This is a genomic window from Streptomyces sp. NPDC127197 (assembly GCF_042672405.1).
GTDB lineage: Bacteria > Actinomycetota > Actinomycetes > Streptomycetales > Streptomycetaceae > Streptomyces > Streptomyces flavusporus.
The window spans coordinates 57672-171195 of the sequence record NZ_JBHXVG010000002.1 but is presented as its reverse complement, the minus strand read 5'-3'; the positions used below and the strand labels follow the sequence as shown (position 1 = coordinate 171195).

At 70.5% G+C, this 113524-nt stretch carries 102 protein-coding genes and 2 pseudogenes (2 of these 104 only partly in view); 59 read left to right on the top strand and 45 right to left on the bottom strand.

Translation table 11 applies throughout. From position 1 onward, the window contains the following. On the bottom strand, positions 1 to 176 hold the 5' end (the start) of the coding sequence (locus ACFVJQ_RS03435; protein WP_385510833.1) for a winged helix DNA-binding domain-containing protein. 991 nt of this gene lie to the left of the window's left edge; only the first 176 of its 1167 coding nucleotides appear in the window; the start codon lies at positions 174 to 176; its stop codon lies off the left edge, out of view. 590 nt (positions 177 to 766) lie between these two features. Here ACFVJQ_RS03435 and ACFVJQ_RS03430 point away from each other — a divergent pair. The 4 genes from ACFVJQ_RS03430 to ACFVJQ_RS03415 all read left to right on the top strand — a co-directional run bounded on the left by ACFVJQ_RS03430 (position 767) and on the right by ACFVJQ_RS03415 (position 5739). Beyond that, entirely contained in the window at positions 767 to 1540 is a 774-nt protein-coding gene (locus tag ACFVJQ_RS03430) for an isoprenyl transferase (protein ID WP_385510832.1), read from the top strand. Positions 1541 to 1853: 313 nt separating this feature from the next. Further along, positions 1854 to 3179 carry a PhoH family protein gene (locus tag ACFVJQ_RS03425; protein WP_129801240.1) on the top strand — a complete coding sequence of 442 codons (1326 nt, stop codon included), beginning with the start codon at positions 1854 to 1856 and terminating at the stop codon, positions 3177 to 3179. A 420-nt stretch (positions 3180 to 3599) separates the two neighbouring features. Next, complete coding sequence (locus ACFVJQ_RS03420; protein ID WP_385510831.1) at positions 3600 to 4304, top strand: transglycosylase SLT domain-containing protein; 705 nt, start codon at positions 3600 to 3602, stop codon at positions 4302 to 4304. Between the two features lie 124 nt (positions 4305 to 4428). Next, entirely contained in the window at positions 4429 to 5739 is a 1311-nt protein-coding gene (locus tag ACFVJQ_RS03415; protein ID WP_385510830.1) for an AI-2E family transporter, read from the top strand. A gap of 83 nt (positions 5740 to 5822) precedes the next feature. Here the strand turns inward: ACFVJQ_RS03415 and ACFVJQ_RS03410 are convergent, their stop codons facing one another. Both ACFVJQ_RS03410 and ACFVJQ_RS03405 read right to left on the bottom strand, forming a co-directional pair. Then, the gene (locus tag ACFVJQ_RS03410; RefSeq protein WP_224737607.1) at positions 5823 to 6356 is read right to left on the bottom strand and encodes an alkyl hydroperoxide reductase; all 534 of its coding nucleotides are present in this window, start codon (positions 6354 to 6356) and stop codon (positions 5823 to 5825) included. 5 nt (positions 6357 to 6361) lie between these two features. Then, positions 6362 to 6916 (bottom strand): peroxiredoxin, encoded by a 555-nt coding sequence (locus tag ACFVJQ_RS03405; RefSeq protein WP_385510828.1) that lies wholly within the window; start codon positions 6914 to 6916, stop codon positions 6362 to 6364. A 134-nt stretch (positions 6917 to 7050) separates the two neighbouring features. Here ACFVJQ_RS03405 and ACFVJQ_RS03400 point away from each other — a divergent pair, with 134 nt between their 5' ends. After that, positions 7051 to 8007 (top strand): LysR substrate-binding domain-containing protein, encoded by a 957-nt coding sequence (locus ACFVJQ_RS03400; RefSeq protein WP_385510827.1) that lies wholly within the window; start codon positions 7051 to 7053, stop codon positions 8005 to 8007. A 1-nt stretch (position 8008) separates the two neighbouring features. Here the strand turns inward: ACFVJQ_RS03400 and ACFVJQ_RS03395 are convergent, their stop codons facing one another. The 5 genes from ACFVJQ_RS03395 to ACFVJQ_RS03375 form a co-directional block, all read right to left on the bottom strand. Then, positions 8009 to 10339: an FtsX-like permease family protein gene (locus ACFVJQ_RS03395; RefSeq protein WP_385780570.1), complete on the bottom strand. Its 2331-nt coding sequence runs from the start codon at positions 10337 to 10339 to the stop codon at positions 8009 to 8011. After that, positions 10336 to 11025: an ABC transporter ATP-binding protein gene (locus tag ACFVJQ_RS03390; RefSeq protein WP_385780567.1), complete on the bottom strand. Its 690-nt coding sequence runs from the start codon at positions 11023 to 11025 to the stop codon at positions 10336 to 10338. Before ACFVJQ_RS03390 ends, ACFVJQ_RS03395 begins: the two co-directional genes overlap by 4 nt. After that, positions 11022 to 11546, bottom strand: coding sequence for a PadR family transcriptional regulator (locus ACFVJQ_RS03385; protein ID WP_385510823.1), 525 nt, complete (start codon positions 11544 to 11546; stop codon positions 11022 to 11024). The genes ACFVJQ_RS03390 and ACFVJQ_RS03385 overlap by 4 nt, the downstream gene beginning before the upstream one ends. 146 nt (positions 11547 to 11692) lie before the next feature. Then, the gene (locus ACFVJQ_RS03380) at positions 11693 to 11950 is read right to left on the bottom strand and encodes a hypothetical protein (protein WP_385510821.1); all 258 of its coding nucleotides are present in this window, start codon (positions 11948 to 11950) and stop codon (positions 11693 to 11695) included. After that, positions 11947 to 12876 carry an SPFH domain-containing protein gene (locus ACFVJQ_RS03375; RefSeq protein WP_385510819.1) on the bottom strand — a complete coding sequence of 310 codons (930 nt, stop codon included), beginning with the start codon at positions 12874 to 12876 and terminating at the stop codon, positions 11947 to 11949. Before ACFVJQ_RS03375 ends, ACFVJQ_RS03380 begins: the two co-directional genes overlap by 4 nt. Before the next feature lie 252 nt (positions 12877 to 13128). On the opposite strand from ACFVJQ_RS03375, the gene ACFVJQ_RS03370 reads away from it, so the two are divergent. Next, positions 13129 to 15426: a transglycosylase domain-containing protein gene (locus tag ACFVJQ_RS03370; protein ID WP_385780563.1), complete on the top strand. Its 2298-nt coding sequence runs from the start codon at positions 13129 to 13131 to the stop codon at positions 15424 to 15426. 50 nt (positions 15427 to 15476) lie between these two features. Here ACFVJQ_RS03370 and ACFVJQ_RS03365 read toward each other — a convergent pair whose 3' ends face one another. The 5 genes from ACFVJQ_RS03365 to ACFVJQ_RS03345 form a co-directional block, all read right to left on the bottom strand. Further along, positions 15477 to 16940 carry a catalase gene (locus ACFVJQ_RS03365; protein WP_385510816.1) on the bottom strand — a complete coding sequence of 488 codons (1464 nt, stop codon included), beginning with the start codon at positions 16938 to 16940 and terminating at the stop codon, positions 15477 to 15479. 330 nt (positions 16941 to 17270) lie between these two features. Further along, entirely contained in the window at positions 17271 to 19340 is a 2070-nt protein-coding gene (locus tag ACFVJQ_RS03360) for a SpoIIE family protein phosphatase (RefSeq protein ID WP_385510815.1), read from the bottom strand. Positions 19341 to 19671: 331 nt separating this feature from the next. After that, positions 19672 to 20364 (bottom strand): DUF402 domain-containing protein, encoded by a 693-nt coding sequence (locus ACFVJQ_RS03355; RefSeq protein ID WP_385510814.1) that lies wholly within the window; start codon positions 20362 to 20364, stop codon positions 19672 to 19674. Between the two features lie 82 nt (positions 20365 to 20446). Then, entirely contained in the window at positions 20447 to 21832 is a 1386-nt protein-coding gene (locus ACFVJQ_RS03350) for a class II fumarate hydratase (RefSeq protein WP_385510813.1), read from the bottom strand. 105 nt (positions 21833 to 21937) lie between these two features. After that, on the bottom strand, positions 21938 to 23605 hold the full coding sequence (locus ACFVJQ_RS03345; protein ID WP_385510811.1) for a fumarate hydratase: 1668 nt from the start codon (positions 23603 to 23605) through the stop codon (positions 21938 to 21940). Between the two features lie 154 nt (positions 23606 to 23759). Here ACFVJQ_RS03345 and ACFVJQ_RS03340 point away from each other — a divergent pair, with 154 nt between their 5' ends. Together ACFVJQ_RS03340 and ACFVJQ_RS03335 are read left to right on the top strand one after the other, a co-directional pair. Further along, complete coding sequence (locus ACFVJQ_RS03340; RefSeq protein ID WP_385780558.1) at positions 23760 to 24458, top strand: DUF1707 domain-containing protein; 699 nt, start codon at positions 23760 to 23762, stop codon at positions 24456 to 24458. A gap of 126 nt (positions 24459 to 24584) precedes the next feature. Continuing rightward, positions 24585 to 24962: a WhiB family transcriptional regulator gene (locus ACFVJQ_RS03335; RefSeq protein ID WP_385780555.1), complete on the top strand. Its 378-nt coding sequence runs from the start codon at positions 24585 to 24587 to the stop codon at positions 24960 to 24962. A gap of 163 nt (positions 24963 to 25125) precedes the next feature. Here ACFVJQ_RS03335 and glpX read toward each other — a convergent pair whose 3' ends face one another. After that, positions 25126 to 26157: a class II fructose-bisphosphatase gene (gene glpX / locus ACFVJQ_RS03330; RefSeq protein ID WP_385510809.1), complete on the bottom strand. Its 1032-nt coding sequence runs from the start codon at positions 26155 to 26157 to the stop codon at positions 25126 to 25128. 127 nt (positions 26158 to 26284) lie between these two features. Between glpX and ACFVJQ_RS03325 the strand changes: the two genes are divergently transcribed. After that, positions 26285 to 26818, top strand: coding sequence for a DUF4245 domain-containing protein (locus ACFVJQ_RS03325; RefSeq protein ID WP_385780552.1), 534 nt, complete (start codon positions 26285 to 26287; stop codon positions 26816 to 26818). 68 nt (positions 26819 to 26886) lie between these two features. Here ACFVJQ_RS03325 and ACFVJQ_RS03320 read toward each other — a convergent pair whose 3' ends face one another. The 3 genes from ACFVJQ_RS03320 to xseA form a co-directional block, all read right to left on the bottom strand. Then, the gene (locus tag ACFVJQ_RS03320) at positions 26887 to 27477 is read right to left on the bottom strand and encodes a malonic semialdehyde reductase (protein WP_385510807.1); all 591 of its coding nucleotides are present in this window, start codon (positions 27475 to 27477) and stop codon (positions 26887 to 26889) included. 140 nt (positions 27478 to 27617) lie between these two features. Further along, on the bottom strand, positions 27618 to 27857 hold the full coding sequence (locus ACFVJQ_RS03315; protein WP_385510806.1) for an exodeoxyribonuclease VII small subunit: 240 nt from the start codon (positions 27855 to 27857) through the stop codon (positions 27618 to 27620). Further along, positions 27854 to 29086 (bottom strand): exodeoxyribonuclease VII large subunit, encoded by a 1233-nt coding sequence (gene xseA, locus ACFVJQ_RS03310; protein WP_385510805.1) that lies wholly within the window; start codon positions 29084 to 29086, stop codon positions 27854 to 27856. The genes ACFVJQ_RS03315 and xseA overlap by 4 nt, the downstream gene beginning before the upstream one ends. Positions 29087 to 29181: 95 nt before the next feature. Here xseA and ACFVJQ_RS03305 point away from each other — a divergent pair, with 95 nt between their 5' ends. Together ACFVJQ_RS03305 and ppgK are read left to right on the top strand one after the other, a co-directional pair. Next, positions 29182 to 30192, top strand: a complete 1011-nt coding sequence (locus ACFVJQ_RS03305) for a 4-hydroxy-3-methylbut-2-enyl diphosphate reductase (RefSeq protein ID WP_385780547.1) — start codon at positions 29182 to 29184, stop codon at positions 30190 to 30192. A 29-nt stretch (positions 30193 to 30221) separates the two neighbouring features. Beyond that, complete coding sequence (ppgK, locus tag ACFVJQ_RS03300; RefSeq protein WP_385510804.1) at positions 30222 to 30968, top strand: polyphosphate--glucose phosphotransferase; 747 nt, start codon at positions 30222 to 30224, stop codon at positions 30966 to 30968. A 4-nt stretch (positions 30969 to 30972) separates the two neighbouring features. On the opposite strand, the gene ACFVJQ_RS03295 is transcribed toward ppgK, so the two are convergent. After that, a complete protein-coding gene (locus tag ACFVJQ_RS03295) occupies positions 30973 to 31365 on the bottom strand; it encodes a DUF6542 domain-containing protein (protein WP_385780544.1) in 393 nt (130 codons plus the stop codon). 560 nt (positions 31366 to 31925) lie between these two features. Here ACFVJQ_RS03295 and ychF point away from each other — a divergent pair. The 3 genes from ychF (at position 31926) to ACFVJQ_RS03280 (ending at position 37207) form a co-directional block, all read left to right on the top strand. Continuing rightward, entirely contained in the window at positions 31926 to 33014 is a 1089-nt protein-coding gene (ychF, locus tag ACFVJQ_RS03290) for a redox-regulated ATPase YchF (protein ID WP_385510802.1), read from the top strand. A gap of 302 nt (positions 33015 to 33316) precedes the next feature. Further along, entirely contained in the window at positions 33317 to 34753 is a 1437-nt protein-coding gene (locus ACFVJQ_RS03285) for an ATP-binding protein (RefSeq protein ID WP_385780541.1), read from the top strand. A gap of 279 nt (positions 34754 to 35032) precedes the next feature. Continuing rightward, positions 35033 to 37207 carry a DEAD/DEAH box helicase gene (locus ACFVJQ_RS03280; RefSeq protein ID WP_385510800.1) on the top strand — a complete coding sequence of 725 codons (2175 nt, stop codon included), beginning with the start codon at positions 35033 to 35035 and terminating at the stop codon, positions 37205 to 37207. A 32-nt stretch (positions 37208 to 37239) separates the two neighbouring features. On the opposite strand, the gene ACFVJQ_RS03275 is transcribed toward ACFVJQ_RS03280, so the two are convergent. Then, positions 37240 to 38484 (bottom strand): cytochrome P450, encoded by a 1245-nt coding sequence (locus ACFVJQ_RS03275; protein ID WP_385510799.1) that lies wholly within the window; start codon positions 38482 to 38484, stop codon positions 37240 to 37242. Positions 38485 to 38635: 151 nt separating this feature from the next. Here ACFVJQ_RS03275 and ACFVJQ_RS03270 point away from each other — a divergent pair, with 151 nt between their 5' ends. After that, positions 38636 to 39868, top strand: a complete 1233-nt coding sequence (locus ACFVJQ_RS03270; protein ID WP_385780537.1) for an FAD-dependent oxidoreductase — start codon at positions 38636 to 38638, stop codon at positions 39866 to 39868. Positions 39869 to 39949: 81 nt separating this feature from the next. Here ACFVJQ_RS03270 and ACFVJQ_RS03265 read toward each other — a convergent pair whose 3' ends face one another. Continuing rightward, entirely contained in the window at positions 39950 to 40858 is a 909-nt protein-coding gene (locus ACFVJQ_RS03265) for a LysR family transcriptional regulator (RefSeq protein WP_385780534.1), read from the bottom strand. 99 nt (positions 40859 to 40957) lie between these two features. Between ACFVJQ_RS03265 and ACFVJQ_RS03260 the strand changes: the two genes are divergently transcribed. Beyond that, entirely contained in the window at positions 40958 to 41788 is an 831-nt protein-coding gene (locus tag ACFVJQ_RS03260) for an oxidoreductase (protein ID WP_385510795.1), read from the top strand. A 143-nt stretch (positions 41789 to 41931) separates the two neighbouring features. On the opposite strand, the gene ACFVJQ_RS03255 is transcribed toward ACFVJQ_RS03260, so the two are convergent. The 3 genes and pseudogenes from ACFVJQ_RS03255 to ACFVJQ_RS03245 form a co-directional block, all read right to left on the bottom strand. Beyond that, a complete protein-coding gene (locus ACFVJQ_RS03255; RefSeq protein ID WP_385781012.1) occupies positions 41932 to 42174 on the bottom strand; it encodes a DUF397 domain-containing protein in 243 nt (80 codons plus the stop codon). Positions 42175 to 42327: 153 nt separating this feature from the next. Then, positions 42328 to 42480, bottom strand: a pseudogene (locus ACFVJQ_RS03250) (Scr1 family TA system antitoxin-like transcriptional regulator); the annotation flags it as partial. 218 nt (positions 42481 to 42698) lie between these two features. After that, positions 42699 to 42806, bottom strand: a pseudogene (locus ACFVJQ_RS03245) (transcriptional regulator); the annotation flags it as partial. A 536-nt stretch (positions 42807 to 43342) separates the two neighbouring features. Here ACFVJQ_RS03245 and ACFVJQ_RS03240 point away from each other — a divergent pair. The 7 genes from ACFVJQ_RS03240 to ACFVJQ_RS03210 all read left to right on the top strand — a co-directional run bounded on the left by ACFVJQ_RS03240 (position 43343) and on the right by ACFVJQ_RS03210 (position 51547). After that, positions 43343 to 44914, top strand: coding sequence for a S8 family peptidase (locus ACFVJQ_RS03240; RefSeq protein WP_385780531.1), 1572 nt, complete (start codon positions 43343 to 43345; stop codon positions 44912 to 44914). 218 nt (positions 44915 to 45132) lie between these two features. Next, positions 45133 to 46293 carry a DUF4190 domain-containing protein gene (locus tag ACFVJQ_RS03235; RefSeq protein ID WP_385780528.1) on the top strand — a complete coding sequence of 387 codons (1161 nt, stop codon included), beginning with the start codon at positions 45133 to 45135 and terminating at the stop codon, positions 46291 to 46293. A 158-nt stretch (positions 46294 to 46451) separates the two neighbouring features. Continuing rightward, entirely contained in the window at positions 46452 to 47204 is a 753-nt protein-coding gene (locus ACFVJQ_RS03230; RefSeq protein ID WP_385510792.1) for a GntR family transcriptional regulator, read from the top strand. A gap of 333 nt (positions 47205 to 47537) precedes the next feature. Further along, positions 47538 to 47726 (top strand): SPOR domain-containing protein, encoded by a 189-nt coding sequence (locus ACFVJQ_RS03225; protein ID WP_385510791.1) that lies wholly within the window; start codon positions 47538 to 47540, stop codon positions 47724 to 47726. 41 nt (positions 47727 to 47767) lie between these two features. After that, positions 47768 to 48169 carry a (deoxy)nucleoside triphosphate pyrophosphohydrolase gene (locus ACFVJQ_RS03220; RefSeq protein WP_385510790.1) on the top strand — a complete coding sequence of 134 codons (402 nt, stop codon included), beginning with the start codon at positions 47768 to 47770 and terminating at the stop codon, positions 48167 to 48169. Positions 48170 to 48306: 137 nt separating this feature from the next. Then, the gene (locus tag ACFVJQ_RS03215) at positions 48307 to 48735 is read left to right on the top strand and encodes an ATP-binding protein (protein ID WP_385510789.1); all 429 of its coding nucleotides are present in this window, start codon (positions 48307 to 48309) and stop codon (positions 48733 to 48735) included. Positions 48736 to 48943: 208 nt separating this feature from the next. Beyond that, positions 48944 to 51547 (top strand): SpoIIE family protein phosphatase, encoded by a 2604-nt coding sequence (locus ACFVJQ_RS03210; RefSeq protein WP_385780523.1) that lies wholly within the window; start codon positions 48944 to 48946, stop codon positions 51545 to 51547. Between the two features lie 156 nt (positions 51548 to 51703). Here the strand turns inward: ACFVJQ_RS03210 and ACFVJQ_RS03205 are convergent, their stop codons facing one another. Further along, positions 51704 to 53281 (bottom strand): hypothetical protein, encoded by a 1578-nt coding sequence (locus tag ACFVJQ_RS03205; protein ID WP_385780521.1) that lies wholly within the window; start codon positions 53279 to 53281, stop codon positions 51704 to 51706. 177 nt (positions 53282 to 53458) lie between these two features. Here ACFVJQ_RS03205 and ACFVJQ_RS03200 point away from each other — a divergent pair, with 177 nt between their 5' ends. Then, a complete protein-coding gene (locus ACFVJQ_RS03200; RefSeq protein ID WP_385510786.1) occupies positions 53459 to 54376 on the top strand; it encodes a class I SAM-dependent methyltransferase in 918 nt (305 codons plus the stop codon). Between the two features lie 20 nt (positions 54377 to 54396). On the opposite strand, the gene ACFVJQ_RS03195 is transcribed toward ACFVJQ_RS03200, so the two are convergent. Genes ACFVJQ_RS03195 through ACFVJQ_RS03180 form a run of 4 tightly spaced genes read right to left on the bottom strand, consistent with a single transcriptional unit; the run spans position 54397 to position 58279 of the window. After that, entirely contained in the window at positions 54397 to 55164 is a 768-nt protein-coding gene (locus ACFVJQ_RS03195; protein WP_129801303.1) for a succinate dehydrogenase/fumarate reductase iron-sulfur subunit, read from the bottom strand. After that, complete coding sequence (locus ACFVJQ_RS03190; protein WP_385510785.1) at positions 55161 to 57098, bottom strand: fumarate reductase/succinate dehydrogenase flavoprotein subunit; 1938 nt, start codon at positions 57096 to 57098, stop codon at positions 55161 to 55163. Before ACFVJQ_RS03190 ends, ACFVJQ_RS03195 begins: the two co-directional genes overlap by 4 nt. A 17-nt stretch (positions 57099 to 57115) precedes the next feature. After that, positions 57116 to 57952: a hypothetical protein gene (locus ACFVJQ_RS03185; RefSeq protein WP_224734924.1), complete on the bottom strand. Its 837-nt coding sequence runs from the start codon at positions 57950 to 57952 to the stop codon at positions 57116 to 57118. A gap of 36 nt (positions 57953 to 57988) precedes the next feature. Further along, positions 57989 to 58279: a hypothetical protein gene (locus ACFVJQ_RS03180; protein ID WP_129801306.1), complete on the bottom strand. Its 291-nt coding sequence runs from the start codon at positions 58277 to 58279 to the stop codon at positions 57989 to 57991. Positions 58280 to 58576: 297 nt separating this feature from the next. Here ACFVJQ_RS03180 and ACFVJQ_RS03175 point away from each other — a divergent pair, with 297 nt between their 5' ends. The 7 genes from ACFVJQ_RS03175 to ACFVJQ_RS03145 all read left to right on the top strand — a co-directional run bounded on the left by ACFVJQ_RS03175 (position 58577) and on the right by ACFVJQ_RS03145 (position 69624). After that, positions 58577 to 60844 carry an ABC transporter family substrate-binding protein gene (locus tag ACFVJQ_RS03175; RefSeq protein WP_385780516.1) on the top strand — a complete coding sequence of 756 codons (2268 nt, stop codon included), beginning with the start codon at positions 58577 to 58579 and terminating at the stop codon, positions 60842 to 60844. Positions 60845 to 61120: 276 nt separating this feature from the next. Then, positions 61121 to 63028, top strand: coding sequence for a translational GTPase TypA (gene typA / locus ACFVJQ_RS03170; RefSeq protein ID WP_385510783.1), 1908 nt, complete (start codon positions 61121 to 61123; stop codon positions 63026 to 63028). 369 nt (positions 63029 to 63397) lie between these two features. Beyond that, positions 63398 to 64444, top strand: a complete 1047-nt coding sequence (locus tag ACFVJQ_RS03165; protein WP_385510781.1) for an ABC transporter permease — start codon at positions 63398 to 63400, stop codon at positions 64442 to 64444. A gap of 101 nt (positions 64445 to 64545) precedes the next feature. Next, the gene (locus ACFVJQ_RS03160; protein WP_385510779.1) at positions 64546 to 66339 is read left to right on the top strand and encodes an ABC transporter substrate-binding protein; all 1794 of its coding nucleotides are present in this window, start codon (positions 64546 to 64548) and stop codon (positions 66337 to 66339) included. Positions 66340 to 66438: 99 nt separating this feature from the next. Then, a complete protein-coding gene (locus tag ACFVJQ_RS03155; protein ID WP_385510778.1) occupies positions 66439 to 67416 on the top strand; it encodes an ABC transporter permease in 978 nt (325 codons plus the stop codon). Between the two features lie 16 nt (positions 67417 to 67432). Then, positions 67433 to 68494, top strand: coding sequence for an ABC transporter ATP-binding protein (locus ACFVJQ_RS03150; RefSeq protein WP_385510776.1), 1062 nt, complete (start codon positions 67433 to 67435; stop codon positions 68492 to 68494). A gap of 14 nt (positions 68495 to 68508) precedes the next feature. After that, complete coding sequence (locus ACFVJQ_RS03145) at positions 68509 to 69624, top strand: ABC transporter ATP-binding protein (protein WP_385510775.1); 1116 nt, start codon at positions 68509 to 68511, stop codon at positions 69622 to 69624. A gap of 15 nt (positions 69625 to 69639) precedes the next feature. On the opposite strand, the gene ACFVJQ_RS03140 is transcribed toward ACFVJQ_RS03145, so the two are convergent. Further along, positions 69640 to 70377: a class I SAM-dependent methyltransferase gene (locus tag ACFVJQ_RS03140; protein WP_385510773.1), complete on the bottom strand. Its 738-nt coding sequence runs from the start codon at positions 70375 to 70377 to the stop codon at positions 69640 to 69642. 246 nt (positions 70378 to 70623) lie between these two features. On the opposite strand from ACFVJQ_RS03140, the gene ACFVJQ_RS03135 reads away from it, so the two are divergent. The 5 genes from ACFVJQ_RS03135 to ACFVJQ_RS03115 are packed head-to-tail and all read left to right on the top strand — an operon-like array spanning position 70624 to position 76178. Next, positions 70624 to 72252 (top strand): ABC transporter substrate-binding protein, encoded by a 1629-nt coding sequence (locus ACFVJQ_RS03135; protein ID WP_385510772.1) that lies wholly within the window; start codon positions 70624 to 70626, stop codon positions 72250 to 72252. A 9-nt stretch (positions 72253 to 72261) separates the two neighbouring features. Next, positions 72262 to 73185: an ABC transporter permease gene (locus ACFVJQ_RS03130; protein ID WP_385780509.1), complete on the top strand. Its 924-nt coding sequence runs from the start codon at positions 72262 to 72264 to the stop codon at positions 73183 to 73185. Further along, the gene (locus ACFVJQ_RS03125; RefSeq protein ID WP_385510769.1) at positions 73178 to 74155 is read left to right on the top strand and encodes an ABC transporter permease; all 978 of its coding nucleotides are present in this window, start codon (positions 73178 to 73180) and stop codon (positions 74153 to 74155) included. The genes ACFVJQ_RS03130 and ACFVJQ_RS03125 overlap by 8 nt, the downstream gene beginning before the upstream one ends. Before the next feature lie 9 nt (positions 74156 to 74164). Further along, the gene (locus tag ACFVJQ_RS03120; protein ID WP_385510767.1) at positions 74165 to 75148 is read left to right on the top strand and encodes an ABC transporter ATP-binding protein; all 984 of its coding nucleotides are present in this window, start codon (positions 74165 to 74167) and stop codon (positions 75146 to 75148) included. After that, on the top strand, positions 75141 to 76178 hold the full coding sequence (locus ACFVJQ_RS03115; RefSeq protein ID WP_385510766.1) for an ABC transporter ATP-binding protein: 1038 nt from the start codon (positions 75141 to 75143) through the stop codon (positions 76176 to 76178). The genes ACFVJQ_RS03120 and ACFVJQ_RS03115 overlap by 8 nt, the downstream gene beginning before the upstream one ends. Positions 76179 to 76301: 123 nt before the next feature. On the opposite strand, the gene ACFVJQ_RS03110 is transcribed toward ACFVJQ_RS03115, so the two are convergent. Then, positions 76302 to 78422 (bottom strand): prolyl oligopeptidase family serine peptidase, encoded by a 2121-nt coding sequence (locus tag ACFVJQ_RS03110; RefSeq protein WP_385780506.1) that lies wholly within the window; start codon positions 78420 to 78422, stop codon positions 76302 to 76304. Positions 78423 to 78599: 177 nt separating this feature from the next. On the opposite strand from ACFVJQ_RS03110, the gene ACFVJQ_RS03105 reads away from it, so the two are divergent. From ACFVJQ_RS03105 to ACFVJQ_RS03090, 4 genes are all read left to right on the top strand, one after another. Beyond that, positions 78600 to 78794, top strand: a complete 195-nt coding sequence (locus ACFVJQ_RS03105) for a hypothetical protein (RefSeq protein WP_385264876.1) — start codon at positions 78600 to 78602, stop codon at positions 78792 to 78794. Positions 78795 to 79221: 427 nt separating this feature from the next. Then, a complete protein-coding gene (gene mshB, locus ACFVJQ_RS03100) occupies positions 79222 to 80079 on the top strand; it encodes an N-acetyl-1-D-myo-inositol-2-amino-2-deoxy-alpha-D-glucopyranoside deacetylase (RefSeq protein ID WP_385780503.1) in 858 nt (285 codons plus the stop codon). Then, positions 80076 to 80486, top strand: coding sequence for a DUF6113 family protein (locus tag ACFVJQ_RS03095; protein WP_385510762.1), 411 nt, complete (start codon positions 80076 to 80078; stop codon positions 80484 to 80486). The genes mshB and ACFVJQ_RS03095 overlap by 4 nt, the downstream gene beginning before the upstream one ends. Before the next feature lie 159 nt (positions 80487 to 80645). Further along, positions 80646 to 82976 (top strand): hypothetical protein, encoded by a 2331-nt coding sequence (locus tag ACFVJQ_RS03090; protein WP_385780500.1) that lies wholly within the window; start codon positions 80646 to 80648, stop codon positions 82974 to 82976. An 80-nt stretch (positions 82977 to 83056) separates the two neighbouring features. On the opposite strand, the gene ACFVJQ_RS03085 is transcribed toward ACFVJQ_RS03090, so the two are convergent. After that, positions 83057 to 83908 (bottom strand): transglutaminase-like domain-containing protein, encoded by an 852-nt coding sequence (locus tag ACFVJQ_RS03085; RefSeq protein ID WP_385510759.1) that lies wholly within the window; start codon positions 83906 to 83908, stop codon positions 83057 to 83059. A 23-nt stretch (positions 83909 to 83931) separates the two neighbouring features. Continuing rightward, the gene (locus tag ACFVJQ_RS03080; RefSeq protein WP_385510758.1) at positions 83932 to 85005 is read right to left on the bottom strand and encodes a GNAT family N-acetyltransferase; all 1074 of its coding nucleotides are present in this window, start codon (positions 85003 to 85005) and stop codon (positions 83932 to 83934) included. Positions 85006 to 85146: 141 nt separating this feature from the next. On the opposite strand from ACFVJQ_RS03080, the gene fdxA reads away from it, so the two are divergent. Together fdxA and ACFVJQ_RS03070 are read left to right on the top strand one after the other, a co-directional pair. Next, entirely contained in the window at positions 85147 to 85467 is a 321-nt protein-coding gene (fdxA, locus tag ACFVJQ_RS03075) for a ferredoxin (protein WP_018089397.1), read from the top strand. 150 nt (positions 85468 to 85617) lie between these two features. Next, positions 85618 to 86712, top strand: a complete 1095-nt coding sequence (locus ACFVJQ_RS03070; RefSeq protein WP_385510757.1) for a bifunctional succinyldiaminopimelate transaminase/glutamate-prephenate aminotransferase — start codon at positions 85618 to 85620, stop codon at positions 86710 to 86712. Positions 86713 to 86923: 211 nt separating this feature from the next. On the opposite strand, the gene ACFVJQ_RS03065 is transcribed toward ACFVJQ_RS03070, so the two are convergent. Continuing rightward, positions 86924 to 87385 carry an ATP-binding protein gene (locus ACFVJQ_RS03065; RefSeq protein WP_385510755.1) on the bottom strand — a complete coding sequence of 154 codons (462 nt, stop codon included), beginning with the start codon at positions 87383 to 87385 and terminating at the stop codon, positions 86924 to 86926. 310 nt (positions 87386 to 87695) lie between these two features. Beyond that, on the bottom strand, positions 87696 to 88673 hold the full coding sequence (locus ACFVJQ_RS03060; protein WP_385510754.1) for a heavy metal transporter: 978 nt from the start codon (positions 88671 to 88673) through the stop codon (positions 87696 to 87698). 84 nt (positions 88674 to 88757) lie between these two features. On the opposite strand from ACFVJQ_RS03060, the gene dapE reads away from it, so the two are divergent. After that, entirely contained in the window at positions 88758 to 89837 is a 1080-nt protein-coding gene (gene dapE, locus ACFVJQ_RS03055) for a succinyl-diaminopimelate desuccinylase (RefSeq protein WP_385780493.1), read from the top strand. A gap of 108 nt (positions 89838 to 89945) precedes the next feature. Beyond that, entirely contained in the window at positions 89946 to 90704 is a 759-nt protein-coding gene (locus ACFVJQ_RS03050) for a TIGR00730 family Rossman fold protein (RefSeq protein WP_385510751.1), read from the top strand. Between the two features lie 115 nt (positions 90705 to 90819). Here the strand turns inward: ACFVJQ_RS03050 and folP are convergent, their stop codons facing one another. Further along, a complete protein-coding gene (gene folP, locus ACFVJQ_RS03045) occupies positions 90820 to 91680 on the bottom strand; it encodes a dihydropteroate synthase (RefSeq protein WP_385264902.1) in 861 nt (286 codons plus the stop codon). Between the two features lie 145 nt (positions 91681 to 91825). Here folP and ACFVJQ_RS03040 point away from each other — a divergent pair, with 145 nt between their 5' ends. Together ACFVJQ_RS03040 and ACFVJQ_RS03035 are read left to right on the top strand one after the other, a co-directional pair. Next, on the top strand, positions 91826 to 92176 hold the full coding sequence (locus tag ACFVJQ_RS03040) for a DivIVA domain-containing protein (protein ID WP_385510750.1): 351 nt from the start codon (positions 91826 to 91828) through the stop codon (positions 92174 to 92176). Then, positions 92173 to 92760: a DNA-3-methyladenine glycosylase I gene (locus ACFVJQ_RS03035; RefSeq protein ID WP_385510749.1), complete on the top strand. Its 588-nt coding sequence runs from the start codon at positions 92173 to 92175 to the stop codon at positions 92758 to 92760. The genes ACFVJQ_RS03040 and ACFVJQ_RS03035 overlap by 4 nt, the downstream gene beginning before the upstream one ends. A gap of 132 nt (positions 92761 to 92892) precedes the next feature. Here ACFVJQ_RS03035 and ACFVJQ_RS03030 read toward each other — a convergent pair whose 3' ends face one another. Further along, positions 92893 to 93702: an enoyl-CoA hydratase/isomerase family protein gene (locus ACFVJQ_RS03030; RefSeq protein ID WP_385510747.1), complete on the bottom strand. Its 810-nt coding sequence runs from the start codon at positions 93700 to 93702 to the stop codon at positions 92893 to 92895. Positions 93703 to 93766: 64 nt separating this feature from the next. Here ACFVJQ_RS03030 and ACFVJQ_RS03025 point away from each other — a divergent pair, with 64 nt between their 5' ends. Both ACFVJQ_RS03025 and ACFVJQ_RS03020 read left to right on the top strand, forming a co-directional pair. Continuing rightward, positions 93767 to 93931 carry a hypothetical protein gene (locus ACFVJQ_RS03025; RefSeq protein ID WP_385510746.1) on the top strand — a complete coding sequence of 55 codons (165 nt, stop codon included), beginning with the start codon at positions 93767 to 93769 and terminating at the stop codon, positions 93929 to 93931. A gap of 148 nt (positions 93932 to 94079) precedes the next feature. Continuing rightward, positions 94080 to 94247: a DUF3117 domain-containing protein gene (locus tag ACFVJQ_RS03020; RefSeq protein WP_003966491.1), complete on the top strand. Its 168-nt coding sequence runs from the start codon at positions 94080 to 94082 to the stop codon at positions 94245 to 94247. Between the two features lie 111 nt (positions 94248 to 94358). Here ACFVJQ_RS03020 and ACFVJQ_RS03015 read toward each other — a convergent pair whose 3' ends face one another. Then, positions 94359 to 95057 carry an O-methyltransferase gene (locus ACFVJQ_RS03015; RefSeq protein WP_308040600.1) on the bottom strand — a complete coding sequence of 233 codons (699 nt, stop codon included), beginning with the start codon at positions 95055 to 95057 and terminating at the stop codon, positions 94359 to 94361. Between the two features lie 172 nt (positions 95058 to 95229). On the opposite strand from ACFVJQ_RS03015, the gene sigE reads away from it, so the two are divergent. From sigE to ACFVJQ_RS02990, 5 genes are all read left to right on the top strand, one after another. Next, positions 95230 to 96003, top strand: coding sequence for an RNA polymerase sigma factor SigE (gene sigE / locus ACFVJQ_RS03010; protein WP_224739053.1), 774 nt, complete (start codon positions 95230 to 95232; stop codon positions 96001 to 96003). Continuing rightward, positions 96000 to 96995: an anti-sigma factor family protein gene (locus ACFVJQ_RS03005; protein WP_385780487.1), complete on the top strand. Its 996-nt coding sequence runs from the start codon at positions 96000 to 96002 to the stop codon at positions 96993 to 96995. Before sigE ends, ACFVJQ_RS03005 begins: the two co-directional genes overlap by 4 nt. Positions 96996 to 97129: 134 nt before the next feature. Continuing rightward, entirely contained in the window at positions 97130 to 98986 is a 1857-nt protein-coding gene (locus ACFVJQ_RS03000; protein ID WP_385780484.1) for a S1C family serine protease, read from the top strand. Between the two features lie 165 nt (positions 98987 to 99151). Further along, complete coding sequence (locus ACFVJQ_RS02995) at positions 99152 to 99583, top strand: sec-independent translocase (protein ID WP_385510742.1); 432 nt, start codon at positions 99152 to 99154, stop codon at positions 99581 to 99583. A gap of 187 nt (positions 99584 to 99770) precedes the next feature. Continuing rightward, entirely contained in the window at positions 99771 to 100427 is a 657-nt protein-coding gene (locus ACFVJQ_RS02990; RefSeq protein WP_385510740.1) for a hypothetical protein, read from the top strand. 76 nt (positions 100428 to 100503) lie between these two features. On the opposite strand, the gene ACFVJQ_RS02985 is transcribed toward ACFVJQ_RS02990, so the two are convergent. Genes ACFVJQ_RS02985 through ACFVJQ_RS02975 form a run of 3 tightly spaced genes read right to left on the bottom strand, consistent with a single transcriptional unit; the run spans position 100504 to position 103559 of the window. Next, the gene (locus ACFVJQ_RS02985; RefSeq protein ID WP_385510738.1) at positions 100504 to 101637 is read right to left on the bottom strand and encodes an Mrp/NBP35 family ATP-binding protein; all 1134 of its coding nucleotides are present in this window, start codon (positions 101635 to 101637) and stop codon (positions 100504 to 100506) included. A 43-nt stretch (positions 101638 to 101680) separates the two neighbouring features. After that, positions 101681 to 102280 (bottom strand): DUF1003 domain-containing protein, encoded by a 600-nt coding sequence (locus ACFVJQ_RS02980; RefSeq protein WP_385510737.1) that lies wholly within the window; start codon positions 102278 to 102280, stop codon positions 101681 to 101683. Next, positions 102270 to 103559, bottom strand: coding sequence for a magnesium transporter MgtE N-terminal domain-containing protein (locus ACFVJQ_RS02975; protein WP_385510736.1), 1290 nt, complete (start codon positions 103557 to 103559; stop codon positions 102270 to 102272). The genes ACFVJQ_RS02980 and ACFVJQ_RS02975 overlap by 11 nt, the downstream gene beginning before the upstream one ends. Before the next feature lie 201 nt (positions 103560 to 103760). Here ACFVJQ_RS02975 and ACFVJQ_RS02970 point away from each other — a divergent pair, with 201 nt between their 5' ends. Continuing rightward, positions 103761 to 104513: a hypothetical protein gene (locus ACFVJQ_RS02970; protein ID WP_385780479.1), complete on the top strand. Its 753-nt coding sequence runs from the start codon at positions 103761 to 103763 to the stop codon at positions 104511 to 104513. A gap of 3 nt (positions 104514 to 104516) precedes the next feature. Here ACFVJQ_RS02970 and ACFVJQ_RS02965 read toward each other — a convergent pair whose 3' ends face one another. Both ACFVJQ_RS02965 and ACFVJQ_RS02960 read right to left on the bottom strand, forming a co-directional pair. Continuing rightward, positions 104517 to 105029 carry a hypothetical protein gene (locus ACFVJQ_RS02965; RefSeq protein WP_385780476.1) on the bottom strand — a complete coding sequence of 171 codons (513 nt, stop codon included), beginning with the start codon at positions 105027 to 105029 and terminating at the stop codon, positions 104517 to 104519. Between the two features lie 22 nt (positions 105030 to 105051). Beyond that, positions 105052 to 106167: a magnesium and cobalt transport protein CorA gene (locus ACFVJQ_RS02960; RefSeq protein ID WP_385510733.1), complete on the bottom strand. Its 1116-nt coding sequence runs from the start codon at positions 106165 to 106167 to the stop codon at positions 105052 to 105054. 462 nt (positions 106168 to 106629) lie between these two features. Between ACFVJQ_RS02960 and ACFVJQ_RS02955 the strand changes: the two genes are divergently transcribed. The 4 genes from ACFVJQ_RS02955 (at position 106630) to ACFVJQ_RS02940 (ending at position 109747) form a co-directional block, all read left to right on the top strand. After that, positions 106630 to 107214: a suppressor of fused domain protein gene (locus tag ACFVJQ_RS02955; protein WP_385780473.1), complete on the top strand. Its 585-nt coding sequence runs from the start codon at positions 106630 to 106632 to the stop codon at positions 107212 to 107214. A 107-nt stretch (positions 107215 to 107321) separates the two neighbouring features. After that, a complete protein-coding gene (locus tag ACFVJQ_RS02950; protein ID WP_224738248.1) occupies positions 107322 to 107963 on the top strand; it encodes a DUF6758 family protein in 642 nt (213 codons plus the stop codon). 264 nt (positions 107964 to 108227) lie between these two features. After that, complete coding sequence (locus ACFVJQ_RS02945) at positions 108228 to 109085, top strand: PHP domain-containing protein (protein WP_385510730.1); 858 nt, start codon at positions 108228 to 108230, stop codon at positions 109083 to 109085. Between the two features lie 56 nt (positions 109086 to 109141). Continuing rightward, positions 109142 to 109747, top strand: a complete 606-nt coding sequence (locus tag ACFVJQ_RS02940; RefSeq protein WP_129801356.1) for a MarC family protein — start codon at positions 109142 to 109144, stop codon at positions 109745 to 109747. Between the two features lie 84 nt (positions 109748 to 109831). Here ACFVJQ_RS02940 and ACFVJQ_RS02935 read toward each other — a convergent pair whose 3' ends face one another. After that, a complete protein-coding gene (locus tag ACFVJQ_RS02935; protein ID WP_129801357.1) occupies positions 109832 to 109984 on the bottom strand; it encodes a hypothetical protein in 153 nt (50 codons plus the stop codon). Positions 109985 to 110200: 216 nt separating this feature from the next. On the opposite strand from ACFVJQ_RS02935, the gene ACFVJQ_RS02930 reads away from it, so the two are divergent. Beyond that, positions 110201 to 111103 (top strand): NYN domain-containing protein, encoded by a 903-nt coding sequence (locus ACFVJQ_RS02930; protein ID WP_385510963.1) that lies wholly within the window; start codon positions 110201 to 110203, stop codon positions 111101 to 111103. Here ACFVJQ_RS02930 and ACFVJQ_RS02925 read toward each other — a convergent pair. Together ACFVJQ_RS02925 and ACFVJQ_RS02920 are read right to left on the bottom strand one after the other, a co-directional pair. Beyond that, a complete protein-coding gene (locus tag ACFVJQ_RS02925; RefSeq protein WP_385780468.1) occupies positions 111100 to 111969 on the bottom strand; it encodes an alpha/beta fold hydrolase in 870 nt (289 codons plus the stop codon). The genes ACFVJQ_RS02930 and ACFVJQ_RS02925 overlap by 4 nt on opposite strands. A 95-nt stretch (positions 111970 to 112064) precedes the next feature. Next, positions 112065 to 113524: the 3' portion of a DEAD/DEAH box helicase gene (locus tag ACFVJQ_RS02920; protein WP_385780465.1), read on the bottom strand. Its footprint extends 946 nt past the window's final position; only the last 1460 of its 2406 coding nucleotides appear in the window; its start codon lies beyond the right edge, outside the window; it ends in the stop codon at positions 112065 to 112067.

Here is a 113524-nt window from a genome sequence, read left to right as displayed (position 1 = left end):
GCCCTCGCCCCCACCGACAGCTCGGCCGCGGACAGCACCTGCGCATGCGCCCCGAGCATCGCGGCGACGACGTCGGCGACCGGTGTCCCGGCCGCGGCCGGACTGGCCAGGAACTGTCGCTCGAGCCGCCGCGCACTCGCCTGCTCCCAAGTGATCCCTCTGCTCCGCACAGTCATGCGAGGGACGCTAGGCCGGTTCTAGGTCGGATTCTGTCCTCCACGCAGGTCACGGAGTTTTCACATCGTTACCGGCAGCCCCTGGATTCACATCGACACCTTCACGTAAGTTCAGACCAAGGTAATTCGCGTGAGCAAAGCCGCGCGGGCCGCACCGCGCAGTGGAGGGGGCTGCGCGGTGCTCTGATCGTCAAGCCCCCGTAGGGCCGTTCGCCCATCAGGGGGACATTCGCGTTTCGGCCATGCGCCGGCTGTGAAACCCCTGTGAGCCGCATATTCCGCGGCCACCGACGCGTTGCCGGACGATTCCGGAGAGTAGTTATTGCGCGCCGATGCACGCAGCATCCCTTACGAAGGGTTATGGTGGAAACCCCCCCTCGGGCCGGTCCGTCTCCCCCCCACGGACCGGCCCGTTTCTTTCTCCCACGAGGGGTGCCTTACAAACGCGGCTCACCTCCACGCCCCCCAGGGGCGCGGGGAACTGCGCGACCAGCCCACCCCCAACCGCACCCACAAAACCCCGCCCAAGCCCCGCAGGGGTAGGCTTCCGCCCGCGGGGACCGCCACCGTACGGAGGGGCTGACATTCACGTGAACCTGCGCGACAAGCTGCGCGGCCTGCTGGTCAGGCTGTACGCACGCCGGGTGGAAGGCCACCTGGACCACGCTCAGGTGCCCAAGCACATCGGCGTCATCATGGACGGCAACCGGCGCTGGGCGAAGGCCGCGGGCTCCACCACTGTTCACGGTCACCGGGCCGGCGCGGAGAAGATCGAGGAGTTCCTCGGCTGGTGCTCCGAGACGGACGTCGAGGTCGTCACCCTCTGGCTGCTGTCGACGGACAACTTCGACCGCCCCCAGGAGGAGCTCGTCCCGCTGCTCGGGATCATCGAGGACGTCGTGCGCACTCTCGCCGCCGACGGCCGCTGGCGCGTCCACCACGTGGGCACCCTCGATCTGCTGCCGCAGCAGATGCAGACCACGCTCAAGGAGGCCGAGGAGGCCACGGCGCACGTCGACGGGATACTCGTCAACGTCGCCATCGGCTACGGCGGCCGCCAGGAGATCGCCGACGCCGTCCGCTCGATGCTGCTGGACGCCGCCGACAAGGGCAGGTCCATCGAGGACGTCGCCGAGACCGTCGACGTCGACATGATCGGCCGGCACCTCTACACGGGTGCCCAGCCCGACCCCGACCTGGTGATCCGCACCAGCGGTGAGCAGCGGCTGTCCGGATTCATGCTCTGGCAGACGGCCCACTCCGAGTACTACTTCTGTGAGGTCTTCTGGCCGGCCTTCCGCAAGGTCGACTTCCTGCGCGCCCTGCGTGACTACGCGGCACGCCACCGTCGTTACGGCGGCTGACGGACGAACCCCCGCAGCAGCGGACGTACCCCGCTTCACGAGGAGTTCACCGGGGCGCCGTCATATGCCGTGGCATGGCAGCGCATGTTCGAGGGCATAAGGCAATCAGGTCGACACCCGAACCACGGGTGTCGGATCTCAGCGGGCGGCACGGGGCCGTCCGCCCGGGAGGCCCCTTGCACCAGCCCGATCGTGCGGTCACAGCACGGACGAAGCAACTGAGGGCCGGTTCTCGGCCCGTGCATCGGAGCCGTCGACCGGTCCAGATCGTCTCCGTCGCTCCCCGACCTCATCCGAGGGGGTACGTCCTTCCGTGGTGACCAGCACAAAGCGCCACAAGCCAGACCGGCGCACCTATGTTCTCGACACCAGCGTCCTGCTGGCCGACCCGAACGCCCTGAACCGCTTCGACGAGCACGAGGTCGTGCTCCCCGTCGTCGTGGTCACGGAGCTGGAGGCCAAGCGGCACCATCCCGAACTCGGGTACTTCGCCCGGCAGGCACTGCGCCTGCTCGACGACTTCCGGGTGCGGTACGGCCGTCTCGACGCCCCCATCCCGATCGGGGACCTCGGCGGCACCCTGCGTGTCGAGCTCAACCACTCGGACCCCAGCGTGCTGCCCACCGGCTACCGCCTGGGGGACAACGACTCCCGCATCCTCGCGGTCGCCCGCAACCTGCAGGCCGAGGGGTTCGACGTCACCGTCGTGTCGAAGGACCTCCCGCTCAGGATCAAGGCGTCGTCGGTCGGCCTCCTCGCCGAGGAGTACCGCGCGGAGCTGGCCATCACGGACGCCTCCGGCTGGACCGGAATGTCCGAACTGACCCTGCCCGGCGAGCAGGTGGACATCCTCTTCGAGGAAGGCCACGTCTACGTCCCCGAGGCCGCCGACCTGCCCGTCCACACCGGCTTGACCATCCAGTCCGAGCGCGGCAAGGCGCTCGGCCGGGTGACCCCGGAGGGCAACGTCCGGGTGGTGCGCGGCGACCGGGAGGCGTTCGGCATCAAGGGCCGCAGTGCCGAGCAGCGCATCGCGCTGGATCTGCTGCTCGACCCGGACATCGGGATCGTGTCGATGGGCGGCCGGGCCGGCACCGGCAAGTCGGCGCTGGCACTGTGCGCGGGTCTGGAGGCGGTCCTGGAGCGCCGTCAGCACGAGAAGATCATGGTCTTCCGTCCGCTGTACGCGGTGGGCGGGCAGGAGCTCGGCTATCTGCCCGGCAGCGAGGCCGAGAAGATGAGCCCCTGGGCTCAGGCGGTCTTCGACACGCTGTCCGCGGTCACCAGCCGCGAGGTCATCGAAGAGGTCACCGCGCGCGGGATGCTGGAGGTGCTGCCGCTCACGCACATCCGCGGACGGTCGCTGCACGACGCGTTCGTGATCGTGGACGAGGCGCAGTCACTGGAACGGAATGTACTTCTCACCGTTCTGTCCCGAATCGGCGCTAATTCACGGGTCGTTCTGACCCATGACGTGGCACAGCGGGACAATCTGCGCGTGGGTCGGTACGACGGTGTCGTCGCCGTCGTCGAGAAACTGAAGGGGCATCCGCTCTTCGCGCATGTCACACTGACGCGGTCCGAGAGGTCCCAGATCGCGGCGCTTGTGACCGAAATGCTGGAGGACGGGCAGATCTGACCCTCACGCCCCATCTCGGGGTGGTTACGCGGTAGTTGGCGCCGTCCGGCAAAGGCCGAGAGCCTAGTCGGGCGGCGCCTTCGCGCGTCACGGTTTCTCAAAAATCCCAGGGCCAAACAGGATGTGAGCTTTCACACGCAACTCAGAATTGCCACCCGCCGTCCGGTTACGGCAGAGTCTCACTCCTGTCAGGCCCCGCATACGACACACCTGTACCCCCAGCGGTACGGCACAACGAAGGCAACACCGCTAACTCCATAGCTCCGTCGTATGCCGCCCGAGCACCATGCGGCGCTCCCCTGCGGGGAGTTGCCCACCGGGCCCGCGCCTCCCGTGACCCCGCAGTTGGGGAGGCCAGTGCCAGGGGCACGATTGCGTCCGCCAGGGTCACCGAAGCGGGCGATGCTGGAAGGAAACCGTGTGAGCCGGATTTCGGTCCGGGGATTCGCAGTGGCCTCGGCCACCGCGGTCACCGCAGTCGGAAGCGTCGTCGGCGTTGCCTCGGGCAGCACCGCGCAGAACAACGACGCCGAGGCGGCGGCAACCGACCTGACGCTCCTCGCGGACATACCCGCGGGCCAGCAGGCCCAGGTGCAGACCGCGTCCCTGACGCAGCAGGCCGACGTGCAGGCCATCGCCGCCGACGCGAGCGCCAAGAAGGACGCCGAGGAGGCGGCCCGCAAGGCGGCCGCCGAAACCGCGATCGCGAAGAAGGAGGCCGCCGAGAAGGCGGCCCAGGCAGCTCAGGAAGCCAAGGAGCGCGAGGAGGCGGAGCAGGCGGCCAGCCGCGACGCCGCCCGGGACGCGTCCGACTTCGCCGTCCAGAGCTCGTACACCATCGCCGAGATCCAGTCGATGGCGGCCTCGATGGTGCCGAGCGGGCAGTTCCAGTGCTTCAGCAACATCGTGGACCACGAGTCCGACTGGAACTACCGGGCGGTCAACCCCTCCTCCGGTGCCTACGGCCTCTTCCAGGCGCTGCCCGGCTCCAAGATGTCCTCCGTCGGTTCCGACTGGCAGACCAACCCGGCCACCCAGATCAAGTGGGGCCTCAACTACATGAACGAGCGCTACGGCAGTCCCTGTGACGCCTGGTCGTTCTGGCAGGCCAACCACTGGTACTGAGCCGACCCCCGCTCAACTTTTCCGAGCCCCTCACCGTCCTTCGGTGAGGGGCTTCGGCCATGTACGGTCGGACGGAACGACTCCAGGGGGAGCGGTGGGGACAGACGGGGGAAAGGGACGGATCATGTCGCGAGTGCCACAGTGGCTGAGCCGGCTCGGGACCCGGCTGGCAGATATGGGCCAGCGGTGGGAGGAACGCCGGGCCGAGGCGGAGAAGGAGCACGCCGAGCCGGAGCCGGCGGCCGCCGCGCAGACGTCCGCACCCGCCGAGGAGGCCGCCGCGCCTACGTTCGTCCGGCCCGATCCGGCGCAGGCCGTGCCGTGGGGCGTGCGGGTCGCCGCCGAGGCCGGGTGGCGGCTGCTGGTGCTGGCGGGCACGCTGTGGGTGCTGATGCGGGTCATCAGTGCCGTACAGCTGCTGGTGCTGGCCTTTGTCGCGGCGCTGTTCATCACCGCTCTGCTGCAGCCGACGGTGGCGCGGCTGCGGCGCTACGGGGTGCCGCGCGGGCCGGCCACGGTGCTCACCGCGATCCTCGGCTTCGTCGTCATGGGGCTCATCGGCTGGTTCGTGACCTGGCAGATCATGGAGAACATCGACAACCTCTCCGACCAGATCCAGGACGGCATCGACGACTTGCGCCGGTGGCTGCTCGCCAGCCCCTTCCACGTCACCGACAAGCAGATCAACGACATCGCCGAGAACCTGAGGGAGGCGATCGGGGCGAACACCGAACAGATCACGTCCGCGGGGCTGGAGGGCGTGACGGTCGTCGTCGAGGCGCTGACCGGGATCCTGCTCGCGGTCTTCTCGACGCTGTTCCTCCTCTACGACGGACCGCGGATCTGGCAGTGGACGCTGAAGCTGGTGCCGACGGCAGCACGGCCCGGAGTCGCCGGGGCGGGGCCTCGGGCCTGGCGGACCCTGACGGCGTATGTGCGCGGCACGGTGGTGGTGGCGCTGATCGACGCGATCTTCATCGGCCTGGGGATCTACTTCCTGGACGTCCCGATGGCCGTGCCGCTCGCCGTGTTGATCTTCCTCGGCGCCTTCGTCCCGCTGGTGGGTGCGGTGGTGTCCGGGGCGCTGGCGGTCGTGGTCGCGCTGGTGACGCAGGGCGTCTTCACGGGCGTGATGACGCTGGTGGTCGTCCTCGCGGTCCAGCAGATCGAGGGACACATCCTGCAGCCGTTCATTCTGGGACGGGCGGTGCGGGTGCATCCGCTGGCTGTGGTGCTGTCCGTGACGGCCGGGGGCCTGGTGGCCGGGATCGGCGGCGCGGTGGTGGCGGTGCCGTTGGTGGCGGTGACCAACACGGTGGTCGGCTATCTGCGGTCGTACTCCCAGGAGGCGCTACGGAACTCCCCCCAGCCGCACGGCGCGACGGCGACGTCCATCGCCCCGGCGCCGCCCAATCCCCCGTCGGACGCGCACTGACGGTCTCCGCAGGACTCCCGCGGCAACGGACCGGGCCCCGCCCACCACGAAGGTGAACGGGGCCCGCACATGGCTTGGTCCGGCTACTCGGCCAGTACCGCCTCGGCGTCCAGCGTGACGCCGACCGCCTGGATGACGGAGGCGATCTTGAAGGCCTCCTGGATGACCTCGCGGTCGATGCCGGCCTTGCGCAGGACCTGCTCGTGCGAGTCGAGGCACATGCCGCAGCCGTTGATGGCGGAGACGGCGAAGGACCACAGCTCGAAGTCGGCCTTGTCGACACCGGGGTTGCCGATGACGTTCATCCGGAGGCCGGCGCGCAGGGTGCCGTACTCGTGGTCGGACAGCAGGTGGCGCGTGCGGTAGAAGACGTTGTTCATCGCCATGACCGCGGCCGCCGCCTTCGCCGCCGTGTAGGCCTCGGGCGACAGGTTCGCCTTGGCCTCCGGCTCCAGCTCGCGCAGGACGATGGGGGAGCGGGAGGCGATGGCGGTCGCCAGCACTGTGCCCCACAGCTGCTGCGCCGGCAGCTCGGAGTTGCCGATGACCGAGCCCAGGTTGAGCTTCAGGTCCTTGGCGTAGTCCGGAATCGAGGACTTCAGGGAGTCGAGGGACATGTCAGTCACTCACCGGCCAGCAGCTTGACCGGGTCCAGGGTCTCGTCGCCCTTGCTCCAGTTGCACGGGCACAGCTCGTCCGTCTGGAGCGCGTCGAGGACCCGCAGGACCTCCTTGGGGTTACGGCCGACGGAGCCGGCGGTCACCATCGAGAACTGGATCTCGTTGTTCTGGTCGACGATGAAGACGGCGCGCTTGGCGAAGCCCTCCTCGTCCTCGATGCCGAGGTCGCGCATCAGCTCGTGCTTGGAGTCGGCCATCATCGGGAACGGCAGGTCACGCAGGTCGTCGTGGTCCTTGCGCCAGGCGTGGTGCACGAACTCGGAGTCACCGGAGAAGCCGAGGACCTGGGCGTCGCGGTCGGCGAACTCCTCGTTCAGCTTGCCGAAGGCCGCGATCTCGGTCGGGCACACGAAGGTGAAGTCCTTGGGCCAAGCGAAGATCACCTTCCACTTGCCCTCGTAGGTCTTGTGGTTGATCTTCTCGAACTCCTGGCCCTTCTCCAGTGAGACGCAGGCAGTCAGTTCGAACTCGGGGAACTTGTCACCGACAGTGAGCACTAGCTCTCCTTGCAGCGAAGAAACGCCCATTGTGTGGGCGTTTCCCATGGGGTTGGACGTCGATGATCGTGGCACAACGCGCATTGATTACGGAAATAGCTACACTCGGTCGGGTTGATCGGAGGTAGCTATCAGTGACCGTCAGTAACGTGGGCAAGAGGAGGCAGCCCAGTCTTGCCCAGTTGCGTGCCTTCGCCGCGGTGGCCGAGCATCTGCACTTCCGTGACGCCGCCGCCGCGATCGGCATGAGCCAGCCTGCCCTCTCCGGCGCCGTCTCCGCCCTGGAGGAGGTCCTCGGCATCACTCTCCTCGAGCGTACGACCCGCAAGGTGCTGCTCTCGCCCGCCGGTGAGCGGCTGGCCGTACGGGCGAAGGCGGTGCTGAGCGAGGTGGGCGCCCTGATGGAGGAGGCCGAGGCGGTGCGTGCGCCCTTCACCGGGGCCCTGCGGCTGGGCGTCATTCCGACCGTCGCGCCCTATCTCCTGCCGACCGTGCTGCGACTGGTGCACGACCGCTATCCCGACCTCGACCTCCAGGTGCACGAGGAGCAGACCGCCAACCTCCTCGACGGGCTCACCTCCGGCCGGCTGGACCTGCTGCTGCTCGCCGTCCCGCTCGGGGTGCCGGGGGTGTCGGAACTGCCCCTCTTCGACGAGGACTTCGTGCTCGTCACGCCGCTGGACCACTGGCTCGGCGGGCGGGAGGGCATTCCGCGCGAGGCGCTCAGAGAGCTCAACCTGCTGCTGCTCGACGAGGGGCACTGCCTGCGCGACCAGGCCCTCGACATCTGCCGGGAGGCGGGGCGTGAGGATGCGCCCGTCACCACCACGGCCGCCGGGCTGTCCACCCTCGTCCAGCTCGTCGCCGGTGGGCTCGGGTGCACCCTGCTGCCGCGTACCGCCGTCAAGGTCGAGACGAGCCGCAGCAACCAGCTCCTCACCGGCTACTTCGCCGATCCCGCGCCGACCCGGCGTATCGCCCTGGCCATGCGCACCGGCGCGGCGCGCGGCGGCGAGTACGAGGAGCTGGCGGCCGCACTGCGCGAGGCACTGCGGCCGCAGCCCGTACGGGTGGTGGACGGCGCCGACTGAATCACTCGGTGCGCAGGCCCTCCGGGCGCATCAGCCGCAGCAGCGGCGGCAGGCTGAGCAGCGTCACCAGCAGGACCACGCCCGCGCCGATGCCGGTCATCGCCAGCACACTCACCCAGTCGACGCTCACCGGGGTGGCCGTCATCTTCAGCAGCACCGCACCCAGGGTGAGGCCCACCATGGAGGCCAGGGTCAGGCCGAGCACGATCGGGATCGCCGTCTGCCACAGCACCGACAGGCTCAGCGTGCGGCGCCGGGTGCCGAAGGCGACCAGGGCGGACAGCAGCTTCCTGCGCTCCCGGAGCTGTTCCAGCTGGGAGACGAGCAGACTCGCGCCGATGAGGGCCAGGACGCAGGTGGCGCCGACGAGCAGGCCGGTGCGGATGCTCTCGTAGCGGTCGGAGCGCTGGCTGGACACCCACAGCATGGGCTCGGCGAGCGGATCGACGGCCGCCGCCGTGTTGCGTACCAAGTCGCGTACGTCCGGCACGGACTCGTCGAGGCGGAGATAGACCTGGCCGGTCAGGCTCTCCAGGGCCGCCGCGGGCAGTGCCTCAGGAGTGACGAGGAGGCCGCCGCGCTCGCTCCCGGTCATGTCCAGGGCCGCCTTCGCCCGCTTCACGGCCGGCAGGGTCCACGCGGTCTCCGCGCCCTTCGGGCTGCCCTCGTACGTGGGGTCGAAGTACACCGTCCGGCCGGGCTTCGCCATGGTTTCCGTGTCAGTGTCGTATTCCGCGCCCGACACGGCGAACACGTCACCGTCACGGCAGGACGGCAGCTTCGCCATCTCCCGCAGCGAGGCGCAGTCGCCCACGGTCACCGTGGTGCTGAGCTCGGGATCCGAGCGCCGCTCGCCCACATAGCCCTCCGAGTACGCATACACCCTGCGCACCCCCTCGGTCCGCCGGAACTCCGCCGCGGCCTCGGTGAGCGGCATGCCCTCCGGCACGGACACCTGCATCTGGATCCGCGAGACATCCTGGTCGGACTCGACGGTGAAGTCGTCCTCCACACCGGCGAACAGCATCTGCAGCGCGATCGCGCCGGCCACCGCCACCGCGATGCCGTTGACCGTGCGAGCCGCCGTACCGCTGCTCAACTGAAGCCTGCGGACGGCCAGTTGCCAGGACACCGAGCCGGCTCCGAGCCGGGCCACGACCGCCTCGACGATCCACGGCAGCAGCGCGGTGACGCCGATGAGCAGCAGCATCACGCCGCCGACGACCAGGTACTGGTTGAAGTCGCCGCCGTCGCTGCCCTGGCCGATCATCGGAGCCAGCATCGCGAGGCCGGCCAGCGGCAGCAGCAGCCGCCACCACAGCCGGCGGCGGTGCTGTTTCGCCGTGCGGACCACGCCGAGCGGCTCGATCACCACACCGCGCAGGGCGAACAGGGTGACCAGGACGGCCGCTGCCGGGATCGCGAGAGCGACCAGTGCGGCAAGGACGGGAGAGGGGTTGAGGTAGCTGGGGAACACGCTGACCTCGAACACTTCGGCCGAGCCTGCGATCTCCCGGCCGATCAGGAAGAAACCGGTACCGAAGACCAGGCCCAGCACGGACCCGGCGAGTGCCTCGCCCGCCGCGACCCGGCGGGTCATATGACGGTCGGAGCCCACCAGCCGCAACGCCGCGAGCCGCCGGTCACGCCCCTCCCCGCCGAACCGTACGGCCGCGGCGACGAAGACACCCACCGGCATCAGCAACACCACGAAGACGACCAGGATCAGCAGGAGCAGGACGGGGTCCCAGGGCTCGGACGTGCCCGGAATCTCCTCCCCGAACCGTTCGATCCGCGCGACCCGGCCGCCGTCGAGCCTTGACGCGAGTTCCTCGCCGCCCCGGTAGAAGGCGAGTTCGTGAGAGCCGATCAGGCCGGGCTCGGCGATGGTGCCGACGATCCGGTCGGGCAGCCGCTCGCGCAGCAGTGCCCCGTCCGCCGACGTCAGCAGTTCCTTCAGCGCGGGGGAGACGACCATCTCGCCCGCCGCCGGGAACTCCGCCACGCCCGGCGGCAGCGGAGCCTTCGCGCCCTCCGGCTCCAGCTCCCGGCCGCGGATGTCCTTGTCGCGGAAGGTGGTGCCGACGTTGGCGACGAGCAGGGTGGCGTCCGTCTTCGGCGGCGTCGTCTCACTGAACGTGAAGTCGGTGCGCGCCCGTTCGCGCTCGTCCCGGGCGGTCAGCGCGCTCGGCAGCGCGGTGGTGAGCAGCAGCAGCGCCACACCGAGCCCGACGCCGACCGCCATGAGCACCGCCCGCACCCAGCCGCCCCGGCCGGTGAACGCGAACCCGACGCCCATGGCCAGATCCCTGGACCACTGACGGAGCCTCATACGACGCGCTCCATGTCCCGGGACTTCCCGTCCCGTACGACGATCTCGCGGTCGGAGTAGGCGGCGACCCGCGCCTCGTGGGTGACCAGGACGACGGCCGCGTTGGTCGAGCGGGCCGCGTCCGTCAGCAGCTCCATCACGCGCTCCCCGTTGAGGGAGTCCAGCGCGCCGGTCGGCTCGTCGGCGAACAGCACCCGCGGACTGGTGACCAGCGCCCGCGCCACGGCGACCCGCTGCCCCTGACCGCCGGAGACCTCACCGGGCCGCTTCCTGCCTATCCCGTCGACCTCCAGGCGCTCCATCCAGGACAGCGCCGTACGCTCGGCGGCCTTGCGGGACGTGCCGTTCAGACGCAGCGGCAGGGCCACGTTCTCGACACAGGTGAGCTCGGGCACGAGCTGGCCGAACTGGAAGACGAACCCGAACTCCGAGCGTCTCAGCGCGCTGCGCTGGGCGTCGCTCATCGTGGCCATCTCCCGGCCGTCGTAGCGGATCGAGCCCTCGTCGGGCGTGACGATCCCGGCGAGGCAGTGCAGCAGCGTCGACTTGCCGGAGCCGGAGGGGCCCATCACGGCGACGACCTCGCCGGGGTGGATGGAGAACTCGGCGCCGTCGAGGGCGGTCGTGGGACCGTACGTCTTGCGCAGCCCTTCGGCCACGAGCAGGGAACCGGAAGGAGCGGTCACTTGGTCACCGCCTCCGCGAGCTTGTCGAGGCGTGCGGCGGTCAGTTCCAGCCAGCGCAGGTCGGCCTCGAGGTGGAACAGGGCGTGGTCGCAGATCAGTTGGTCGGCGAGGTCGCCCTTGCGCTTGCGGTCGGTGAGGATCCGCATCATCCGCAGGTGCTCGGAGCGCTGGGTGTCGAGGATCTCGGCGGCGTCGCGCCGGGTGAGCAGCGCGAGGACGACCTTGGTGTACAGGGTCGACTGAAGGTACGGCTCGGGCTTCTCCGGCGTTGCGAGCCACCGCTCGACGTCGGTGATCCCGGCGTCGGTGATGGCGTACCGCTTCCGCTCGGGCCCGCCGCCCGGTTCGATTCCGTCGACTTCGACGAGCCCGTTCTTCAGCAGGCGGGACATCGTCGAGTAGACCTGGCCGTAATGCAGCGGCCGGTCCTGACCGAACTTCTCGTCGAAGGCCCGCTTGAGGTCGTAGCCATGACGGGGGCCGGATTCAAGGAGGCCCAGGAGGGTGTGACCGATGGACATGCGAGCACTCTACACACGGTGTATACACGGTAGGCATACGCAGGGTGTGTAGATCATTGCGGGGTGTACGGCCGTGCAGGTCGGAGCCTGTTGTCACGGTTCTGCTACAGCCGACCAGCCCGTCCGGCGCGTGAGGGTGAGGCCGTTCAGGCCGACGGAGGTCTGGGGGTGGAGCCCCCGGGCGGACGGCCCCGGCGGGGCATCGGACCGGCGTCGCCCGGCAGTCGGCCTGCCTCCGCGAGAGCGCGCCGCAACAGGAACTCGATCTGCGCATTGGCCGACCGCAGCTCGTCGGACGCCCACCGTGCGAGCGCCTCGTACACCGACGGGTCCAGCCGCAGCAGCACCTGCTTGCGCTGCTGCGGCCGACGCTGAGGGGCTGAACCCCCGGAAGGCGCCGTCACTGGTAGAGCGTCCCGGTGTTGAGGACCGGCTGCGCGGAGCGGTCCCCGCACAGCACCACCATCAGGTTGGACACCATCGCCGCCTTCCGCTCGGAGTCCAGCTCCACGATGTCCTGCTCGGTGATCCGGGCGAGCGCCGCCTCGACCATCCCCACCGCTCCGTCCACGATCTGACGCCGCGCCGCGACAACGGCACCCGCCTGCTGCCGCTGGAGCATCGCCGAGGCGATCTCGGGGGCGTAGGCGAGGTGCGTGAAGCGGGACTCGATGATCTGCACGCCGGCCGCCTCCACGCGCGCGTGCAGTTCGACGGCGAGCTTCTCGGTGATCTCCTCGGCGTTGCCGCGCAGCGAGAGGCCGTCCTCGTCATGGGCGTCGTACGGGTACTCGATGGCGATGTGCCGGACCGCCGCCTCGGTCTGCGTGGAGACGAACTCGATGTAGTCGTCCACCTCGAAGGTGGCCTGCGCGGTGTCCTCGACCTTCCACACCACGACCGCGGCGAGCTCGATCGGGTTGCCGTAGGCGTCGTTGACCTTCAGGACCGCGGTCTCGTGATTGCGGACACGGGTGGAGATCTTCGTGCGGGAGGTGAGCGGGTTCACCCAGCGCAGGCCGTCCTGCCGGATCGTGCCCCGGTAGCGCCCGAAGAGCTGGACGACCCGGGCCTCGCCCGGCGCGACCATGTTCAGCCCGCACATGGCGACGAAGGCGGAGATGGCGACGAGTATGCCGACGATGATCAGCGCGGCCTTCGCGCCGGCCCCCGACACCGCCGAGGCGGACACGGCCGTACCGATGCCGGCCAGCAGCCCGATGAGGCCCAGGAGCAGGGCGAGTCCGCCGCCGATGCTGTGGGCGGTGAACTCGCGGACGCGTGGTTCGGGCATCTCGGGGACGTCGGGTGCGGAGTCGTGCGTGGTCATGGGCGGTTCCCCCGTTCTCGGTGGAGCTGTTTCCTGTCTAGCTCAGTTCTAGCTAAGTGATATCACTTTACCCCGCCACGGCAACCTCAACCCCCTCTCGAACGTCGGTTCCGTTGGGATGGGTGCTGATTGTCACGCCCGTAAAGGACCGAATCAGCCGGACTTGGTCATAGAGAGCGGTGTTAGCTTTCTGAGCTGACTTGCACCGGGCGCCGGAGTGACAGCCGACAACGAAGCGGAGCAGACGGACTCATGGGACGAGCGGAAGAGAGACGAGCGCGACAGCGCGGTGGCCACCGCGCGGCACCGAAGCGCCGCCGTTCGTCGCGGGCAGCGGGCGCGGGCACAACCGGGAAGAGCGGCATACGCCGGCTGTTCACCTGGAAGAAGGTCCTCGGCACGTTCCTCGGCCTCTGCCTGCTCGGCATCGGCGGCTTCATCGTGCTGTACCTGGTGATCGACATCCCCAAGGGGAACGCGCTCGCCAAGGAGCAGAGCAACGTCTACAAGTACAGCGACGGCACGACCCTCACCCGCGACGGCGAGGTCAACCGCGAGGTCGTCGACCTCGCCCAGGTCCCCAAGAAGGTCCAGCGGACCTTCGTCGCCGCCGAGAACAAGACCTTCTACAGCGACTCCGGCGTCGACCTCAAGGGCACGGCCCGAGGCCTGCTCAACACCCTCTCCGGCAAGGGCAAGCAGGGCGGCTCGACGATCACCCAGCAGTACGTCAAGAACTACTACCTCACCCAGGAACAGACGGTCACCCGCAAGCTCAAGGAGCTGGTGATCTCCCTGAAGGTGGACCGCGAGAAGTCCAAGGACGACATCCTCGCGGGCTACATCAACACCAGCTTCTACGGCCGTGGCGCCTACGGCATCCAGGCCGCCGCGCAGGCCTACTACCGCGTGGACGCGAGCGACCTCTCCGTCGAGGAGGGGGCGTACCTCGCCGCGCTGCTCCAGGCACCGAGCTCGTACGACTGGGCGGTCGCCTCCGAGACGGGCAAGCAGCTGGTCGAGGAGCGCTGGAACTACGTCCTGGACAACATGGTCGAGCAGGGCTGGCTGGACTCCGGCGAGCGCCAGGGCATGAAGTTCCCGGTGCCGAAGGAGCCCAAGGCCGCGCCCGGCATGGAGGGCCAGAACGGCTACATCGTGAAGGCGGCCAACCAGGAACTGGCCAGGCAACTCGTTGCCCAGGGCTCGGCGGCCGACCTGGAGGAGGCCCTGGCGAAGATCGACCGGGGCGGCTGGACCATCACGGTCAACATCGACAAGAAGAAGCAGACCCAGCTCGAGAAGGCGGCCAAGGAGCAGCTCACCAGCAAGCTCGACCCGGACGAACGGGAGGTCGACGCGGACGTCCAGGCCGGCGCCGCCTCCGTCGACCCGAAGACCGGCAAGGTCCTCGCGATGTACGGCGGCGTGGACTACGTCAAGCACTTCACGAACAACGCGACGCGCACCGACTACCAGCCCGCCTCCACCTTCAAGCCGCTGATCCTGGCCGCGGCGGTCGACGAGGGCGCCGAGACCCAGGACGGCACCCCGATCACCGCCGACACGATCTACGACGGCGACAGCAAGCGCCCGGTCGTGGACGACGGCAAGAAGGTCGGCTTCGCGCCGCCGAACGAGGACGACGTCGACTACGGCGATGTCACCGTGCAGACGGCGATGAACAAGTCCATCAACTCCGTCTTCGCACAGATGGGCGTCGACGTCGGCATGGACAAGGTCATGGAGGTCGCCGAGAAGCTCGGCATGGACGCCAAGGACCTCCAGCCGGTGCCGGCCCAGACCCTGGGCACCATGGGCGCGAGCCCGCTGGAGATGGCCGGCGTCTACGCCACCCTCGACAACCACGGCAAGAAGGTCACCCCGTCGATCGTGGCGTCGGCCAAGCACAAGGACACCGCCGTCGAGATGCCCGACCCGATCGGCGAGCAGGTCATCAGCCCCGAGGCCGCCGACACGGTCACCTCGGTGCTCACCGGCGTGGTCGACGACGGTACGGCCCGGCGCTCGGTGCGCGACAACCCGGCCCGGGACGGCCAGCAGGTCGCCGGCAAGACCGGTACGTCCGACGAGAACAGGTCGGCCTGGTTCACCGGCTACACGCCCGACCTGGTCACCTCGGTCGGCGTCTTCGGTGAGGACTCCAAGACGTACGCGCAGTCCTCGCTCTACGGCGCGGGCGGCGAGGAGCGCGTCAACGGCGGTCACTTCCCCGCGCTGATCTGGGCCGACTACACCTTCGGCGCGATGGGCGAGGTCACCCGATTCGACCTGGACACCGACCAGGGCGCGGCCGTCCAGCCGACCCGCACCCCGAGCCGGACGCCCACCCAGACCCCCACGCAGGAGCCGACGACGCAGGCCCCGACGACCGAAGCCCCGACCGAGACGCCGACGCAGACCCCGACCCAGACCCCCACCGAGACGCCGACGCAGACCCCGACCCAGACCCCGACGCAGACGCCGACGACGAGGCCTCCGGACGGGGACATCACGCTGGATCCGGTGGAGCCGGGCGAGGAGGAGTGAACGAGGGGTGCCCGGCGTTTCGCCGGGCGCCCCTCTTCGCTGTCGGGGGATCAGGCGCCGTTGACGTTGTGCGCGATCCGGTCCCCGATCTCCTTGTCGATGTTCCGCCAGTACTGCAGTGCCCGGTCGACCACCGGCCGGGTCACCCCGTTCTTCAGGTGACCACTGACGTTGGACACGAGCCGGTCCCGGGCCGCATCGTCCAGCACATGCCGCACCATCGTGCCGGGCTGCCCGAAGTCGTCGTCCTCGGAGTGCAGCTTGTACGCCTCACGCACCATCTCACCGGCGGTCTGCCACCCGGCGACGTCCCCGAACCGCTCGACGTCCGCAGCAGGCCCGCCGTACGAGTTCGGCGCGTACGGCGCACCGGTGTTCGCGGGCTCGTAGCGCATCGGCCCGTCCTTGGCGTACGAGTTCACCTGCGAGCGAGGCCGGTTCGGCGGCAGCTGCGCGTAGTTGGGGCCGATCCGGTAGCGGTGCGTGTCGGGGTACGAGAACAGCCGCCCGAGCAGCATCTTGTCCGGGGACGGCCCGATGCCCGGCACCATGTTGGACGGCTCGAACGCGGCCTGCTCGATGTGGACGAAGTAGTCCTCCGGGTTCTTGTTCAGGGTCATCCGGCCGACCTCGATCAGCGGGTAGTCGCCGTGCGGCCACACCTTGGTCAGGTCGAACGGGTTGAACCGGTAGTCCGGGGCGTCCTCGAACGGCATCACCTGCACGTGCATGGTCCACGACGGGTGATCGCCCCGCTCGATGGCCTGGAAGAGATCCCGGCGGTGGCAGTCGGCGTCCTCGCCGGCCATGCGGTCCGCGTCCTCCTGGGTGAGGAAGTCGATGCCCTGGTCGGTCTTGATGTGGTACTTGACCCAGAACTTCTCGCCGCCGCGGTTGACCCACATGTAGGTGTGGGAGGAGTACCCGTTCATGTTGCGGTACGTCTTCGGAACGCCCCGGTCGCCCATCAGCCACGTCACCATGTGCGCGGACTCGGGGGAGAGGGTCCAGAAGTCCCACTGCATGTTGTTGTCGCGCAGCCCGTTGTCCGGCCGGCGCTTCTGGGAGCGGATGAAGTCCTGGAACTTCTGCGGGTCACGGACGAAGAAGACCGGCGTGTTGTTGCCGACGAGGTCGTAGTTGCCGTGCTCCGTGTAGAACTTCAGGGCGAAGCCACGTGGGTCGCGCCAGGTGTCGGGGGAACCGAGCTCGCCGGCGACGGTGGAGAAACGCGCCAGCATCTCCGTGCGCTTCCCCGGCTGGAAGAGGTCCGCCTTGGTGAACTGGCTGACGTCGTTGGTTACTTCGAAGACTCCGTATGCGCCACTGCCCTTGGCGTGCACCACGCGCTCCGGGACCCGCTCCCGGTTGAACTGGGCCATCTTCTCGATGAGGTAGTGGTCCTGGAGCAGAATCGGGCCGTTGGAGCCCACGGTCAGCGAGTGCTCGTCGCTCTCGACCGGGATGCCGTGGTTGTTGGTGGTGTACGGGACCTGCTGGGGTGCCTGCGTCACTTGTCCTCCCCAGGGAAGACCGGTCACTCGGATCGGTGAATCGTTGCCAAGGCGAACGCCCGTCCCCGCCACGGTCGCTGAGGTCGGGGACACCGGGCTGGTTCCAACCCGGCTGGTGTTGATCGTGTAAGCCTCGGCCACTCGCTGAGCGACCGAGCGGCGTGAACCAGGAATCCCTCTGCCGAGTCAGAGGGAGGGTTCAAGAGCGGTCCTCCCGTCGGACGCCGGGCCGGGTGACCTGGTCACCCGGCCAGTCAACCCCGCCGGCAGGAAGTCGGCAACTTTTGGACGGGGTCTAATTCAGGTCTGATTCCGAGAGTGTCCGGTGGGTCACCCTTGGTTGAGTTCGAACCAGACCACCTTCCCGGTGCTGAGCCGTGTCGCTCCCCATCGCCGGGCCAGCCGGTTCACCAGGAACAGCCCGCGTCCGCCCTCGTCGGTGTGGCGCGCCTGCCGCAGCCGGGGCAGCTGCGGCACATCGTCGCCGACCTCACAGCGCAGCACGTCGGTACGCAGCAGCCGCAGCGTGACCGGCCGTGACGCATAGCGCACGGCGTTGGTGACGACCTCGCTGACCAGCAGCTCCACCGGGTCGGTGAGCTCCTCCAGGTCCCAGCGGGCGAGTGCGCTGCGGGCCAGACGCCGGGCCTTGCCGGGGGCCATCTCCTCCGGCTCCAGGGACCAGTACGCCACGTCGCTCGGCGCGATCCCGTCGAAGCGGGCGGCGAGCAGCGCGATGTCGTCGTCCCGGTCGCCGGGGCCCAGCATGTCCAGCACCTCTTCGCACAGGGCTTCGAGGGGCGGCGGATGGTCGGGGCCGGTGAGCTGCGCGGTCGCGGCGAGCTTCTCGCGCAGTTGCTCTATGCCGGTCCAGACGTCGCGCAGGCGGGACTCGACCAGTCCGTCGGTGTAGAGGAGCAGGGTCGCTCCGGCCGGGGCGTCCAGCTCCACGGCCTCGAAGTCGACGCCGCCGACACCGATCGGGGCGCCCGCCGGCACCCGCAGCACCTCGGCCCGGCCGCCCAGATGCAGCAGGACCGGTGGAGGATGGCCGGCGTTGGCGATGGTGATGCGGTGTGTGACCGGGTCGTAGACGGCGTACAGGCAGGTCGCCATACGGTCGGTGCCGAGCCGCTGGGCCTGCTCGTCGAGGTGGTGCAGCACCTCCTGCGGCGGCAGGTCGAGGCCGGCCAGTGTCTGCGCGGTGGTGCGCAGCTGGCCCATGATCGCGGCGGACGTCATGGAGTGGCCCATCACGTCACCGACGACGAGGGCGACCCGGCTGCCGGGCAGCGGGATGGCGTCGTACCAGTCGCCGCCGACCCGCGCGGTCTCGGCGGCCGGCAGGTAGCGGGAGGCCAGCCGCACGCCGGTCGGCTGCGGCAGGGTCTCGGGGAGCATGGTGCGCTGCAGCTCGTCCGCGATGTACGCCTCCCGCCCGTACAGCACGGCCTTGTCGATGCCGAGCGCGCTGTGCGTGGCCAGCTGGGCGGCCACCAGCAGATCGTCGGCCTCGAACGGGATCCGCTCCGGGCGGCGCAGGAAGACCGCGGCGCCGATGACCCGGCGACGGCCGCGCAGCGGGGCGAGGATGGCCCGCTGGCCGCCCGGGATCACCGACTCGCCGTCCTCTCCGAGGAGTTCGGGCAGCGCGGCACGGGCGGCGGGTGCGTCGGCGAACACCGGCCGCACCCCGCGCAGCACCTCGGAGAGCGCGCCGCCGGGGCGCACCTCGCACAGTTCGGCGGTCAGCGCCGACAGCTCCGACGGCTCCGGCTGGAGCACGGGCTGGAACCCGCTCTCGGTGTCCCGCTCCTCCGGAATGCGGTCGGTGCGGCGCAGCCGCAGCACGACCGGGCCCGTGGGCCGCTCGTCGCCGACCGGCAGCGGGTCGCGCAGATAGACGAGGATCGCGTCGGAGAACGTCGGCACGGTCGCCCGGCACAGCCCCATCACGATCTCGTCGAGGTCGATACCGCGGGCGATCCGCCGGGTCGCGGCGCCCACGAACCGCAGCCGGTCCCCGTCCCGCCGCATCGGCGTGGGCCGGCCGGGCGGCGTGACCTGTCCGGTACGCCGCTCCTTGCCGCCGGGGCCGGAACGCTCCGGCTCGAGACCGGGCTGCGCCGGGATGGCCTCCGGCGTGGGGCGTGGGCGGTGGGTGTCGGTCTCGGTGGCGGCCGGCTGGGAGTGCTCGGGGCCGGCGCCGTCGCTCGGCGGCACCGATGTGCCCGAGGGTGTCTCGCCGGTGCTGCGGGCCTGCGCGGGTAAGGCGGCGGCACCGGCGTGCGGTGCGGGCGCCTGGGAACGCAGGAGCGCCCCGCGGGGGTCCGCGGGGTCGACGCCCGGCTGGGGGCGCTCGAAGGAGGTCGGCTGCTCCGTCACGCGTGTCGCATCCATCCGTCCGGGGCGTGCAGTTCGTCCCGCAGGAATCCCGATACCCGGAATACGTGCCCCAGGAACGGATTTCCCGCGTGGTCAGAGGCTGTTCCTGTGCCGCCGGCGGACCGATCGTGGCCCGCACGGGTGTTGCCCTGGTACCCCTCGCTCACGTCCTGCCGCCCCTCGGTGACATGTGGTCAAGCACAGTGCGCACTCGGGGAGTTGCCGCCGCGTTCCCGCCCGCCACCCGGCCACCACCCCTCAATGACGGTGCTGCGCACCGGCCATGCTTTTTTTGCGGTTGCGGAGGACGATCCTACGTTTCCTGCCCCGGGGCGCATCAAGGGTCTCATGAGGACACATGCACGGGCGTACGATCCCAGTCGTCCGGCAACTGGGGGACGGACCAGGACGGATCGGGGCGCCAGTGCTCCCAGCCGTCCGAGAACGGCGGCCCCCAGGCGCGGATCACCTCCACCGCGGACCGCCCCGCCGCCCTGACCCGCGCGGCCGACGGGCCGTCCATCAGCCCGTCCCGCTGGGCCTGCGCGAACTCGTCCTCGTCCCGCCAGTGCCAACTGCCGTCGGGGTGCACGGAGATGTCGAGAAAGTGATCCTCGGAGTCCACCCCGCCGTCCCAACGCACCAACGGCTCCTCGAGATTGACGTACCAGTTCTTGAACCGCCAGCCCGGCTCCCAGAACAGCCACACCGACCAGGGCTCACCGGGCCGCGCCAGCTTCAGCACACCCGTACCGAACCACCGGTCGCGCTGCACCGTCCGCGGCTTGGTGTAGCGCGACTGCAGCGGCTCCTGATGCACCGGCGTACCGTCCGCGAGCACCGGCCTGACGCACTCCGTGCCGGGCGCCATCCAGACGGCGAGCAGCTCGGCATCGTCCTGGACGACGGTGACGGGGCGCGCTATGTGGAAGCGGTCGCCGCCGTTCTCCCGGTACCGCCACAGGATCCGACTCCCGGGCGCCCAGAAGGCCGCTGCTCCGCCCGCTTCCACGCGTCTCACCGCTCCGTCGTCCGCCATGCACAGATATTAGGTGCCACTGACATACGACGCTGCGGCGCGCGTCACGGTTCACGCGCCGGTCACGTGGCGGAATGCTTCGTCACGGATGTGTCATCCGCAGGACGTCCAGGGCCTCGTCGAGCTGTTCGACGGTGAGGTCGCCGCGCTCCACGTAGCCGCTTTCCAGGACGACCTGACGGATCGTCTTCCGCTCGGCCAGCGACTTCTTGGCGACCTTGGCGGCCTCCTCGTACCCGATGTACTTGTTGAGCGGGGTGACCACGGACGGTGACGACTCGGCGTACTCCCGGGCCCGCTCCCGGTTGGCGGTGATGCCGTCGACGGTGCGGTCGGCGAGCAGGCGGGTGGCGGTGGACAGCAGCCGGATGGATTCGAGGACGTTCTTCGCGATCACCGGGAGCATGACGTTCAGCTCGAAGTTGCCGGCCGCACCCGCCCAGGCGACGGTGGCGTCGTTCCCGGTGACCTGGGCGGTGACCATCAGGACGGCCTCGGGGATGACCGGGTTGACCTTGCCCGGCATGATCGACGAGCCGGGCTGGAGGTCGGGCAGCGCGATCTCGGCGAGCCCGGTGCGCGGCCCGGAGGACATCCACCGCAGATCGTTGGCGATCTTCGTCAGCCCCACGGCGATGGTCCGCAGCTGGCCGCTGGTCTCCACGATCCCGTCCCGGGCGCCCTGCGCCTCGAAGTGGTCGCGGGCCTCGGTGAGCGGCAGCCCGGTGGCGCGGGCCACCTCCTCGATGACGGCGGCGGAGAAACCGGGCGGCGTGTTGATGCCGGTGCCGACGGCGGTGCCGCCGAGGGGGAGTTCGGCGAGGCGGGGGAGGGAGGCGTTGAGCCGCTCGATGCCGTAGCGGATCTGTGCGGCGTAACCGCCGAACTCCTGGCCGAGGGTCACCGGTGTGGCGTCCATCAGATGCGTCCGCCCCGACTTCACGACGTCGGCGAACTCCTCCGACTTGCGGGTGAGGGAGGCGGCGAGGTGTTCGAGGGCGGGGACGAGGTCGCGGGTGACGGCGGCGGTGGCGGCGATGTGGATGGAGGAGGGGAAGACGTCGTTGGACGACTGCGAGGCGTTGACGTGGTCGTTGGGGTGGACGTCCCGGCCGAGCCGCTCGGTCGCGAGGGTGGCGATGACCTCGTTGGTGTTCATGTTGGACGAGGTACCGGAACCTGTCTGAAACACGTCGATGGGGAAGTGCTCGTCCCACCGCCCCTCGGCGACCTCGGCGGCCGCCTCCTGGATCGCGTCGGCGATGTCCTTGTCGAGCACCCCGAGTTGGGCGTTGACCTTGGCGGCGGCGCCCTTGATGCGGGCGAGGGCCTCGATGTGGGCGCGTTCGATGCGCTGGCCGGAGATGGGGAAGTTCTCGACGGCCCGCTGGGTCTGCGCCCGCCACTTGGCGTCGGCGGGGACCCGGACCTCGCCCATGGAGTCGTGCTCGATGCGGTATTCGCTCATACCGGGTACAGCGATCGGGAGGGTGCGGATGTTCCGTTCCTGTGGCATCAACCCGCTGACCGGAGCGCGGCGGGGGCAGTCACCCCCCGCCGCACACCCTGGGGCCTACGCCAGCCCAGGTCCCCGTACCGGAATCGACGTGAACGTCGGCTGAGGCGCCGGATCCTGGAAGAAGTCGTTGCCCTTGTCGTCCACGACGATGAACGCCGGGAAGTCCTCGACCTCGATCTTCCAGACCGCCTCCATGCCGAGCTCCTCGTACTCGACGACCTCGACCTTCTTGATGCAGTCCTGGGCGAGCCGGGCCGCCGGGCCGCCGATGGAGCCCAGGTAGAAGCCGCCGTGCGACGCGCACGCGTCGGTGACCTGCTTGCTGCGGTTGCCCTTGGCGAGCATCACCTTGGAGCCGCCCGCCGCCTGGAACTGCTCGACGTAGGAGTCCATACGCCCGGCGGTCGTGGGCCCGAAGGAGCCGGACGCGTAACCCTCAGGGGTCTTCGCGGGGCCCGCGTAGTACACCGGGTGGTCCTTCAGGTACTGCGGCATCTCCTCGCCCGCGTCCAGCCGCTCCTTGATCTTGGCGTGGGCGATGTCGCGGGCCACGACCAGGGGGCCGGTGAGGGACAGGCGGGTCTTGACCGGGTACTTGGTCAGCTCGGCGAGGATGTCGTCCATCGGCTGGTTGAGGTCGATGCGTACGACGTCACCGTCGGACTCGAGGTGCTCGTCCGTCGTCTCCGGCAGGAAGCGCGCCGGGTCCGTCTCCAGCTGCTCCAGGAAGACGCCCTCGGCGGTGATCTTCGCGACCGCCTGGCGGTCGGCCGAGCAGGAGACCGCGATCGCGACCGGGCAGGACGCGCCGTGCCGCGGCAGCCGGACCACACGCACGTCGTGGCAGAAGTACTTGCCGCCGAACTGCGCACCGATTCCGATCTTCTGCGTCAGCTCGAAGACCTTCTCCTCCAGCTCCTTGTCCCGGAAGCCGTGGCCGAGCGGCGATCCCTCGGCGGGGATCTCGTCCAGGTAGTGCGCGGAGGCGTACTTCGCGGTCTTCAGCGCGTACTCCGCGCTCGTACCGCCGACGACGATCGCCAGGTGGTACGGCGGGCAGGCGGCCGTACCCAGCGAACGGATCTTCTCCTCCAGGAACTTCATCATGGAGGCCTCGTTCAGGACGGCCTTCGTCTCCTGGTAGAGGAAGGACTTGTTGGCGGAGCCGCCGCCCTTGGCCATGAACAGGAACTTGTAGGCGCCGCCGTCGGTGGCGTACAGCTCGATCTGCGCCGGGAGGTTGGAGCCGGTGTTCTTCTCCTCCCACATGGTGAGCGGAGCCATCTGCGAGTAGCGGAGGTTCAGCTTCGTGTACGCGTCGTAGATGCCGCGGCTCAGCGCCTCCTCGTCGCCGCCCTCGGTGAGGACGTTCTGGCCGCGCTTGCCCATGACGATCGCGGTGCCGGTGTCCTGGCACATGGGGAGCACGCCGGCCGCCGCGATGTTCGCGTTCTTCAGCAGGTCCAGCGCGACGAACTTGTCGTTCGCGCTCGCCTCGGGATCGTCGATGATGCGGCGCAGCTGCGCGAGGTGGGCCGGGCGCAGGTAGTGCTGGATGTCGTGGATGGCCTCCTCGGCCAGCTTGCGCAGCGCCTCCGGCTCGACCTTGAGGAACGTCCGCCCGTCGGCCTCGAAGGTGGAGACACCCTCGGAGGTCACCAGCCGGTACGGGGTGGTGTCCTCTCCCATGGGGAGCAGATCGGTGTACGCGAACTCAGGCATGCGCCCATTCCTCACTCGACAGACAGCGCGGCTGGCCTCCATTGGCAGCGTCCACCAGCGTAGGACCTGGCACTGACGGCGAGCTTGTGAGGTAAGGCTCAGTTCGATGCCCCCAGGGGTGTCGCGATCTATCGTGTTTGGGTACGCTGCTCTCGTGGACCTTCAGAAGCAGACCGCTCCTGCGGCCGCCTCCGCGCCCGCCGCCTCCGAGCTCCGCGCGTCCGACGCCGAGCGCGACCGCGTGGCCGACATCCTGCGCGACGCCCTCGCCGAGGGGCGCCTGACCGCCGAGGAGCACGCCGAGCGGGTGGAGGACGTCTTCCGCGCCAAGACGGTGGGTGAACTCGAGCCTCTCGTACGGGACCTGCCGGGCGCGCATCAACACCGCACACCTCCGGCGTACGCCGCCGTCCCGGGCCGCCCCACGGCCGGTGCGATACCCGCCGACCCGGACGAGAACGTGATCGCGGTGTTCAGCAGCGCCGTCCGCAAGGGCCGCTGGCGCGCGGGCCGCCGTATCCACGCGTACTCGATCTTCGGCAGCGTCGAGATCGATCTGAGTGAGGCGATCTTCGAGTACCAGCAGGTCGTGATCAAGGCGTTCTCGCTCTTCGGAAACGTCGAGGTCCGCGTCCCGGAGAACGTCTCGCTGCGCGGCACCGGCGGCGGCGTCCTCGGCAACTTCGAGGTGGACACGCTGGACGCGCCGGACGCCGAGGCACCGGTGGTCTTCGTGGACGGCTGGGCCGTCCTGGGCAACGTCGAGGCGCGGCCCAAGCGCGGCAAGCTCGTCGCGGACATTCTCGATCGGGTGCAGCGCAAGGTCGACAAGAGTGTGCGCAAGCACCTCTAGCGTTCCCGGCGCCGCACAAGAACGCACGAACTCCAGCGGTTGGGGACTCCCTGCATAGGCGTGCGTACAGCGGGTAGACCTTGCTGCATCGTCTCTCGCTCGCGAAGCCGTCGTCAGGAGTAGACCGTGCTGCAACCGCCGCATTCGTCCCTGCAGGTAGCTGCCGTTCCGGCCCAGCGGGTGCCAGCGCGAGACAGGGACCAAGACGCACCCTGGCACACGGAGGCCGTGTGCCGGCGCGACGAGGCCAGCCTGTTCTTCGCACCCTCCAAGGAACCCACCGCCGCGCGGCTGTCCCGTGAGGAGGCGGCGAAGCGGGTCTGCGCCCGCTGCCCGGTGATGGTCGAATGCCGCGAACACGCCCTGCTCCAGCCCGAGCCGTACGGAGTCTGGGGCGGCCTCACCGCCGCCGAACGCCGAGTGGTCCTGGCGAGGCGCCGCCGCCGCGAACTGGAACTGAAGAAGGCGGCCCGCACGACGAACCACATAGCGGCAGCGGGCTAGCCGGTACACATGGCAAGGGGCGCCCTCTCCGCACCAGAGGGCGCCCCGTTGGCGTCAAGCCGTGGGCATTCGTGCCGCCCAGGGCGGCACGGGTGGGCGCGGGCGGCACCCCGCCAACGCCGGGCTGCGTGACCCACCCCCGCCCAGCTCCCGCGCCGATCGCCTACTTCGCCCTGTCGAAGTCGATCGCGCTGTACGCCCGCAGCTTGCTCAGCCGATGCTCGGAGTCGATCCGCCGCACCGTACCCGACCGCGACCGCATCACGATCGAGTCGGTCGTAGCAGTCTCGGACCGGTACCGAACCCCCCGCAGCAGCTCACCATCGGTGATACCGGTCGCGACGAAGAACACGTTCTCCCCGGTGACCAGGTCCTCCGTGGTCAGCACGCGATCCAGATCATGTCCCGCGTCGACCGCCCGCTGCCGCTCCTCGTCGTCCTTCGGCCACAGCTTGCCCTGGATGGTGCCCCCCAGGCACTTCACGGCGCAGGCCGAGATGATGCCCTCGGGCGTACCGCCGATCCCCAGCAGCAGGTCGACCCCCGTGCCCTCGCGCAGCGCCAGGATCGAGCCGGCGACATCGCCGTCGGAGATCAGCTTGATGCGCGCGCCGGTCTCCCGGATCTCGTTGATGATGCCCTCGTGCCGCGGCCGGTCGAGGATGACGACGGTGACGTCCTCGGGCTGGCGGGCCTTCGCCTTGGCGACCCGGCGGATGTTCACGGACACGGGCGCATTGATGTCGACGAAGTCGGCCGCCTCGGGCCCGGTGACCAGCTTGTCCATGTAGAAGACGGCGGACGGGTCGAACATCGATCCGCGCTCGGCGGCGGCCAGCACCGCGATCGCGTTCGGCATGCCCTTCGCGGTCAGGGTCGTGCCGTCGATCGGGTCGACGGCGATGTCGCACTCGGGCCCGGTGCCGTCCCCGACGCGCTCCCCGTTGAAGAGCATCGGCGCCTCGTCCTTCTCGCCCTCCCCGATGACGACGACGCCGTTCATGGAGACAGTGGAGACGAGGGTGCGCATGGCGCGTACCGCGGCACCGTCGGCGCCGTTCTTGTCACCGCGGCCCACCCAGCGGCCGGCGGCCATCGCCGCGGCTTCGGTCACGCGGACCAGTTCCAGTGCGAGGTTGCGGTCGGGGGCCTCGGAGGGGACATCGAGTTCGGACGGCAGATGATGCTCGGTCATCGGAACGCACCTTTCTGATACGACGACGGCCGGATGAGGGTATTCGGTGACGACTCTATCGTCAGACGACAGAATGAGCAGATACCCCCACGGATGAGCAGCGTGAGCACCTGCGACGATAGGACGCGTGGCAGGTACGAACGGCAAGCAGAAAACGGTCCGGGACATGGTGCTCTCCCTGGGCCTGATCGTGCTGGCGGCATGGGTCATCTATCTCTTCATCCCGCACGACGACAAGGAACCCGACCTCCCACGGGTCGACTACCGGGTCGAGCTGCTCACGGCACGCCGTGCGGCCGCGTATCCGGTGGCTGCGCCGGAGGGCCTGCCGCAGAGCTGGAAGCCGACGTCCGTCCGCTTCGACGGCACCGAGCACGACGTCTGGCACCTCGGCTTCCACGCCCCTGACGGGGAGTACGTGGCGGTCGAGCAGTCGACCGAGAAGCGGGTCCCGTTCATCGAGGACGCGAGCCAGGGCGCGCAGGAGACCGACGTCACCGAGGAGATCGGCGGCCGGACCTGGGTGCGGTACACCGGCGGGCGGTACGACGCGCTGGTGCTGGCCGAGGGCGAGGACGCCAAGGGCGCGACGACGGTGGTCGCCGGCACGGGGTCGTTCGAGCAGCTGGCGGAGATGGCCGGGGCGCTGAAGACGTCCTGAGCCCCTGTGCACCACAGCGAAGGCCCCCGGCACGGCAGCCGGGGGCCTTCGCTGTGGTGCACAGAGGCTCAGACGGTGGTGACGACCCGCTCGTAGTCCAGACGCGGCGAGCGCGGGAACCAGGCGTCCGGGCCCGGCTTGCCGATGTTGACGACCATCAGCGGGGTGTGGTCGTCGTCCAGGAACTCCTTGCGCAGCCCCTCGGCGTCGAAGCCGTTCATGGGGCCGGCGGCCAGCCCGGCGGCGCGGACGCCGACGATGAAGTACGCGGCCTGGAGGGCGGCGTTCAGTCCGGCGGCGTTCTCGCGCGCCGAGCGCTCCGCGAAGAAGAGGTCCTTCGCCTGCGGGAAGTGCGGGAAGAGCTCCGGCAGCTCGTGGTGGAACTCGTTGTCCGCGGAGAGGATCGCGACCAGCGGGGCGGCGGCCGTCTTGGCCTGGTTGCCCTCGGCCAGGTGCTGGACCAGGCGCTCACGGGCCTCGGGGGAGCGGACCAGGGTGATGCGCAGCGGGGACTGGTTGAAGGCGGTCGGACCGTACTTGACCAGGTCGTAGATCGCCTGCACCTGCTCGTCGGTGACGGGCTCGTCGGTGAAGGTGTTCGCGGTACGGGCCTCGCGGAACAGCAGGTCCTGGGCGGCGCGGTCAAGAACGAGAGACATGGTGAACCTTCTGTGCATGAGTCGGATCCGGCGGCCGGATCGGCTGACGGACAGGACCGTACGCGAACTGAAGTTCAACGTTCAACCAAAAGCGGGGCGTGGTGATCCGCTTCACAGTCCACCCCGCCCCTGGTTACCGGTTACCCGGCGTCGCTGCCGCTCTTCTCCTCGTGCGCCGCCTCCTCGGCCAGCGCCGCGTCCAGCCGGGCCCGTGCCCCCTCCAGCCACCGCCGGCACACCTTCGCCAGCTCCTCGCCCCGCTCCCACAGCGCGAGCGACTCCTCCAGCGTCGTGCCACCGGCCTCCAGCCGCCGTACGACCTCGATCAGTTCGTCGCGCGCCTGCTCGTACCCGAGCGCCTCATCCACCTTGCTGCTCATCCGCCCACCCTAGGACCTGACTCGACATCGACTCGTACGGCGAACTCGCCTTCGGCCACCCGGGCCCGCAGCCGCTCCTCGGCGGTCACCTCGTCCGGCGTGCGGACCACGTGCCCGTCGGCCTTCTGCAGCACCGCGTAGCCCCGCTTCAGCGTCGCCGCCGGTGAAAGGGCCACCACGCGCGCGTGCGTATGGGTCAGCTCCGACTCGGCGCGGTCGAGGTGATGCCCCAGACACCGCCGCCCGCGGTCGACCAGCGACGTCACCTGGTCGGCCCGCTCGTCGATCATCCGGTGCGGATCCTCTATCGCCGGCCGGGCCAGCGCATGCGCGAGGCCGCGCTCCTCCCGCTCCACGAACGCCTCGACACACCGCCGCGCACGGTCGCGGAGCAGCCGTACCCGCTCGAACTCCTCGCCCACGTCCGGTACGACCTTCTTCGCAGCGTCGGTGGGAGTGGAGGCGCGCAGGTCGGCGACGTAGTCGAGGAGCGGGGTGTCGGGCTCGTGGCCGATGGCCGACACCACGGGCGTGCGACAGGCGGCGACGGACCGGATCAGCTGCTCGTCGGAGAACGGCAGCAGATCCTCCACGCTGCCGCCGCCCCGGGCCACGATGATCACGTCGACGTCGTCGAGCTCGTCGAGCTCCTTCACCGCCTGCACGACCTGCGGCACCGCGTGCACGCCCTGCACGGCGACGTTGCGCACCTCGAAGCGGACCGCCGGCCAGCGGTGCCGGGCGTTCTCCAGCACGTCCCGCTCCGCGGCGGAGGCCCGGCCGCAGACCAGCCCGACGAGCTGCGGCAGAAACGGCAACGGCCGCTTGCGCTCCGCCGCGAACAGCCCCTCGGCCGCCAGCGTCTTCTTCAGCTGCTCAAGCCGCGCGAGCAGCTCCCCGACCCCCACGGGCCTTATCTCGGCGGCCCGCAACGACAGCTGCCCCCGCGGTGCGTACCACTCCGGCTTCGCGAGGACGACGACCCGGGCGCCCTCGCTCACCACGTCGGCCACGGCGTCGAACACCTGCCGGTAACAGGTGACGCTCACCGAGATGTCGTACGAGGGATCCCGCAGCGTCAGGAACACGACCCCCGCGCCCGGCCGCCGCGACAACTGCGTGATCTGCCCCTCGACCCACACCGCACCGAGCCGGTCGATCCACCCACCGATGAGCCGCGACACCTCACCGACAGGGAGCGGGGATTCGGGGGACGTGTTGACAGCCATGCGGCGAGCGTAATGGCCGCCACCGACATTGCAGCCCGTCCGCCGACGCTCCAGCCGATCTTTGGCCTCAGGACCGCGGCCTTACGATGGTGCCCATGACTGCTTCGCCTGGCCGCCGTGTCCTGCTCGCCGCCCCCCGTGGCTACTGCGCGGGTGTGGACCGCGCCGTGATCGCCGTCGAGAAAGCCCTGGAGCAGTACGGGGCTCCGGTCTATGTCCGCCACGAGATCGTCCACAACAAGTACGTCGTACAGACCCTGGAGAAGAAGGGCGCCATCTTCGTCGAGCGGACCGAGGAGGTCCCCCCGGGGAACATCGTCATGTTCTCCGCGCACGGCGTCGCCCCGACCGTCCACGAGGAGGCCAGGCATGGCCGCCTCGCCACCATCGACGCGACCTGCCCGCTGGTCACCAAGGTCCACAAGGAAGCCGTCCGCTTCGCCAACGACGACTACGACATCCTCCTGATCGGCCACGAGGGCCACGAGGAGGTCATCGGCACCTCCGGCGAGGCCCCCGACCACATCCAGCTCGTCGACGGCCCCGGCGACGTCGAGAAGGTCGAGGTCCGCGACCCCTCCAAGGTCGTCTGGCTCTCCCAGACCACACTCTCCGTCGACGAGACCATGGAGACCGTCGACGCCCTGAAGGAGAAGTTCCCGCAGCTGATCTCCCCGCCGAGCGACGACATCTGCTACGCCACGCAGAACCGCCAGCTCGCGGTGAAGCAGATGGGCGCGGAGGCCGACCTGGTGATCGTGGTCGGCTCCCGGAACTCCTCCAACTCCAAGCGGCTCGTCGAGGTCGCCAAGCTGGCCGGCGCCCGCGAGTCCTACCTCGTGGACTTCGCCGCCGAGATCGACGAGGCCTGGCTGGAGGGCGTGTCCACGGTCGGTGTCACCTCCGGTGCCTCCGTCCCCGAGGTCCTCGTCGAGGAGGTCCTCGAATGGCTCGCCCAGCGTGGCTTCGAGGACGTCGAGATCGTCAAGGCGGCCGAGGAGTCCATCACGTTCTCCCTGCCGAAGGAGCTGCGCCGTGACCTGCGCGAGGAAGCGGCCGCGCTGATCGCGGAGCGAACGCGGGCGGAGGACCCCGCCGGGGAGTGACCGTCAGTGGTCCGTCGTAACGTGGTGACATGCAGATCTTCGGCGTGGACATCGGCGGATCAGGGATCAAGGGTGCCCCTGTGGACCTCGACAGGGGCGACCTGGCGGACGAGCGGTTCAAGGTGCTGACTCCGCACCCGGCCACGCCCGATTCGGTGGCCGACGGGGTCAAGGAGGTCGTCGACCACTTCGGCTGGACCGGCCCGGTCGGCGTCACGTTCCCGGGCGTCGTCACCGGCGGCGCCACGATCCGCACGGCGGCGAACGTCGCCAAGAGCTGGATCGACACCGACGCGCGCGCGTTGCTCGGCGACCGCCTGGGCGGCGCCCCGGTGACGGTCGTGAACGACGCGGACGCGGCGGGCATCGCCGAGATGTCCTTCGGCGCCGGCCGCGACCGCAGGGGCACGGTCATCCTGCTGACCTTCGGCACCGGCATCGGCAGTGCCCTCTTCATCGACGGCGTCCTCGTCCCCAACACCGAGCTGGGCCACCTGGAGCTGCACGGCCACGACGCCGAGAAGCGCGCCTCCAGCAAGGCCAAGGAGGACCACGACCTGTCGTGGGAGCGCTGGGCCGACCGCGTCCAGACCTACCTCGCCCACGTCGAGATGCTCTTCTCCCCCGAGCTGTTCATCATCGGCGGCGGCGTCAGCCGCAAGGCGGACAAGTTCCTGCGCCACATCGACGGCATCAAGGCCGAGATCGTCCCGGCGCAGCTGCAGAACAACGCGGGCATCGTGGGGGCGGCGATGCGGGCGGCGAAGGAGGGGTAGGCCCTCACACGTGCGGGCGGATGCGTGCGGTCCGGCGGCGCAGCATACGAATCCAGCGCACGGTCACCAGGGACCCCGCGACGAGAGTCCCGCCGTACAACCACCCCGCCTGAGTCGCCAGCGCGGTGAAGAGCCCCACGAACCGCCCGCTCACCCCGTCACCGCGCTCGGCGACCGGCACGAGCCCCACGGCGAACGCGATCGGCACCACGATGGGCACGGTCACCAGGTCGCCCCGCCGCACCCACATCGCCGTCAGCACGCACACCGGCAGAAACAGCACGCCGTACACCACCAGTGACGCCCCGAACAGCAGCTGATCCAGACAGCCGAGCGCGAGCATCAGCGCCCCGCAGAACAATCCGACGCCCAGCCCGGTGAGCCGGGGGTTGGGCATCCGGCGTGCCGCCTGGACCCCGGGGGGAAGGGGGCGTCGTACGGCCACGGGCCGCTTCACGCCACCGGCCCGGCCCACGCCCGCGCCCCCGCGCGGTTGCGGCGAGTGGGGGCGTACCGGCCGGTCAGCCGGGGGGTTGGCCCGCTCAGGCCGCCGACCCCGTTCGGCCCGTCCAGTCCGCTCGGGCCGCGGGGACCGCGTCGACCGTACGGCGCCACCGCCCGCGCCGCCCGAACCGGCAGCACGGCGAGCCCCGCCGGCACCCGAAGGACCGCCGCCGTCTCCGCCGCGCACCGCCTGCGGCGGCAGGGGTGGGGGCGTGGCGCGTCGCGGTCCGTTCTGCGGGGGTCGCGTGCTGTATTGCTCCACTGGACCAACTTAGGTCGGCTTATGTGCCGAATAGCCCGTCAGACACGCCGAGGCGCAGAGCTTGGCCAAGCGTTCGATACGTCGCCGGGGTGGCGCCGGGCACCCCGTAGACTGGTGGATCGGCCAGACGTCTCCTGGCCCCGGCCCCGGCCCACCACCCCCTGGCCCTCTCACGTACGGGAAGTCGCAACGTGTCGCTCACGATCGGAATCGTCGGTCTGCCGAATGTCGGCAAGTCGACCCTGTTCAACGCCCTGACCAAGAACGACGTGCTGGCGGCCAACTACCCGTTCGCCACGATCGAGCCGAACGTCGGCGTGGTCGGCGTTCCCGACACCCGCCTGGCCAAGCTGGCGGCGATCTTCTCGTCGGAGCGGATCCTGCCGGCCACCGTCGACTTCGTCGACATCGCGGGCATCGTGCGCGGCGCCAGCGAGGGCGAGGGCCTTGGCAACAAGTTCCTGGCGAACATCCGTGAGTCCGACGCGATCTGCCAGGTCATCCGTGCGTTCAAGGACGAGAACGTCGTCCATGTCGACGGCAAGGTCTCGCCCAAGGACGACATCGAGACGATCAACACCGAGCTGATCCTGGCCGACCTGCAGACGATCGAGAAGGTCCTGCCGCGCCTGCAGAAGGAGTCGCGGATCAAGAAGGACGTGGCGCCGAAGGTCAAGGCGGTCGAGGAGGCCAAGGAGATCCTCGAAAAGGGCGACACCCTCTTCGCGCACGGCATCGTCCAGGGCACCGAGCGCAACGAGCTCCTCCACGACCTGCACCTGCTCACGACCAAGCCCTTCCTCTACGTCTTCAACGTCGACGAGGACGAGCTGATGGACGACGCCTTCAAGGACGAACAGCGCGCGCTGGTCGCCCCCGCCGAGGCGATCTTCCTCAACGCCAAGCTGGAGGCGGACCTCGCCGAGCTCGACGAGGACGAGGCCCTCGAGCTCCTGGAGTCCGTCGGCCAGCACGAGCCCGGCCTCGCGACCCTGGCTCGCGTCGGCTTCAACACCCTCGGCCTGCAGACCTACCTCACGGCCGGCCCGAAGGAATCCCGCGCCTGGACCATCAAGAAGGGCGCCACCGCCCCGGAGGCCGCGGGTGTCATCCACACCGACTTCCAGAAGGGCTTCATCAAGGCGGAGGTCATCTCCTTCCAGGACCTGGTCGAAACGGGCTCGGTCGCCGAGGCCCGTGCGAAGGGCAAGGCGCGGATGGAGGGCAAGGACTACGTGATGCAGGACGGGGACGTGGTGGAGTTCCGCTTCAACGTGTAGGCGCAATTCCACCACGTTGCTGCTGTCAAATGTGCAGATCAGAAGGGCCCGGCTCGTTGGAGTCGGGCCCTTGGCTCTTTCCCGTACCGGGATGGTGCTGAGAGATCTGACGCGCCATCGCCTCGCGCCCCCGTCCTCACGCCTCCCTGATCCGGGTTCGCGCCGACCCGAGGGGTGCGCGTCCGAGTTGTCGTGCGGTTCTCAATCTCGGGGCCTGAGCCGCGATGGTGCGCTACGGTAAACGTAGATTCTATCTACGTAATATCGAAACTGCGTTTGCATTCCGGTCGAGGTGGTGGGCTGTGAGCGGCTTCAAGGGCAGGGCGCTGGACCTGGAGCGGCTGGATCGCCAGCTGGGTCGGGTGGCCCAGGGTGCTGGGACCACGCGCGGTCAGGCTGTGATCATGACGGGGCGGCGGCGGGTGGGGAAGTCGCGGCTGGCCCAGGAGTTCTGTGATCGATCCGGGCTGCCATACGTGGTCTTCCAGGCCGCGCGAGGCCGTAACCCTGTGGCCGAGCGGGCTGATTTCATCGCTACGCTCGCGCAGTCGCCGCTGTCGGGGGCGGAGTTGGTGGCCGGGCTGCAGGCCGGCGACTGGAACCAGGCGCTGCGGTCCCTGGCCGTCGCGCTGCCCGACGACGCCCCGAGCATCGCGGTGATCGACGAGGTGCCGTGGTTGGTGGAGCAGGACCGAGAGTTCGAGGGCGCGCTGCAGACGGTCTGGGATCGCCACCTGTCAGCCAAGCCCGTGCTGCTGGTCCTGGTCGGCAGCGACATCTCCGTGATGGAGGCGTTGCAGTCCCATGGTCGCCCGTTCTTCGGGCGGGCCACGAAGATGACCGTCGATCCGCTGAACCTGGGGGATGTGCAGGCCGCCACCGGGCTGGGCGCCGCAGAGGCGGTGGACGCCCTGCTGATCACCGGAGGGTTCCCGGAGATCGTCCAGTCCTGGCGGCCGGGGATGAGCCGTACCGACTTCCTGGCCGAGGCGGTGGCCAACCCGCTCTCGCCGCTGCTGGTGGCGGGCGAGCTGTCGCTGCTGGGCGAGTTCCCCGAGGCGTCCCACGCCCGGGCGGTGCTGGAGGCTGTGGGCGCCGGCGAGCGGACGTTCTCCACCATCGCGGCCCAGGCCGGCGGGGCCGGCGCACTGCCTTCCGGGGTGCTGACTCCGCTGCTGAACACGCTGCTGGGCAAGCGGGTGCTGGCCGCCGACCTCCCGCTGTCGGCCAAATCCGACCGCAAGAACAAGCGCTACCGCATCGCCGACCCCTACCTGCGCTTCTGGCTGGCCTTTCTGCAGCGCGGCCTGCCGCTGATCGAACGTGGCCGGGGCGACCTGGCGCTGGAGCGCATCGAGCGCGGCTGGACCAGCTGGCGCGGACGGGCGGTGGAGCCGATCGTCCGCGAGTCGCTGCTGCGGCTGCTGCCCGACGAGGCGTGGCCGGACACCGAGGCGGTAGGCGGCTGGTGGAACCGGCAGAACAACCCCGAGATCGACCTGATCGGCGCCGACCGGGAGCCGGTGGCCGGGCGGGTGCACTTCCTCGGCTCCATCAAGTGGCTGGAGGACCGGCCGTTCGACCGCCACGACTACGACGCCCTGGTCCGCGACATGCTTGCCGTGCCGGGCGCGGGAACGGACACCCCTCTCGTCGCGGTCTCACGCAGCGGCATCGCCTGCGGCCTGCCGCTCGCGGCGCACTGGGGTCCGGAGGACCTCGTACGCGCCTGGCGGTGACCAGTCGGCGCCTGCCTTCTGGGGTAGTGGCGGATGCCGGCACGCTCCCGTGCTGAGAGCGTGCTGGGATGGCCTGCTCCAGAACCGGGTCTTCGCAGGTGGGAGCTCTGCCGTAGGCGTTCCGCTGCAACGTGTGACCGATGCGCAGGTCGGAAGGGGGCGGGCGTGGGTGGGTCCGATCCCCTTCCGCGTTCCAGGTCGAGGCTGATCTCGAAGGGCAGCGGACCCGCCCTCGGGCAATGGCACCATGCCCTGGACAGGGTGAGAGAGGCGGGCGGGATGGGGCGCGCGGAGCGCGAGGTCGTCGGGCGGGGGACGCGGCTGGCGGAGGCTGCCGGGCGGGTCGTCGAGGACTACGAACGGGCCGTCCGTGAGGTGCGGGAGGTGCTGCGGCCGATTCACGACGGGCTGGCCGAGCAGGAGCTGAAGGGCATCCCCGTCGCCCGGCTGCGGGACGTCACCGAGGGGCGGCTGAGGTTCGGGGACCTGGAGAAGGGTGGCTTTGGGACCGTCCAGGACGTGCTGGACGCCGGGACGTACCGGCTGCGGCAGACGCCCGGAGTCGGGCAACGTACCGCGGACCAGGCCATCGCAGCGGCCCGGCAGATCGCCGACGCCGTACGGGAGTCCGTCGCCGTACGGATCGACGTGGACCGCCCCGAGCCCCGCACCACCGCGTTGGTCGTCGCCCTCAACGTGCTGGTGGAGGCCGGCCCGCAGGCGCGGCGCGCGGCCGAGGCGGGTTCGGCGCTGGCGGCGCGGCTCGGGACAGTGCTGGAGGACGCGCGGCCCGCCGCCGGGCGGTGGCGGATGCTGCTCGCCGGACGCGAGGGGCGCGAGCGGGCGCTGGCCGCCGTGGCCGAGGTGCGGCGGCTGACCGAGGAGGCCGAGCGGGACGGCGTACCGGAGCAGTGCGCCCAGGCCTCGGTCGACCTGTTGCGCCGCCCCGACGACATCGCCGCCTGGGTCGACTTCGAGCTCCGCTCGGCCGAGTACTACAGCCTCCTCGCGGAGATCTCGGGGCGCGGCCCCGACACGGCCGCGGCCGAGGGATACCTGCCCGACGAGGTGGCCGAGCGGGTGCGGGAGCAGCGGCTGGACGACGCCAACTGCCGGGTCTCGCTGCGCGGATACCAGGCGTTCGGCGCCCGCTTCGCGCTGGCCCAGCGCCGCGTGCTGCTCGGCGACGAGATGGGGCTGGGCAAGACCGTGCAGGCCATCGCCGCCCTCGGGCACCTCGCGGCCGAGGGGCAGAGCCACTTCATGGTCGTGTGCCCGGCGAGCGTGCTGATCAACTGGACCCGGGAGATCGAGGCCCGCAGCACCCTGCGCGCAATGCCGCTGCACGGGCCCGACCGGCAGGAGGCGTTCGCCGACTGGAAGGGGCGCGGCGGCGTCGCGATCACCACCTTCGACGCGCTGCGCGGATTCCCCACACCCGGCGGCGGCGAACTCGGCATGCTCGTCGTCGACGAGGCGCACTACGTGAAGAACCCGCTGACCCTGCGGGCCGAGGCGGTGACCGCGTGGGCCGAGCACTGCGAGCGGGTCCTCTTCCTGACCGGCACCCCGATGGAGAACCGGGTCGCGGAGTTCCGCAACCTGGTGCGGATCCTCAGGCCCGACTTCGCCGACTCGGTCGACGACCAGGACTCGGTGGCCGGGTCCAAGGCCTTCCGCAAAGCGGTCGCGCCCGTGTATCTGCGCCGCAACCAGCAGGACGTGCTCACCGAACTTCCCGTGCTCCAGCACACCGACGAGTGGGAGGAGCTGGGCGCCGCGGACGAGGAGGCGTATCGCGAGGCCGTCCGGGCCGGCAACTTCATGGCGATGCGCCGTGCGGCGTACGCGCGGCCGGAGCGGTCCGCGAAGCTCCAGCGGCTGCGGGAACTCGTCGAGGAGGCCGCCGACAGCGGGCTGAAGGTGGTGGTCTTCTCCGCCTTCCGGGATGTGCTCGGCGTCGTCCGGGACGCCCTCGGTGGCACGGCCGGACGCGGGCGCCCCTTCGGGCCGATCACGGGGAGCGTGCCGCCCGCGCGGCGGCAGCAGCTGGTGGACGAGTTCTCCGCCGCGCCCGGCCACGCGGTGCTGCTCGCCCAGATCGAGGCGGGCGGGGTCGGGCTCAACATGCAGGCCGCCTCCGTCGTCATCCTCTGCGAACCGCAGGTCAAGCCGACCATCGAGCACCAGGCCGTGGCCCGCGCCCACCGCATGGGGCAGGTCCGCCCCGTCCAGGTGCACCGGCTGCTCGCGACGGGCGGTGTGGACGAGCGCCTGGTGCGGATCCTGGAGAACAAGACGCGCCTGTTCGACGCCTACGCGCGGCGCAGCGCGGTCGCCGAGTCGACGCCGGACGCCGTCGACGTCTCGGACGTCGATCTGGCCCGCCGGATCGTGGCGGAGGAGCAGGCCCGGCTGGGAGTGACGGAGGCTGGTGCGGCAGGGGACGCGTGAGGGGGCGGTGCGACCTGGGACCAGCGTTCGGGTCAGGGTGAAGGGGCTGGACGGTGCCGGTCGGTGGGAGTGAACGTGACGGGCAGGTGCTCGGGGCCGCGTAGACCGCCGGGACGCCAGCGGAGTTCGCCGGGCGGTACGGCGAGGGCGAGGTCGGGCAGGCGGCGCAGGGCGGTGCCGATGGCGACCTGGCCCTCCAGCCGGGCCAGCGGCGCCCCGAGGCAGTAGTGCAGGCCGTGGCCGAAGGCGAGGTGGGCGTTGTCCCCTCGGGTGATGTCCAGGCGGTCGGGGTCGGGGAACCGCGCCGGATCGCGGTCGGCGATGGCGGAGGCGATCAGCACGGTCGCGCCCCGCGGGATGGTCACGCCCCCGATGGTGACGTCCTCGCGCGCGAACCGGGCGATGCCGGGGTTGACCGGTCCGTCATAGCGGAGGAACTCCTCGATCGCGTCCGGCAGCAGCGCCGGATCGTCCCGCAGCATCCGGAGCTGGTCGGGGTGGGCCAGCAGTGCGGCGATGCCGCCGCCGATCAGGTTGACCGTGGTGATGTATCCGGCCACCAGCAGCAGGAACGCCATCGCGATGAGCTCGTCCTCGTCGAGGCGCTGCTCTTCGTCCCGGGCGGTGATCAGTGCGCTGAGCAGGTCCTCCTGCGGCCGGGCTCGTTTGGCTGCCAGGAGCTCGGTCAGGTACGAGCGCATGTGCTGCCACGCCTCGTTCACCACGGCCGGGTCCGGCGGCTCTGTTCCGCGCAGGATCATGTCGTCGGTCCACCGCTGGAAGTCGTGCCGGTCCGCCGTGGGCACGCCGAGCAGTTCGCTGATCACGGTGACCGGGAGCGGCAGCGCGAAGTCCTCGACGAGGTCGGCGGCGCCGGCCGGTGCGATCGCGTCGAGCAGCCGGTCGGTGATCTCCTGGACGCGGGGCCGCAGCTCGGCCACCTTGCGGGCGGTGAACGCCCTGGAGACCAGGCGGCGCAGACGGGTGTGCTCGGGCGGGTCGGCGCGGAGCATGGTGCGCAGCATGGACTCGCGTTCCGTCGCGGGCAGCTGTTGCAGCAGCCGGGGGTCCGATGCTTCGCGGACGTCGCTGCTCAGCCGGGGGTCGGACAGGGCGGCGAGGCCGTCTTCGTACCGCGTGACCAGCCAGGCCTCCAGGCCGCCGGCGATGACCGCGCGCCGCACGGGGCCGTCCTCGCGCAGCTGCCGGTAGAACGGGAAGGGGTCCGCCACGAAGGCCGGGTCGGCATAGGGCAGAAGGACCGGCTGCCGATTCATGGCGGCCTCCCGGAGCGTCGCGGACATCTGCGGAGAAATTACGGCACTTTGGGATTATATGGTCCGGCCCGGTCGGCTTCGGGAACGGCCCGGTCGGCTTCGGGAATCCCCGACAGTGCGGCACGTGATGGACCTGACAGGGAGGCGCGTGATGGAGCGGACGACGTGCTGTGTGGTGGGCGGCGGCCCCGCCGGAATGGTCCTCGGCCTGCTGCTGGCCCGGGCCGGCGTGGCGGTCACCGTTCTGGAGAAGCACGGTGACTTCCTGCGCGACTTCCGCGGCGACACCGTGCATCCGTCGACCCTCGCGCTGCTGGAGGAGCTGGGTCTGGCCGAGCGGTTCGCCGAACTGCCGCAGCGGCGGGTGACGACGGTCCAGCTGCCGCTCGGCCGGGACCGTTCGCTGGTCACCGTCGGAGACATCGGCGCGCTGCGCAGCACGTACAACTACATCGCCATGGTGCCTCAGTGGGACCTGCTCAACCTCCTGGCGGACGAGGCCCGGCGGGAGCCGTCCTTCTCCGTGCGGATGAGCACCGAGGCGACCTCCTTCCTGGCGGAGCGCGGACGCGTCACAGGGGTGCGGTACCGCACGTCCGACGGCGGTACCGGTGAGCTGCGGGCCACCCTCACGGTCGCCTGCGACGGCCGGGACTCGCTGGCCCGGTCGCGGCCCGAACTGGGACTGCGGAGGTTCGACTGCCCGATGGACGCCTGGTGGTTCCGGCTGCCGCGGCGGGAGGGCGACCCGCACGGGCTCGTGGGAGGCGTCGGCGACCGGTTCCTCACCGCCATGATCGACCGCGGGGACTACTGGCAGTGCGCCGCGCTGATCCCCAAGGGAACCGACGCCCGCCGCCGCGCCGCCGGGCTCGACCGGTTCATGGCCGATTTCACGGCCGCCGTCCCGTGGCTCGGGGACCGCGCGCAGGCGGTGCGGTCGTGGGACGAGGTGAAGCTGCTCGACGTACGGCTCGACCGCCTGAGGCGCTGGCACCGCCCCGGGCTGCTGTGCATCGGCGACGCGGCGCACGCGATGTCGCCGGTCTTCGGCATCGGCATCAACCTCGCCGTCGAGGACGCCGTGGCCGCCGCCCGGTATCTCGTCGAGCCGCTGCGCGCGGGCGCGGTGGGCCTGCGGGACGTACGCGCCGTCCAGCGCCGACGGTGGCCGACCACGGCCCTGACACAGGCGCTGCAGCGGACGGCCCACGCCCGGGTCGTCGAACCGCTGCTGGCGGGACGCTCCCCCTTCGGCAACCCCAGGCGGGCGCAGCGGATGACCGAGCTGATCACCACCTCGCGGTGGCTGAACCGGGTGCCTGCCTACTTCCTGGCCTACGGCGCCGTACGCGAGCGTCCGCCGGCCGCGTCGGTCCGGTGAGCGGGGGCTCTCGCATTGGCCCGCCGCACCTTGGAGGAGGAGCAGGCGCGGCTGGGGGCCACGGTGCAGCCCTGAGGGTTCTCAGCGTCCCCGCCCCACCACCTGCCGACAGGCCTCCGCATACCCTCGCACCAACCCCCGCTCCCCGTCCTCCCGCCGCCAGGCAAGGACATAGCGGCTCGTGCCGACCCCCCGGACCGGGCGGGTGGTCACTCCGCCCAGCGTGAGCAACGGGGCGTTGCCCGCGGCGACCAGGCAGACGCCGAGGCCGGCGACCAGGGCCTCGTACGTCTCCTCCGTACCGGCGATCTCCGCGCTGATGCGGGGTGGCCGGCCGGACCGGGCGTCCAGGGCGAGCCAGAAGTCGCGCAGCGGGCCCGCGCTGGGCGGCAGAGCGAGGAACGGTTCGTCGAGGAGGTCGGTGAAGTCGACCTCCGCGCGGGCGGCGAGGGGATGGGCGTCGCGGAGGGCGACCAGAAGGGGCTCCTCGGCAACCACCGTCCAGGCGTAGCGGTCGGCGTCGGGCAGCGGCAGCCAGACGAAGGCCACGTCCACGGCGCCGTCCACCAGGCCCGCCGTCGGGTCCGCCCAGTTCACCTGACGCACCCGGATGACCGCCTCCGGGTGCGCCGCCGTGAAGCGGGAGCGGATCGCCGGGAGCAGACCGCCCCGGCCGGGGCTGGTGCTCATGCCCACGACCAGCGTGCTGCGCCGCGCCGCCCGGGCCGCCTCCACCGCTGCCGCGCCCTCCCCCCACGCGGCCAGCACGCGCCGGGCGTGCGGCAGCAGCGCCTCGCCGGCCTCGGTGAGCGCCACGCTGTGCTGGTCGCGCCGGAACAGCTCGACGCCCAACTGCCGTTCCAGCGCCCGGATCTGCTTGCTCAGCGCGGGCTGGGAAACGTAGAGGCGCTCGGCGGCATGCGTGAAGTGCAGTTCCTCGGCGACGGCGACGAAGTAGCGCAGATCCCGGCCGTGCACGTCTCTGGTCATGACCAACGGTTATCACCGCGGGTCTTGGACGGGCACGGGGACCCGCACGAGGCTTGTCGGTGAGACGACACGTGAGAGACAGCGGCACGAGGAGAGGTCATGAACAAAGTCTGGCTGATCACGGGTGCGAGCAGCGGTTTCGGACGGGCCATCACCGAGGCGGCCCTCGCCGCCGGGGACGTGGTGGTCGGTGCCGCGCGGCGGACCGAGGCCCTGGACGGCCTGGTGGACGCCCACCCCGACCAGATGGAGGCGCTGCGGCTCGACGTCACCGACCCGGACGCGGCCGAGGCGGCCGTACGGGACGTCGTGGACCGGCACGGGCGGATCGACGTGCTCGTCAACAACGCGGGCCGCACGCACGTCGGCGCCTTCGAGGAGACGACGGACGACGAGCTGCGTGCCCTGTTCGACTTGCACGTCCTCGGTCCAGCGGCGCTGGTGCGGGCCGTGCTGCCGTACATGCGCGAGCGGCGGTCGGGCGCGATCGTGCAGATGAGCAGCGTGGGCGGGCAGGGGTCGTTCGCGGGCTTCTCGGCGTACAGCGGCACGAAGTTCGCCCTGGAGGGCATGTCCGAGGCGCTCGCGGACGAGGTGCAGGAGTTCGGCGTGAAGGTGCTGATCGTCGAGCCGGGCGCCTTCCGGACGTCGCTGTTCGAGGGCAGCCGGGCCGGGTTCAGCGCCGACAGCGGGGTCTACGAGAAGGTGAGCCGGACCCGGGAGTACGTCTCCGGTGGCGACGGCAGCCAGGCCGGTGACCCGGCGAAGGCGGCGGCGCTCATCCTCGCCGCCCTGGAGGCGGAGGACTCTCCGCTGCGGCTGCCGCTCGGCGACGACTCCGTCACGACCGTTCTCGATCACCTCGACCAGGTGCGCGGCGATGTCATGGCCTGGGAGAAGCGCACCCGGAACACCGCCTTCGACGACTGACCGCCGCAGCGGAACGTTCCAAGGCGGCTGATCACTTCGGTGGTCGGCCGCTACGGCGACACCGGGCGGACGGAGACCGGGCCCGACCCCGGCGCCACTGCGCGGCGCGGCGGCGACGGTGGGCTCCGCCGCCGTTACCGCGCTTATTTGGCGGTGGCGGAGGTGAACGTGTGCCAGGCGGCGGGGTTGACCTGGAGGGTGGGGCCGTCTTCCGGGTTCTTGGAGTCGCGGATGTGGATGGTGTGGGGGCAGGCGGATACCTCGACGCATTCGCCGCCCTCGCTGCCGCTGTGGCTGGACTTCCGCCAGGCGTACGCGACTTCGAGACACTCACCGCCTTTGTCGCCGCTGTAGCTCGACTTGAACCACTGAAGTGCGGTGCTCATAGCTCTCCAAGCAGACGGTCCAGCAGACCCAGGGACTCGTACCTGGTGAGGGCCTGTGTCCGCACCATCGCATACTTGCGCGAACTGCGATGCCAGGCCTGGGGGTTCGGCGCACTCCCGCAGGTTGCGCAACTGCTCGCGACGGACCTTCGGACCCCCGACGCCGATACGCAGCACCGGCTCCCACACCACGAAGCTCAGCGTGGGCGGACACTTGCGTTGAAGGACCTCCTGGCGCTCGATCCGGGCCTCCGTCTTGACGTCGATCTCGTCCTCGTCGTATGCCGGTACGCGCTCGCGCAGCACCGCCCGGGCGTACTCCGGGGCTGCAACAGGCCGGGCAGTACCTGGTTGGCGTAGAAGGACAGCGCGATCGCCTCCCGCTCATGCACCATGTACTGCTCCGCGTACAAAGGGAACTGATCGATCTCCGGCAGGTTCTCGATCCCCGCCGCAAACATCCCCTTCGTGTCCAGGATCCGATCCAACGCCTCAGCCATGCCCGGCAGCAACGAGCGCCTGCCCTGATCGATCGACGCGATGGTCTCCTCGTCCGCCAGGACCTCCGCGGCGAGCTGGCGCTGTGTGTATCCCGACGCCTTGCGTGCTGTCTGCACCTGGGCACCCAGCATCCGCATGGACGAGACGTTCTTCTTCCGCGGCAGCTTCTTGGAGTTCGTTCACGGCATTCACGGGACGAACTCCCCTACCAGCGCGACCAGTTCTCCCCACGCGACCGCCGATCCGTGCCCACCGCCAGGCGGTTGACGGTGTGGTCGCTGAAGCACTGGGGCCTGGCCAACCGGGACCGCGCCGACGACCTGCTGCTCTGCGTAAGCGAGTTGGGCACGACAGCGGGCCCGGCGTGCGGAGGATCGCCGCGATCCGGACGAGGGTGGGCGCGGCCTGCTGCTGGTCGCGGAGTTGGCCGACAAGTGGGGCGTGGGGGAGCGGGACCCGAGGTGGTGTGGGTTGAGTCCTTGACTGATTGCCGGTCATGACCGCCGTGTGGCATGTCTGTTACGTCCGTGCAGGGCCCTTGTGCAATTCCTGTGGAAGCCTCAATCTTTCGGCTGACGCACAGGTGAGTCACCGTGAATTGACATGTTCCTGCTCACCTGGGCGCCACCCCACACCAACGCACCACCGATTGAGGAGGACCCCTCAGATGGCAGTGATGCGTCATACCCGGCGAAGACTGGCGGCCACCGGCATCGCGACCGCCGCGGCACTCGCCGCGAGCCTGGTCTCCGCCCTCCCCGCCGGCGCGGCCCCGGCAGCCGAAGGCCGAATCCAGTACGAGGGCGCGGCGAACGCCGTCGCCGACAGCTACATCGTGACCCTCAAGGCGGACCGGGCCCGTTCGGGCTCCGCCGAGGGACGTGCCCTGGCGAAGAAGTACGGCGCCACCATCGAGCGCACGTACAAGAAGGCCCTGAACGGCTACGCGATCGAGGCCTCCGAGACCGAGGCGAAACGTCTCGCCGCCGACCCGGCCGTCGCCTCCGTGGTCCAGAACCGCACCTTCACCGTCGCCGCGACCCAGCCCAGCCCGCCCTCCTGGGGCCTGGACCGCATCGACCAGCGCAACCTCCCGCTGAACAGCTCGTACACCTACCCGGACTCCGCCGGCCAGGGCGTCACGGCGTACGTCATCGACACCGGCGTCCGCATCACCCACAGCGACTTCGGCGGCCGTGCCTCCTACGGCTACGACGCCGTCGACAACGACAACACCGCCCAGGACGGCAACGGTCACGGCACCCACGTCGCCGGCACGGTCGCCGGAAACGCCTACGGCGTCGCCAAGAAGGCGAGGATCGTCGGCGTCCGCGTGCTGAACAACTCAGGCTCCGGCACCACCGCCCAGGTCGTCGCCGGCATCGACTGGGTGGCCCAGAACGCGGTCAAGCCGGCCGTCGCCAACATGTCCCTCGGCGGCGGCGCCGACACCGCCCTCGACACCGCCGTACGCAATGCCATAGCCTCCGGCGTCACCTTCGCCGTCGCGGCCGGCAACGAGACCACCAACGCCTCCACCCGGTCCCCCGCCCGTGTCACCGAGGCCATCACGGTCGGCGCCACCACGTCCGGCGACGCCAAGGCGAGCTACTCCAACTACGGCACGGTCCTGGACCTGTTCGCGCCGGGCTCGTCCATCACCTCGTCCTGGCACACCAGCGACTCGGCCACCAACACCATCTCCGGTACGTCGATGGCGACCCCGCACGTCGCCGGAGCGGCGGCGCTGTACCTGGCCGGCAACCCCACGGCCACGCCCGCCCAGGTGTCCACCGCGCTGACCTCCGCGGCCACCCCCAACGTCGTCACCAGCCCCGGCACCGGCTCACCCAACCGGCTCCTGTATGTCGGCGGCGGTACCCCGACCCCGCCCGGCCCGCGCTTCGAGAACACCGGTGACTACACGATCAGCGACAACTCCACGGTCGAGTCCCCGGTGACCGTCTCCGGTGTCTCCGGCAACGCGCCCTCCGCGCTCGCCGTCGAGGTCCACATCGTCCACACGTACATCGGCGACCTCCAGGTCCAGCTGATCGCCCCCGACGGCACCGCGTACACGCTCAAGGGGTACGGCACCGGCGGCAGTGCGGACAACATCGACACCACGTACTCCGTCAACGCCTCCTCGGAGGCCGCGAACGGCACGTGGAAGCTGAGGGTCAGCGACAACGCGAACTTCGACACCGGGCGGATCGACGCCTGGGCGCTCCAGTTCTGACATTCCTGACGTAACGTCATCTTCGTCCTCGCGGAGGGGCTTCGGGTCGGTGACCCGGCCCGCCGCGAGGACGAGGTTCGTCTGCCAGGTGTGCGAGCAGATCGTGCTCGGCGTCCGAGCGTGCAGGGGAGCCCCGCCACGGCGCCCGCCCAGCGCTTACCATGCGCCAAGTCGTACGACTGTTCTGCATCCTCGGCCGAACCAGGAGCCCGGTACCCGTGTCCATCCCTCCGCCCCCCGGGCCCCATCAACCCCCGGGCCCCCAGGGCCAGTACCCGGCTCCCCACCCGCAGGGCCCGTACCCGCAGGGCCCCTACGCGCCGCCGCCGTACGGCGCCTGGGGTCCGTACCCGCCGCAGGCGCCGGTCAACGGCGTCGCCATCGCCGCCCTCGTCCTCGGCATCCTGTGCTTCCTCCCCGCCGTCGGGCTGGTGCTGGGCCTGATCGCGCTGCGTCAGATCAGGCGCAAGAGCGAGCGCGGGAAGGGCATGGCGGTCGCCGGATCCGTGTTGTCGTCCGTCGGGCTCGCGCTGTGGGTCCTGTCGCTCTCGACGGGCTTCGTGTCCGACTTCTGGGAGAGCTTCAAGGAGAGCGCGCGGGAAAGTGCGACCGTCTCGCCGGACAAGGGCGAGTGCTTCGACGTGCCCAGCGGCTCCCTGGAGGGCATGACCTACGACGTCGACGTGGTGCCCTGCGCGGGCAGGCACGACGGTGAGGTGTTCGCCACCGTCCGGCTGCCGGGCGGCAGTTTCCCCGGCGACGACCACATCACGAGCGTCGCCGACGACAAGTGCTATGCCCTGCGCGGCGACTACGCCATGGACACCTGGGCCCTGCCGGACAACGTCGACGTCTACTACCTCACCCCGACCCGCCAGAGCTGGGGGCTCGGCGACCGCGAGATCACCTGCATCTTCGGCAACACCGACGAGAAGGGCATCCTGACCGGCTCCCTGCGCGGCGACGCGACCACGCTCGACGCGGACCAGCTCGCCTTCCTGGAGACGGCCCGCGCCATCGACGCCGTGATGGAGAAGGAGCCCGAGGAGTACCCCGAGGAGGACCTGGCGGCGAACCGCACCTGGGCGGGCGAGGTCGGTGACGTGCTCGCCGAGCAGAGCGGCACGCTGGGTGAGCACAGCTGGCCTGCCCGGGCCGAACAGCCCCTCGCCGACCTGGTGAAGGAGCTCGACTCCGCGCGCGGTCAGTGGGCGAAGGCGGCCGCCGCCGGTGACGCGGACACCTTCTACGTGCACTACGACGAGGGGTACGAGTTCTACGACGGGCAGGTCACCATCACCGCGCGCAAGGCTCTGGGCCTGGACACCAGCCCGCCCGAGTACGCCACTGACCCGGGCGACTCCGACGCCGACGTGTGATCGCCCCCACCGCGGGGAGGAAGTGGGGAGAAAGTGCCTGGGCACAGCCCTCCCCGCGCGCGAGTCATCACATCGAGTGATTCTCTGGCCTTTGCTTGCCTGACGGAACCCAGGGTTGCCACGCTGTTGCTGTCTGTACAACCTGATGGGAGTGGCCAGTGACATTCGGTGAGCAGCCGGCGTACCTGCGTGTCGCGGGTGATCTCCGCAAGAAGATCGTCGACGGTCTGCTGCCACCGCACACCCGCCTGCCGTCACAAGCCAGAATCCGCGAGGAGTACGGCGTCTCGGACACGGTCGCGCTCGAGGCGCGCAAGGTCCTGATGGCCGAGGGGCTGGTAGAGGGCCGCTCCGGTTCCGGCACGTATGTGCGGGAGCGGCCCGTTCCCCGGTCCGTCGCCCGCTCCGGATTCCGCCCGGACGGCGGCGCCACACCCTTCCGGCAGGAGCAGGCGGACACCACCGTGCGCGGCACCTGGGAGTCCAGCAGCGAACAGACCGTGGCAAGTGGCGCGATCGCCGAGCGGCTCGGCATCCGGCCCGGCGACCGCGTGATGTGCACGAAGTACCTGTTCCGGGAGAGCGGCGAGCCGTTGATGCTCTCCACCTCCTGGGAGCCGATCGCCGTCACCGGCCGCACGCCCGTGATGCTGCCCGAGGAGGGCCCCCTCGGCGGCATGGGCGTCGTCGAGCGCATGGCGGCCATCGACGTGATCGTCGACAACGTCACCGAGGAGGTCGGCGCCCGCCCCGGCCTCGCCGAGGAACTCCTCGCCCTGGGCGGAGTCCCCGGGCATGTCGTCCTCGTCGTCCAGCGCACCTTCTACGCCTCCGGCCGCCCCGTCGAGACGGCCGACGTGGTGATCCCGGCCGACCGCTACCGGGTCTCGTACCACCTCCCGGTGAGATAGCGCACACCTTTCCGACCTCTGCCCGGCGGCGCACGACCCTGCGGCAGTTGCTCCCGGCATGCGCGCGCCGGGAGCCGGTGCACGCGCCGGTCGGTTCCGGACGTTTTCGCAGGTGAACCTGGGCATGCCCGCCATGCCGCCGACCGGATGCGCGGATGCATACGCACGGCGCGTTCGGCGCCGTGCGCCCCCTCGCGCCTGGCTTGTTGCGTACCTCTTTGTGAAAAGCCGTATTCGCTGCGTGAAGGTTAGGCGTAGGCTCGGGCATATGCGGATTGCGGTTTCCTTAGCGGGCGGGGCGCGCGGGCCGAGGGCGGGAAGCGGAGGGGCGCGATGAACGACAGCACGGTGACTCTTCCCTGGCTCGTCATACGGCAGGACGACGGCGGCAATCGCTACCGCGTGGGCCGGTACGCGACCCGGGCCGAGGCCCAGAAGATCGCCGACAGCCTCGACAACCGCGGGCACAAGCAGCTCTATTGGGTCGAGCGCATCGGCCAGGGCACCGACGACGACACCTGAGCCGCGACGCTCCCCTCGGCCCCTGACGTAGGCTCCGGCGCATGAAGGAACGGATCGTGGTGGTGGGGGCCGCCCTGTTCGACGGTGGCCGACTGCTCGCCGCGCGCCGTAGTGCACCCCCTGAACTGGCCGGGCGTTACGAGTTGCCCGGCGGCAAGGTCGAGCCGGGCGAAGCGCCGGATGCCGCGCTGGTGCGTGAGCTGCGGGAGGAACTCGGCGTCGAGGCCGAGGCCGTTGAGCGGGTGCCGGGGGAGTGGGCCCTGAAGCCGCCGTATGTTCTGCACGTGTGGACCGCCCGTCTGCGCCCCGGCTCTCCGGACCCCAAGCCTCTCGAGGACCACGACGAACTCCGCTGGCTCGCGCCCGGCGAACTCTGGGACGTCGACTGGCTGGACCAGGACGTTCCGGCCGTACGTGAGGTGGCCGCCCGCCTGAGTGGCTGACTCCTTGACGCCGGCCTGCGCCACCCCGCGTGTGGTGCCGTACCCGTACGCCGTTCGTGCCACAGTGCGCGCCCGCCGGCGGTACTGGGTCCCGCATATCGGGTATGTGCCAATTAACCCCACGAAACCAGGCATGGGTGGGTTCTCTGGCCCGGGAAGTGATCGGCGTGATCGACACCGAAGGTGACCGCGCCGAGTGGACCTTTCCCGCCGACCCGGGTGCCGTGCGCACCGCACGCTCCACCGTCCGCCACCAGCTGCACGGCTGGGGTCTCGACAGCGTCGGTGACATCACGGCCCTGCTGGTCAGCGAACTCGTGACCAACGCCCTGCGGCACGCCACCGGCCCCATCGGCGTCCGCCTGGTACGCCCCCCGGACCTGCCCGACGTGCTGCTGGTGGAGGTCTCCGACCCGTTGCCCGACCCGCCCCGCGAACTGGCCGCCCGGCCCGAGGACGAGCACGGGCGCGGCCTGCAACTGGTGGCCTCCTCCTCACGCCGCTGGGGCACCCGGCCCGGGGAATCCGGCAAGACGGTGTGGTTCGAGCTCGCGGTACCGACCTGAATCCGGACCGGACTTGCCGCAAGGCGTGATTCGAGGGCGTGTCCCCTGGTTAGAAGAGTGGAAGTGTTCTCGCAGGACGGTCCGAAAACCAACTGGACCGTTCTGTGATCGTGAACACCGTGTTGTGCGGCGCCGTAGTGCTGGATACTGCGGGCAGCCGCCCCCGGTGACCGGTGCCGGACGCGGTGAGCTGGAGGGGACGGTTCGCGTGAGCGAGATACCAGCGAAGGCCACGGAGTCCGAGGACCCGTCGGACGGCGCGAGGACGGAGGCCGCGGGTGCCTTCGGTGAGGTGCGGCCCGGCGACCCCATGTGGCAGAGCAGTCCGCCCGGCTCGATCTACGACTACATCAAGGTCGCGTCCTTCTCCATCGGTCCTGACGGGCTCGTCGACCAGTGGAGCCTGCGCGCCGAGCATTTGTTCGGCATCCCCGCCGAGCGGGCCGTCGGCATGGACCCCATCGCGGCCTTCATCGACCCCGACCAGCGCGAGCAGGGCCACCGGAAGATGGCCGAGATCCTCGACGGGCGGGAGTGGACCGGCGTGGTCCCCTTCCGGCTGCCGGAGACGGTGGACGGCGGCGGGGGCGAGGGTCTCGCCGAGGTCTATGTGATGCCGACGCACACCGAGGACGGCGAGAAGGCGGCCGTCTGCATCGTCGTCGACGTCCGGGTGCTGCGCAGCATCGAGACGGACCTCGCTGCCTCGCAGGCCATTTTCGGCCAATCTCCGTTCGGCTTTCTGCTGATCGACGCCGAACTACGGGTGCGGCGCGCCAACCAGCAGTTCGCCTCGACCTTCGGCGGCACACCCGACGACCACCGGGGCAAGGGCGTCCACGACTATCTGCCGAGCGGCGAGGCCGAGCGGGTCGCCGCGACGCTGCGCCGGGTCCTCGAAACCGGCGACAGCATCACGGACATGCACGTCACGGGCTTCGTGCCCGGTTCCGAGGACCGCCGTCACTGGTCGGTCAACCTCTACCGCGTGCACAGCGGAAGCGGACGCCCCATCGGAATCGCCTGGCTCGGAACCGACATCACCGCCCGCCGCGCCGCCGCCCGCGAAGCAGCCGCCGCCCGGCGCAATCTCGCCCTCCTGAACGAGGCCGGCGCCCGCATCGGCAACTCCCTCGACCTGGAGACCACCGCCCGGGAACTCCTCGACGTCGTCGTCCCCGGCTTCTGCGACCTGGCCACCGTCGACCTCTACCAGGGCCTCCTGGCCGGCGACGAGACCCCGCCCGGCCTCGCCGACGGCAGCGCCGAACTGCGCCGCGTCGCCTTCGCCAGCGCCGTCTCCGACGCCCCCTTCGCGGGCACCGGCACGCCGGTCAAGGTCGGCGCGGTCCACCACTACCCCTTCAACTCGCCCGGCGCGGACGCCCTGCGCACCGCCCGCCCGCAGACCGTCCCCGCCGAGGAGGGCGGCCTCGTCCAGTCCACCCTCGCGGTGCCGATGGTCGCCCACGACACCGTCGTCGGGCTCGCCCAGTTCTCCCGTACGAAGGGCAGCGAGCCGTTCGGCGACCGGGACCGCGCCCTCGCGGTGGAGCTTGCCGCGCGGGCCGCCGTCTGTATCGACAACGCCCGCCTCTACCGGCGCGAGCACGAACGCGCGTTGATACTGCAACGGTCCCTGCTTCCGCCCGGCGACCCGGTCGCCTCCGGCCTGGACATCGCCTGCCGTTACCTTCCCGGGAACGCCTCCACCGGCCGCCCCAGCGAGGTCGGCGGCGACTGGTTCGACGTCATCGAACTGCCCGGTCACCGCACGGCGTTGGTCGTCGGCGACGTCATGGGCCGCGGTCTGCGCGCCGCCGTCGCGATGGGTGAACTGCGCACGGCGGTACGGACGCTGGCCCAGCTCGACCTCGAACCGGCCGAAGTTCTCTCCCAGTTGGACGAGATCGCCCGAGGCCTCGGCACCCCCGGAGGCATCCAGCAGGCCACCCGCGCCGCCCGCCGCCCCCGCGAGGCGGACCTGTCCGAGGTGTATCTCGCGACCTGCGTGTACGCGGTCTACGACTCCGTCACCCGGCGCTGCACCTTCGCCAACGCGGGCCATCTGCCGCCGGTCCTGGTCGAACCCGGCGAGCCGGCCCTGATGCTCGACGTACCGCCCGGCATGCCGCTCGGTGTCGGCGGGGAACCCTTCGAGGAGGTCGAGGTCGAACTCCCCGAAGGTGCACTGTTGGCGCTCTACACGGATGGACTGGTCGAATCCCGCGACCACCCCCTCGACGAGGGCCTCCAGGCCTTCGTGGGCGCGCTGACCGACCCGTCCCGCCCGCTGGAGGATGTCTGCGACCACGTCCTCAACACCCTCGACAGCCACCACGGCGAGGACGACATCGCCCTGCTCATGGCCCGCGTCCAGGGACTGCCCGCCGAGTCCGTCGGCGACTGGACGCTGCCGCGTGAGCCGCGCAGCGTGGGCCGCGCCCGCGAGTACGCGCGCGGCCAGCTGCTCAGCTGGGACATGGAGCCGCTGGTCGACACGACGGAGCTGCTGGTCAGCGAGCTGGTGACGAACGCCCTGCGGTACGGCGAGGGCGAGATCCGGCTGAGACTCCTGCTGGACCGCACCCTGGTCTGCGAGGTCTGGGACTCCGGCCTCGTCCAGCCCCGTCGCCGCCGCGCCCGCGACACCGACGAGGGCGGCCGCGGCCTCCAGCTCGTCGGCCTGCTCTCGGCCGCGTGGGGCTCGCGCCGTACACATCGCGGCAAGACGGTGTGGTTCGAACTCCCGCTGCCGGACGGCGAGAACGGCGTGGCGGATCCGGCGGAGGCCCTGCTGAGCCTGTTCTGAACGCCGGTCGTGCCGACGTAGCCGCGGGCAGTCGTGCCTCCCCCAGAGGGGGGACCCCCAGGGCGATGGGGGTCCCCCCGCTCGAGCGAAGCCGAGAGTGGGGGAGGGTGGACGCAGCGGCACCCGCCAAGCTCGCGGCCACCAGAGCGCCAGGGTCTACGGGAGATTCGGCCGCCTGCGTGCCCGGGTGCGCGGTCCCCCGAAGCTCGCGGGCGGGCCGCCGTCCGGGTCGCCGCCCAGGAGGATCCCGCCGAGGACCGCCCCGCCGACGCTGATCGCGTGCGCGCCCGCACCGGCGTACGGCGTGCCGTGTGCGCGTACGTCCTGCTCGGCGAGGTGCCGGGCCTCCCCGGCGCGGGCGTCGGCCGCCAGGTGGTCGCCGTCCGCGAGCAGCGCCTCGGCCGCTGCCAGCCGGGTCCGGGCCGTGGCGCCCACCGCCCCCCGGTGCGTGCTGACGAAGTCGGCCGCGGCGCGGGTGCTGCTGCGCGCGACCAGCAGGGCGGCGGCCGGAATCACCCCGGCCCGCCCGGCCGCGAGCGGCGTGACGGCCTCCGCGATCCGGCGCAGGGCGTCGAGCGGGTCGTAGGGCCCGGCGGTCAGCTCCTCCCGTACGGCGGCCAGGACGATGTCGGCGCGCGCGAGACGGGCACGCACCTCACCCACGGGAACATCCGGCCCGCCGCCCCCTCCCCGCTCCCCCCTGAGCCACTCCCGCACGCCCGCGAGCTCCGCCTCCGCCCCCGTGAGCGCCCCCGGCACCAGGCCCGCAGCCGTCGTCAGCTCCTGCGCGAGCCGGTCGACGCCGTCCACGAAGACAGCGGCCTGCGTGATCGCGCCCTCGGCAGCGCGCAGGTGGGCGGCGGCCAGGTCGGCGTTGCCCAGGTCGGCCTGCTGACGGGACTGGTTGAGACGGACCGTGGCGAACACGAGGCGGTCCTTGGCCTGTTCGACGTACCCGACGACCGAGGCGGTGGCGCCGGACGGGTACCGCTCGGCGAGGTCGCCGAGGATGGCCTCCGTGGTCCCCGTACGCCCCGCCAGCTCCCGGAAGCGCGCCTCCGCGACCTCCAGCGCCGCACCGATGCCCAGTTCCAGGCCGCGCAGCACATCGAACCCGGCGGCCTCCGTGTCCAGCCGTCGCCCCGCCTCCGCGCACCGCCCGACGATCCCGGCGAGCACCTGCCGACGGGCCGACTCCTCGCCCGGCACTCCGTCGTCGTAGCGCTGCCGCATCCGGAAGGCGGCCGACAGCTCGGCCTCGGCCTCCCGCAGGGCCCGCCCGAAGGGTTCGGCGTCCGCCGCGTCGAACCGGGTCCCGGCGAAGGCGAGTTCCTCCCGGCTGGTGCGTACGCAGTCGTCCGCCTCGACCAACGCCGCCCGGGACTGCAGGTCGAACCGGGCGAGCGTCGGCTGGGGCGGCGGGCCGGGGAGCGCGCCGCCGGGGGTCGTCCGGGTGCGGGTGCGCCGGGTGCGCCGTACGTACCCGTACGCGGCGAGCGCGACCGCCGTGACCGCCGCGATCAGCGGCAGCACCAGGTCGGCGGTGTACGTCCCGTCCCCCTCCTGGGCGACCGCGCCCGGCCCGGGCCCGCCCCTGGCGCCGGTGTCCGTCGCCGGCACCAGCAGACACAGCCACATCACCGCGATCGCACCACCGAGCACCGCCTGCGCCAGGCGCGCCCCTGTGGGGGGTCCGGCCTGCCGCGGCCGGCCCCGGAACCGGGATGACGTCACGTTTCGGAGCGTATGGCCGGGAATGCGGGCCCGCGACCGGGGTGCGCCCGATGCGGTCACCGACTTGTTGTTCGGATGTCATACGGGCTTTCCCTCTACAGGTGCCCTCGTTTGTTGTGGACCACCTGTGGGAGGCCTAGGGTCCACTTCTCCTATCCCTGTGAGGGTCAGACATCCATGCGAGCGTTACTCACCAGCAAGGCGGCCCGGCGTGCCCTGCGTCCGATCGCCGACCTCATAGACCAGCGCATCGAGCGGCAGATCCGCCGGGCCGTCGGGCAGGCCTCCCGCGACGCCTCGCAGCAGGAGCTGAAGAGGCTGCGCGCCCGCCAGCGCCCGCTGGAGCTGTTCTTCGACGGGACCGGCCGGGGCGCGTCGCGGCTGCCGTCCGCCCCCCATCTCAACCGCACGATCAAAGAGCTGACCGACGTGACCGGGGACGCGGACGGCGCGGAGCGGACCGTCGCCCAGGCGTTCCGGCTGCTCATCGCGATGGAGGCGCTCGGGGTCGGCCGGATCGCCGGCGGCACCATGAACATCTGCGGCAAGCTCTCCGCCGTACCGCTGCTGGACCCGCCGAACGACGACATCCTGGAAATCGGCACCCTCTACGGGATGTTCGGCGCGGCCCTGATCCGGATGATGGAGCGCGCGGGACGCGACCCGCGCCTGACGATCGTCGACCCGCTCGCCGGGACCCAGCTCCAGCCCGGCGCCACCATGGGCAAGGACGCCTCGGGCACCCCGGTGCGCGAGGCCGCGGTGCGCGCCAATCTGGCGCTGGTGGGCGCACCGGGTGCCGGGGCCCGGATCCAGCAGGGCTTCTCCGAGGACCCCGAGGTGCGTGCCCTGGTCTCCGACCGCTCCTACGGCGTGATCATCGTCGACGGCGACCACTCCGCCGAAGGCGTCGCCAAGGACCTGGGGTGGGCCGAGCAGATCGTCGCGCCCGGCGGCATCGTCGTCCTGGACGACTTCGGGCACCCCAAGTGGCCCGGAATCAAGGAGGCCTTCGAAAAGCACATGACCACCGACACCCGTCTGAAGTTCCTCGGCCAGGTGGCCCACTCGGGGTATCTGCGAGCCTCACGCTGACCAGTGCCGCGACAGCGGCACTAGGACCGGCGACGGATCTTGTCGCCGAGCCACACGAGCGGGTCGTACTTGCGGTCCACGGCCCGTTCCTTCAGCGGGATCAGCGCATTGTCCGTGATCTTGATGCCCTCGGGGCAGACCTCCGTACAGCACTTGGTGATGTTGCAGTAGCCGAGGCCGTGTTCGTCCTGGGCGGTGCGCTTGCGGTCGAGCCCCGTGTCCGCCGCCGCGTCCAAGGGGTGCATGTCCAGTTCGGCGACCCGCATCAGGAAACGCGGCCCGGCGAACGCCTGCTTGTTCTCCTCGTGGTCACGGACCACATGGCAGGTGTCCTGGCACAGGAAGCACTCGATGCACTTACGGAACTCCTGTGACCGGTCCACGTCCTCCTGCATCATGCGGTACTCGCCCGGGCCGAGCCCGGCGGGCGGCACGAACGCCGGGACCTCACGCGCCTTGGTGTAGTTGAAGCCCACGTCGGTGACGAGATCCCGTACGACCGGGAAGGCCCGCAGCGGAGTGACGGTGATCGTCTCCTCGCGGTCGAACACCGACATCCGGGTCATGCACAGCAGCCGGGGCCGCCCGTTGATCTCCGCCGAGCACGAACCGCACTTGCCCGCCTTGCAGTTCCAGCGCACGGCCAGGTCAGGGGCCTGGGTGGCCTGGAGGCGGTGGATGATGTCCAGGACCACCTCTCCGTCGTTCACCTCGACCTTGAAGTCCTCCAGGCCGCCCCCGTCGGCGTCCCCGCGCCACACCTTGAAGCGCGCCTCGTAGCTGCTCATTCGTAGAGCTCCTCTTCGGCGAGGTACTTGACCAGCTCCTCCTTGTCGAAGAGGGCGAGCAGGTCGGGACGGATGGGTTCGGTGGTCTCGCGGGTGAGGGCGATCTGGCCGCGGACGGGGTCCGTGGCCGCCAGCCCGCCCGTGGGATCGGTGAGTTGGCAGAGCAGGTTGATACGGCGCCACCGGCGGTCCATCGTCGGATGGTCCTCGCGGGTGTGGCCGCCGCGCGACTCCGTGCGCTCCAGCGCGGCCCGCGCCACGCACTCGCTGACCAGCAGCATGTTCCGCAGGTCCAGGGCGAGGTGCCAGCCCGGGTTGAACTGGCGGTGGCCCTCGACGCCCGCCCGCCGGGCCCGTACCCGCAGCTCGGCCAGCTTCTCCAGGGCCTGCTTCATCTCCGGCTCACGGCGGATGATGCCGACCAGGTCGTTCATCGTCTGCTGGAGTTCCTGGTGGAGGGTGTACGGGTTCTCCGGCGGCCCTCCGGCCGGCTCCTGCGCCTCCGCCTCGGCCGAGAACGGGCGCAGCGCCTCCGCGGCCGCGGCGTCCACCTGGACGTCGTCCACCCGTGGACGATCCGCCGCCTCCGTCGCGTACTCGGCGGCGTGCAGTCCCGCCCGGCGCCCGAACACCAGCAGGTCGGACAGCGAGTTGCCGCCGAGCCGGTTGGAGCCGTGCATCCCGCCGGCCACCTCACCGGCCGCGTACAGCCCCGGCACCCCGCGTGCCGCCGCGGTGTCGGAGTCGACGGCGATACCGCCCATCACGTAGTGGCAGGTGGGCCCGACCTCCATCGCCTCGGCCGTGATGTCGACGTCGGCCAGCTCCTTGAACTGGTGGTACATCGACGGCAGCCGGCGTTTGATCACCTCGGCGGGCATCCGTGTCGACACGTCCAGGAAGACACCGCCGTGCGGGGAGCCGCGGCCCTCCTTGACCTCGGCGTTGATGGCCCGGGCGACCTCGTCGCGGGGGAGCAGCTCCGGGGGACGCCGGTTGTTGTCCGGGTCCTCGTACCAGCGGTCGGCCTCGTCCTCGGTCTCGGCGTACTTCTCCTTGAAGACGTCCGGGATGTAGTCGAACATGAACCGCTTGCCGTCGGAGTTCCTGAGCACCCCGCCGTCGCCGCGCACCGACTCGGTGACGAGGATGCCCTTCACCGAGGGCGGCCAGACCATCCCCGTCGGGTGGAACTGCACGAACTCCATGTTCAGCAGGGGAGCGCCCGCCAGCAGGGCCAGCGCGTGGCCGTCGCCGGTGTACTCCCACGAGTTCGACGTGACCTTGAAGGACTTGCCGATGCCGCCCGTGGCGATCACGACCGCGGGGGCCTCCAGGACGAAGAAACGGCCGGACTCACGCTCGTAGGCGAAGACCCCCGAGACCCTGCCATCGTCCTTCAGGACGCGGGTCACCGTGCACTCCTGGAACACCTTCAGCCGGGACTCGTAGTCCCCGGTCTCGCGGTGGTCCTCCTGCTGGAGCGCGACGATCTTCTGCTGGAGGGTGCGGATCAGCTCGAGACCCGTGCGGTCGCCGACATGGGCCAGGCGCGGGTACTCGTGGCCGCCGAAGTTGCGCTGGGAGATCCGGCCGTCCTTCGTACGGTCGAACAGGGCGCCCCAGGTCTCCAGCTCCCACACCCGGTCCGGGGCCTCCTGCGCATGCAGCTCGGCCATCCGCCACTGGTTGAGGAACTTGCCGCCGCGCAGGGTGTCACGGAAGTGCACCTGCCAGTTGTCGTGCGGGTTCGCGTTGGCCATCGCGGCGGCGATGCCGCCCTCGGCCATCACCGTGTGCGCCTTGCCGAACAGCGACTTGCAGATCACGGCCGTACGGGCGCCCCGCTCGCGCGCCTCGATCGCGGCCCGCAGCCCGGCGCCGCCCGCGCCGACCACGACGACGTCCCACTCCTGTCGCTCCACCACGGACATCAGAAGGCCCCACTCATCTAGAAGAAGCGCGGATCGTCGAAGACACCGGACGCGACGAGATAGACGTAGAAGTCGGCGAGCGCGACGCTCACCAACGACGTCCAGGCGAGCAGCATGTGGCGGGCGTTCAGCTTCCCGACCCACTGCCACATCCGGTAGCGCACGGGGTGTTTGGAGAAGTGCTTGAGCTTGCCGCCCACGATGTGCCGGCAGGAGTGGCAGGAGAGGGTGTACGCCCAGATCAGCACGATGTTGACCAGGAACACGACGGTGCCGAGGCCCATGTGGCCCCAGTCGTAGTGCTCGTCGCGGAACGCGAGCACGGTGTCGTAGGTCAGGATGCCGGCCACCGGGATCGCCGCGTAGAAGAAGTACCGGTGGATGTTCTGCAGGATCAGCGGGAAGCGCGTCTCACCGGTGTACTTCTTGTGCGGTTCGGCCACTGCGCAGGCCGGTGGGGAGGCCCAGAAGCCCCGGTAGTAGGCCTTGCGGTAGTAGTAGCAGGTCAGGCGGAAGCCGAGCGGGAAGATCAGGATGATGATCGCGGGGGAGATCCCCCACCAGCTGCCGAAGATCTCCCAGTTGGGGCCCGCCTTCATGGGCTCGCAGTTCTCCGCCAGACAGGGGGAGTAGAAGGGCGAGACGTACGGGGCCGCGTAGTAGTCGGCGTTCGCGAAGGCCCGCCAGGTCGAGTACACGACGAAGGCGAGCAGCCCGGCGGCGGTCGCGGCCGGCGCCAGCCACCAGCGGTCGGTGCGCAGGTGCGGGGCGGCGATCGCGGCCCGCGGGGCGGCGCGGACGCCGCCGCCGGGCGGATGGGGATCTGTGGTTGTGGGTTCCGTACCAGTGGCCAACGTATGACTCCGGTCGGTTCGGGATGCTGAGGCGGCTCAGGGTGCGTGCCGGTCGCGGGCGCCGAGACCCTCGTCGTCCGAGTCCGTCCACAGGGAGTAGTCGTAGGGGGCGTCGGAGATCGTGACGAGCTCGGGGCGCCGGGCCGAGGGCGAGGCGTGCGTCGCCTCGCGCAGCAGCGCGACGCTCTCCCGCAGGTGCTCGCAGTCGGTGCGGACCCGCCGTATGTCGAGCCCGCCCCTGCCGAGCTGCTGTTCCAGGCGGTTCACCGACCGGGACATGTCGTCGAGACACCGCTGGACTGACATCAGTTCGTCGTGCACGGACATGACGTGACCTCACTTCCGTCGGCTGTGCGGCCGTGGGTGGCAACGGTCATGCGCCTGCGAGTGTTGCGCGTCACACCGGCCGGTGGGAAGGGACGTGCACCGATTGGCCGAGGCGTGTGGGTGCACCCCGTGGTGCATTGCGCCACACGGGTGAGCTTCCGGGCCGTCGCCGCCGTGTCGCCCTGTGTTGCCGAACCCTTTCCTCTTCAGTGACGGCATACCGCTGAATACATCTGATCAGCTCCATATACCGCCAAAAGTGATCGTAACCCCCGCGGCTCCCGGAGGTAACCAGAGATGTCCCACGACGGCGTCGGACCCAGGCCCGCTCGTCAATCTCCCGCCTGCCGCGCGACGAGAGGGCCCGGCGCGGTCATGCGCTCGCTCGCCTTCCTCACCGCGGGAGCGCTCGCGGCGCCCGCCCTGGCCGGGTGCAGCTCCGAGGACCCGGCCGGCAAGCCCCTGGCCGGCCAGGACATCGCCCCCGCCGCCCGGTCCCAGGTCGCCGACGGCGGCACCCTGCGCTGGGCCGTGGACGCCGTACCGGAGACCCTGAACACCTTCCAGGCCGACGCCGACGCGACCACCAGCCGTATCGCCCAGGCCGTCCTGCCGTCGATGTACCGGCTGAACGAGAGCGGCCGGCCGGAGATCAACCCCGACTACCTCGAATCCGCCGAGGTCGTCGACACCGAGCCCCGGCAGGTCGTCCTCTACAAGCTCCACCAGCAGGCCGTCTGGAGCGACGGCCGCGAGATCGGCGCTGCCGACTTCGCCGCCCAGTGGCGCGCCCTGTCCGGCAAGGACACCGCCTACTGGACCGCCCGCAACGCCGGGTACGACCGCATCGAACGGATCGAGCGCGGCGCCAACGACCTCGAGGTCAAGGTCACCTTCGCCCGGCCCTACGCCGACTGGCAGTCGCTGTTCTCGCCGCTGTACCCCAAGGAGGTCATGGGCACGCCGGACTCCTTCAACGACGGAGCCCGCAAGAAGCTCAAGGTCACCGCCGGGCCCTTCACCGTGAAGGAGGTCGACCGCAAGGACGACGAGGTCACCCTCGCCCGCAATCCGCGCTGGTGGGGCGACCCGGTCAAGCTCTCCGAGATCGTGCTGCGGGCCGTACCGCGCGAGGAGCGCTCCGCCGCGCTGGCCGCCGGCGCGATCGACCTCGCCGAGATCGACGCCCCCGCGGCCCGGCGCATCGCCCTCGCCGCCGGGCCGGGCGGCACCGGCGCGGCCCGCCAGGGCGGCGGCCGGAACACCGACGACCCCAAGGCGCCGAGCCCCTCGACCGACCCGAGCGGCTTCGACGAGATCACCGGCGACGAGGAGAGCGGCTCCGACGAGATCACCGGCGACGAGGAGAGCGGCTCCGACGAGAACACCGGCGACGAGGAGAGCGGCTCCCGCGCGCAGGGCAGCCGGTCCGCCGCCGACGCCACGCGGACCCTGCGCGGCTTCGAGGTCCGCAAGTCCCTGGAACCGGCCTACACCCAGCTCGCCCTCAACGGCGCCGACGGTCCGCTCGCCGACGAACGGGTCCGCCGGGCCGTGGCCCGCGCCCTCGACCGGGAGGCACTGGCGAAGGCCGTCCTCAAGCCGCTGGGCCTGCCCGCCAAGCCGGTCGGCTCCCACCTCGCCCTGGCCGGCCAGGCCGCCTACGCCGACAGCAGCGGCGCGCTCGGCGGCCAGGACACCGACGAGGCGCAGGCGCTGCTCGCGGACGCCGGGTGGGTACCGGGCGGCCCGGTCAAGAAACAGAAGAAGGAGAATGCGGCAGGACCGGAAGGGGAGCAGGCCACCGGGAATCCCACCGACGAGGACGGCACGTACATCGTCGGCGAGGACGACAAGGGCCGCACGGACGCCGAGCTCGAGGAGGCCGAGGAGTACCGCCGGCAGCTCGCCCAGGACGGAAAGCAGCACCACCAGGGCGGCGGAGCACCCGGCGCGTACGCCCCCAAGGGCACCGCCGCCCCCGCGGGCGCACCGGCCGGTCCCCTCGCCAAGGACGGCCGGCCGCTCACCCTGCGCTTCGTGCTCCCCTCCGGTCCGGGCTCCCGGGCGCTGCACACGGTCGCCGACCGCATCTCACGCATGCTGGAACGGGTCGGCATCCACACCGAGACGACGAAGGTCCCCGAGGAGAGCTACTTCAAGGACCACATCGCCTCCGGCGAGTACGACCTCGCCCTGTACTCCTGGCCCGCGTCCGCCTTCCCCGCCACCGACGCCCGCCCCATCTACGCCAAGCCGGTCCCGGCCGCCGACGGCTCCCTCACCGTCGAGCAGAACTACACCCGGGTCGGCACCGACCAGGTCGACCAGCTCTTCGACCAGGCCGTCGCGACGCTCGACCAGGAGGAGTCCCGCGACCTGGTCCGCAAGGCCGACGCCCGCATCTGGGCAGCCGTCGGCTCCATCCCCCTCTACCAGCGCCCCCAACTGATCGCCGCAAGAAAAAACCTCGCCAACACAGGCGCCTTCGGTTTCGCGACGCCGGTGTACGAGGACATGGGCTTCTTGAAGAAGAACGCGCGGCCGGCAGCCGGCCCTTCGTAACCGCGGGCATTCGTGCCTCCCCCAGAGGGGGGACCCCCAGGGGGAGGCACGGGTGGGCGCGGACGGCGCCCCGTAAGCGCCGGGCTGCGCGACCGACCCCCAGCACCGGCGCTGACCCCCAGCGCCCACCTGACCTGCACCGACACAACCCGTCCAGCCCCCACCCCCGCGGCCCCGTACCATGGGGTGAGGCCGTGGCGTGTCAAGCCCGGCAGGGCCCGCGTAACACAGACGTACGCGCAGGCCGTCCTCACCACTCCGGGAGTACGCCACACCATGGCCACGCGCCACGACATCCGCAACGTCGCCATCGTCGCCCACGTCGACCACGGCAAGACCACCATCGTCGACGCGATGCTCAAGCAGGCCGGTGCCTTCGCCGCGCACCAGCTCGACTCCGTCGACGACCGCATGATGGACTCGAACGACCTGGAGCGTGAGAAGGGCATCACGATCCTGGCCAAGAACACGGCGGTGAAGTACCACCCGAAGGACGGCGGGGACCCGATCACCATCAACATCATCGACACCCCCGGCCACGCCGACTTCGGCGGCGAGGTCGAGCGCGGTCTGTCGATGGTCGACGGCGTCGTCCTGCTGGTGGACGCCTCCGAGGGCCCGCTGCCGCAGACCCGCTTCGTCCTCCGCAAGGCCCTCCAGCAGCGGCTGCCCGTCATCCTCTGCATCAACAAGACGGACCGCCCGGACTCGCGGATCGACGAGGTCGTCAACGAGACCTACGACCTCTTCCTCGACCTGGACGCCGACGAGGACCAGATCGAGTTCCCGATCGTCTACGCCTGCGGCCGCGACGGCATCGCCTCGCTGACCAAGCCGCAGGACGGCACGGTCCCGGCCGACAGCGACAGCCTGGAGCCGTTCTTCTCCACGATCCTGGAGCACATCCCGGCCCCGACCTACGACGAGGGTGCCCCGCTCCAGGCCCACGTCACCAACCTCGACGCCGACAACTTCCTCGGCCGTATCGCGCTGCTGCGCGTCCAGCAGGGCGAGCTGCGCAAGGGCCAGACGGTGGCCTGGATGAAGCGCGACGGCTCCGTGAGCAACGTCCGCATCTCCGAGCTGCTGATGACCGAGGCGCTCACCCGCGGCCCGGCGGAGAAGGCCGGCCCCGGTGACATCTGCGCGGTCGCCGGTATCCCGGACATCATGATCGGCGAGACCCTGGCCGACACCGAGAACCCGGTCGCGCTGCCGCTGATCACGGTCGACGAGCCCGCGATCTCGATGGTCATCGGCACCAACACCTCCCCGCTGGTCGGCCGTGGCGCCACCGGCAAGGGCGCCGACAACAAGGCGGCCGTGAAGGACCGCAAGGTGACGGCCCGTCAGGTCAAGGACCGCCTGGACCGCGAGCTGATCGGCAACGTCTCGCTGCGCGTCCTCGACACCGAGCGGCCGGACGCCTGGGAGGTGCAGGGCCGCGGCGAGCTGGCGCTGGCCATCCTCGTCGAGACCATGCGCCGTGAGGGCTACGAGCTGACCGTCGGCAAGCCCCAGGTCGTCACCAAGGACGTCGACGGCAAGACGTACGAGCCGGTCGAGCGGATGACGATCGACGTGCCCGAGGAGCACATGGGTGCCGTCACGCAGCTCATGGGTGTCCGCAAGGGCCGGATGGACAACATGTCCAACCACGGCTCGGGCTGGGTCCGTATGGAGTTCGTGGTCCCGTCCCGTGGCCTGATCGGTTTCCGGACAGAGTTCCTCACCCAGACCCGCGGTACGGGCATCGCCCACTCGATCCACGAGGGCTTCGAGCCGTGGTTCGGCGCCCTGCAGACCCGTAACAACGGCTCGCTCGTCGCCGACCGCTCCGGTGCCGTCACCGCCTTCGCGATGACGAACCTTCAGGAGCGCGGCGTGCTCTTCGTGGAGCCGGGCACCGAGGTGTACGAGGGCATGATCGTCGGCGAGAACTCCCGCTCCGACGACATGGACGTCAACATCACCAAGGAGAAGAAGCTCACCAACATGCGCTCCTCCACGGCCGATGTGACCGAGTCGATCGTCCCGCCGCGCAAGCTGTCGCTGGAGCAGTCGCTGGAGTTCTGCCGCGACGACGAGTGCGTCGAGGTGACCCCGGAGGCCGTTCGCATCCGCAAGGTGAACCTGGACGCCCGTGAGCGGGCCCGCGCCGCGAGCCGCGCCAAGCACGGCTGACGCCCCTTCACCGGCACGTCAGGAGGACCCGGCCCTCCCCCCAGGGGAGGGCCGGGTCGTCGCGTTCAGACGGCTTTCAGATGCCTTTGGGGAGCTGTTCGCATATCGGTGCCTCGGCGATCAAGTTTCGGACATGTAAACAAAAATCCCTCCCGGTATGCCCGATTCGCCGATTTACCGTTTCACCTGTCAAGCGCGCGCAGGTGTCAATCTTTGCAATTTTTGCTCAAAAAATGGGCGGTAGGGAGATCCCTGTGTCTTCCGCCCTTGACGCGCGTTGATGCACTTGGCGAAAGTTCCCCCAAACCACAGAACCTGCCGGTATCTGTGCTGCGCTCAACTCTCCAACCCCCCGGGGGAAGAACACACATGACCAGTCCAACCAAGGCCGAGGACTCGGGGTCCGCGGTCGCCTTGGACCCAGAGCTCGCGGCGACCTCGGAAGTCGCCAAGGGTGCCAAGAAGCTTGAGGGTCGTTCCCCCGGGCAGTTGATGTGGCAGCGCTTCAAGCGTGACCGTACAGGGATGTTCTGTGCCGGCGTAGTGATTTTCTACTTCGTCGTCGCGCTGTGCGCCCCGCTGCTCACCGCGATCAGCGGCACCAACCCGTACACCCTGTACGGCCAGGACCCCACGTACGCGGACCAGCCCGTGCTGGACGACTTCGGGCTGCCGCTGGGCTACTTCGGCGGAGTCTCCGCGGACCACTGGTTCGGTGTGGAGCCGCAGTACGGCCGTGATCTGTTCGCCATGCTGGTGTACGGCATGCGCACCTCGCTGTTCATGGCGCTGGGCGTGACCACGCTGCTGATGCTGACCGGCATCATCATCGGCATGGTCGGCGGCTACTTCGGCGGCCGGACCGACTACTGGCTCGGCCGGGTCACCGACTTCTTCCTCTCGTTCCCGCAGCAGCTGTTCTTCATCGCCTTCATGCCCGTCGTGACCGCGTTCTTCGTGGACCCGCGGGAGGAGACCCCCACGTACTTCCGCGCGTTGGCGATCCTGATCGTGCTGTGGCTGCTGGGCTGGATGGGCATGGCGCGCATCGTCCGCTCCACCGTGCTGTCGCTGCGCGAGCGGGAGTTCGTCGAGGCCGCCAAGGTCGCCGGCGCCTCCCCGGGGCGGATCGTCCGCAAGGAGATCCTGCCGAACATCGTCTCGCCGATCCTGATCCAGTTCACGTACCAGCTGCCCAGCACCATCCTCACCATCGCCTTCCTCTCCTTCGCCGGTGTCGGTTTCGTCGAGCCGACCCCGGACTGGGGACGGCTGTTCGCCGCCGGCGCCAAGTACGCCGAGCAGGACCCGGCGTTCATGTTCTTCCCCGGGGTGGCGCTGGTGATCTTCATCCTGTGCTTCAACCTCCTCGGAGACTCCGTACGGGATGCCTTCGACCCCAAGTCCGGGCGGTAATCGTCCATTGGTGGGGGGTGACTGCCGCCCCCGCGACGGCCTACCAGCCGCGTCAGGCAGTACTCATGGATAACAACCGACAGGTAGGTGCATTCACCGTTATGAAGTCGTTCACCTCGCGCAGAGCGCGCGCCATAGTGGTCGCCATCGCGGCCGGCTCCCTCGCGCTCACGGGCTGCTCGGAGAACAAGGGCACGAGCTCCAACAAGGACTCCAAGAAGGACCAGGAGGAGGCCTCCGCTCAGTCGAAGGCCGTCACCTACGCCGACGCCGCGGCCTCGACCGGCCCGGCCGAGGAGGTCCCCGGCGCCAAGAGCGGCGGCACGATCACCGTCTACCAGGAGGCGGGCCTCTCCCACCTGGACCCGGGCCAGATCTACGTCTCCGACGCCGGTCAGGTCGCCAACCTGCTCTTCCGCGGGCTGACGAACTTCGAGGAGGACGGCAAGGGCGGCGTCTCGGTCGTCGGCGACCTCGCCACCGACTCCGGCAAGTCCTCCGACGGCGGCAAGACCTGGACGTTCACGCTCAAGGACGGCATCAAGGACCAGAACGGCAAGGAGATCACCTCCGCCGACGTCCGCCACACCATCGAGCGCACCTACGCCGAGTTCATCTTCGACGGTCCGACGTACCTGCAGACCTGGCTGAGCGGCGCGGACTACCGCAAGGCGCTGCCGGACGGCGGCTACGGCAGCAAGCACCTGCCGGACGACGTCCTGGAGACCCCGGACGACAAGACGATCGTCTTCCACTTCGACGTGGCGCGTCCGGACCTGCCGCAGACGCTGGCCATGCCGGGCTACTCCATCGTTCCGGAGGAGACCGACACCAAGGCGAAGTACGACAAGGCTCCGGTCGCCACCGGCCCGTACAAGATCGCCGAGTACAAGATCGGCAAGTCCCTCAAGCTCGTCAAGAACGACCAGTGGGACCCGAAGACCGACGCCGTGCGCCACCAGTACGTCGACGGCTTCGACATGCAGTTCGGCATCACCGAGTCGACCCAGACCAAGCGTCTGATCGCTGACCAGGGTGACTCCAAGAACGCCATCCAGCTCACGGGCAGCGTCGAGTCCACCCAGATCCAGGACGTCGTCGGGGACGCGGTCGTCAACAAGCGCACGATCAAGGGCTACCAGCCCTACGTCCAGGTGCTGAACTTCAACCTGGACCGGGTCAAGAACAAGGCCGTCCGCGACGCCATCACCTACGCGGTGAACTCCAAGTCGCTGATCGCCGGTGAGGGCGGCGCCTACGGTGGCGACGTGGCCCCGAACCTGTTCGCCCCGACCCTGCCGGGCTACGAGGCGGACTACGACCCGTACGGCCGTCTGAAGACGCCGCAGGGCAACCTCGCGAAGGCCGAGGAGCTCCTGAAGGACGTCCCGGCCGCCGAGAAGAAGCTCGTCTTCGCCTACGCGAACAGCGAGCAGGGCCAGAAGCGCAAGGTCGCCATCGAGGACGCGCTGACCAAGGTCGGCTTCGACGTCGTCTCCAAGGAGGTCGACGCCGCCAGCTACTACGAGCAGATCGGTAAGCTCGACAACCCGTACGACATCTACATCTCCGGCTGGGGCCAGGACTGGCCGTCCCCGGGCACGGTCGTCACGCCGGTCTACGACGGTGACCAGATCGCCGACGGTTCGCCGAACTACTCGCACATCAACGACCCGAAGGTCCAGGATCTGATCAAGAAGGCCCTGACCCAGGAGCCCACCGAGGCGGCGAAGACCTGGATCGAGGCGCACCACTACATCCTGGAAGAGGTCAACCCGGCCGCTCCGCTGTGGTACACCAAGCAGCTGCAGCTCTACGGCTCGAACATCGGCGGTGCCCGCTACAGCACCGAGTCCAGCTACATCGACGTCACCCGACTGTTCCTGAAGTCGTAACTCTCTACGGCTGATCGCGGGGGTGCGCACCAGGCGGAGCGCACCCCCGCGGTTCCGCGCAAACCTCCCACCGTCTCCGCAGAGAGCAGCCATCCCGCCATGCTTCAGTTCATCATCCGGCGCACTGTCGGTGCCGTCGTCACCCTGTTTCTCATCGGCGCCGCAACCTTCTTCCTCTTCGTCGCGGCGCCATCCGACTACGCCTCTCTGGCCTGTGGCAGGGACTGCTCGCCCGCGAGACTGGAGGACATCCGTGAGGCGCTCGGCCTCAACCTGCCAGTGGCCCAGCAGTTCTGGGACTTCATGTCGGGAATCGTCGTCGGCCGTGACTTCCCCGACGGCCACTGCCCCGCCCCGTGCCTCGGCCAGTCGTTCTACTCGGGTGACATGGTCTGGGACACGATCATGGACCGCTTCCCGCTGACCATCTCGCTGACGGTCGGCGCCATGGTCGTCTTCCTGACTGTCGGCATCGGCGCGGGAATGCTCGCCGCCTACCGGCGCGGCTCCGCGATCGACAAGGTCGCCACCGGTGCGTCCATGGTGCTCAGCTCGTTCCAGATCTACTTCCTCGGCCCCATCGTGCTGCTGATCTTCGTGTACAGCACCGGCTGGGTGGAGGACCCCAAGTACGTGCCGTTCACGGACGATCCGTTCGGCTGGCTCGCCGGGCTGTGGATTCCCATGGTCGTGATGGCCACCATCTTCACCGCCCAGTACACGCGTATGGCGCGCGCCTCCCTCGTCGAGCAGCTCGCCGAGGAGCACGTGCGCACCGCCCGGGCCAAGGGCATGCCGAAGCGTTACGTCTTCTTCCGCTACGCCTGGCGCGGCTCGCTCATCCCGATCGTCACCGTCCTCGGCATCGACCTCAGCTCGCTGCTCGGCGGCGGTGTGGTCACCGAACTGACCTTCTCCCTCCAGGGCATCGGACGCCTCGCGGTGGACGGCGCGGTCAACAAGGACCTCCCGCTGACGATGGGCGTCATGCTGGTCGGAGCCTTCGTCATCCTGCTCCTGAACATCCTCGTCGACATCGTGTACGCCTGGATCGACCCGCGCGTCCGCCTCTCCTAGGAAGCAACGAACCACCGTGACCACACTGACCAAGACCGAGGACGCCCCGGCCCCGACCGGGCCCGAGAGCTTCCTCTCGGTCCGTGACCTTCGGGTGCAGTTCTCCACCGAGGACGGCATCGTCAAGGCGGTCGACGGCCTCTCCTTCGACGTCGAGCGCGGTAAGACCCTGGGCATCGTCGGCGAGTCCGGCTCCGGCAAGTCCGTCACCAACCTGACGATCCTCGGCCTGCACAACCCGCGGACCACCACCATCGACGGCGAGATCGTCCTCGACGGCAAGGAACTCGTCACCGCCACCGAGAAGGAGCTGGAGAGGCTCCGCGGCAACAAGATGGCGATGATCTTCCAGGACCCGCTGACCGCCCTCTCCCCGTACTACACGGTGGGCCGCCAGCTGTCCGAGCCGTACAGGAAGCACACCGGCGCCTCCAAGAAGGAGGCCAAGGACCGGGCGATCCAGATGCTGGAGAAGGTCGGCATCCCGCAGCCCAAGGTGCGCTTCGACGACTACCCGCACCAGTTCTCCGGCGGTATGCGCCAGCGCGCGATGATCGCCATGGCGCTGATGTGCGACCCCGACCTGCTGATCGCCGACGAGCCGACCACCGCGCTCGACGTGACCGTGCAGGCGCAGATCCTGGACCTGCTCAAGGACCTCCAGCAGGAGTTCGGCTCCGCGATCATCTTCATCACCCACGACCTCGGTGTCATCTCCAACATGGCCGACGACCTGCTGGTGATGTACGCCGGCCGGGCCGTGGAGCGCGGCAGCGTCAAGGAGGTGCTGCGCACCCCGAAGCACCCCTACACCTGGGGCCTGCTCAGCTCCATGCCGCGGCTGGACGGCGACATCCACACGGAGCTGACGCCGATCCCGGGCACCCCGCCCTCCCTGCTCAACCCGCCGTCGGGCTGCCCCTTCCACCCGCGCTGCGCCTTCAAGGACAAGGTGTCGGGCACCCTCTGCACGGACGTACGGCCACCGCTGGGCGAGGGCCGTGACTCCGCGTGCCACCTCACGGCCGAGCAGAAGCAGACCATCTTCATCGACGAGATCCAGCCCCGGCTGCGCTAGGGAGAACCGAGATCATGAGCGAGAACCTCACCCTCCCCGCACAGCAGGGCTCCACCGACCAGACCCCGACGGAAACCCTCCTCGAGGTCAAGGGGCTCACGAAACACTTCCCGATCTACGGCGGCTTCCCGATCAAACGGAAGGTCGGCGCGGTGCAGGCCGTCGACGGGGTCGACCTGACCGTCGGCGCCGGCGAGAGCGTCGGCCTGGTCGGCGAGTCGGGCTGCGGCAAGTCGACGACCGGCCGGCTGATCACCCGGCTGCTGGAGCCGACGGCCGGACAGATCACCTACGCCGGGCAGGACATCACGCACGCCTCGCGGCGGCAGCTCGCGCCGGTGCGGTCCGAGATCCAGATGATCTTCCAGGACCCGTACTCCTCGCTGAACCCGCGGCAAACCGTCGGCACCATCATCAAGTCGCCGATGGAGGTCAACGGGATCGAGCCGGCGGGCGGCCGGGAGAAGCGCGTCCGGGAGCTGCTGGAGCTGGTCGGCCTCAACCCCGAGCACTACAACCGCTTCCCGCACGAGTTCTCCGGCGGCCAGCGCCAGCGCATCGGCGTGGCCCGCGCCCTGGCGCTGAACCCGAAGCTGATCGTCGCCGACGAGCCGGTCTCCGCGCTGGACGTGTCGATCCAGGCGCAGGTGGTGAACCTGCTGCAGAAGGTGCAGCAGGAGCTGGGCATCGCCTTCGTGTTCATCGCCCACGACCTGGCCATCGTGCGGCACTTCTCGCAGCGTGTCGCCGTCATGTACCTCGGCAAGGTGGTCGAGGTCGGCGACCGGGACTCGATCTACAACCGGCCCCGGCACCCGTACACCCACGCCCTCCTCTCGGCCGTTCCCGAGGTCGCGATCGACGACGAGGCCGAGAACCGCGAGCGCATCCGCCTCGCCGGCGACGTGCCCTCGCCGATCCACCCGCCGTCCGGCTGCCGCTTCCGCACCCGCTGCTGGAAGGCGCAGGACAAGTGCGCCACCGAGGAACCGCCCCTGGTCCAGCTCTCCGGCAACCGGGCCGGCCACCTGACGGCCTGCCACTTCCCGGAGGACCCGACCACGGAGGCCCGCGACGAGGACGTCGTCCTCGACCCGGCGCTGAAGGCGCTGGAGGAGGGCCAGGACTGACGCCTGCGTTTGACGTCAGGCCCGCCGTACGACCGTGATGATCTCGGGGCTGGCGGGGGTGAACGGCCCCCGCCCCCAGTCCCCGAACCGCTGCCGTACGGCGAGCCCGGCCTCGTCCAGGAACCGGTCCAGGGCGTCCACGCCGAGGAACCTCAGCGTGTTGCGGCTGACCTGGGGCTCGTCCCAACGCGGACCGTCGAAGGTCCCGGTGAACGACACGCGGTCCCCGTGGACCGGCGTCTCGGTCTCGTGCCACAGACGCACCACGTCCCCGTCCGGACCGCGGGCCTCGTGGATCCGGTCCGGGGTCCAGGACTCCCAGGCACGGGCGGCCGGATTGCGCGTCTCGAACACGAACGCGCCATGCGGGGCGAGGCTCCGGCGGACCGCGGCGAGCGAACGCCGCAGCTCCTCGTCGCCGAGCAGCTCCTGAAAGGCGTGCCCGGTCATCACGACCAGGTCGAACTCCTCCTGCCACCAGGTGCAGGACAAGTCCCCGAGCACCCACTCGACGTCCCGGGTGGCGCGTCGGGCCCGTACGAGCATGGCGGCGGCCGGATCGAGGCCGGTGAGCCGCCCCCGGTGCCCCGCCTCCCGCGCCTGCCGCAGCAGCCGCCCGGTTCCGCAGCCGACGTCGAGCACGGCACCGGCGGACATCACCAGATCGAGGTAGAAGTCGTCACCCGCCCCCCACGGGTTGAGGGCCTCATACAGTTCGACGAGAGCGGCGTCACGGTAGGAACGATCACCCATCCGGGCAGTGTGCCTGCTGTACGGCGGATCAGTACACGAATCCGGGATTTACGCGGGAAGAACGAGCACACCGCATCGACTCGCAGCCCCATCACCCCCAGCCGCCCCGCATTTCACCCCCACCCCCTCCCTCACTAGCCCAAAGAGCCGCACGCCTATGCATGGCGCACCGTTTGGACGGATATTGGCCGTTATGGGGCCGGCGTCCCGGCGACGGCGGTAGGGCACTGCATGAGGAGGGACTCCATGCGTAGAGCCACGCACGCCACATGGGCCGTGTGTGCGGTCGCGGCAGCCCTCGTGGCGACCGCCTGCGGCGGGGGCGGCGGCAGTGCCGGCGACAGCGGTGCGGTGCTGAGCTCCTCCTGGGGCGACCCGCAGAACCCGCTGGAGCCGGCCAACACCAACGAGGTGCAGGGCGGCAAGGTCCTCGACATGATCTTCCGGGGCCTGAAGAAGTACAACCCCGAGACCGGCAAGGCCGAGAACATGCTCGCCGAGAGCATCGAGACGACCGACTCGCGGAACTTCACCGTCACCATCAAGGACGGCTGGACCTTCAGCAACGGCGAACCGGTCACCGCCCGGTCCTTCGTCGACGCCTGGAACTACGGCGCGAGCCTGAAGAACAACCAGCGCAACGCCTACTTCTTCAGCTACATCGAGGGCTACGACAAGGTCCACCCCGAGGACGGCGGCGAGCAGAGCGCCGACACCCTGTCCGGCCTGAAGGTCACCGGCGACCGCACCTTCACCGTCCGGCTCAGCCAGAAGTTCTCCACCTTCCCCGACACCCTCGGCTACCCCGCCTTCGCCCCGCTGCCCCGGGCGTTCTTCGACGACCACGACGCCTGGCTCAGCAGGCCCGTCGGCAACGGCCCGTACAGCGTCGACTCGTACATCAAGGGCTCCCAGATGTCCCTGCGCGCCTGGGACGCCTACCCCGGCCCCGACAAGGCCCAGAACGGCGGCGTGGACCTCAAGGTCTACACCGACAACAACACCGCCTACACCGACCTGCTGGCCGGCAACCTCGACCTCGTCGACGACGTCCCCGCATCCCAGCTCAAGAACGTCCGCAACGACCTGGGCGACCGTTACCTCAACACCCCCGCCGGCATCCTCCAGACCCTCGCCTTCCCCTACTACGACAGGAACTGGAACAGGCCCGGCATGGACAAGGTCCGCAAGGGCCTGTCCCGGGCGATCGACCGCAAGCAGATCACCGAGACCATCTTCCACAAGACCCGCACCCCCGCGACCGACTGGACCTCCCCGGTCCTCGGCGAGGAGGGCGGATACAAGCCCGGGCTGTGCGGGCAGTGGTGCGAGTACGACGCCGCGGAGGCGAAGAAGCTGGTCCGCGAGGGCGGCGGACTGCCCGGAGGGCAGGTCAGGATCACGTACAACGCGGACACCGGCTCCCACAAGCAGTGGGTCGACGCGGTCTGCAACTCCATCAACAACGCCCTCGACAACGACCACGCCTGCGTCGGCAACCCGATCGGCACCTTCGCCGACTTCCGCGGCCAGATCACCGACCGCAAGATGTCCGGCCCGTTCCGCGCCGGCTGGCAGATGGACTACCCGCTGATCCAGAACTTCCTCCAGCCGCTCTACTACACCAACGCCTCCTCCAACGACGGCAAGTGGTCCGACGAGAAGTTCGACGACCTCGTCGACCGGGCCAACGCCGAGTCCGACACGGCCAAGGCGATCAGGACCTTCCAGCAGGCCCAGGAGGTCGTGCGGGACAACATGGCGGCCATCCCGCTCTGGTACCAGAACGGCAGCGCCGGCTACTCGGAGCGCCTTTCGGACGTGAAACTCAACCCGTTCAGCGTCCCCGTCTACGACCAGATCAAGGTCAGCTGAGGCGGCGCCATGGGACGGTATGTCGTCCGGCGCCTGCTGCAGATGATCCCGGTCTTCGTCGGGGCCACTCTGCTGATCTTCCTGATGGTCAACGTGATGGGTGACCCCATCGCGGGGCTGTGCGGTGAGCAGGAGTGCGACCCGGCGACGGCCGCCCGGCTCAGGAAGGAGTTCGGCCTCGACAAGCCGGTCTGGCAGCAATACCTGACCTACATGGGCAACGTCTTCACCGGCGACTTCGGCACCGCCTTCAACGGCCAGCCGGTCATCGAACTGATGTCGACCGCGTTCCCGGTCACCATCCGGCTCACGATCGTGGCGATCCTGTTCGAGATCGTCATTGGCATTACGCTGGGTGTCGTCACGGGTCTGCGCCGGGGCCACCCCGTCGACACCACGGTCCTGCTGATCACCCTCGTCGTCATCTCCGTGCCCACCTTCGTCACCGGCCTGCTGCTCCAGCTTCTGCTCGGCGTCCAGTGGGGCTGGATCAAACCGTCGGTGTCCCCCGAGGCCCGGTTCGACGAGCTGATCGTGCCCGGTCTCGTGCTCGCCTCCGTCTCCCTCGCCTACGTCACCCGGCTGACCCGCACCTCCATCGCGGAGAACCGGCGCTCCGACTACGTCCGTACGGCCGTCGCCAAGGGCCTGCCCCGACGCCGGGTGATCACCCGGCATCTGCTGCGCAACTCCCTGATCCCCGTGGTCACCTTCATCGGCACCGATGTGGGCGCGCTGATGGGCGGCGCGATCGTCACCGAGCGGATCTTCAACATCCACGGCGTCGGCTACCAGCTCTACCAGGGGATTCTCCGGCAGAACACGCAGACCGTCGTCGGCTTCGTGACCGTCCTCGTCCTCGTCTTCCTGCTCGCCAACCTCCTCGTCGACCTTCTGTACGCCGTACTCGACCCGAGGATCCGCTATGCCTGAGCGCAGGGAACCCGGCGGCACGATCGCCGGCACCGGCATGGGAGGAGCGATGGACCTGGCCGCGAGCGAGGCGGAGACGCTGGAGAACCGTCCCAGCCGCCCGGACGGTGCGGGCCCGTCCGGCAAACCCCGTTCCCTCTGGTCCGACGCCTGGCACGACCTGCGCCGCAACCCGGTCTTCATCATCTCGGGCCTGGTGATCTGCTTCCTGGTCGTCATCTCCCTGTGGCCGTCCCTGATCGCCTCGGGCAATCCCCTCAAGTGCGACCTCGCCAAGGCCCAGGAGGGATCACAGCCCGGGCATCCCTTCGGCTACGACGGCCAGGGCTGCGACGTGTACACGCGCACGGTCTACGGCGCCCGTACGTCCGTCGTGGTCGGCGTCTGCGCCACGCTCGGGGTCGCGATCCTGGGGAGCGTGCTCGGCGGGCTCGCCGGGTTCTTCGGCGGGATGTGGGACTCGGTCCTGTCGCGGATCACCGACATCTTCTTCGCGATCCCCGTCGTGCTCGGCGGGCTCGTCCTGCTGTCGGTCGTGACCAGCAACTCCGTCTGGCCGGTCATCGGGTTCATGGTGCTGCTCGGCTGGCCGCAGATCTCCCGGATCGCCCGCGGCTCCGTCATCACCGTCAAACAGAACGACTACGTCCAGGCCGCCCGCGCCCTCGGCTCCTCCAACTCCCGGCTGCTGCTGCGGCACATCGCACCCAACGCCGTCGCACCGGTGATCGTCGTGGCGACCATCGCGCTCGGCACGTACATCGCGCTGGAGGCGACCCTGTCGTACCTCGGTGTCGGCCTGAAGCCGCCCAGCGTGTCCTGGGGGATCGACATCTCGGCGGCCTCCCCGTACATCCGCAACGCCCCGCACGCGCTGCTGTGGCCCTCCGGAGCGCTGGCGATCACCGTGCTCGCGTTCATCATGCTCGGCGACGCGGTGCGCGACGCCCTCGACCCGAAGCTGAGGTGAGGTGCCGGCATGCTGCTCGAAGTACGCGATCTGCAGGTGGAGTTCCGGACCCGGGACGGGATCGCCAAGGCCGTCAACGGCGTCACCTGCAGCGTGGACGCCGGCGAGACCCTCGCCGTGCTCGGCGAGTCCGGTTCCGGCAAGTCCGTCACCGCCCAGGCCGTCATGGGCATCCTCGACATGCCGCCGGGCCGGATCACCGGCGGGCAGGTCCTCTTCCAGGGCCGGGACCTGCTGAAGCTCAAGGAGGACGAGCGGCGGAAGATCCGCGGCGCCGAGATGGCGATGATCTTCCAGGACGCGCTGTCGGCACTCAACCCCGTGCTGTCCGTGGGCGACCAGCTCGGCGAGATGTTCGTGGTCCACCGGGGCATGTCGAAGAAGGACGCGCGGGCCAGGGCCGTGGAGCTGATGGAGCGCGTCCGCATCCCGGGCGCCAAGGAACGGGTGAAGCAGTACCCGCACCAGTTCTCCGGCGGTATGCGCCAGCGCATCATGATCGCGATGGCCCTCGCCCTCGAACCGGCCCTGATCATCGCCGACGAGCCCACCACCGCCCTCGACGTCACCGTGCAGGCCCAGGTCATGGACCTGCTGGCGGAGCTCCGGCGCGAACTGAACATGGGGCTGATCCTCATCACCCACGACCTCGGTGTGGTCGCCGACGTCGCCGACCGGATCGCGGTGATGTACGCGGGCCGGATCGTGGAGTCGGCGCCGGTGCACGACATCTACAAGGCGCCGGCCCACCCGTACACCAGGGGCCTGCTCGACTCCATCCCGCGTCTGCACCACAAGGGCCAGGAGCTCTACGCCATCAAGGGGCTGCCGCCCAACCTCATGAACATCCCGCCGGGCTGCGCGTTCCACCCGCGCTGCCCGATGGCCCAGGACGTGTGCCGCACCGACGTACCCCCGCTGTACGAGGTGACCCCATCGGACGGGGCCCGGGGGAGCGCCTGCCACTTCTGGAGGGAGTGCCTGCATGGCTGAGCCGATTCTGGAGGTCAGCGGGCTCGTCAAGCACTACCCGCTGACGCGGGGCGTCCTCTTCAAGAAGCAGGTCGGCTCGGTGAAGGCCGTCGACGGGGTCGACCTCACCCTCGACCGCGGCGAAACCCTCGGCATCGTCGGCGAGTCCGGCTGCGGCAAGTCCACGGTCGCCAGGATGCTGGTCAGCCTGGAGAAGCCGACGGCCGGAGTGATCAAGTACAGGGGTGAGGACATCACCAAGCTGTCCGGCAAGGCCCTGAAAGCCGTGCGGCGCAACATCCAGATGGTGTTCCAGGACCCGTACACCTCCCTCAACCCCCGTATGACGGTGGGCGACATCATCGGGGAGCCGTACGAGATCCACCCCGAGGTGGCCCCCAAGGGCGACCGGCGCAGACGCGTCCAGGAACTGCTGGACGTCGTGGGCCTCAACCCCGAGTACATCAACCGCTATCCGCACCAGTTCTCCGGCGGCCAGCGTCAACGCATCGGTCTCGCACGGGGCTTGGCGCTGCGCCCGGAGATCATCGTCGCCGACGAACCGGTCTCCGCGCTGGACGTGTCCGTCCAGGCCCAGGTCATCAACCTGATGGAGCGCCTGCAGAACGAGTTCGACCTCTCGTACATCTTCATCGCGCACGACCTGTCGATCGTCCGGCACATCTCGGACCGGGTCGGCGTCATGTACCTCGGCAGGATCGTGGAGACCGGCAGGGACGCCGAGATCTACGACCATCCCACGCACCCCTACACCCAGGCGCTGCTCTCCGCGGTCCCCGTGCCCGACCCGGAGGCCCGTGAACACCGCGAGCGCATCATCCTCTTCGGCGACGTGCCCTCCCCGACGAACATCCCCTCCGGCTGCCGCTTCCGCACCCGCTGCTGGAAGGCGCAGGAGCGCTGCACGCTGGAGGTGCCGGCGCTCGCGGTGCCCGCGGAGTTCAGGCCGGCGGGCGGTCCTGCGGCCCATGACTCCGCCTGCCACTTCGCGGAGGAGAAGCAGGTGGTGCCGCCGGAGGAGACGCGGTAACACGGAGGCAACTCCACTGACCCGATTCCGATATACGGACGCGTCAGTCTGTAGAGCGTACGGCCGTGCGGGTGCCGTAAACGGGCCGGGATGCCGCCATGTCATCCCGGCCCGTTGCCGTGCCTACGCCAGTCCCAGCGACCGCTTCAGGAAGTCGAGCTGGAGCAGCAGGAGGTTCTCCGCGACCGTCTCCTGCGGGGTCATGTGCGTGACACCGGAGAGCGGCAGGACCTCGTGCGGGCGGCCGGCGGCCAGGAGGGCGGTGGACAGGCGCAGCGAGTGGGCCACGACCACGTTGTCGTCGGCGAAACCGTGGACGATCATCATCGGCCGGGCCGGCTCGACGGCGTCCACCAGCCCGGCGTCGTCGACCAGCGAGTTGCGCCGGTAGACGCCCGGCTGCTCGTCCGGGTGGCCGAGGTAGCGCTCCTGGTAGTGGGTGTCGTAGAGCCGCAGATCCGTGACCGGCGCGCCCACGATCCCGGCGTGGAAGACGTCCGGCCGGCGCAGCACCGCGAGCCCGGCCAGATAGCCGCCGAAGGACCAGCCGCGGATCGCGACCCGGCTGAGGTCGAGCGGGAAGTCGGCGGCGAGGGCCTGGAGCGCGTCCACCTGGTCCTGGAGAACCACCGCCGCCAGGTCGTCCCGGACCGCCTTCTCCCAGGCGGGGGAGCGGCCCGGGGTGCCCCGTCCGTCGGCGACGACGACCGCGAATCCCTGGTCGGCGAACCACTGCGAGGTGAGATACGGGTTGTGCGCGGCCACCACCCGCTGGCCGTGCGGTCCGCCGTAGGGGTCCAGGAGGACCGGCAGGGGAGTGTCACCGGGGTAGTCCCGCGGCATAAGCACGGCGCACGGAATCCGCCGTGCGCCCCCCTCGGTGAGGGTCACGCGCGGGGACAAACCGGGATCCTCGGCGTACGAGGGGATGGTCGCCGCCGGCTTTCCGTCGTGCAGCACCTGCACCCGGGCCCCCGGCCGGTCGAGCGTCGCCGACACGAGAACGGTCACCTCCCCGGCGCGTACCGCCGAGTGCACGCCGGGCTCCTGCGACACGCGCTCCAGGCCGAGTTCGTTGACGCGGTAGACGTGCACCTCGCCGATCTCCGGCGCGGTCGCGTCCTCGCCCGCCGAGGCCGAGACCAGCACGTCGTCGTCCGACACGTCGAGCACCGCACGCACATGCAACTGCGGCCCGGTCAGCGGACGTTCACCCACCGCGAGCACCCGCGCGCCGCCCTCGTCGGCGATCCGCACCAGCTGCCCGGAGGGCGTCCAGCACGGCACTCCGGGGAAAAGATCCAGCCAAATCGGATCTTCGTCGGCATGCACCATCCGGGTCGTCCCCGTGTCCGGATCCGCCGCCAGGTACAGCTGGCTGCGCTGGTCACGGGCCTGCACCAGAACCAGTGGCGCACCCGCCGCTGACCAGTGCACTCGCGCCAGATACGGGTAGCGCGCCCGGTCCCAGACGACCTCCGTGCGCACCCCGTCGAGGCCGATCACGAACAGCCGTACGTCCGCGTTGGGGGTGCCGGCCGCCGGATAGGGGACGTGTTGTGGGTCACGCTCCGGATAGGCCGGATCGGAGATCCACCACCGCTGCACCGGCGTGTCGTCCACCCGCGCCACAAGCAGCCGGTCCGACTCCGGCGCCCACCAGAAGCCCCGGTCACGGTGCATCTCCTCGGCCGCGATGAACTCGGCCAATCCATAGGAAACCGACTCCGACTCCGGCCCGGCGAGCGCCCGGTCGCCCTCACCCTCGGCACCCACGACCCGCAGGGCGCCGCCGGCGACGTACGCGATGTGCCGGCCGTCGGGGGCCGGGCGCGGGTCGATCACCGGTCCGGGGACGGGGAGTTCACGGGCGGTGCCGGCCCGCAGCTCCGCCGTGAAAAGCCGCCCCGACAAGGCGAAAGACGCCAACTCGACGGCGGTGTCGGTGGCGTAGCCGACGATGCCGGCACCGCCCTCACGGCTGCGTTCACGGCGCGCCCGCTCCTCGGGCGAGAGGTCTTCCGCGGCCCCGCCCAGCAGTGTGCGTGGATCGGCCGCCACGCGCTCCGCGCCGTCCGCGAGGTCGAGGACCCACAGCGCGTTGGCCCGGTCCGTACCGGACCCCGAGCGCAGGAACGCGACACGGGAACCGTCGGGGGCCACGGTGAACGAACGAGGCGCGCCGAGCGTGAAGCGCTGGGTGCGGGCGTGCCGTCGGGGGAAGGAGACAGGCTCGGTCGTCATGCCACGACCATATTGGCCATGCGCCCCCTTGTGCGGCCGTGCGCCGATCGATGCGCACGCACGGATAGTTATGATCAATAGCGCTGCGTGGGTATGAACCTGCTGGCTGCTGTATGGATTTACACGTTCCCTCGCACTGTTTCCCCGACGATCCCGGGTTCTTGGAGGTGAGCCGCCGTGGCACTCTCGATTTCGGCGGTGGTGCTGCTGGCGATCATCGTCTTCCTGCTGATCAGGAAGTCAGGACTGAAGGCGGGCCATGCGGTCGTCTGCGTCCTGCTCGGGTTCTATCTGGCCTCGTCCACGATCGCGCCGACGATCAGCGAGCTGACGACCAACATCGCCGGGATGATCAGCAGCATCAAGTTCTGACCGGCGCCTGCGCGTGGGCTCCGCGCCGTGAGCGACCGGAGCCCGCCCCTGGCCGACCTGCCAAGGCGGCGCCCGCTGACCCGCGCCCATCTCGTACCGGAGGGCGAGGTCGAGTAGTGCCGTGAGAGTGTGACGCTTTCCGGGAAAGTGTCACACTTCCACGGGCGCACACTGCGGATCCGGACGGGCCTCGCACGGTGACGTGGCGTGCCGGTCAGCCCTGGCGGCCGTTGAGCGCACGCTGCGCTGCGATCGCGCCTTCCGCGCAGCCGCCCCGGCCGCTGCCGCGACTGCCGGCTCGCCGTTCCCGCGGCCGCCTGACACCCGCCCGTTTCCGTCCGCGGCAGCGCGATGTGCTCGACGACGACAGGTGGCAGCCGGTCGGGGAGGTGGCCGGTGGAGGACGGTCGCCTCGTAGGCTGGCCCCATGACGGAACTGCCCGCCCGGCGTCTGCTGCTGGTGCACGCGCACCCCGACGACGAGTCGATCAACAACGGCGCGACCATGGCCAAGTATGCGGCCGAGGGTGCGCATGTGACCCTGGTCACCTGCACCCTCGGCGAGCGTGGCGAGGTCATTCCGCCGGAGCTCGCCCACCTGACCGGCGCCGCCCTCGGTGAGTACCGGCTGCGGGAGCTCACCGCCGCCATGTCCGAGCTCGGCGTCGAGGACTTCCGTCTGCTCGGCGGCGTAGGCCGTTACCGGGACTCCGGGATGATGGGTCTCGCCGGCAACGACGATGCCGCCTGCTTCTGGCAGGCCGACGTCGACGAGGCCGCCGCCCACCTCGTCGAGGTGATCCGTGAGGTACGCCCCCAGGTTCTGATCACGTACGACCCCGACGGCGGCTACGGCCACCCCGACCACATCCAGGCCCACCGCGTCGCCCAGCGCGCCGCCGAGCTGGCGGCCGCGGAAGGGCTGCCGATCGCCAAGGTCTACTGGAACCGCGTACCGCGCACGGTCGCCGAGAAGGCCTTCGCCGGCCTCCAGGAGGACCTGTCCCGCCTCCCCTTCCCCCGGGCCGCCACCCTCGACGACGTACCGGGCGTCGTGGACGACGAGCGCATCACCACCGAGATCGACGGCACCGCGTACGCCGCCGCCAAGGCCGCCGCGATGCGCGCGCACGCCACGCAGATCGACGTCGCCGAACCGTACTTCGCGCTGTCCAACGAACTCGCTCAGCCCGTCTTCACCACGGAGTACTACGAGTTGGTGCCCGGCGAGCGCGACCGGGCGCGGGAGACGGATCTGTTCGCCGGGATCGAGGAGGCGTCATGAAGGACCAGGGCTCGATGCTCGCCCAGCCGCTGCAGCGCCCCTCCGCCGGACGGATCGCCGCCCACCTGGGACTGTTCGTGCTCGGCCTGGTGGTCGGCGCCGCCGGTGCGCTGGTGCAGGCCGGCTGGTTCCCCGGCGGGCTGCTGCTCGCGCTCCTGGGCGGTGCCGGGCTGTTCCTGGGCGGGGCGTGGGGCACCGGAGGAAGAAGCGGAGCGGTTTCGTCCGCCGCGGGCTGGATGCTCGCCGTCATCCTGCTCACCGCCAGCCGTCCCGAAGGGGACTTCCTGTTCGCCGCGGGAGCCGGTTCGTACCTCTTCCTCCTCGGCGGCATGGGTGTGGCTGTGATGTGCGCCACCCTTGGGCCGGGGCGGCAACCCGGCGGCCGGTCCGTCCGACTTGGCAAGTGACGTACCACTTCGCCGTCCCGCGCACGTGCGAGTCCCGTGTGGGTTTCCCCAGCGGTCGCGGGATACCCGACGGGGGTGGCCAGTATGGTGGTGCCGCCGCCGAGCTGCCCGAGCATGTGAGGTCGTAACGGGCGGTGGAGCCAACCGGGAGAACCTGCCTTGAGTCGTGAAACTGACAGTCCGTCCTCCGGGCCCAGCGGGCGCGGCGGAGCCGCATACCCCTCGGGCACGCCGCCCTACGGCACCCCCACGGCTTCCGACAGCGGTGCTGGAGCGGGCCGTTCGGCCGCGCAGCCGGAGGAGCGCAAGACCGAGACCACGCTGACGACCCGGATCCGGATCAACATCCCCGGGTCGCGGCCCATCCCGCCGGTCGTCGTGCGCAAGCCCGTCGCGGACACCGAGGCCGCCGACGACACCGCCGCCGAGGCGGCCCCGGCGGACCCGGCCACCACCACCGGCACGGTCGAGGCTCCGGCCGAGCATCCCCAGCCGGCCGAGGAGAAGACCAGCGACTGGTTCGCGCCCCGCAAGTCCGGGCCGGCCAAGGGCGGTCAGGGCGGCGGCTCCGCCAACGGGGCCGGGCAGCCCGCCGGTTCCGGCCCGGCCACCGGCGCCGCCGCTCCCGGTGCGCCCGCGTCCGGCGCGGCGCCGCGTCCGGGCAGTGGCCGCCCCGGTGGCGTGGTCGGCTCCATGAACATGCCGGGCGGCTCCCGGCCCGGTGACGCCGCCCGCTCCGGCGGAGGCGGTACGAACGGTGCCGGGCTGCCCGGCGCCACCGGCGGCCCCGTGGCTCCCGGGCACGGCGGCGGTACCGGCTCCTTCGACGTGACCGAGGCGCTCGCGGCGGGCCCGCTGAGCAACGGCTCGGTCCCCGGCCCGGGCGGCTCCGGCGAACCCCGCCGCGACGACCTGCCGTACTTCGCGGAGAACGGCCAGGGCGGATACGGGCATCAGTCCACGCCCAACGGCCCCAACGGCCAGAACGGCCCCAACGGTCAGAACGGCTCCGCCGGCCTGAGCGGTCACGGCGGCCTGGGCGGACCGGGCGGCCACGGCGGCCGGAGCAGCCCGCAGGGCCCCGCGGGCCCGACCGGCGGCCCGGTCACCGGCGACGGCCCCCTCGTCCCGCCGCCCACGGGCGGCCCCGGCGCACCCGGCAGGCCGGGCACCGTTTCCGGCGGTCCTGGCGCACCCGGCGGTCTGGGCGCACCCGGCACCTTCGGCGGCCCCGGCGCACCTGGCACCCCCGGCGGTCCGGGCACCGCCCCGCACACCGGCCGCGGCCCCGGCGGCGGTATGAGCGACGACACCGCCATCCTCACCCCGCAGAAGCAGGCCCCCGAACCGCCCCCCGGCAGCGCCTTCGGTGTTCCCGACAACGTCTCCGGACACACCGTCACCAGCGGTATCCCCGTCGTGCCGTCCGCCGACCGTGGCACGCCCTTCGCACCCGGCGCGCCCACCGACGGGCCGCTGCCGCACACGCCGCCGAAGCTGCCCGAGCCGGTGCAGCAGAACGTGTCCGCCGCCGCGCCCAAGAAAAAGAAGGGTCGCAACAAGCTGGTCCTGCTCGGCGGCGGCGTGTTCTTCGTCGCCGGAGTCGCCTACGGCGCCGGTCTGCTGATGAACCACTCCGATGTGCCCAAGGGCACCACCGTCCTCGGCGTCGACATCGGCGGCGGCACCCGCGACGACGCCGTCAAGAAGCTCGACGAGGCCCTCGGCGACCGGATCGACAACCCGCTGAAGCTGTCCGTCGACGGCGACACCGTCTCGCTCAGGCCGGACCAGTCGGGACTCCAGTTCGACGTCGACTCCACGGTCGGCGCCGCCGCGAAGAGCGACTACAACCCGGTTTCCGTGATCGGCTCGCTCTTCGGCCAGGAGCGGGTCGTCGAACCGGTCATGCCGGTCGACGAGGAGAAGCTGAAGGCGTCCCTGGAGGACGCGGCGGGCGGCGCCGGCACCGCGACCGACGGCACGATCAAGTTCGAGTCCGGCAAGGCCGTCGCCGTCTACGGCAAGGCCGGCAAGGGCATCGCCGTCGACCAGGCCACCGACGCCGTCGAGGAGGCCTACCGCACCCAGGTCGAGACCGGCACGTCCACGCCGGTGCAGCTGCCGACGACCGCCCGGCAGCCGACGGTCTCCGACGCCGAGGTCGACCGGATGATGAAGGAGTTCGCCGAGCCTGCGATGTCCGCCCTCGCCACGGTCCAGACCGACGCGGCACACAAGATCGACTTCGGCCCCGTGTCACTGCCCAAGATCCTCGGCTTCAAGGCGGTCGACGGCAAGCTCGTGGAGACGTACAACCTCAAGGCGCTCGAGGAGGCGTACGGCAGCACCTTCGACGGCGTGCAGATCGAGGGCGCGAGCGGGAAGCGTGCCGTCCAGCCGGCGGACGTCGCCTCCGCCCTGCGCAAGGCTCTGCGCGGCAAGACGCCGGCAGAGCGCATCGAAGTCATCGACACCAACCCCAACTAGTGGCTCGCTGACGCAGTGGTGGGGGCGCCCGGCGACCGCCGGGCGCCCCCTTCGTCGTATGCCCCCCCCGCGGCGAACCGCTAATTGAGCATCGCCCGAGCCGCCGAAGCCTCTCCCCGCACCCGCTCGGCCGCCCCCTCGTCCACCGCACCCACCACCTCCGCATACGCGTCCAACTCCCGCGCCCCGCCCAGGAAATCCCCCCGCCGCACCAGCAACTGCGCCCGCTCGTACCGCAACCGCGCAGGATGCGCCGGCAGCAACAGCGACAGCTCGACGGCCCACAACGCCACATCCGTCCGCTCGGCCCGCGCAGCCGCCCACGCCCGGATGTTGTTCAGGACCCGCAGCACGACGTCCAACGGCGCCGCGGGCACCAGCATCGAGGAGTCCAACGGCGCCCCCGTGGCCCCCACGACCAGCAGCTCCGCGTCGTGCCCGGTCAGCACCCGCCCACCCTCGAACGGGTCGGCGAGCACCTGTTCCTCCGGCTTCCCGAACCCGACCACGAAGTGCCCCGGCAGCGCCACCCCGTACACCGGAGCCCCCGCCCGCCGAGCCACCTCCACCCACACCACCGACAGCAGAATCGGCAGCCCGCGCCGCCGCCGCAGCACGGCATGCAGCAGCGAGGACTCCAGACGCTGGTAATCACCCGGTGTGCCGTGGAACCCGCACCGCTCCCCGAGCAGTTCACGCAGCGCCTCGGCCCAGGCGCGCGGCCCACCCGGCCGGAAGGGCAGCCGCCCGGCCAGCTCGTCCAGCTCCACCTGCGCGGCGTCGATCCCGACGTCGTCCAGCGCCCCGTCGGCCTCCGCGCCGACGAGCAGACACAGCGTGGCCAGATCGGGCCGCTCGGACCGCGCCTCCTCGGCGAACCGCCGCCGTACCTCGGCGGACCGCTCCGGCGGTGGGGGGAAGGGGGGTTGCATGACCACCTGCCGACCTCCCGCTGTCAGTGCCCAGGCGCGCCGGACGCCTGCGGCTCCCGGTAGTGGTGGTACGCGTGATGCGCAGTGAAGCCCATCCCGGTGTACAGCGCCCGTGCCCCCACATTGTCCGTCTCGACCTGGAGCCATGCCGCCGATGCGCCCTCGTCGAGGGCCTGCCGGGCCAGCGCGGCCATCACGGCGCCGGCCAGTCCCTGCCGCCGTAGCGCCGGATCGACCTCGACGGCGGCGAACCCGGCCCACCGTCCGTCGACCACACACCGCCCGATCGCGGCAGGAGGCGCCCCCGCGCCTGCACCGGGCACGGTCGCGAACCACACCGAGGGCCCTCCCCCCAGCACCTTCAGCGCCACCTCGCTCACCCCCTTGCGCTGATACCGCGCCAGCCAGGCCGCGTCCGCCTCCCGGGACAGCACGACCCCGGCCCCCTCGGCCCGGTCGGCGACCGGCGCGAGTGCCCCGGTCCACAGCTCGGCGGTCACCTCACGCACCCACCCGCGCTCCTCCAGCTCCGCGCACAGCAGCTCCTGGGTGCCCTCGGCGCCGGTGGCGGTCTGGATGTACGCGGGCAGGCCGCGGTCGCGGTACCACCGCCGTACGACGGTCAACGCCTCGTCGAGCGGCATGCCGGGGTCGCCGAGCGGCAGCACGGAGTTGGCCCGCCGGGTGAAGCCCGCCCGTCGCCCGGCCACCACCCCCCATGGACGCGCTTCGCGCGACACCTCCTGCACTGCGGCCCGCAGCTCCCACTCGCCGAGCCGTTCGCTCTCCACCGGCCGCCACGCCCGGGCCGCGACCCGCGCGAGCTCCTGGTACGACGCGGACGGCCCACGCCGCCGGGCCGGTGCCGCAGGCACCACCTTGCCCGCGACCAGCGAGGATTCCTCGATCCGGACGCGTTCACCGTCCCGTCGTGTGATCACCAGCACCCCGTTGTTCCAGGATGTGAGAACACCCACCGTGTCGGTGAATTTCTCCTGCGTGACACCAGGGTGGCCCAACCGCCGTACGGAGACCCGTTTGCCCACGTCAGCAGCGGTGATACGGACCTCAAGGCGTCCTATCGGCGAGAATTCCACAGGTCAGTCCACCCCTCCTGTTCGGATCATGCCCAAGAACGGAGATACTAGGGGCGGGCATCGACGACGCCGCGCTCCCGCGCGCCAGGCGGCGGAGCCTGAGGAGGCCCGCCAGCGCCCGTATCGAGGAGGAACGACAGCGTGACCTACGTCATCGCGCAGCCTTGTGTCGACGTCAAGGACAAGGCGTGCATCGAGGAGTGCCCGGTCGACTGCATCTACGAGGGCTCCCGGTCCTTGTACATCCACCCGGACGAATGCGTCGACTGTGGTGCCTGTGAGCCGGTCTGCCCGGTCGAGGCGATCTTCTACGAGGACGACACTCCGGAAGAGTGGAAGGACTACTACAAGGCGAACGTCGAGTTCTTCGACGAGCTCGGCTCGCCCGGCGGCGCCAGCAAGCTCGGCCTGATCGAGCGCGACCACCCCTTCATCGCCGCGCTTCCGCCGCAGAACCAGTAAGCGGCTCGCTGGGAGGACCCCAGCCGTCGCTTGAGGAGCGTCGCCTCGGTCCCGTACGGCCTGATCGCCCTCGCGGCGGTCACCGCCGTACGGGACCGAGGCGTTTGCCGTCCCGAACGGCTCGTACGCACGAGAAAGTGAGCCAGAACCGTGTCCGCAGTCTCCGACCGCCTGCCCACCTTCCCCTGGGACAAGTTGGCGCCGTACAAGCAGACGGCCGCCGCGCACCCGGACGGCATCGTCGACCTGTCCGTCGGCACCCCGGTCGACCCGGTCCCCGAGCTGATCCAGAAGGCGCTCGTCGCGGCGGCCGACTCCCCGGGCTACCCGACGGTCTGGGGCACGCCGGAGCTGCGCGACGCGATCACCGGCTGGCTGCGCCGCCGCCTAGGCGCCCGGGACGTCACCCACCACCACGTCCTGCCGATCGTCGGCTCCAAGGAACTGGTCGCCTGGCTCCCCACCCAGCTGGGCCTCGGCCCCGGCGACAAGGTCGCCTACCCGCGCCTGGCCTACCCGACCTACGAGGTGGGCGCGCGCCTGGCCCGTGCGGACTACGAGGTCTACGACGACCCGACCGAGCTCGACCCGGCGAACCTGAAGCTCCTCTGGCTCAACTCACCCTCCAACCCGACGGGCAGGGTCCTGTCGAAGGAGGAACTGACCCGGATCGTCGCCTGGGCCCGCGAGCACGGCGTGTTGCTCTTCTCCGACGAGTGCTACCTCGAACTGGGCTGGGAGGCCGACCCGGTCTCCGTCCTCCACCCGGACGTCAACGGCGGCTCCTACGAGGGCATCGTCTCGGTCCACTCGCTCTCCAAGCGCTCCAACCTCGCGGGCTACCGCGCGGCCTTCCTGGCCGGCGACCCGGCCGTCCTCGGCCCCCTCCTGGAGATCCGCAAGCACGGCGGCATGATGACGTCGGCGCCCACCCAGGCGGCCGTGGTGGCCGCCCTCGGCGACGACGGCCACGTCCGTGTCCAGCGCGAGCGCTACGCGGCCCGCCGCACGGCGCTGCGGGAGGCGCTGCTGAACCACGGCTTCCGCATCGAGCACAGCGAGGCGAGCCTGTACCTCTGGGCCACCCGCGACGAACCCTGCTGGACCACGGTCGCCCACCTGGCCGACCTCGGCATCCTGGTGGCCCCGGGCGACTTCTACGGCCCGGCCGGCGAAAACTTCGTACGCGTAGCCTTCACAGCAACGGACGAGCGGGTACGAGCAGCGGTAAAGCGCCTCGCCTGATACCGCTGCGGGCAGTCGCTCCGCATACCGCTGTGGGCAGTCGTTCCGCTGGGCGATGGGGGTCCCCCCGCTCGAGCGAAGCCGAGAGTGGGGGAGGGTGGGCACAGCCTGCAGCGTCGGGCACCGCTGAAAACGGGCCCTGGCCCCTGCCAACACGCAAAACGACGGGGTCCAGGGAACTCCCTGGACCCCGCCGCCGTACAACCCGGTGTCAGCCGATCGGCAGCCCCGTAGCCGGCAGCGACTTCTTCGGCAGAGTCTGCGTCGGCAGCCCACCCTTGGCCAGCCCATCCGTCGGCAGCCCACCCTTCGTCGCCGTCGAAGCGGTGTCACCCACGACTTCCCCGGCCGCCCCGGCAGCGTCACCCGCAGTCTTCTGCACCGCCGGCGTCGCCTTCTTGGCAATCTGGCCACCGGTCTTGCCTGCGGTCGGCACCGACTGCTTGACCGCCTTGCTGCCGGTGTCGCCCGCGGCACCGGTGACGTCCTTGGCCGCGCCGTCGACGGTGTTGCCGACGCTCGCCCCGTCCAGGGCGGTCAGCCCGCCGACGTTGGGGGTGGCGGGCTTTTCGGGGGCCGCGCTGGCGGAGCCGGCCGCACCGACCCCGGCAGCCGCTCCCGCTGCGACGAGCAGCGCGGCACGGGCGATCCGACGGGTCAGAGGGAGGGACATGGTGCTCCTTTGACGGGAGGAAACGATGAAGTGTCCGACCGTGCCCGGCTGTTGATCTCCGGACGCGGACGCAGTGACTACCGCTCGAAGCCCCCGAAGGTTGCGGAGGTCCAGAGTAAAGAGTTGGCAATGTGTCGCATTATCGGCTCCGGATAAAAACGGGCAAAGGACATCCGGCCGCAAAGTCTGCCGAATCCTTACCGCCCTTTGTTTTCAAGGGTTTCGATGGATGCGAGGGTGAGGTCACGAAAACCTGATCACACCGTCGCCGGCCGTCCACGCACGTAACCCCTGAGGGGGAAGCCCCGCACTACTGTGCAGCGACGATCCGGACCGCGCTCGCGGCGCTCTCCGCCCCGTCGGTGCCCTTCCCGTCGCCGGACGCCGTACGCCACTGGCTGGCGGTGTTCCCGGCGGTCCACTCCCGGCCGGCGTACGAGACGCGCTCGATGTGCAGCGCGGAGGCGTTGGCGACCGCCCAGTGCGCGAGCTGCCAGCCGCGCTCCCGGACGCTGCGCCCGTCGGCGCCGGTGTCCGCGGCCACCGGCACGGTCACCGTGCGCCCACTGGTCTCGGTGATCAGGTCGCTCGGCGCGGGCGCCGGCGTCGCGCCCACCTCCGCGCCGGCCTGCGCCACCGCGTCCCGCCCGAAGTCCCGTACGAGCGCGGAGCGCACCGCGTCCGGACCGGCGGTCGGGGTTGCGCCCGGCCGTCCCTGACAGGTCAGCGTGGCCGCGGTCCGCCCGGTGAGCGCGGCGGCGAGCAGGGTGGCGTCCGGCTCGTGCTTGGCGTAGGCCTCCGGAAATCCGCTGCGCTGCACGCGCTGCGCGGCCACGGTGAGCGGCAGCCGGGTGTAGTCGGGAACCTCGACCAGGTGGTCGTAGAACATGCCCGCCGAGTAGATCGGGTCCATGATCTCCTGCTCCGTGCCCCAGCCCTGCGACGGCCGCTGCTGGAACAGGCCGAGCGAGTCCCGGTCGCCGTGGTCGATGTTGCGCAGCGCCGACTCCTGGAGGGCGGTCGCCAGCGCGATCGTCACAGCCCGCTCGGGCAGTCCGCGCGCGGTGCCGACGGCGGTGATCGTCGCCGCGTTCACCGCCTGCTCGGGCGTGAACTCGTACGTCGCCCCGTCGTCGTCGGCCGACACGACCTTGCACTGCGGACCGCCGGGGCCTCCGGTGACGTACTGCACCACGAGATAGCCCGCGACCGCGAGCAGGACCACGAAGGCCGCCCCGATACGGAAGAGGCGGCCACGACGCTGAGGTGTAGGGGACGGCTCTGGCATCCGTACAAGGTACTGGAGTTCGTCAAGGCGCCCGCCCCGGGTGTGGACAGTGCTTCGGCGGACCGGCGCGTTAGGGTCGACGGCATGGCCGACACCCCGCTTGACCTCACCCTGGACGCCGCACAGCTCACCGCCCGGCTCGTCGACTTCCCCTCCGAGAGCGGCAGCGAGAAGCCGCTCGCGGACGCGATCGAGGGTGCCCTGCGCGCCCTGCCGCACCTGACGGTCGACCGCTACGGCAACAACGTCGTCGCCCGCACGAACCTGGGCCGGGCGGAGCGGGTGATCCTCGCCGGTCACATCGACACCGTGCCGATCGCCGACAACGTCCCGTCCAGGCTGGACGACGAGGGTGTGCTGTGGGGCTGCGGCACCTGCGACATGAAGGCGGGCGTCGCGGTCCAGCTGCGCATCGCGGCCACCGTCCCGGCCCCGAACCGCGACCTGACGTTCGTCTTCTACGACAACGAGGAGGTCGCCGCCGAGCTCAACGGCCTCAAGCATGTCGCCGAGGCCCATCCGGAGTGGCTGCGGGGCGACTTCGCGGTGCTGCTGGAACCGTCGGACGGCCAGGTCGAGGGCGGCTGCCAGGGCACCCTGCGCGTGCTGCTGAAGACCAGGGGCGAACGGGCCCACTCGGCGCGCAGCTGGATGGGCTCCAACGCGATCCACGCGGCGGCGCCGATCCTGGCCCGCCTGGCCTCGTACGAGCCCCGCTACCCGGTGATCGACGGTCTGGAGTACCGCGAGGGCCTGAACGCTGTAGGGATTTCGGGGGGTGTGGCCGGAAATGTCATCCCGGACGAGTGTGTCGTGACGGTCAACTTCCGTTACGCCCCGGACCGCACCGAGGAGGAGGCGATCGCCCACGTCCGTGAGGTCTTCGCGGACTGCGGGGTGACCGACTTCGTCGTCGACGACCACAGCGGAGCCGCCCTGCCCGGTCTGTCCCACCCGGCCGCGGCGGCCTTCATCGAGGCGGTCGGGGGCACCCCGCAGCCGAAGTACGGCTGGACGGACGTCTCCCGGTTCAGCGCGTTGGGCATCCCCGCCGTCAACTACGGCCCGGGCAACCCGCACTTGGCGCACAAGCGGGACGAACGGGTCGAAACGGCGAAGATCCTGGCGGGCGAGGAGCGCCTGAGGTCCTGGCTCACGGCGTGAGACCGGCCGGTGCCGTGGCGCTTCATGGCGGACATGCACACGTACCCCGTCCTTAACCCGCGTAGATCTACGCTGAGGTGGAACGACCCCGCAACGGAGGGAGCGCACATGGCCACCGGCAACCCTGAGGGCAAGAAGCAGCCGCCGGAGGAGCAGCGCCTCGGCCCGGTCCTCCGACGGCGGAGCCAGGTGACGGCGAGCACGACGGACCAGCGACTGCTGGACGCGGGCGGCCCGTCGGACTGGGTCCACACGGACCCCTGGCGAGTCCTGCGCATCCAGTCGGAGTTCATCGAGGGATTCGGCACCCTGGCCGAACTCCCGCCCGCCATCAGCGTGTTCGGCTCCGCCCGTACGCCGGTGGACTCCTCGGAATACGACATCGGCGTCCGCCTGGGCCGAGGCCTGGTCGAGGCGGGCTTCGCGGTCATCACGGGCGGCGGCCCCGGGGCGATGGAGGCCGCCAACAAGGGCGCGTGCGAGGCGGGCGGCATCTCGGTCGGCCTCGGCATCGAGCTGCCCTTCGAGCAGGGCCTGAATCCCTACGTCGACATCGGCCTCAACTTCCGCTACTTCTTCGTCCGGAAGATGATGTTCGTCAAGTACGCGCAGGGCTTCGTGGTCCTGCCGGGAGGCCTCGGCACCCTGGACGAACTCTTCGAGGCGCTCACTCTCGTCCAGACCCAGAAGGTCACCCGCTTCCCGATCGTCCTCTTCGGCAGCCAGTACTGGGGCGGCCTCGTCGACTGGCTCCGCAGCACCCTGGTCGCCCAGGGCAAGGCCTCGGAGAAGGACCTGCACCTCTTTCACATCACGGACGACGTGGAGGAGGCGGTGGCGTTGGTCTCGAAGGAGGCGGGGCGTTAAGTCAGCGAGGGGCTGCTGTAGGGGTTCACACCTCTTGGCCGACGGTAAACGGGTGGTGGGTGGGCATAGGCGGGGGTCCAGGGGCGGAGCCCCCTGGTACGACATGGGCAACGCCCTAAGCCAGCCCCCGCCGGGCCACCGCAGGCTCCCGGTGGCCTGCAATCGACGCCACCATGTCGAGCACCTGCCGCGTCTCCGCCACCTCGTGCACCCGGTACACCTGCGCCCCGAGCCACGCGGACACCGCAGTCGTCGCCAGCGTGCCGATCACCCGCTCCTTCACGGGCTTGTCCAGCGTCTCTCCCACGAAGTCCTTGTTGGACAGCGACACCAGCACCGGCCACCCGGTCTCCACCATCTCCCCGAGCCTGCGCGTCGCCTCCAGACTGTGCCGCGTGTTCTTCCCGAAGTCGTGCCCGGGATCGATCAGCACCGACTCCCGCGGCACCCCCAGCGACACCGCCCGCTCGGCGAGCCCGACGGTCACCCGCAGGATGTCGGCCATGACGTCGTCGTACGTCACCCGGTGCGGCCGCGTACGCGGCTCCGCACCGCCGGCATGCGTGCACACCAGCCCCACCCCGTACCGCGCGGCGACCTCCGCGAGCCGCGGATCCACTCCGCCCCACGCGTCGTTCAGCAGATCCGCCCCGGCCTCGCACACGGCCTCGCCGACCTCGTGCCGCCAGGTGTCCACGCTGATCACGACGTCCGGGAACCGCCGCCGGACCTCCGCCACGAACCCGACCGTCCGCCGCGCCTCCTCCTCGGCGGTCACCTCCTCGCCCGGGCCTGCCTTGACCCCGCCGATGTCGATGATCGCGGCCCCCTCCGCCACCGCCTGCTCCACGCGCGCGAGGGCGGGCTCGTCGTGGAAGGTGGCCCCGCGGTCGTAGAAGGAGTCCGGGGTCCGGTTCACGATCGCCATGATCACCGGCTCGTGCGGGTGGAACTCCCGCCTGCCCAGCCTGAGCATCCCCTGTGACCTTTCCTCGTACGTCCTGGCCCGCGGCCTTTCCGACCGCCTGCGACCCTAACTGTCAGACTCGCATGGCACGATCGGACCCTGACACATTCGATGTCGGCGTAGGCCGGCACACTCCGCGTGGGGACCTTCAGCGATGGTGATGTTCTTGTTCCTGGTCGTGGCCCTCGCCGTCGTCGTCGCGGCGGTGACCCTCGCCGTGGTGGGCGGCGGCGAGCACGGCCCGCTGCCCGAGGCCGCACCCGAGCGGTTCCATGACCAGCTGCCCCCGGACCGCCCGGTCGCCCGGGCGGACGTCGACTCCCTGCGCTTCCCGCTCGCCGCCCGCGGCTACCGCATGGCGGACGTGGACGACGCCCTGGGCCGCCTCGCCGCCGAGCTCGCCGAGCGCGACGCCCGGATCGCCGACCTGGAGTCCGCCCTGGCCGGCGCCCGGGCCGCAGCCCGCGCCTCCATGGAGAAACACGGGCCGGAGGAGGACCGGTGAGCGACAGCACGGCCCTGGCAGGCCCGGACGGCGCGCTGCGCTGCCCCTGGGCCCTGTCCACCGAGGACTACGTGACGTACCACGACGAGGAGTGGGGCCGCCCGGTCCACGGCGACGACGCGCTGTTCGAGCGGCTGGCCCTGGAGGCCTTCCAGTCCGGCCTGTCCTGGATCACCATCCTGCGCCGCCGCCCCGGCTTCCGCTCCGCCTTCGCCGGCTTCGAGATCGCCAAGGTGGCCGCCTTCACGGACGCCGACCGCGAGCGCCTGCTCGCCGACCCCGGCATCATTCGCAACCGCGCCAAGATCGACGCGACCCTCGCCAACGCGCGCGTGCTGGCCGACTGGTCCCCGGGCGAGCTGGACACCCTGATCTGGTCCCACGCCCCCGACCCGACGACCCGCCCGATCCCGAAGACGCTGTCCGACGTCCCGGCGGTCACGCCCGAGTCGACGGCCCTGTCCAAGGCCCTGAAGAAGAGGGGCCTGCGCTTCGTGGGCCCGACGACGGCGTATGCGTTGATGCAGGCGTGCGGTCTGGTCGACGACCACCTGGAAGCGTGCGTGGCGAGAAGCGCTCCTTAAGGGGCGCGGGGCTGTGCTCGATATGCGGCTCCGCCGCGATGGGGGTCCCCCCGCTCGAGCGAAGCCGAGAGTGGGGGGAGCGACCAGCCACAACGAACCCGCAGTCCCCGACGGCGCTCCTGGCCCCCGAACTCACCGGCCCAAGTACTTCGGCTTTTCCTTGTTCACAAAAGCCTGCACCGCGATCGCATGGTCCTCGGACGCCCCCGCCCGAGTCTGCAGCTCATCCTCCTTCTCCAGCGTCTCCGCCAAGGAGTGGGACAGCCCGTACGCCACCGCCTCCTTGATCGCCCCATAGGCCACCGTCGGCCCCTCGGCCAGCGCCCGCGCGACGGTCTCCGCCTCGCCGCGCAGCGACTCCGAGGGCACGACCCGGTTCGCGATCCCCAGCTCGTACGCCTCCTGCGCCTTGATGCTCCGCGGGAACAGCAGCAGGTCGGCGGCCCGCCCCGGCCCGACGACGCGCGGCAGGGTCCAGGAGATCCCGGAGTCGGCGGTCAGCGCCACACCGGCGAAGGACGTGTTGAAGGCGGCGGTGTCGGCCACCACCCGGTAGTCCGCGGCGAGCGCGAAGCCGAAGCCCGCCCCGGCCGCGACCCCGTTCACGCCCGCGACCACCGGCTTCGCCATGCCCGCCAGCGCCCGCACGATCGGGTTGTAGTGCTCCCGCACCGTGCTCATCGTCTGCCCTTCGCCCCCGCCCGCCTCCCGATCGGCGGCCAGCAGCCCGATGTGCTCCTTGAGGTCCTGCCCCACGCAGAACGCCCGGTCCCCGGACGCGGTCAGCAGCACCGCCCGTACGGCGTCGTCCGCCGCCGCGGACTGGACCGCCTCCCTGAGTGCGACCTTGGTCTCGATGTTCAGCGCGTTCATCGCCTCGGGGCGGTTCAGCGTGATCGTCGCAAGCCCGTCGCTCACCTCGTAGAGCACGGTGTCGGCCATGGCGTATCCCCTCCGGAGTCGCGGCTGCGGGCGTACCGGTCAGTACGTCCTGTCTGAGGACAGCATGGCGGAGATCACCGACAACGGCCCCGAGCGTCCATGTGACCTGCGTCAAAGAATTTGTCCCGGCTTCCGCTTCGCGGAAGTCCGTGCGGCTGCGCAGTATCGCAGTTACATCGCCGAATTGAGTGGTTTTGCTCGCGCGCGTTGCCCAAGCGATGCCGACTGATGTTGGTCATCGGGTCGTGAGATGCGGGATAATGGCTTGGAAGCAATGTGTTCGATGCCGGTGTCGCGTGTCCCTTGACGGACCGCGCGTGCCCTTCAGCGGGCCGTCGGCTTTGACGATGAGCTGGTTTTCAGGAAGGGGAACGAGCATGGCGGCCATGAAGCCGCGGACGGGTGACGGCCCGCTCGAGGTGACCAAGGAGGGGCGGGGCATCGTCATGCGCGTTCCGCTCGAAGGCGGCGGTCGGCTCGTCGTCGAGCTGACCCCGGACGAGGCCGACGCGCTCGGCGACGCCCTCAAGAAGGTCGTGGGCTGACCCGCAGGCGACCATACCCTTTCAGTCGCCCCGGCACCGTATTCGGTGCCGGGGCGACTGTTTGCTCAGGTCGACCGGCCAGGGGTTGTCGCCTGGGGCTGTGGCCTGGGGTTATCGCTTCACCGCGCACAGCAACCCGTCGCCCACCGGCAGCAGCGACGGCACCAGCTCCTGGCTCTCGCGCACCGCGCGCAGCAGCTCCCGCAGCCGCAGTACCTCCGTCGGCTGGGGTCCCGAGTCCACCGTGCGGCCGTTCGCGAAGACACCCTCGAACACGACCAGCCCGCCGGGACGCAGCAGGCGCAACGATTCAGCGAGGTACTCCAGCACCTCCAGCCGGTCGCCGTCGCAGAAGACGAGGTCATAGCCGGCGTCCGCGAGCCGCGGAAGGACGTCCAGGGCGCGGCCCGGGATGAAACGGGCGCGATTGCTGGCGAACCCCGAAGCGCGGAAGGCCTGCCGGGCGAACTGCTGGTGCTCGGGCTCGGGATCCACGGTGGTCAGGACGCCGTCCGGCCGCATCCCGAACAGCAGATGAATCCCTGACACACCGGTCCCGGTGCCGATCTCCGCGACGGCCTTGGCGTCCACGGAAGCGGCCAGCAACCTCAGCGCGGCGCCCGTGCCGGGCGACACCGAGCGCAGCCCTGCTTCGCGGGCCCGGTCACGGGCCCAGCGCAGCGCTTCGTCCTCGGCGACATAGGCGTCGGCGAACGCCCAGCTCGTCTGCCGGTTGCCGGTAATGACCCTCTCCTGTCCCCGTGGTTGCCTGGGCGTGACTGTATCCGTTGCCGCCGGGAACCCGCAGATGGGACCGGGCGTTTAGAAGGGTGGGAGACAGGAGCGGGGGACACGGTTGGATCACGACGACTCGCGGGACGCCGAGCAAGTGCTGACGCAGCCGCATCAACCGCATCAGCCGTATCAGCACAGATCAATTTCTCGTAAAACCGCTTATCCGGAGCTAACGGACGAGGTGGCTATGGTAGGGGCTCCACTGGACACCACCAGAGCCGACAGGGGAGGTGCGGCTGCGCCTTTGAACCGGGCAGGAGTGCTGCGGCGCTTCCTCGGGTCGGCGGGCAGGCCGAAATCCGTGAACGACACCGCTGCTGACCACAGCCACGCCGCTGACCACGACCGGACCGCGACGTTCTCCACCGACGCGGACGGGCAGGCGTGGACTCCGCCCACGTGGGAGGAGATCGTCAGCACGCACAGTGGCCGCGTCTACCGGCTGGCGTACCGCCTCACGGGCAACCAGCACGACGCCGAGGACCTCACCCAGGAGGTCTTCGTCCGCGTCTTCCGCTCCCTGTCCACCTACACGCCGGGCACGTTCGAGGGCTGGCTGCACCGCATCACCACGAACCTCTTCCTGGACATGGTCCGCCGCAAGCAGCGCATCCGCTTCGACGCCCTCGGCGAGGACGCGGCCGAGCGGCTGCCCAGCCGTGAGCCGACCCCGCAGCAGGTCCTCAACGACGCGCACTTCGACGCGGACGTCCAGCAGGCCCTCGACACCCTCGCACCCGAGTTCCGTGCCGCGGTCGTCCTGTGCGACATCGAAGGACTGTCGTACGAGGAGATCGCCGCGACGCTCGGCGTGAAGCTCGGCACGGTCCGCTCCCGGATCCACCGTGGCCGTTCGCAGCTGCGCAAGGCTCTCGCGCACCGCTCGCCGGAGGCGCGCGCCGAGCGCCGCTCCTTCGTGGCCCGCGTTCCCGCTCTGGGGGGAGGGGGCGCGTCCGCGTGAGTGGATCACGGCCGAACCCTGCCGAGGGACACCTCGCAGAGCAGCATCTGGGAGACCGACTCGCCGCCCTGGTCGACGGCGAGCTCGGTCATGACACGCGTGAGCGCGTGCTGGCGCACGTGGCGACCTGCCCGAAGTGCAAGGCGGAGGTCGACGCCCAGCGCCGGCTGAAGAACGTCTTCGCGGAGGCCGCCCCGCCGCCGCCCTCCGAGAGCTTCCTGGCGCGCCTTCAGGGGCTGCCGGGGGGAGGTGACGTCGACGGCGGTGTACCGCCGGTCGGGGGAGGATTCGGCGGCGGACTCCCCGGACGCACCGGGGCGCCCGGCGTCTTCGGCATGAGGCGGGGCGAGCGCTTCGAGTTCGACTACGTCCCTGCCGCCTCCCACGCGCCCGTACTCCCGACCTCCGGCGCACAGCGGGGCTTCCGCATCCATGACGTCGGCCGCAGCGAGGCCGAGCGTGCGGCGGCCTCGCGCGGGCGACGGTTCGCGTTCGTCGCCGCCGGTGCGGTGTCGCTGGCCGCGATCGCGCTGGGCGGCGTGACCACGGGCGCGCCGGGCGACACGGACGCCCGCGGCGGCTCCGGGAACGGCAGCAATGTGACGCCGATGCGTACGCCGGGGGCGGGAGCCACGACGGTGCCCCACAACCAGCGGCGGCGCGGGGTCGGCCCGCTCCTCGTGCAGGGCCAGGGCGGACGGGTCCTCGGGGACGCCCCGACGGCCCCGACGGAGGTGTCCGCGCCGCTCCTGCCCGGAGCGCCGGCACCGCTCGCCGTGCAGGCCGAGGTGCGCCTGCACACGCTCGCGGCGCCCGTGGTGGCCGGTGCCGCCGCGATGTCCCCGCTGATACGTCCGCTCTCGACGGCCCCGCCGATCTCCCTGACCACATGGTCGACGGCGCCGGAGATCACGGCCCCCGGCCTGCTCGCGGCGCCCGGTCCCGACGCGGGCCCCGTCCCGTCCTCGCCCCCCTCCGCCACACCCCGCTGACCGGCCGCTGCACCCCGGCACGTGAACCTGGTTGAATCCAGGGTGAACCGCGCCCACGTCATGGCGACCGGCGCGGAACCGACGAACTGCGGCCACCAATGACGAGCCGTGCCGCGGCCGGCTGTGGGGAGAGCATGAACGAGGGGAAGCCCACGCAGGGCCCTGCGTCGCCTTTTGGTGACGCCGGAGGGGGTTATGAGCCGGACCGCTCCGCAGCGGCCCGAAGCGACGCGGCGTCCGCCGAGGGCGACTTCGAACTGAGGCGCCCGGAGGATGTGGCCGAGGGGACGGTGTCTGCGGCTCCGGCGTCCGCCGAAGAGGCGGGTTCCGTTCCGGCAGCGGGCGTGGCCTCGGACGCCCTGCCCGCTGCCGAGAAGCCCCTGCACGACCCCGACCCCTACAGCACCCCGCCCTACGGCGAGCCCGGACCCTGGGCGCCGGCTCCGCCGGTGCAGCACCCGGCGGCCACACCGGCGAACGGCACGGCGATACCGGCGCCCGCTCCGCAGCACGGCATGCCCACGCCGACACCGGCAGCCCCCCTGCCTGGTGCCCCGGCGCCCTCGCACGGCGCCCCGGCACCCGGCGCAGACATGTCGGGACCGGCTCCCGTAGCGGGCCCGCCCGCGCCGACCCCTGTGCCCGGCCCGCCCGTGCCCACCCCGGGCGCCCTCGCGTCGGCTCCCGCACCGGGCACGTCCGCCCCCGCCCCCGGCGCCCTCCCGCCCGCCCCGGCAGGAACCCCCGACACCCCACCCCCCACCAACCCCTGGCACCGCTACGACCCCTGGGCCGCGGCGGCCGCCCAGCCCGGCGCCGCACCGGCCCCCGCCCCCCTTCAGCAGACCGGTGCCGCCGTGCTCACGCAGGAGCAGCGGCACAGGCGGGGTATGAAGGTGCTCCTGATCGGCTTGGTGCTGGTCGCGCTCGTGTCCGGGGGCGTCGGCGGGGCCGTAGGGGCGTATCTGGAGCGGAACGGCGGCGTCGGGGAGGTGGAGTTGCCGCAGGCCGGAGAGGAGCCCGCCGGGCGGGCCGCGGACAGCGTGGCCGGGATCGCCGCCCGGGCCCTGCCCAGCGTGGTCACCCTGCACGTCAGCGGCGCCGACGCAGGTGGCACCGGCACCGGCTTCGTACTCGACGACCGTGGCCACATCCTCACCAACAACCACGTCGTCGAGCCCGCCGGAGACGACGGCGAGATCACCGTCACCTTCCACAGCGGCGACACCGCGAAGGCCGAGGTCGTCGGCAGGGACGGCGGCTACGACCTGGCCGTCGTGCGGGTGCGCGGGGTGAGCGGGCTCGAGCCCCTGCCGCTCGGCAACTCCGACAACGTCCAGGTCGGCGACCCGGTCGTCGCCATCGGCGCGCCCTTCGACCTGGCCGGCACCGTCACCTCCGGAATCATCAGCGCCAAGGAACGGCCCATCACGGCCGGCGGCGAGAGCGGCGACGGCAGCGACGTCTCCTACGTCGACGCCCTGCAGACCGACGCCCCCATAAACCCCGGCAACTCCGGCGGCCCCCTGCTCGACGCGCAGGCCCGTGTCATCGGCATCAACTCCGCGATCCGCTCCGCCGACAGCGGCTCCGACCTCGACGGCGGCCAGGCCGGCTCCATCGGCCTCGGCTTCGCCATCCCCGTCAACCAGGGCAAACGCGTCGCCGAGGAGCTGATCAGCACCGGCAAGGCGACCCACCCGGTCATCGGCGTCACCCTCGACATGAACTACACCGGCGACGGCGCCCGCGTCGGCACCAAGGGCAACGACGGCGGACCCCCGGTCACCCGCAACGGCCCCGGTGACAAGGCCGGCATCAAGGCGGGCGACGTCATCACCGAGGTCGACGGCCAGCGCATCCACTCCGGCGAGGAACTGATCGTCAAGACCCGCGCCCACCGGCCCGGCGACCGCCTGAAGCTGACCGTCGTACGCGACGGCAGGGAGCAGACGATCTCCCTGGTGCTCGGCTCCTCCGACGGCGACTGAGCGAAATCGCACAAACCTCACAGACCAGACTCCGAACCGGCCCCCACAAGGCAAACAACCGGAAAACCGCTCACTTACACGCACTCGGGGGTCACGGGACGGTACCGGTCGGACAGGATCGGCGGGTACCGTGGATCCGGCCCGGGACATCGCAAGGAGCTTCAGGTGTTCAATGACATAGGACCGCTAGAGCTGGTGACGCTCATCGTCCTCGCCGTGCTCGTCTTCGGTCCGGACAAGCTCCCGAAGGTCATCCAGGACGTGATGCGCACGGTCCGGAAGATCCGCGAGTTCTCGGAGAGCGCGAAGCAGGACATCCGGCAGGAACTGGGCCCGGAGTTCAAGGACTTCGAGTTCGAGGACCTCAACCCCAAGACGTTCATCCGCAAGCAGCTGGACAACGACGACCTGGGGCTGAAGGAGATCCGCAACGGCTTCGACCTGAAGAAGGAGATGGCCGAGGTCACGGACGCGGTGCAGGGCCGTGACACCGAGACGTCCACCGCCCCGTCGGCTTCCCCGGCTTCCTCGGGCGCCCGCGTGGACATGACGAAGAAGCCCGACGAGCGCCCGCCCTTCGACGCGGACGCCACCTGATCATCCGAGCCCGTATCCCCGCGCCCGCGCGGCCTGAGCGCGTCCCCGGGCGACCCACGCGCCGGGCGCATTCCCTGCGGCCCGCAGCGGTGTGGATATGCTGCCGAGTTGTTGTGCGGACCGGACGAGTACGCCCGAAGGGGGGCGGGCCGCCTGGTCCGACGAGAGCGAGGAGGCGTCCGGGCACATGGAGACGACGAGTCGGGCAGTCGCACAGGCGCCGGCCGCGGAGGGCGGACCACAGCTCCCCTCGGACCGGCGTACGGTCGACGGCTACCTGCGCGCGCCCTTCCCTTGGTACGGCCTCGACGAGGCGTTCACGGGCCCGCGCTGGCTGATGCAGGTTGGTACGACGGCCGACGGGGCCGTGGAGCACGGTTCCATCGGCCACGGTGACGAGCCCTCGGTGCGGGGTGAGACGACGGAGGACCGGGAACGGTTCGCGGTCGTGGTGACCGTCGCGGCCAACCCGGTGCGGCGCAGCGCGGACGGTACGGGGCTGCTGGAGGCCACGTCGGTCTCCTCGGCGGCCTGGCTCGCCGGGGTGGGGCTGCTGTCCTTCACCTGGCCCGCGCAGATGGACCACACCCTGCGGGACGACTGGCTGGAGCAGCAGACGGAGACGGCGTGGGTCCTCGCGGACGATCTCGCCGGCGAGGACTGGTCGACGCTGTCCCTGCCGGTGGACGGCGTTCCCACGTCCTTCCACTATCGGGAGTCCGAGTTCGGGTGGGTGCTCGCGGGGACGACGGAGCAGGGGCTCCACCTGGGGGCGTACGGCCGGGGTATGAGCGCGTACGGGCTGGGCTTCGCCGTGATCAAGGACATCGCGGAGTACGCCTGACAAGGCGACAAGGTGACGAGGTCGGGGCGCCGTCTGCACAGACGGCGCCCCGACCTCGTACCACTTCCGGAAAGTTCTAGAACTTGTTGCGCGGCGTGATGCCCAGCGACATGCCCGACAGGCCCCGCTGCCGGCCACCCAGCTTGCCCGCGATCGAGCGCAGGGCCGCGCCCGCCGGGGAGTCCGGGTCGGTGAGGACCACCGGCTTGCCCTCGTCGCCGCCCTCGCGGAGGCGGACGTCGATGGGGATGTTGCCGAGGACGGGGACGTTCGTGCCCGTGGTGCGGGTGAGGCCGTCCGCCACCGCCTGGCCGCCGCCCGTGCCGAAGACGTCGACCATCTCGCCGCAGTGCGGACAGGGCAGGCCGGACATGTTCTCGACCACGCCGACGATCTTCTGGTGGGTCTGTACGGCGATGGAGCCGGCCCGCTCCGCGACCTCGGCCGCGGCCTGCTGCGGGGTCGTCACGACCAGGATCTCGGCGTTCGGGACCAGCTGGGCCACGGAGATGGCGATGTCGCCGGTGCCCGGCGGAAGGTCCATCAGCAGGACGTCCAGGTCGCCCCAGTAGACGTCCGCCAGGAACTGCTGCAACGCCCGGTGCAGCATCGGGCCGCGCCACACCACGGGCGCGTTGCCCGGCGTGAACATGCCGATGGAGATGACCTTCACACCGTTCGCGGACGGCGGCATGATCATGTTCTCGACCTGGGTGGGACGCCCGTCGGCGCCCAGCATGCGCGGCACGGAGTGGCCGTAGATGTCGGCGTCGACGACACCGACCTTCAGACCGTCCGCCGCCATCGCCGCCGCCAGGTTGACCGTGACGGACGACTTGCCGACGCCGCCCTTGCCGGAGGCGACCGCGTACACGCGGGTCAGCGAGCCCGGCTTGGCGAAGGGAACCTCGCGCTCGGTCTGGCCGCCGCGCAGGGCGGTCGCCAGCTCGCGGCGCTGCTCGTCGCTCATCACGTCGAGCGTCACGTCGACGCGGGTGACGCCCTCGACCCGGGAGACCGCCTCGGTCACCCGCTGGGTGATCGTGTCACGCATGGGGCAGCCGGAGACCGTCAGGTACACGGCGACCGCGACCGTTCCGTCCGCGCCGATCTCCACCGATTTGACCATCCCGAGCTCGGTGATGGGCCGGTTGATCTCGGGGTCGTTCACCGTCGCCAGTGCTTCGCGCACCGCGTCTTCCGTAGCCATAAGGACGATGGTACGGCGCCCGGCGGGGGCCTCGGAAAGTCCGTCAGCAGTCGTCTACGTCACGTATCCCTGATCGTTCTGCCGGGAATACGCGGTGACCGTCGTGGTGTCCGTCCTGCAGCTCCTTGACCAGGTCCTGGAGTTCGGAGCGCATCCAGTCCCGCGTCGCCACCTCCCCGAGGCCGATGCGCAGGGCGGCGATCTCCCGGGTCAGGTACTCGGTGTCCGCGATCGACCGCTCGTTCTGCTTGCGGTCCTGTTCGAGATCGACCCGGGCGCGGTCGTCCTGGCGGTTCTGTGCGAGCAGGATGAGCGGGGCCGCATACGACGCCTGCAGGGACAGGGCGAGCGTGAGGAAGATGAACGGGTACTCGTCGAAGCGCAGAACGCTGGGCACGGACACGTTCCACAGCACCCACACGATGATCACGACGGTCATCCAGGCGAGGAACCGTCCGGTGCCGATGAAGCGCGCGATGCGCTCCGAGAGCCGCCCGAAGGCCTCCGGGTCCCACTCGGGCAGGATCCGGCGCCGGGGCGCGCGCGGCTGGTCCAGGCGGGCGCGGGGGCGCGTGGTCGCCGTGGCGCCCACCGGAATGCGCTCCCGGACGATCTCACGCGCCGGCTCTCGCTCAGGAGCCATGGGCGACCACCCCTTCGCCCTCGTCGAGTTCGAACTCCGTCTCCCGCCAGTCCTCGGGCAGCATGTGGTCCAGTACGTCGTCCACGGTCACCGCGCCCAGCAGCGACCCGGACTCGTCGACGACCGGCGCCGCGACCATGTCGTACGTCGCGAAGAACCCGGCGACCAGGGGCAGCGCCGCGCCCGGGGCGAGGGGCTGCAGGTCGTCGTCGACGAGCGAGCTGACCAGGGTGTACGGGGGGTCGCGCAGCAGCCGCTGGAAGTGGACGGTGCCCAGGTACTTGCCGGTCGGCGTCTCGTCGGGCGGGCGGCAGACGTACACCTGGGCGGCCAGGGCGGGGGAGAGGTCGGGGTTGCGGACCCGGGCGAGGGCGTCGGCGACGGTGGCGTCGGGGCGCAGCACGATCGGTTCGGTGGTCATCAGACCGCCGGCGGTGTGTTCCTCGTACGCCATCAGACGCCGCATGTCGGCCGCGTCGGCGGGCTGCATCAGGCTCAGCAGCCGCTCCTTCTCCTCCTCCGGCAGCTCGGAGAGCAGGTCGGCCGCGTCGTCCGGGTCCATCGCCTCCAGGACGTCGGCGGCACGCTCCTCCTGGAGCTTGCCGAGGATCTCGATCTGGTCGTCCTCCGGGAGCTCTTCGAGGACGTCGGCCAGGCGGTCGTCGTCGAGGGCGGCGGCGACCTCGGCGCGCCGCTTGGGCGAGAGGTGATGCAGGACGTTCGCCAGGTCGGCGGGGCGCAGCTGCTCGAAGGTGGCGAGCAGGCTCTCGGCGCCCTGTCCCTGCTCCTCCAGGGAGAAACCGGTGACGGCGGACCACTCGACGGTCAGCGACTCGCCCTTGGCGCGCCGGAACGCGCCGCCCTTCCGGCCCTTGCGGACGAAGACACGGTCGACCTCCCAGTCGCGGCGGGCCGGCAACTGCTGCACGGACAGATCGAGGACGGTGACCTCCTCACCGGTCTCGACGAGCGTGACGCGCCGGTCGAGGAGTTCACCGAACACGAGTCGCTCCGTGGGACGCTGCTCGAAACGGCGGACGTTGAGCACACCGGTGGTGATGACCTCGCCGGACTCGATGCTGGTCACCCGCGTCATGGGCAGGAATATCCGGCGGCGGGTGACGAGTTCGACGACCAGCCCGAGCAGCCGCGGGGGCCGGCGGCCGACGCGCAGCATGACGACCAGATCCCGCACGCGGCCCACCTGGTCGCCGTTCGGATCGAAGACGGCGACGCCGGACAGGTGCGAGACGAAGATCCGGGGGGCGCCCGCGACCATGGCTGCGCCTCCTTTTCCTACCGTGCGTTGCTTTTGCTCTGTTCTTGTCGAATTGCTCGCTCAGTTGGGCTTCAGGCTAGCCCGTCCCGATCGGATACGCCCTGGTGAGCGGTCCGGACGGACTGGCTCCGCCTGGTGCGCACAGCCCCGGTACGCTGCGGTACGCCGCTCAGGACCCACGTCAGAAAGGCAGCACCACCTGTGACTGCGATGCCCCAGGGCCGTACCCGCCGGACCGCGCTGGCGAGCGCGATGTGCGCACTGGTCGTGACGGGGACGGCGCTGACGGGGTGCAGCGAGGAAGATCCGAACGCGGGCACGAACGGGGTGGGCAAGCTCCCCGCCGCCAAGATCCAGGCCCAGACCCGCACGGCGGCGGAGGCCGCTGCCGCGGTCCGGCTGTCGGGAACGGTCGTCGCCGGCGGGAGCACGTACAAGCTCGACATGCGCCTGAAGTCGGACGGTGGCAGCGGGTCGGTCACCGCGGAGGGGGCGACGTTCAAACTGCTGCGGGTCGGTGAGGAGCTGTTCCTCATGGCGGACGCGGAGTTCTGGCACGACGGGCACGGCAAGGACGACAAGGAGGACACCGCCGCGGCCGACAAACTCGACGGCAAGTACGTCAAGGTGCCGCAGGGCGACCCTTCCTACAAGCGCTTCAGCGGCTTCACCGACAAGGATGTCCTCCTCAAGAGCCTGCTGACCCTGCACGGCTCCCTGGAGACCGACGGCCACCACGAACAGTCCGGCGTCCGCACCATCCGCATCACCGGCGACCGGGGCTCCGGCGGCACGCTGGACGTCTCCCTGGAGGGCAAGCCGTACCCCCTGCGCCTGGTCCGCGCCGGCGGCGCGGGCACCCTCAGCTTCTCCGACTGGGGCAAGGACTTCGCCCTGGAACAGCCGACGAGGGACGAGACGGTGGACTACGGCCAACAGCTGCCGACGTCGTAGCCGCTACTTGCGCCACCGCTTCTTCATCAGCAGCCGCGGCAGCCCCGCAGGGATCGGCTCCCGCGTCGTCGCCGGAGTCGGCAGCGGCTGCTCGGCCAGGGAGCCGTCGGGCAGGGGCTGCGTCGTCCCCGTCGGCTCCAGGCGGAGCACCCGGCACTCGCGCCCCCACCGCTCGGTCATCGCCTCACCGTCGGGTGCGTTGAGCCGCTTGCCCTTCAACTCGGCGACGGCGGCCTCCCACGCCTCGGAACCGGGCGTCAGTTCCACGACCTTCGCCGTCCAGGAGACCAGCCGGCCACCCTTGTCCTTGCTGCGGACGGTCACCTCGGCCGCGGCCCCGTCGGCCAGCCCCGGCAGCGGCTGCTCGCCCGGCCCGTCGCCGACGACACAGGCCGCACCCTCGTGCCACACATGCCACAGGGCGCGGGCCGCAGCACCGGGCCCCTTCACCCAGATGAGGCCGGACTTCTTCGTGGCCTCCTCGACGAGGGCCCTCTCGAGCAGCTCACCAGTCATGGGAGAAGCGTAACGAGGCCGCTCACAGCCATCCGTTGCGCTTCAGCGTCCGGTGGATGCCGAAGCAGATCATCGCCGTGATCCCGAGCACCATCGGGTACCCGAACTTCCAGCGCAGTTCCGGCATGTAATCGAAGTTCATCCCGTACACACCACAGACCATCGTCGGTACGGCGATGATCGCGGCCCAGGAAGTGATCTTGCGCATGTCCTCGTTCTGCGCGACGGACGCCTGCGCGAGGTTGGCCTGGAGAATGGAGTTGAGCAGCTCGTCGAAGCCGGTCACCTGCTCCTGCACCCGGGCCAGGTGGTCGGCGACGTCCCGGAAGTACTTCTGGATGTCGGGGTCGATCAGCCGCATCGGCCGCTCACTGAGCAGCTGCAGCGGCCGCATCAGCGGCGACACCGCCCGCTTGAACTCCATGACCTCGCGCTTGAGCTGGTAGATCTGTCCGGCGTCCGTACCGCGCGGCGTCCCCTTGCGTCCCGGCGAGAACACCTCCGTCTCCACCTCGTCGATGTCGTCCTGCACCGCGTCGGCGACCGCGATGTAGCCGTCCACGACGTGGTCGGCGATCGCGTGCAGCACCGCCGAGGGGCCCTTGGCGAGCAGCTCGGGGTCGTCCTGCAGCCGGTGCCTGAGCGCCCGCAGCGAGCCCTGGCCGCCGTGCCGGACGGTGATGAAGAAGTCCCGGCCGGTGAAGCACATCACCTCGCCGGTCTCGACGACCTGGCTGTTGGCGGTGAGTTCGTCGTGCTCGACGTAGTGGATGGTCTTGAAGACGGTGAACAGGGAGTCGTCGTAGCGCTCCAGCTTCGGCCGCTGGTGCGCCTGGACGGCGTCCTCGACCGCCAGCGGGTGCAGCCCGAACTCACTGGCGATACCGGCGAATTCGGCCTCGGTCGGCTCGTGCAGACCGATCCACACGAAGCCTCCGTCGCGCCGCACCCGGCGCATCGCCTCGTGCGGGGTCAGCGGCCTCGACGACTCGACGCGGGCGCCGTCGCGGTAGATGGCGCAGTCGACGACGGCGGAGGTCGTCCCGGGGTCGCGCGTGGTGTCGTACGCCCCGGTGTCCTTGCGCAGCACCGGACGCGACGGACGGACCGCAGCTCGGAGGTCGCGGATCATCGACATGGCAGGCTCCTTCGCAACGAGCAGCGAAAGTCCGCTGCGACGGGTGGAACTGCCCGGAATGGGGACGTCCTGACTTGCGGGATGTTTGGCACGTCCACAAAGCGGGGAGCACCGCACCGTCGCGGTGGTGACCTTCGTTGCTGATTCAGCTGCTGATGCAGGTCAGACAGATCAGGCAAAGCGAAACGAAGTGCTCTTCCGCGTGGAGATACGCAACGAGAGGTGGCAGCCGGCAGAGCCAGAGCTACGTCAGCGGTCGGAAGAGCGGGTGGTACTGCACGGTCGACTTCGGTCCATTGCAGCCCCACCTCCTCCGGCCGGTCCCTCGTAAGGGAGTGTCGTCGGCGTCGGGACTTGACCGCGACGCTTCTGCGTGCTGCCCCGAACCTGGCCAAGAGTATCAGCCGACTGCAGTGTCAAGGCGCTCGTTTGCCCGGTCCTGACGAGTTCTATGCTCGCTGCATGGCTGATGTTCTCCCTTTGGTCGAGGCCCGGTTGCGCACCGCGCTGGGTGAACCGGACGCGCGCGCCGCGGTCACCTTCCTCGGCACCGACCGCATCGAGGTGCTGCGTTTCCAGGAGGGGGACGTCGTCCGTTACGCCACGCTCGGCATGTCCGCCCAGCCCATGGCCGACCCCACCGCGGTACTCGCCGACCCGGTCAAGGGGCCCCGCGCCGAGCTGGTCCTCTCCGTGCGGTCCGGTGTCGCCGACACCGACAAGGTGCTCCGTCCACTCGCCGTGCTCGCCGCGTCTCCGCAGGTCGAGGGCGTGGTCGTGGCACCCGGTGCCTCGCTCGACGTCGGCGAGCCGCTGTGGCCCGGCGCCCCGTTCACCTCCGTCCTGGTGGCCGAGCCCGGTGGGCTGGTCGAGGATCTGGAGCTGGACGCGCCCCTCGATCCCGTACGGTTCCTGCCCCTGCTGCCCATGACTCCCAACGAGGCCGCGTGGAAGCGGGTGCACGGCGCGCAGGCCCTCCAGGAGCGGTGGCTGACACAGGGGACGGACCTCAGGGACCCGGTCCGCAAGTCCGTCGCACTGGACTGAATCCGGAGTGAGGAAGCTCACCCAACCCCTTTTCCCGGCCCGGGCGTTCCGCCCGGACGGGTGATCGTCCTTGACGTGGCGCAGTCGGGGTAGGACCGTGGAGCCCTATGAGGGGCGAACCCAGTTGCCCGAAGTGTGGTGGCCGGGTCAGGGCTCCCGGACTCTTCGCCGATTCCTGGCAGTGCGATGTCCACGGCACCGTGCATCCGCTGCAGCCCGTGATCCCGCCCAGCGTCGAGGCCCTCAGTGTCGTGGTGCATCGCACGCAGGTACCGGTGTGGATGCCGTGGCCGCTACCGGTCGGCTGGCTGTTCACGGGCGTGGCCTGCGCCGGTGACGACCGAAGCGGCGGCCGCGCCACGGCCGTGGCCTGCTCCGGACCCGGCCCGCTCGGCGGCATAGGCGAACTGATCCTGGTCGCCGAGGAGCTCGGCGTCGGCCTTGGCGCGCGGTACGCGGGCATCGACGGGCCGGACCCGGGGCCGTACATGGACGTCGGCAAGCCGCCCCAGGCCAAGGTGCTGGCCGCCGGCCGCCCCACTCCGCTCTGGCATGTCTCCGGCAGTCCGGCCGACCGTGCGGTCTTCGCGGGCGAGGCGCGCGGGCTCTGGCTGTGGGCAGTCGTCTGGCCCGAGCAGTCGGGGCTGTTGATGTACGACGAGCTGGTGCTGACGGATGTGCGGGACGCGGGGGCCGAGGTGGACCTGGTGCCGTGCGGGGCGTTGTCGCCGCGCTTGCTTCAGCCGTAGGGGGGGTGAGGTTCGGGGTGCGTTGAGGGCGGTGGCCGGGTGCGGGTTTGTCGTGGCTGGTCGCTCCCCCACTCTCGGCTTCGCTCGAGCGGGGGACCCCCATCGCGGCGGAGCCGCACATCGACACAGCCCCGCGCCCCTGCTCGGCGACTGACAGCCGTCTGTAGGGGGCGAACCGGTGTTGCGGTTATGACACGGTCATGCCTGCTGACCCGCTATCCTTGGGGCGTCCCTGCCGTCCCGTCATCGCCTGGAGTCCGCGTCGTGCGCATAGATCTGCACACCCACTCCACCGCTTCCGACGGTACGGACACCCCGGCCGAGCTCGTGCGTAATGCCGCCGCGGCCGGACTGGACGTCGTTGCGCTGACCGACCATGACACCACCCGCGGGCATGCCGAGGCGATCGCCGCGCTGCCGGAGGGGCTCACCCTTGTCACCGGCGCCGAGCTGTCCTGCCGTATCGACGGCATCAGCATGCACATGCTCGCCTACCTCTTCGACGCCGAGGAGCCCACGCTGCTCGCCGAGCGCGAGCTGGTGCGCGACGACCGGGTGCCGCGGGCCAAGGGCATGATCGCCAAGCTGAACGAGCTGGGCGTGCCGGTCACCTGGGAGCAGGTCGCCCGGATCGCCGGTGACGGCTCGGTCGGCCGGCCGCACGTTGCTTCCGCGTTGGTCGAGCTGGGTGTCGTACCGACCGTGGGCGACGCGTTCACGCAGGACTGGCTGGCCGACGGCGGGCGGGCCTTCGTGGAGAAGCACGAGACCGACCCCTTCGAGGCGATCCGGCTGATCAAGGGTGCGGGTGGCGTGGCGGTGTTCGCGCATCCCGGCGCCGCCAAGCGGGGGCGTACGGTGCCGGAATCGGCGATCGTCGAGATGGCCGCCGCCGGGCTCGACGGCATCGAGGTCGACCACATGGACCACGACCCGGACACCCGGGCGCGGCTGCGCGGGCTGGCCAAGGAGCTGGGGCTGCTGGTCACCGGTTCCAGCGACTACCACGGCAGCCGCAAGACCGTCTCGCTGGGCGAGTACGCGACCGACCCCGAGGTGTACGGGGAGATCACCCGGAGGGCGACCGGGGCGTTCCCGGTGCCGGGGACCGGCGGGGCCTGAGGCGCACCACCCCCACGCTCACGTCCGTTCACTTCTCGCAAGGCCTGTACTTCCCCATGTTCGACGTTGCCGTCTTCGGCTCTCTCTTTCTGACCCTTTTTGTCATCATGGATCCCCCTGGGATCACCCCGATCTTCCTCGCCCTGACCGCGGGGCGGCCCGCCAAGGTGCAGAAGCGGATGGCGTTCCAGGCCGTCTGTGTGGCCGGTGGTGTCATCACCGTCTTCGGGGTGCTCGGGCACCAGATCCTCAACTACCTGCATGTGTCGGTGCCCGCGCTGATGATCGCCGGCGGGCTGCTGCTCCTGTTGATCGCGCTCGACCTGCTCACCGGCAAGACGGACGAGCCCAAGCAGACCAAGGACGTCAACGTCGCCCTCGTACCGCTGGGCATGCCGTTGCTGGCGGGACCCGGTGCGATCGTGTCGGTCATCCTGGCCGTGCAGAAGGCGGACAGCGTCGGCACGCAGGTGTCGGTGTGGTCCGCCATCCTCGCCATCCATGTCGTCCTGTGGCTGGTGATGCGCTACTCCCTGGTGATCATCCGGATCATCAAGGACGGCGGTGTCGTCCTCGTGACGCGGCTCGCGGGGATGATGCTCTCCGCGATCGCCGTGCAGCAGATCATCAACGGGGTCACCCAGGTCATCCAGGGCAGCTAGGTGTGCTGACGGCCCCGGCGGCAACAGCAGGGCCCCGTACGGTGTGACCGTACGGGGCCCTGAAGCTTGGATGGATGATCCGCGTTATGAAGCCGAGGTGTCGGCCGGACGGATCCACAGTCGCTGTCCGATGGCGGCGGCTTGCTGAACGATCCGGTTGACGGAGGCGGCGTCCACGACGGTCGTGTCCACGGGCGTGCCGTCCACGTCGTCGAGTCGCATGATTTCGAAGCGCATGGCTTCTCCCTTCGTCTGGTCATCCTCCTGAGGAGAACTACTGATGGAGAGCCCATGGGGCGGATGTGCCCCGGGTTCCATAGGAATGGAACAGCACGCTTGTTACAAACATTCCCTACGCTAAAGAAAATTTTCGAACGGCTAATTACTGTCCGGTAAGCCGCTGGTTCGAGACTAACCGGGACTGGTTGTGTTCGCAGCGTGACCAGCGGGACAATGGAGTCAATGAACGACGACCTCGCGGCCCTGTCCGCCCGTATCGACCGCACGAACGAGCTGCTGCAGCGCATGCTCGCCGAAGTGGCGAAGACACCCTCGACCCACGCCATTTTCGTCGACGCCGGGTATCTGTACGCGGCCGCGGGACGGCTGGTCGCCGGCACCGAGGACCGGCGGGCCTTCGACCTCGACGCCGAAGGGCTGATCGACGCGCTCATCGACCGGGCCCGCACGGTCTTCGCGGACAGCCGGCTGCTGCGGGTCTACTGGTACGACGGCGCCCGGCGCCGTATTCACACCGCCGAGCAGCAGTCCATCGCCGAACTGCCCGACGTGAAGGTCCGCCTGGGCAACCTCAATGCCAACAACCAGCAAAAGGGCGTCGATTCACTGATCCGGACCGACCTGGAGTCCCTCGCCCGGCACCGCGCCATCAGCGACGCGGCCCTCCTCGGCGGCGACGAGGACCTGGTGTCGGCGGTCGAGGCGGCGCAGGGATACGGCGCGCGGGTGCACCTGTGGGGTATCGAGGCGCCCGAGGGCCGCAACCAGGCGGACCCCCTCCTCTGGGAGGTCGACAGCCAGCGCACCCTCGACCTTGAATTCTTCAAGCCGTACGTCTCCCGGCGCACCGCCGCCTACGAGGCCACCGGCGCCGCCCGGCCCACCCGGGAGGACGTCCGCTTCGTCGGCGCGCAGATCGCGGCGAAGTGGCTGGCCGCGCGAGGGCGGGAGGCCCTGGTGGAACTGCTGCCCGGCCACCCGTATCTCCCCGGCTCCGTGGACCAGGACCTGCTGGTGGAGGCGGAGAGCATCCTTCAGTACTCGCTGCGCGGCCAGGCGGACCTGCGCCGGTCACTGCGGGACGGGTTCTGGAACCACCTGCAGACGCAGTACTAACGGGGCACGCGGTCCCAGAAGTCGGCGATCGCGCGGGCCGTCGGCAGGGGCTGGTCCGCGTTCGGTGAGTGCTCGGCGCCCTCCACGACCGTGCGGTGCGCATCCAGTCGTGCGGCCATGTCGTCCAGCAGCGGCACCGGCCAGGTGTCGTCGTGTGCACCCGACAGAACGTGGAACGGCAGCGGAACCGCGGCGAGTTCGGCGACCAGGTCCGGCTCCGTGCACAACTGGCGGCCCGTCGCCATGAGTTGGGCCGGTTTGTTGCCGAGCCAGCGGCGGCGCAGCAGTTCCGGACCGCCGAGGCCACGGGCCGGCCCGCCGACCTCCTCCGGTGGGCCCATGGCCTGGATCGCCTCCCACACCTCGGTCATGTTCATCACGGCGAGCGCGTCCCGCAGCAGCTTCACGCGCTGCTGCTGGGAGACGGAGATCTGCGCCGGGCCCGACGCCATGAGGGTGAGCGAGACGAAGGGGGAGTGGTCGAGCAGGACCGCGGCCCGGGCGATCTGCCCGCCCAGAGAGTGCCCGAGGAGATGCACCGGCGTGCCGACGGCCTCGGCCTGGGCAAGCACGTCCCGCGCCAACTCGGGCTGCGTGTACGCCGATTCGTCGTCCGTCGGCCCGTCCGACTCGAACTGCCCCCGCCCGTCCACGGCCACCGTCCGGTACCCGCGCTCCGCGAGCGGCCCTTGCATCAGACGGAAGTCCTCCTTGCTGCCGGTGAAACCGGGCAGCAGCAACGCCGTTCCCTTGTGCTCGACGCTGGGTGCCACGGGCATGTCGACGACGGCGAAGTCCCCGCGCGCGGTGCGCAGGGAGCAGGCGCGGGCGCCGGGGGGCGGGGCGAGGTGGGCGGGATCGGTCACGGGGTGAGGGTAGCGGGCGGGGGTGTATCAGGGGCGTCAGAATGCCGACGGCCCGGCCCCACCTGAGGTGGGACCGGGCCGTCGTACTGCGGTGATCAGCTGTCCGCGGACTCCACAGCGGCCGCCGCCTTACGAGTGCGACGGCGCGGCTTGGTCTCCGGCTCCTGCGTCGCCTGCGCCGGAATCTCGGCAGTCATCTCCGGGACGGAGGCGGCCGCCTTGCGGGTACGGCGCACCTTCGGCTTCGCTTCGGTGCCCTCGGCGGTGTCGACGGTGGCTGTGGCGGTCGCCGTGGCCTTGCGGGTGCGCTTCGGCTTGGCCTCCGTGCCTTCGGCGGTGTCGACGGCAGCCTCGGCGGCGGTCGCCGTGGCCTTGCGGGTGCGCTTGGGCTTGGCGTCGGCGTCGTCCGTGGTGGTGGTCGCCTTGCGGGTGCGCTTCGGCTTGGCCTCCGTGCCTTCCGCGGTGTCGACCGCTGCCTCGGCGGTCGCCGTGGCCTTGCGGGTGCGGCGCGGCTTGGGCTCCGCCTCCGGTGCCGGTGCAGTCTCGGCGGTCTCCGCGGGCTCGGCCGTCTTGCGCGTACGGTGGCGGGGCTTGGCCTCCGTGCCTTCGGCGGTGTCGACGGCAGTCTCGGCGGCGGTCGCCGTGGCCTTGCGGGTGCGGCGGCGCGGCTGGGGCTCCTGCGTCTCCGGGGCGGTCGCAGGGGTCGCCTCGGCCGTGTCGACCGCTGCCTCGACGGGAGCGGCCTCCACCGACTTGCGGGTGCGGCGGCGCGGCTTCTCCGGCGTCTCGGGGGCGTCCACGGTGGCCGGGCCCTCGGCCGTCGCCACGGCGGTCTCCGCCGCCTCCGGCGCCGTGGGCTCGGCCGCTGCTATGGCCGGCGCCTCCGCCGGGGCGCCGCTACGGGTGCGGCGCCGACGGCGCAGGGTGCGCGGCGCGGCGGCCTCCTCGGCGGGGGTGTCCGTCTCCGGCGTGACCCCGGTGGTCTCGGTCGCGTCCAACGGGGTCCCGCCGCGCGTACGGCGGCGGCGGCGCGGCGTACGGGAGGGACGCTCGCGGTCGGCGGAACGGGACTCGTCCCGGCCACCCCGGCCACCGCGACCGCGCGGACCGCGGCCGCCCGGCTCGCCCAGGTCCTCCAGCTCCTCCGCGTCGAGCCCGGCGCGCGTACGCTCCGAGCGCGGCAGGACACCCTTGGTGCCCTCGGGAATGCTGAGGTCGGCGAACAGGTGCGGGGACGTCGAGTACGTCTCCGGCGGGTCGTTGAAGTCCAGCTCCAGCGCCTTGTTGATCAGCTGCCAGCGCGGGATGTCGTCCCAGTCGACCAGAGTGATCGCCGTACCGGACGCGCCCGCGCGGCCCGTACGGCCGATGCGGTGCAGGTACGTCTTCTCGTCCTCGGGGGACTGGTAGTTGATGACGTGCGTCACGCCCTCGACGTCGATGCCGCGGGCGGCGACGTCGGTGCAGACAAGGACGTCGACCTTGCCGTTGCGGAAGGCGCGCAGCGCCTGCTCGCGGGCGCCCTGGCCGAGGTCGCCGTGGACCGCGCCGGAGG

Coding starts and splice junctions, on each gene's coding strand:
- ACFVJQ_RS03415 (WP_385510830.1), top strand. CDS start 4,429: ATGTCGCGAGTGCCACAGTGGCTGAGCCGGCTCGGGACCCGGCTGGCA.
- ACFVJQ_RS03410 (WP_224737607.1), bottom strand. CDS start 6,356: ATGTCCCTCGACTCCCTGAAGTCCTCGATTCCGGACTACGCCAAGGAC.
- ACFVJQ_RS03395 (WP_385780570.1), bottom strand. CDS start 10,339: ATGAGGCTCCGTCAGTGGTCCAGGGATCTGGCCATGGGCGTCGGGTTC.
- ACFVJQ_RS03385 (WP_385510823.1), bottom strand. CDS start 11,546: ATGTCCATCGGTCACACCCTCCTGGGCCTCCTTGAATCCGGCCCCCGT.
- ACFVJQ_RS03375 (WP_385510819.1), bottom strand. CDS start 12,876: ATGACCACGCACGACTCCGCACCCGACGTCCCCGAGATGCCCGAACCA.
- ACFVJQ_RS03370 (WP_385780563.1), top strand. CDS start 13,129: ATGGGACGAGCGGAAGAGAGACGAGCGCGACAGCGCGGTGGCCACCGC.
- ACFVJQ_RS03360 (WP_385510815.1), bottom strand. CDS start 19,340: ATGGATGCGACACGCGTGACGGAGCAGCCGACCTCCTTCGAGCGCCCC.
- ACFVJQ_RS03355 (WP_385510814.1), bottom strand. CDS start 20,364: ATGGCGGACGACGGAGCGGTGAGACGCGTGGAAGCGGGCGGAGCAGCG.
- ACFVJQ_RS03350 (WP_385510813.1), bottom strand. CDS start 21,832: ATGAGCGAATACCGCATCGAGCACGACTCCATGGGCGAGGTCCGGGTC.
- ACFVJQ_RS03345 (WP_385510811.1), bottom strand. CDS start 23,605: ATGCCTGAGTTCGCGTACACCGATCTGCTCCCCATGGGAGAGGACACC.
- glpX (WP_385510809.1), bottom strand. CDS start 26,157: ATGACCGAGCATCATCTGCCGTCCGAACTCGATGTCCCCTCCGAGGCC.
- ACFVJQ_RS03320 (WP_385510807.1), bottom strand. CDS start 27,477: ATGTCTCTCGTTCTTGACCGCGCCGCCCAGGACCTGCTGTTCCGCGAG.
- ACFVJQ_RS03315 (WP_385510806.1), bottom strand. CDS start 27,857: ATGAGCAGCAAGGTGGATGAGGCGCTCGGGTACGAGCAGGCGCGCGAC.
- xseA (WP_385510805.1), bottom strand. CDS start 29,086: ATGGCTGTCAACACGTCCCCCGAATCCCCGCTCCCTGTCGGTGAGGTG.
- ACFVJQ_RS03305 (WP_385780547.1), top strand. CDS start 29,182: ATGACTGCTTCGCCTGGCCGCCGTGTCCTGCTCGCCGCCCCCCGTGGC.
- ppgK (WP_385510804.1), top strand. CDS start 30,222: ATGCAGATCTTCGGCGTGGACATCGGCGGATCAGGGATCAAGGGTGCC.
- ACFVJQ_RS03295 (WP_385780544.1), bottom strand. CDS start 31,365: ATGCCCAACCCCCGGCTCACCGGGCTGGGCGTCGGATTGTTCTGCGGG.
- ACFVJQ_RS03280 (WP_385510800.1), top strand. CDS start 35,033: ATGGGGCGCGCGGAGCGCGAGGTCGTCGGGCGGGGGACGCGGCTGGCG.
- ACFVJQ_RS03275 (WP_385510799.1), bottom strand. CDS start 38,484: ATGAATCGGCAGCCGGTCCTTCTGCCCTATGCCGACCCGGCCTTCGTG.
- ACFVJQ_RS03270 (WP_385780537.1), top strand. CDS start 38,636: ATGGAGCGGACGACGTGCTGTGTGGTGGGCGGCGGCCCCGCCGGAATG.
- ACFVJQ_RS03265 (WP_385780534.1), bottom strand. CDS start 40,858: ATGACCAGAGACGTGCACGGCCGGGATCTGCGCTACTTCGTCGCCGTC.
- ACFVJQ_RS03260 (WP_385510795.1), top strand. CDS start 40,958: ATGAACAAAGTCTGGCTGATCACGGGTGCGAGCAGCGGTTTCGGACGG.
- ACFVJQ_RS03255 (WP_385781012.1), bottom strand. CDS start 42,174: ATGAGCACCGCACTTCAGTGGTTCAAGTCGAGCTACAGCGGCGACAAA.
- ACFVJQ_RS03240 (WP_385780531.1), top strand. CDS start 43,343: ATGGCAGTGATGCGTCATACCCGGCGAAGACTGGCGGCCACCGGCATC.
- ACFVJQ_RS03225 (WP_385510791.1), top strand. CDS start 47,538: ATGAACGACAGCACGGTGACTCTTCCCTGGCTCGTCATACGGCAGGAC.
- ACFVJQ_RS03220 (WP_385510790.1), top strand. CDS start 47,768: ATGAAGGAACGGATCGTGGTGGTGGGGGCCGCCCTGTTCGACGGTGGC.
- ACFVJQ_RS03200 (WP_385510786.1), top strand. CDS start 53,459: ATGCGAGCGTTACTCACCAGCAAGGCGGCCCGGCGTGCCCTGCGTCCG.
- ACFVJQ_RS03195 (WP_129801303.1), bottom strand. CDS start 55,164: ATGAGCAGCTACGAGGCGCGCTTCAAGGTGTGGCGCGGGGACGCCGAC.
- ACFVJQ_RS03190 (WP_385510785.1), bottom strand. CDS start 57,098: ATGTCCGTGGTGGAGCGACAGGAGTGGGACGTCGTCGTGGTCGGCGCG.
- ACFVJQ_RS03180 (WP_129801306.1), bottom strand. CDS start 58,279: ATGTCCGTGCACGACGAACTGATGTCAGTCCAGCGGTGTCTCGACGAC.
- ACFVJQ_RS03175 (WP_385780516.1), top strand. CDS start 58,577: ATGTCCCACGACGGCGTCGGACCCAGGCCCGCTCGTCAATCTCCCGCC.
- typA (WP_385510783.1), top strand. CDS start 61,121: ATGGCCACGCGCCACGACATCCGCAACGTCGCCATCGTCGCCCACGTC.
- ACFVJQ_RS03165 (WP_385510781.1), top strand. CDS start 63,398: ATGACCAGTCCAACCAAGGCCGAGGACTCGGGGTCCGCGGTCGCCTTG.
- ACFVJQ_RS03160 (WP_385510779.1), top strand. CDS start 64,546: ATGAAGTCGTTCACCTCGCGCAGAGCGCGCGCCATAGTGGTCGCCATC.
- ACFVJQ_RS03155 (WP_385510778.1), top strand. CDS start 66,439: ATGCTTCAGTTCATCATCCGGCGCACTGTCGGTGCCGTCGTCACCCTG.
- ACFVJQ_RS03145 (WP_385510775.1), top strand. CDS start 68,509: ATGAGCGAGAACCTCACCCTCCCCGCACAGCAGGGCTCCACCGACCAG.
- ACFVJQ_RS03140 (WP_385510773.1), bottom strand. CDS start 70,377: ATGGGTGATCGTTCCTACCGTGACGCCGCTCTCGTCGAACTGTATGAG.
- ACFVJQ_RS03135 (WP_385510772.1), top strand. CDS start 70,624: ATGCGTAGAGCCACGCACGCCACATGGGCCGTGTGTGCGGTCGCGGCA.
- ACFVJQ_RS03130 (WP_385780509.1), top strand. CDS start 72,262: ATGGGACGGTATGTCGTCCGGCGCCTGCTGCAGATGATCCCGGTCTTC.
- ACFVJQ_RS03125 (WP_385510769.1), top strand. CDS start 73,178: ATGCCTGAGCGCAGGGAACCCGGCGGCACGATCGCCGGCACCGGCATG.
- ACFVJQ_RS03120 (WP_385510767.1), top strand. CDS start 74,165: ATGCTGCTCGAAGTACGCGATCTGCAGGTGGAGTTCCGGACCCGGGAC.
- ACFVJQ_RS03115 (WP_385510766.1), top strand. CDS start 75,141: ATGGCTGAGCCGATTCTGGAGGTCAGCGGGCTCGTCAAGCACTACCCG.
- ACFVJQ_RS03110 (WP_385780506.1), bottom strand. CDS start 78,422: ATGACGACCGAGCCTGTCTCCTTCCCCCGACGGCACGCCCGCACCCAG.
- mshB (WP_385780503.1), top strand. CDS start 79,222: ATGACGGAACTGCCCGCCCGGCGTCTGCTGCTGGTGCACGCGCACCCC.
- ACFVJQ_RS03095 (WP_385510762.1), top strand. CDS start 80,076: ATGAAGGACCAGGGCTCGATGCTCGCCCAGCCGCTGCAGCGCCCCTCC.
- ACFVJQ_RS03085 (WP_385510759.1), bottom strand. CDS start 83,908: ATGCAACCCCCCTTCCCCCCACCGCCGGAGCGGTCCGCCGAGGTACGG.
- ACFVJQ_RS03065 (WP_385510755.1), bottom strand. CDS start 87,385: ATGTCCCTCCCTCTGACCCGTCGGATCGCCCGTGCCGCGCTGCTCGTC.
- ACFVJQ_RS03060 (WP_385510754.1), bottom strand. CDS start 88,673: ATGCCAGAGCCGTCCCCTACACCTCAGCGTCGTGGCCGCCTCTTCCGT.
- dapE (WP_385780493.1), top strand. CDS start 88,758: ATGGCCGACACCCCGCTTGACCTCACCCTGGACGCCGCACAGCTCACC.
- ACFVJQ_RS03050 (WP_385510751.1), top strand. CDS start 89,946: ATGGCCACCGGCAACCCTGAGGGCAAGAAGCAGCCGCCGGAGGAGCAG.
- folP (WP_385264902.1), bottom strand. CDS start 91,680: ATGCTCAGGCTGGGCAGGCGGGAGTTCCACCCGCACGAGCCGGTGATC.
- ACFVJQ_RS03040 (WP_385510750.1), top strand. CDS start 91,826: ATGGTGATGTTCTTGTTCCTGGTCGTGGCCCTCGCCGTCGTCGTCGCG.
- ACFVJQ_RS03030 (WP_385510747.1), bottom strand. CDS start 93,702: ATGGCCGACACCGTGCTCTACGAGGTGAGCGACGGGCTTGCGACGATC.
- ACFVJQ_RS03025 (WP_385510746.1), top strand. CDS start 93,767: ATGGCGGAGATCACCGACAACGGCCCCGAGCGTCCATGTGACCTGCGT.
- ACFVJQ_RS03020 (WP_003966491.1), top strand. CDS start 94,080: ATGGCGGCCATGAAGCCGCGGACGGGTGACGGCCCGCTCGAGGTGACC.
- sigE (WP_224739053.1), top strand. CDS start 95,230: ATGGTAGGGGCTCCACTGGACACCACCAGAGCCGACAGGGGAGGTGCG.
- ACFVJQ_RS03000 (WP_385780484.1), top strand. CDS start 97,130: ATGAACGAGGGGAAGCCCACGCAGGGCCCTGCGTCGCCTTTTGGTGAC.
- ACFVJQ_RS02990 (WP_385510740.1), top strand. CDS start 99,771: ATGGAGACGACGAGTCGGGCAGTCGCACAGGCGCCGGCCGCGGAGGGC.
- ACFVJQ_RS02985 (WP_385510738.1), bottom strand. CDS start 101,637: ATGGCTACGGAAGACGCGGTGCGCGAAGCACTGGCGACGGTGAACGAC.
- ACFVJQ_RS02980 (WP_385510737.1), bottom strand. CDS start 102,280: ATGGCTCCTGAGCGAGAGCCGGCGCGTGAGATCGTCCGGGAGCGCATT.
- ACFVJQ_RS02975 (WP_385510736.1), bottom strand. CDS start 103,559: ATGGTCGCGGGCGCCCCCCGGATCTTCGTCTCGCACCTGTCCGGCGTC.
- ACFVJQ_RS02965 (WP_385780476.1), bottom strand. CDS start 105,029: ATGACTGGTGAGCTGCTCGAGAGGGCCCTCGTCGAGGAGGCCACGAAG.
- ACFVJQ_RS02960 (WP_385510733.1), bottom strand. CDS start 106,167: ATGTCGATGATCCGCGACCTCCGAGCTGCGGTCCGTCCGTCGCGTCCG.
- ACFVJQ_RS02955 (WP_385780473.1), top strand. CDS start 106,630: ATGGCTGATGTTCTCCCTTTGGTCGAGGCCCGGTTGCGCACCGCGCTG.
- ACFVJQ_RS02950 (WP_224738248.1), top strand. CDS start 107,322: ATGAGGGGCGAACCCAGTTGCCCGAAGTGTGGTGGCCGGGTCAGGGCT.
- ACFVJQ_RS02940 (WP_129801356.1), top strand. CDS start 109,142: ATGTTCGACGTTGCCGTCTTCGGCTCTCTCTTTCTGACCCTTTTTGTC.
- ACFVJQ_RS02935 (WP_129801357.1), bottom strand. CDS start 109,984: ATGCGCTTCGAAATCATGCGACTCGACGACGTGGACGGCACGCCCGTG.
- ACFVJQ_RS02930 (WP_385510963.1), top strand. CDS start 110,201: ATGGAGTCAATGAACGACGACCTCGCGGCCCTGTCCGCCCGTATCGAC.